The sequence below is a fragment of the Eikenella sp. HMSC061C02 genome (assembly GCF_001809035.1).
In the GTDB taxonomy this organism is placed as follows: Bacteria; Pseudomonadota; Gammaproteobacteria; order Burkholderiales; family Neisseriaceae; genus Eikenella; species Eikenella corrodens.
The window spans coordinates 1-104,432 of record NZ_KV795510.1 but is presented as its reverse complement, the minus strand read 5'-3'; the positions used below and the strand labels follow the sequence as shown (position 1 = coordinate 104,432).

Annotated in this window: 100 protein-coding genes, 1 tRNA gene and 1 pseudogene; 68 read left to right on the top strand and 34 right to left on the bottom strand. The window is 55.3% G+C overall.

The window, feature by feature from the left end; translation table 11 throughout:
- Window positions 1-225: 225 nt before the first annotated feature.
- The 8 genes from clpS (at window position 226) to HMPREF2541_RS01115 (ending at window position 10,466) form a co-directional block, all read left to right on the top strand.
- The gene (clpS, locus tag HMPREF2541_RS01150; protein ID WP_003822551.1) at window positions 226-531 is read left to right on the top strand and encodes an ATP-dependent Clp protease adapter ClpS; all 306 of its coding nucleotides are present in this window, start codon (window positions 226-228) and stop codon (window positions 529-531) included.
- Between the two features lie 3 nt (window positions 532-534).
- Window positions 535-2,832, top strand: coding sequence for an ATP-dependent Clp protease ATP-binding subunit ClpA (clpA, locus tag HMPREF2541_RS01145; RefSeq protein WP_049258453.1), 2,298 nt, complete (start codon window positions 535-537; stop codon window positions 2,830-2,832).
- 469 nt (window positions 2,833-3,301) lie between these two features.
- On the top strand, window positions 3,302-4,075 hold the full coding sequence (locus tag HMPREF2541_RS01140) for an RDD family protein (protein WP_070541338.1): 774 nt from the start codon (window positions 3,302-3,304) through the stop codon (window positions 4,073-4,075).
- The gene (locus HMPREF2541_RS01135) at window positions 4,072-5,052 is read left to right on the top strand and encodes a stage II sporulation protein M (protein ID WP_070541336.1); all 981 of its coding nucleotides are present in this window, start codon (window positions 4,072-4,074) and stop codon (window positions 5,050-5,052) included. The genes HMPREF2541_RS01140 and HMPREF2541_RS01135 overlap by 4 nt, the downstream gene beginning before the upstream one ends.
- A complete protein-coding gene (locus tag HMPREF2541_RS01130; RefSeq protein ID WP_070541334.1) occupies window positions 5,049-6,599 on the top strand; it encodes a DUF4129 domain-containing protein in 1,551 nt (516 codons plus the stop codon). Before HMPREF2541_RS01135 ends, HMPREF2541_RS01130 begins: the two co-directional genes overlap by 4 nt.
- Window positions 6,596-7,960: a DUF4350 domain-containing protein gene (locus HMPREF2541_RS01125; RefSeq protein WP_049258457.1), complete on the top strand. Its 1,365-nt coding sequence runs from the start codon at window positions 6,596-6,598 to the stop codon at window positions 7,958-7,960. The genes HMPREF2541_RS01130 and HMPREF2541_RS01125 overlap by 4 nt, the downstream gene beginning before the upstream one ends.
- A 148-nt stretch (window positions 7,961-8,108) precedes the next feature.
- Window positions 8,109-9,113 carry an AAA family ATPase gene (locus tag HMPREF2541_RS01120; protein WP_049258458.1) on the top strand — a complete coding sequence of 335 codons (1,005 nt, stop codon included), beginning with the start codon at window positions 8,109-8,111 and terminating at the stop codon, window positions 9,111-9,113.
- 9 nt (window positions 9,114-9,122) lie between these two features.
- The gene (locus HMPREF2541_RS01115; RefSeq protein WP_070541332.1) at window positions 9,123-10,466 is read left to right on the top strand and encodes a DUF58 domain-containing protein; all 1,344 of its coding nucleotides are present in this window, start codon (window positions 9,123-9,125) and stop codon (window positions 10,464-10,466) included.
- 385 nt (window positions 10,467-10,851) lie between these two features.
- On the opposite strand, the gene rpsU is transcribed toward HMPREF2541_RS01115, so the two are convergent.
- From rpsU to HMPREF2541_RS01100, 3 genes are all read right to left on the bottom strand, one after another.
- Window positions 10,852-11,064, bottom strand: a complete 213-nt coding sequence (rpsU, locus tag HMPREF2541_RS01110; RefSeq protein ID WP_023886457.1) for a 30S ribosomal protein S21 — start codon at window positions 11,062-11,064, stop codon at window positions 10,852-10,854.
- A 334-nt stretch (window positions 11,065-11,398) separates the two neighbouring features.
- Window positions 11,399-12,190 carry a peptidoglycan editing factor PgeF gene (pgeF, locus tag HMPREF2541_RS01105; RefSeq protein WP_081251833.1) on the bottom strand — a complete coding sequence of 264 codons (792 nt, stop codon included), beginning with the start codon at window positions 12,188-12,190 and terminating at the stop codon, window positions 11,399-11,401.
- A complete protein-coding gene (locus HMPREF2541_RS01100; protein ID WP_064084872.1) occupies window positions 12,187-13,332 on the bottom strand; it encodes a M14 family metallopeptidase in 1,146 nt (381 codons plus the stop codon). Before HMPREF2541_RS01100 ends, pgeF begins: the two co-directional genes overlap by 4 nt.
- A 216-nt stretch (window positions 13,333-13,548) precedes the next feature.
- Between HMPREF2541_RS01100 and adk the strand changes: the two genes are divergently transcribed.
- From adk to msbA, 3 genes are all read left to right on the top strand, one after another.
- Window positions 13,549-14,196 (top strand): adenylate kinase, encoded by a 648-nt coding sequence (adk, locus tag HMPREF2541_RS01095; protein ID WP_070541330.1) that lies wholly within the window; start codon window positions 13,549-13,551, stop codon window positions 14,194-14,196.
- An 82-nt stretch (window positions 14,197-14,278) separates the two neighbouring features.
- On the top strand, window positions 14,279-14,797 hold the full coding sequence (locus tag HMPREF2541_RS01090) for a CNP1-like family protein (protein ID WP_049258461.1): 519 nt from the start codon (window positions 14,279-14,281) through the stop codon (window positions 14,795-14,797).
- A gap of 174 nt (window positions 14,798-14,971) precedes the next feature.
- Window positions 14,972-16,786, top strand: coding sequence for a lipid A export permease/ATP-binding protein MsbA (gene msbA / locus HMPREF2541_RS01085; protein ID WP_049258463.1), 1,815 nt, complete (start codon window positions 14,972-14,974; stop codon window positions 16,784-16,786).
- Between the two features lie 225 nt (window positions 16,787-17,011).
- Here msbA and HMPREF2541_RS01080 read toward each other — a convergent pair whose 3' ends face one another.
- Window positions 17,012-17,518 (bottom strand): disulfide bond formation protein B, encoded by a 507-nt coding sequence (locus HMPREF2541_RS01080; protein ID WP_049258464.1) that lies wholly within the window; start codon window positions 17,516-17,518, stop codon window positions 17,012-17,014.
- 138 nt (window positions 17,519-17,656) lie between these two features.
- On the bottom strand, window positions 17,657-18,031 hold the full coding sequence (locus tag HMPREF2541_RS01075) for a CsbD family protein (RefSeq protein WP_371327081.1): 375 nt from the start codon (window positions 18,029-18,031) through the stop codon (window positions 17,657-17,659).
- Between the two features lie 275 nt (window positions 18,032-18,306).
- Between HMPREF2541_RS01075 and dapA the strand changes: the two genes are divergently transcribed.
- The 9 genes from dapA (at window position 18,307) to HMPREF2541_RS01040 (ending at window position 24,872) form a co-directional block, all read left to right on the top strand.
- Window positions 18,307-19,182 carry a 4-hydroxy-tetrahydrodipicolinate synthase gene (dapA, locus tag HMPREF2541_RS01070; protein WP_070541326.1) on the top strand — a complete coding sequence of 292 codons (876 nt, stop codon included), beginning with the start codon at window positions 18,307-18,309 and terminating at the stop codon, window positions 19,180-19,182.
- Between the two features lie 42 nt (window positions 19,183-19,224).
- Window positions 19,225-20,352: an outer membrane protein assembly factor BamC gene (bamC, locus tag HMPREF2541_RS01065; RefSeq protein ID WP_070541324.1), complete on the top strand. Its 1,128-nt coding sequence runs from the start codon at window positions 19,225-19,227 to the stop codon at window positions 20,350-20,352.
- Between the two features lie 386 nt (window positions 20,353-20,738).
- A complete protein-coding gene (locus tag HMPREF2541_RS01060) occupies window positions 20,739-21,011 on the top strand; it encodes an NGO_0222 family membrane protein (protein WP_003822580.1) in 273 nt (90 codons plus the stop codon).
- Window positions 21,008-21,601 (top strand): RdgB/HAM1 family non-canonical purine NTP pyrophosphatase, encoded by a 594-nt coding sequence (rdgB, locus tag HMPREF2541_RS01055; RefSeq protein WP_023886467.1) that lies wholly within the window; start codon window positions 21,008-21,010, stop codon window positions 21,599-21,601. Before HMPREF2541_RS01060 ends, rdgB begins: the two co-directional genes overlap by 4 nt.
- A gap of 148 nt (window positions 21,602-21,749) precedes the next feature.
- Entirely contained in the window at window positions 21,750-22,250 is a 501-nt protein-coding gene (locus HMPREF2541_RS01050) for a thermonuclease family protein (protein ID WP_246824958.1), read from the top strand.
- Window positions 22,251-22,501: 251 nt separating this feature from the next.
- A complete protein-coding gene (locus HMPREF2541_RS01045; protein WP_023886469.1) occupies window positions 22,502-23,278 on the top strand; it encodes a ferredoxin--NADP reductase in 777 nt (258 codons plus the stop codon).
- Between the two features lie 133 nt (window positions 23,279-23,411).
- Entirely contained in the window at window positions 23,412-23,549 is a 138-nt protein-coding gene (locus HMPREF2541_RS12105; RefSeq protein WP_168161072.1) for a hypothetical protein, read from the top strand.
- 58 nt (window positions 23,550-23,607) lie between these two features.
- Window positions 23,608-23,943, top strand: coding sequence for a helix-turn-helix domain-containing protein (locus tag HMPREF2541_RS12555; RefSeq protein WP_083296742.1), 336 nt, complete (start codon window positions 23,608-23,610; stop codon window positions 23,941-23,943).
- Entirely contained in the window at window positions 23,826-24,872 is a 1,047-nt protein-coding gene (locus tag HMPREF2541_RS01040; RefSeq protein WP_371327082.1) for a tyrosine-type recombinase/integrase, read from the top strand. The genes HMPREF2541_RS12555 and HMPREF2541_RS01040 overlap by 118 nt, the downstream gene beginning before the upstream one ends.
- Before the next feature lie 23 nt (window positions 24,873-24,895).
- Here HMPREF2541_RS01040 and HMPREF2541_RS01035 read toward each other — a convergent pair.
- From HMPREF2541_RS01035 to HMPREF2541_RS01020, 4 genes are all read right to left on the bottom strand, one after another.
- A tRNA-Pro gene (locus HMPREF2541_RS01035) sits at window positions 24,896-24,972 on the bottom strand.
- 20 nt (window positions 24,973-24,992) lie between these two features.
- Window positions 24,993-25,337, bottom strand: coding sequence for a hypothetical protein (locus HMPREF2541_RS01030; RefSeq protein WP_003822586.1), 345 nt, complete (start codon window positions 25,335-25,337; stop codon window positions 24,993-24,995).
- Complete coding sequence (locus HMPREF2541_RS01025) at window positions 25,321-25,623, bottom strand: integration host factor subunit alpha (protein ID WP_003822587.1); 303 nt, start codon at window positions 25,621-25,623, stop codon at window positions 25,321-25,323. The genes HMPREF2541_RS01030 and HMPREF2541_RS01025 overlap by 17 nt, the downstream gene beginning before the upstream one ends.
- Before the next feature lie 194 nt (window positions 25,624-25,817).
- Window positions 25,818-27,557 carry a M61 family metallopeptidase gene (locus tag HMPREF2541_RS01020; RefSeq protein ID WP_070541318.1) on the bottom strand — a complete coding sequence of 580 codons (1,740 nt, stop codon included), beginning with the start codon at window positions 27,555-27,557 and terminating at the stop codon, window positions 25,818-25,820.
- Between the two features lie 261 nt (window positions 27,558-27,818).
- Between HMPREF2541_RS01020 and ccoN the strand changes: the two genes are divergently transcribed.
- The 8 genes and pseudogenes from ccoN to HMPREF2541_RS12100 all read left to right on the top strand — a co-directional run bounded on the left by ccoN (window position 27,819) and on the right by HMPREF2541_RS12100 (window position 34,040).
- Window positions 27,819-29,261: a cytochrome-c oxidase, cbb3-type subunit I gene (ccoN, locus tag HMPREF2541_RS01015; protein WP_003822589.1), complete on the top strand. Its 1,443-nt coding sequence runs from the start codon at window positions 27,819-27,821 to the stop codon at window positions 29,259-29,261.
- 39 nt (window positions 29,262-29,300) lie between these two features.
- On the top strand, window positions 29,301-29,924 hold the full coding sequence (ccoO, locus tag HMPREF2541_RS01010; RefSeq protein WP_064086770.1) for a cytochrome-c oxidase, cbb3-type subunit II: 624 nt from the start codon (window positions 29,301-29,303) through the stop codon (window positions 29,922-29,924).
- A 9-nt stretch (window positions 29,925-29,933) separates the two neighbouring features.
- Complete coding sequence (locus tag HMPREF2541_RS11785; protein WP_003822591.1) at window positions 29,934-30,083, top strand: hypothetical protein; 150 nt, start codon at window positions 29,934-29,936, stop codon at window positions 30,081-30,083.
- Window positions 30,084-30,124: 41 nt separating this feature from the next.
- Window positions 30,125-31,135, top strand: a pseudogene (gene ccoP / locus HMPREF2541_RS01005) (cytochrome-c oxidase, cbb3-type subunit III); the annotation flags it as partial.
- A 115-nt stretch (window positions 31,136-31,250) separates the two neighbouring features.
- Window positions 31,251-32,543 carry a serine--tRNA ligase gene (serS, locus tag HMPREF2541_RS01000; protein ID WP_070541316.1) on the top strand — a complete coding sequence of 431 codons (1,293 nt, stop codon included), beginning with the start codon at window positions 31,251-31,253 and terminating at the stop codon, window positions 32,541-32,543.
- Window positions 32,544-32,615: 72 nt separating this feature from the next.
- Window positions 32,616-33,449 carry a PHP domain-containing protein gene (locus HMPREF2541_RS00995; protein WP_035580052.1) on the top strand — a complete coding sequence of 278 codons (834 nt, stop codon included), beginning with the start codon at window positions 32,616-32,618 and terminating at the stop codon, window positions 33,447-33,449.
- 57 nt (window positions 33,450-33,506) lie between these two features.
- On the top strand, window positions 33,507-33,785 hold the full coding sequence (locus HMPREF2541_RS00990) for a hypothetical protein (protein WP_023886476.1): 279 nt from the start codon (window positions 33,507-33,509) through the stop codon (window positions 33,783-33,785).
- An 87-nt stretch (window positions 33,786-33,872) separates the two neighbouring features.
- Window positions 33,873-34,040 carry a hypothetical protein gene (locus HMPREF2541_RS12100; RefSeq protein ID WP_003822597.1) on the top strand — a complete coding sequence of 56 codons (168 nt, stop codon included), beginning with the start codon at window positions 33,873-33,875 and terminating at the stop codon, window positions 34,038-34,040.
- A gap of 105 nt (window positions 34,041-34,145) precedes the next feature.
- Here the strand turns inward: HMPREF2541_RS12100 and HMPREF2541_RS00985 are convergent, their stop codons facing one another.
- Window positions 34,146-35,069: a tyrosine-type recombinase/integrase gene (locus tag HMPREF2541_RS00985; protein ID WP_070541314.1), complete on the bottom strand. Its 924-nt coding sequence runs from the start codon at window positions 35,067-35,069 to the stop codon at window positions 34,146-34,148.
- Window positions 35,066-35,515 (bottom strand): acyl-CoA thioesterase, encoded by a 450-nt coding sequence (locus tag HMPREF2541_RS00980; RefSeq protein ID WP_070541312.1) that lies wholly within the window; start codon window positions 35,513-35,515, stop codon window positions 35,066-35,068. Before HMPREF2541_RS00980 ends, HMPREF2541_RS00985 begins: the two co-directional genes overlap by 4 nt.
- 162 nt (window positions 35,516-35,677) lie before the next feature.
- On the opposite strand from HMPREF2541_RS00980, the gene clpB reads away from it, so the two are divergent.
- Window positions 35,678-38,251: an ATP-dependent chaperone ClpB gene (gene clpB, locus HMPREF2541_RS00975; RefSeq protein WP_070541309.1), complete on the top strand. Its 2,574-nt coding sequence runs from the start codon at window positions 35,678-35,680 to the stop codon at window positions 38,249-38,251.
- A gap of 142 nt (window positions 38,252-38,393) precedes the next feature.
- Complete coding sequence (locus HMPREF2541_RS00970) at window positions 38,394-39,032, top strand: tellurite resistance TerB family protein (RefSeq protein ID WP_070541307.1); 639 nt, start codon at window positions 38,394-38,396, stop codon at window positions 39,030-39,032.
- 77 nt (window positions 39,033-39,109) lie between these two features.
- On the opposite strand, the gene HMPREF2541_RS00965 is transcribed toward HMPREF2541_RS00970, so the two are convergent.
- From HMPREF2541_RS00965 to rluD, 5 genes are all read right to left on the bottom strand, one after another.
- Window positions 39,110-39,694 carry a Z-ring associated ZapG family protein gene (locus tag HMPREF2541_RS00965; RefSeq protein ID WP_070541305.1) on the bottom strand — a complete coding sequence of 195 codons (585 nt, stop codon included), beginning with the start codon at window positions 39,692-39,694 and terminating at the stop codon, window positions 39,110-39,112.
- Between the two features lie 97 nt (window positions 39,695-39,791).
- Window positions 39,792-40,280, bottom strand: a complete 489-nt coding sequence (locus HMPREF2541_RS00960) for a DUF4279 domain-containing protein (protein WP_023886482.1) — start codon at window positions 40,278-40,280, stop codon at window positions 39,792-39,794.
- A gap of 10 nt (window positions 40,281-40,290) precedes the next feature.
- Window positions 40,291-40,794, bottom strand: coding sequence for a phosphatidylglycerophosphatase A family protein (locus tag HMPREF2541_RS00955; protein ID WP_070541303.1), 504 nt, complete (start codon window positions 40,792-40,794; stop codon window positions 40,291-40,293).
- Window positions 40,787-41,773: a thiamine-phosphate kinase gene (gene thiL / locus HMPREF2541_RS00950; RefSeq protein ID WP_070541301.1), complete on the bottom strand. Its 987-nt coding sequence runs from the start codon at window positions 41,771-41,773 to the stop codon at window positions 40,787-40,789. Before thiL ends, HMPREF2541_RS00955 begins: the two co-directional genes overlap by 8 nt.
- Before the next feature lie 270 nt (window positions 41,774-42,043).
- Window positions 42,044-43,162, bottom strand: a complete 1,119-nt coding sequence (rluD, locus tag HMPREF2541_RS00945) for a 23S rRNA pseudouridine(1911/1915/1917) synthase RluD (protein ID WP_070541299.1) — start codon at window positions 43,160-43,162, stop codon at window positions 42,044-42,046.
- On the opposite strand from rluD, the gene HMPREF2541_RS00940 reads away from it, so the two are divergent.
- The 7 genes from HMPREF2541_RS00940 (at window position 43,161) to HMPREF2541_RS00910 (ending at window position 48,986) form a co-directional block, all read left to right on the top strand.
- Window positions 43,161-43,970 carry an outer membrane protein assembly factor BamD gene (locus tag HMPREF2541_RS00940; protein ID WP_049258489.1) on the top strand — a complete coding sequence of 270 codons (810 nt, stop codon included), beginning with the start codon at window positions 43,161-43,163 and terminating at the stop codon, window positions 43,968-43,970. The genes rluD and HMPREF2541_RS00940 overlap by 2 nt on opposite strands.
- 85 nt (window positions 43,971-44,055) lie before the next feature.
- On the top strand, window positions 44,056-44,487 hold the full coding sequence (locus tag HMPREF2541_RS00935) for a DUF4124 domain-containing protein (RefSeq protein ID WP_064103448.1): 432 nt from the start codon (window positions 44,056-44,058) through the stop codon (window positions 44,485-44,487).
- A gap of 150 nt (window positions 44,488-44,637) precedes the next feature.
- Window positions 44,638-45,480: a J domain-containing protein gene (locus tag HMPREF2541_RS00930; RefSeq protein ID WP_003822613.1), complete on the top strand. Its 843-nt coding sequence runs from the start codon at window positions 44,638-44,640 to the stop codon at window positions 45,478-45,480.
- Window positions 45,481-45,482: 2 nt separating this feature from the next.
- Window positions 45,483-46,259 carry a ferredoxin--NADP reductase gene (locus HMPREF2541_RS00925; protein ID WP_070541297.1) on the top strand — a complete coding sequence of 259 codons (777 nt, stop codon included), beginning with the start codon at window positions 45,483-45,485 and terminating at the stop codon, window positions 46,257-46,259.
- Window positions 46,260-46,532: 273 nt separating this feature from the next.
- Window positions 46,533-47,585, top strand: a complete 1,053-nt coding sequence (aroG, locus tag HMPREF2541_RS00920; RefSeq protein WP_070541295.1) for a 3-deoxy-7-phosphoheptulonate synthase AroG — start codon at window positions 46,533-46,535, stop codon at window positions 47,583-47,585.
- Window positions 47,586-47,787: 202 nt separating this feature from the next.
- Entirely contained in the window at window positions 47,788-48,345 is a 558-nt protein-coding gene (locus tag HMPREF2541_RS00915) for an RDD family protein (protein ID WP_070541293.1), read from the top strand.
- 89 nt (window positions 48,346-48,434) lie between these two features.
- On the top strand, window positions 48,435-48,986 hold the full coding sequence (locus HMPREF2541_RS00910) for an RDD family protein (RefSeq protein ID WP_070541291.1): 552 nt from the start codon (window positions 48,435-48,437) through the stop codon (window positions 48,984-48,986).
- 87 nt (window positions 48,987-49,073) lie between these two features.
- Here the strand turns inward: HMPREF2541_RS00910 and HMPREF2541_RS00905 are convergent, their stop codons facing one another.
- From HMPREF2541_RS00905 to mnmC, 7 genes are all read right to left on the bottom strand, one after another.
- A complete protein-coding gene (locus tag HMPREF2541_RS00905) occupies window positions 49,074-49,928 on the bottom strand; it encodes a metal ABC transporter permease (protein WP_049258497.1) in 855 nt (284 codons plus the stop codon).
- Window positions 49,921-50,796, bottom strand: a complete 876-nt coding sequence (locus tag HMPREF2541_RS00900) for a metal ABC transporter permease (RefSeq protein ID WP_003822623.1) — start codon at window positions 50,794-50,796, stop codon at window positions 49,921-49,923. Before HMPREF2541_RS00900 ends, HMPREF2541_RS00905 begins: the two co-directional genes overlap by 8 nt.
- Window positions 50,790-51,716 (bottom strand): ATP-binding cassette domain-containing protein, encoded by a 927-nt coding sequence (locus HMPREF2541_RS00895; RefSeq protein ID WP_003822625.1) that lies wholly within the window; start codon window positions 51,714-51,716, stop codon window positions 50,790-50,792. The genes HMPREF2541_RS00900 and HMPREF2541_RS00895 overlap by 7 nt, the downstream gene beginning before the upstream one ends.
- A complete protein-coding gene (locus HMPREF2541_RS00890) occupies window positions 51,716-52,597 on the bottom strand; it encodes a metal ABC transporter substrate-binding protein (RefSeq protein ID WP_003822626.1) in 882 nt (293 codons plus the stop codon). Before HMPREF2541_RS00890 ends, HMPREF2541_RS00895 begins: the two co-directional genes overlap by 1 nt.
- A 476-nt stretch (window positions 52,598-53,073) precedes the next feature.
- Window positions 53,074-54,525, bottom strand: a complete 1,452-nt coding sequence (locus tag HMPREF2541_RS00885) for a phospholipase D-like domain-containing protein (protein WP_070541289.1) — start codon at window positions 54,523-54,525, stop codon at window positions 53,074-53,076.
- 65 nt (window positions 54,526-54,590) lie between these two features.
- On the bottom strand, window positions 54,591-55,064 hold the full coding sequence (locus tag HMPREF2541_RS00880; protein ID WP_070541287.1) for an SMI1/KNR4 family protein: 474 nt from the start codon (window positions 55,062-55,064) through the stop codon (window positions 54,591-54,593).
- A 133-nt stretch (window positions 55,065-55,197) separates the two neighbouring features.
- Window positions 55,198-56,748, bottom strand: coding sequence for an FAD-dependent 5-carboxymethylaminomethyl-2-thiouridine(34) oxidoreductase MnmC1 (gene mnmC / locus HMPREF2541_RS00875; RefSeq protein ID WP_003822630.1), 1,551 nt, complete (start codon window positions 56,746-56,748; stop codon window positions 55,198-55,200).
- Between the two features lie 279 nt (window positions 56,749-57,027).
- On the opposite strand from mnmC, the gene lon reads away from it, so the two are divergent.
- From lon to HMPREF2541_RS00860, 3 genes are all read left to right on the top strand, one after another.
- Complete coding sequence (gene lon / locus HMPREF2541_RS00870) at window positions 57,028-59,466, top strand: endopeptidase La (protein ID WP_003822631.1); 2,439 nt, start codon at window positions 57,028-57,030, stop codon at window positions 59,464-59,466.
- A gap of 160 nt (window positions 59,467-59,626) precedes the next feature.
- Window positions 59,627-59,932 carry an HU family DNA-binding protein gene (locus HMPREF2541_RS00865; protein WP_161802039.1) on the top strand — a complete coding sequence of 102 codons (306 nt, stop codon included), beginning with the start codon at window positions 59,627-59,629 and terminating at the stop codon, window positions 59,930-59,932.
- A 306-nt stretch (window positions 59,933-60,238) separates the two neighbouring features.
- Window positions 60,239-61,780 (top strand): peptidylprolyl isomerase, encoded by a 1,542-nt coding sequence (locus HMPREF2541_RS00860; RefSeq protein WP_070541285.1) that lies wholly within the window; start codon window positions 60,239-60,241, stop codon window positions 61,778-61,780.
- A 276-nt stretch (window positions 61,781-62,056) separates the two neighbouring features.
- Here HMPREF2541_RS00860 and HMPREF2541_RS00855 read toward each other — a convergent pair whose 3' ends face one another.
- Both HMPREF2541_RS00855 and HMPREF2541_RS00850 read right to left on the bottom strand, forming a co-directional pair.
- Window positions 62,057-62,926, bottom strand: a complete 870-nt coding sequence (locus HMPREF2541_RS00855) for an NAD(P)H-hydrate dehydratase (protein ID WP_050754434.1) — start codon at window positions 62,924-62,926, stop codon at window positions 62,057-62,059.
- An 80-nt stretch (window positions 62,927-63,006) separates the two neighbouring features.
- A complete protein-coding gene (locus tag HMPREF2541_RS00850) occupies window positions 63,007-63,567 on the bottom strand; it encodes a pseudouridine synthase (protein ID WP_070541283.1) in 561 nt (186 codons plus the stop codon).
- Between the two features lie 241 nt (window positions 63,568-63,808).
- On the opposite strand from HMPREF2541_RS00850, the gene rph reads away from it, so the two are divergent.
- The 3 genes from rph (at window position 63,809) to HMPREF2541_RS00835 (ending at window position 66,425) form a co-directional block, all read left to right on the top strand.
- Window positions 63,809-64,543, top strand: coding sequence for a ribonuclease PH (gene rph / locus HMPREF2541_RS00845; RefSeq protein WP_035580064.1), 735 nt, complete (start codon window positions 63,809-63,811; stop codon window positions 64,541-64,543).
- Window positions 64,544-64,791: 248 nt separating this feature from the next.
- A complete protein-coding gene (locus tag HMPREF2541_RS00840) occupies window positions 64,792-65,400 on the top strand; it encodes a glutathione S-transferase family protein (protein WP_003822643.1) in 609 nt (202 codons plus the stop codon).
- Window positions 65,401-65,525: 125 nt separating this feature from the next.
- On the top strand, window positions 65,526-66,425 hold the full coding sequence (locus HMPREF2541_RS00835) for a Dyp-type peroxidase (protein ID WP_049258758.1): 900 nt from the start codon (window positions 65,526-65,528) through the stop codon (window positions 66,423-66,425).
- Window positions 66,426-66,598: 173 nt separating this feature from the next.
- On the opposite strand, the gene brnQ is transcribed toward HMPREF2541_RS00835, so the two are convergent.
- Entirely contained in the window at window positions 66,599-67,930 is a 1,332-nt protein-coding gene (gene brnQ, locus HMPREF2541_RS00830) for a branched-chain amino acid transport system II carrier protein (protein ID WP_003822646.1), read from the bottom strand.
- Window positions 67,931-68,228: 298 nt separating this feature from the next.
- Between brnQ and HMPREF2541_RS00825 the strand changes: the two genes are divergently transcribed.
- The 10 genes from HMPREF2541_RS00825 (at window position 68,229) to HMPREF2541_RS00780 (ending at window position 81,794) form a co-directional block, all read left to right on the top strand.
- Complete coding sequence (locus tag HMPREF2541_RS00825; protein WP_003822647.1) at window positions 68,229-69,665, top strand: MBOAT family O-acyltransferase; 1,437 nt, start codon at window positions 68,229-68,231, stop codon at window positions 69,663-69,665.
- A 449-nt stretch (window positions 69,666-70,114) separates the two neighbouring features.
- The gene (locus HMPREF2541_RS00820) at window positions 70,115-71,161 is read left to right on the top strand and encodes an SGNH/GDSL hydrolase family protein (protein ID WP_141744159.1); all 1,047 of its coding nucleotides are present in this window, start codon (window positions 70,115-70,117) and stop codon (window positions 71,159-71,161) included.
- Window positions 71,162-71,180: 19 nt separating this feature from the next.
- Window positions 71,181-72,365: an SGNH/GDSL hydrolase family protein gene (locus HMPREF2541_RS00815; protein WP_003822651.1), complete on the top strand. Its 1,185-nt coding sequence runs from the start codon at window positions 71,181-71,183 to the stop codon at window positions 72,363-72,365.
- A gap of 179 nt (window positions 72,366-72,544) precedes the next feature.
- Window positions 72,545-73,294 carry a Nif3-like dinuclear metal center hexameric protein gene (locus HMPREF2541_RS00810; RefSeq protein ID WP_003822652.1) on the top strand — a complete coding sequence of 250 codons (750 nt, stop codon included), beginning with the start codon at window positions 72,545-72,547 and terminating at the stop codon, window positions 73,292-73,294.
- A gap of 302 nt (window positions 73,295-73,596) precedes the next feature.
- Complete coding sequence (petA, locus tag HMPREF2541_RS00805; RefSeq protein ID WP_003822653.1) at window positions 73,597-74,190, top strand: ubiquinol-cytochrome c reductase iron-sulfur subunit; 594 nt, start codon at window positions 73,597-73,599, stop codon at window positions 74,188-74,190.
- A gap of 16 nt (window positions 74,191-74,206) precedes the next feature.
- Window positions 74,207-75,799: a cytochrome b gene (locus HMPREF2541_RS00800; RefSeq protein ID WP_049258763.1), complete on the top strand. Its 1,593-nt coding sequence runs from the start codon at window positions 74,207-74,209 to the stop codon at window positions 75,797-75,799.
- A gap of 13 nt (window positions 75,800-75,812) precedes the next feature.
- Window positions 75,813-76,595 carry a cytochrome c1 gene (locus tag HMPREF2541_RS00795; RefSeq protein ID WP_049258764.1) on the top strand — a complete coding sequence of 261 codons (783 nt, stop codon included), beginning with the start codon at window positions 75,813-75,815 and terminating at the stop codon, window positions 76,593-76,595.
- A 276-nt stretch (window positions 76,596-76,871) separates the two neighbouring features.
- Complete coding sequence (locus HMPREF2541_RS00790) at window positions 76,872-77,618, top strand: hypothetical protein (RefSeq protein WP_003822657.1); 747 nt, start codon at window positions 76,872-76,874, stop codon at window positions 77,616-77,618.
- A 342-nt stretch (window positions 77,619-77,960) separates the two neighbouring features.
- Window positions 77,961-80,747, top strand: a complete 2,787-nt coding sequence (gene polA, locus HMPREF2541_RS00785) for a DNA polymerase I (RefSeq protein ID WP_070541281.1) — start codon at window positions 77,961-77,963, stop codon at window positions 80,745-80,747.
- Window positions 80,748-80,774: 27 nt separating this feature from the next.
- Window positions 80,775-81,794 carry a DUF4238 domain-containing protein gene (locus tag HMPREF2541_RS00780; protein ID WP_070541279.1) on the top strand — a complete coding sequence of 340 codons (1,020 nt, stop codon included), beginning with the start codon at window positions 80,775-80,777 and terminating at the stop codon, window positions 81,792-81,794.
- A 211-nt stretch (window positions 81,795-82,005) separates the two neighbouring features.
- On the opposite strand, the gene lolA is transcribed toward HMPREF2541_RS00780, so the two are convergent.
- Window positions 82,006-82,623 (bottom strand): outer membrane lipoprotein periplasmic chaperone LolA, encoded by a 618-nt coding sequence (gene lolA / locus HMPREF2541_RS00775; protein WP_049258767.1) that lies wholly within the window; start codon window positions 82,621-82,623, stop codon window positions 82,006-82,008.
- Between the two features lie 255 nt (window positions 82,624-82,878).
- Between lolA and HMPREF2541_RS00770 the strand changes: the two genes are divergently transcribed.
- From HMPREF2541_RS00770 to HMPREF2541_RS00750, 5 genes are all read left to right on the top strand, one after another.
- Window positions 82,879-83,526, top strand: a complete 648-nt coding sequence (locus tag HMPREF2541_RS00770) for an HAD family hydrolase (protein ID WP_003822666.1) — start codon at window positions 82,879-82,881, stop codon at window positions 83,524-83,526.
- A gap of 37 nt (window positions 83,527-83,563) precedes the next feature.
- Window positions 83,564-84,160, top strand: a complete 597-nt coding sequence (locus HMPREF2541_RS00765; RefSeq protein WP_070541277.1) for a hypothetical protein — start codon at window positions 83,564-83,566, stop codon at window positions 84,158-84,160.
- Window positions 84,161-84,301: 141 nt separating this feature from the next.
- The gene (locus tag HMPREF2541_RS00760; RefSeq protein WP_003822668.1) at window positions 84,302-85,090 is read left to right on the top strand and encodes a competence/damage-inducible protein A; all 789 of its coding nucleotides are present in this window, start codon (window positions 84,302-84,304) and stop codon (window positions 85,088-85,090) included.
- 150 nt (window positions 85,091-85,240) lie between these two features.
- The gene (locus tag HMPREF2541_RS00755; RefSeq protein ID WP_035580311.1) at window positions 85,241-85,759 is read left to right on the top strand and encodes a GbsR/MarR family transcriptional regulator; all 519 of its coding nucleotides are present in this window, start codon (window positions 85,241-85,243) and stop codon (window positions 85,757-85,759) included.
- A gap of 379 nt (window positions 85,760-86,138) precedes the next feature.
- A complete protein-coding gene (locus HMPREF2541_RS00750; RefSeq protein WP_035580314.1) occupies window positions 86,139-86,519 on the top strand; it encodes a DoxX-like family protein in 381 nt (126 codons plus the stop codon).
- 87 nt (window positions 86,520-86,606) lie between these two features.
- Here HMPREF2541_RS00750 and HMPREF2541_RS00745 read toward each other — a convergent pair whose 3' ends face one another.
- Entirely contained in the window at window positions 86,607-87,005 is a 399-nt protein-coding gene (locus HMPREF2541_RS00745; protein ID WP_003822672.1) for a hypothetical protein, read from the bottom strand.
- 145 nt (window positions 87,006-87,150) lie between these two features.
- Between HMPREF2541_RS00745 and HMPREF2541_RS00740 the strand changes: the two genes are divergently transcribed.
- From HMPREF2541_RS00740 to HMPREF2541_RS00720, 5 genes are all read left to right on the top strand, one after another.
- Window positions 87,151-87,633: a DUF2269 family protein gene (locus HMPREF2541_RS00740; protein ID WP_003822674.1), complete on the top strand. Its 483-nt coding sequence runs from the start codon at window positions 87,151-87,153 to the stop codon at window positions 87,631-87,633.
- Window positions 87,634-87,697: 64 nt separating this feature from the next.
- Complete coding sequence (locus HMPREF2541_RS00735) at window positions 87,698-88,105, top strand: hypothetical protein (protein ID WP_049258807.1); 408 nt, start codon at window positions 87,698-87,700, stop codon at window positions 88,103-88,105.
- Between the two features lie 63 nt (window positions 88,106-88,168).
- Window positions 88,169-88,576, top strand: coding sequence for a thiol-disulfide oxidoreductase DCC family protein (locus HMPREF2541_RS00730; RefSeq protein WP_246824957.1), 408 nt, complete (start codon window positions 88,169-88,171; stop codon window positions 88,574-88,576).
- Window positions 88,573-88,953: a hypothetical protein gene (locus tag HMPREF2541_RS00725; RefSeq protein ID WP_049258771.1), complete on the top strand. Its 381-nt coding sequence runs from the start codon at window positions 88,573-88,575 to the stop codon at window positions 88,951-88,953. The genes HMPREF2541_RS00730 and HMPREF2541_RS00725 overlap by 4 nt, the downstream gene beginning before the upstream one ends.
- 100 nt (window positions 88,954-89,053) lie before the next feature.
- Window positions 89,054-89,917, top strand: coding sequence for an NAD-dependent epimerase/dehydratase family protein (locus HMPREF2541_RS00720; RefSeq protein ID WP_049258808.1), 864 nt, complete (start codon window positions 89,054-89,056; stop codon window positions 89,915-89,917).
- Between the two features lie 230 nt (window positions 89,918-90,147).
- On the opposite strand, the gene ribD is transcribed toward HMPREF2541_RS00720, so the two are convergent.
- The 5 genes from ribD to fabI all read right to left on the bottom strand — a co-directional run bounded on the left by ribD (window position 90,148) and on the right by fabI (window position 95,791).
- Complete coding sequence (gene ribD, locus HMPREF2541_RS00715) at window positions 90,148-91,242, bottom strand: bifunctional diaminohydroxyphosphoribosylaminopyrimidine deaminase/5-amino-6-(5-phosphoribosylamino)uracil reductase RibD (RefSeq protein WP_070541273.1); 1,095 nt, start codon at window positions 91,240-91,242, stop codon at window positions 90,148-90,150.
- Window positions 91,243-91,412: 170 nt separating this feature from the next.
- Window positions 91,413-92,444 (bottom strand): Holliday junction branch migration DNA helicase RuvB, encoded by a 1,032-nt coding sequence (ruvB, locus tag HMPREF2541_RS00710; protein ID WP_003822681.1) that lies wholly within the window; start codon window positions 92,442-92,444, stop codon window positions 91,413-91,415.
- A gap of 300 nt (window positions 92,445-92,744) precedes the next feature.
- Window positions 92,745-93,140: a hypothetical protein gene (locus tag HMPREF2541_RS00705; RefSeq protein WP_003822683.1), complete on the bottom strand. Its 396-nt coding sequence runs from the start codon at window positions 93,138-93,140 to the stop codon at window positions 92,745-92,747.
- Window positions 93,141-93,206: 66 nt separating this feature from the next.
- On the bottom strand, window positions 93,207-94,835 hold the full coding sequence (locus tag HMPREF2541_RS00700) for a YdgA family protein (RefSeq protein ID WP_049258775.1): 1,629 nt from the start codon (window positions 94,833-94,835) through the stop codon (window positions 93,207-93,209).
- Window positions 94,836-95,002: 167 nt separating this feature from the next.
- Window positions 95,003-95,791: an enoyl-ACP reductase FabI gene (fabI, locus tag HMPREF2541_RS00695; protein WP_070541271.1), complete on the bottom strand. Its 789-nt coding sequence runs from the start codon at window positions 95,789-95,791 to the stop codon at window positions 95,003-95,005.
- A gap of 447 nt (window positions 95,792-96,238) precedes the next feature.
- On the opposite strand from fabI, the gene tldD reads away from it, so the two are divergent.
- The 3 genes from tldD to bfr (HMPREF2541_RS00680) all read left to right on the top strand — a co-directional run bounded on the left by tldD (window position 96,239) and on the right by bfr (HMPREF2541_RS00680) (window position 99,220).
- Window positions 96,239-97,690, top strand: coding sequence for a metalloprotease TldD (tldD, locus tag HMPREF2541_RS00690; protein WP_035580323.1), 1,452 nt, complete (start codon window positions 96,239-96,241; stop codon window positions 97,688-97,690).
- 559 nt (window positions 97,691-98,249) lie between these two features.
- On the top strand, window positions 98,250-98,714 hold the full coding sequence (gene bfr, locus HMPREF2541_RS00685) for a bacterioferritin (RefSeq protein WP_003822692.1): 465 nt from the start codon (window positions 98,250-98,252) through the stop codon (window positions 98,712-98,714).
- A 32-nt stretch (window positions 98,715-98,746) separates the two neighbouring features.
- Entirely contained in the window at window positions 98,747-99,220 is a 474-nt protein-coding gene (gene bfr, locus HMPREF2541_RS00680) for a bacterioferritin (protein WP_003822693.1), read from the top strand.
- Between the two features lie 245 nt (window positions 99,221-99,465).
- Here the strand turns inward: bfr (HMPREF2541_RS00680) and HMPREF2541_RS00675 are convergent, their stop codons facing one another.
- Window positions 99,466-101,622 carry an AsmA family protein gene (locus tag HMPREF2541_RS00675; RefSeq protein WP_070541269.1) on the bottom strand — a complete coding sequence of 719 codons (2,157 nt, stop codon included), beginning with the start codon at window positions 101,620-101,622 and terminating at the stop codon, window positions 99,466-99,468.
- 238 nt (window positions 101,623-101,860) lie between these two features.
- Here HMPREF2541_RS00675 and queA point away from each other — a divergent pair, with 238 nt between their 5' ends.
- Window positions 101,861-102,892 carry a tRNA preQ1(34) S-adenosylmethionine ribosyltransferase-isomerase QueA gene (gene queA / locus HMPREF2541_RS00670; protein ID WP_003822695.1) on the top strand — a complete coding sequence of 344 codons (1,032 nt, stop codon included), beginning with the start codon at window positions 101,861-101,863 and terminating at the stop codon, window positions 102,890-102,892.
- Between the two features lie 122 nt (window positions 102,893-103,014).
- Window positions 103,015-104,226: a tryptophan synthase subunit beta gene (gene trpB / locus HMPREF2541_RS00665; RefSeq protein ID WP_070541267.1), complete on the top strand. Its 1,212-nt coding sequence runs from the start codon at window positions 103,015-103,017 to the stop codon at window positions 104,224-104,226.
- Window positions 104,227-104,432: the final 206 nt, after the last annotated feature.

Sequence of the window (104,432 nt, the reverse complement as noted above, 5' to 3'; positions counted from 1 at the left end):
TAGACTAGCATGACTGCTAATCTACGTCAGCCCCATATAATTTGCTGGCATCATCCTGCGGCTAGTTTGTGTAAAAAACGGCAACCAACAAATCAGGGTGATTTACAATTCAAAACTGATTCAGTTAAACCTGTTGGTTTCCTAATTGTAGTAAGAGTTTATTTTGCTGCTGGCTAAGGAGGAATGTCTTTGGCCAGTGGCAATATGTTGTGAAGAATTAAAGTTATGTCTGATACCGAACAGGCGCTCCGGCCAGAAGTCGTCCGGGAAAACGCGCCGCCGCCCAAGAGATACGGTGTATTTTTGCTGAATGATGATTACACACCGATGGATTTTGTAGTTGGTTTACTTACTGATATTTTCAGGCTAACTGAAAATCGGGCAGAGGCGGTGATGTTGCAAGTGCATCATGAAGGTAAAGGCTTGTGCGGTATTTACCAAAAAGATATTGCTGATACCAAGCATCAGCAAGTGCAAAACCTTGCCCGGCAGGCCGGTCATCCGCTGCTGAGTATGGTTGAGGAGGTGTGAGCCATGTTGTCGAAAGAGCTGGAAAGCATTTTGCAGGTGATTTATGCCGATGCGCGTATGCAGCGTTATGAATTTATCGGCATCGAACACTTATTACTCTCGCTGGTGCAGGAGAGCGACGAGGTGCGGGCGGTGTTAAAAAGCTGCGGTGCAAACATTCCGGTTTTGGCCGAACAGCTGGCCATCAGTATTGAAGAAAATACACCGGTGCTGCCCGAGGATTCTCCAACTGGCAGCGAAACCCAGCCCACGCTCGGCTTCCAGCGCGTGATTCAGCGTGCGATTGTGCATGTGCAGTCGGCAGGCAAACGGCAGGTGCAGCCGGTGGACGTACTGGTGGCGATTATGTCGGAAAAAAACAGCCATGCTGTGTATTTCCTGGGCTTGCAGTCGATTGGCCGCAGCGAGATTCTCAACTATATCGCGCACGGCATCGTGCCGGATCGCATAGCGGAAACAGATAAAGGCGATGAAGTTGAACAGGAAGGTGGCGAAGAGGGCAAACCTATCCGTCATGCCCTAGCCAAATATACCGTTAACCTTAATATTGAAGCACGCGAAGGGCGTATCGATCCGCTGGTTGGCCGCACCATGGAGTTGGAACGCCTCATGCAAACCCTGTGCCGCCGCCGCAAAAACAACCCGCTTTTGGTGGGTGAGGCCGGTGTGGGCAAAACCGCGCTGGCCGAAGGCTTGGCTTATCGTTTGGAGCACGGCGATGTGCCCGAAGCACTGGCCGGCGCCACTGTGTTTGCATTGGATATGGGCTCGCTCCTGGCTGGCACCAAATACCGCGGCGACTTTGAAGCCCGCATCAAAGCCGTGCTCAAAGAGCTGGCCAAAATCGAGCATTCCATCCTGTTTATCGACGAAATCCACACCATCATCGGCGCAGGCAGCACCACCGGCAGCACCATGGATGCCTCCAACCTGCTCAAACCCGCCCTCTCTAAAGGCCATCTGCGCTGTATCGGCGCCACCACCTATGACGAATACCGCGCCATTTTCGCTAAGGACCACGCCTTAAGCCGACGCTTCCAGAAAATCGACGTGCCCGAGCCCAGCGTAGCCGAAACCGTGGAAATCCTTAAAGGCCTGCAACCTGCGCTTGAAGATTTCCATCAAATCCGCTTCTCTCAACACGCCCTGAGTGCTGCCGCCGAGCTTTCGGTACGCTACCTGAACGACCGCTTCCTACCCGATAAGGCCATCGATTTGATTGACGAAGCTGCCGCCGCCCAGCGCATCCTGCCTGGTGATAAACGGCACAAAGTGATTGAGGCCGCACAGATTGAAGAAGTGGTGGCCAAAATTGCCCGCATTCCCGAGCAAACCGTATCCAAAGACGACAAAGAAGTGTTGCGCCATTTGGAGCGCAACCTGAAAAACATGGTGTTCGGCCAAGATGCTGCTATCGAAGCATTGGCTGCCGCCATTAAGATGTCCCGTTCCGGTCTGGGGTCGGCAGAAAAGCCTATTGGTAGCTTCCTGTTTTCCGGACCCACCGGCGTGGGCAAAACCGAAGTCGCCCGCCAGCTTGCCTATATTCTGGGCGTGCCGTTGCAACGTTTCGATATGTCGGAATACATGGAACGCCACGCCGTGGCTCGTCTCATCGGTGCGCCGCCCGGCTACGTTGGCTTTGAGCAGAGCGGACTGCTCACCGAAGCGGTAAACAAACAGCCCTTCTGCGTGTTGCTGCTGGATGAAATCGAAAAAGCCCACCCCGATGTGCACAATATCCTGCTGCAGATCATGGACTATGGCACACTTACCGACAACAACGGCCGCAAAACCGATTTCCGCAACGCCATCGTAATCATGACCACCAACGCTGGTGCCGAAAGCCTCAGCCGCCCCGTGCTCGGCTTCACCCGCCAGCGCATGAGCGGCGATGAGGGCGATGCGCTGAAAAAAGCCTTTACCCCCGAATTCCGTAACCGCCTGGATGCCGTGATTTCCTTTGCCCCGTTGGATACCGAAATCATCACCAAGGTAACCGACAAATTCCTGCTCGCCCTGGAGCAGCAGCTGTTGGCGAAAAACGTGGAAGCCCATTTCACCACCGGCCTACGCAGCTACTTGGCCGAGCAGGGCTTTGATCCGCAAATGGGTGCCCGCCCCATGCAACGGCTGATTCAAGACAAAATCCGCCGCCTGCTCGCCGACGAGCTCCTGTTCGGCCGCCTAAGCAAAGGCGGTGAAGTAACCATCGGCTACGATACCAAATCCGACAAAGTTACCCTTGCTTTCTCTGCTGCCAAAGCCAAGCGTGGCAAAGTGGCGGATGCCAACGGCTGATGCAGGTCGGATATGGTTTGCAGTGTAAACGTGTTGTAGCTTTGCAGAAACGCAGCTTCTTTTATGATAGCGAGGATGCGACTGCATTGAAGCTGATATTTTCAGGTAGCCTGCATTGCGCTTAGGCTACCTGAAGATTAGTTCGTGAAAGTTGTTGCTTTGTGTTTTAGCTTCATTGAAGTTTCGCTTTAGCGAAACTCACTGCGTTCGTTTTCAGGTAGCCTGCTGGTATGTAGAGAAGTTGGTGCTGGTTGATATTTAAAGGCTACCTGAAGAGTGGTTCGCAGAAATTGCGCTATTGTGTTTCAGGTAGCCTTTTCTTCTATCCTAATCCCACACAGCCATCCCACATAAAAATTGTCTGTAAGCAGTTTTCCCACCCCTTTGGGGGCTTGCCAAACCCCCGTCTTTCGGGCAAAGTTCGTCATTTTCTTGGCCACCCTTCATTTCGTTTGGCAAGCCTCTCATTATGTCTGAACCCATTCTCTCGCGGCTGGATACCCTGCTCAAAGTTGAAACGCCGGAAGCTATTGATATTTATCTGCGTCCGGCTTCGGTGTTTGCCCGTTCGCGCGCTTGGTTTGTTGATTTTATTCTCCGCGGCATTTGGCTGATGCTCTCCACTATGCTGTTTGCATTTATCTTCTCTGGTACGAATGGCGGTGATGACGGCAATATCGCTCAAGGCCTGTTCTTCTTTCTGCTATTTGTTAATATTTTCTTCACATTGTGGTTGTATTTCGTGGTGTTTGAAGTGTGCTGGAACGGGCAGACGCCGGGTAAGAAAATCTTCGGTTTGCGTGTGATCAACGATAACGGCACGCATATCTCCTGGTCTGCTTCGTTGTTGCGCAACCTGCTGCGTGTGTTTGACAGCCTGCCGTTTTTCTATGGTATCGGCATGATCTGCGGCCTGTGCAATCCTTACGGTCGCCGCTTGGGCGATATCATGGCTTCTACGGTGGTGGTGTATGTGGATAAAACGCGTGGACAGGCCGAGCGTATGGATTTAGGCAATATTGAAGCGATTACCCCGCCCGTGGCGCTCACACGCGAGGAACAACAGGCAATTTTGAGCTTTGTTGAACGCCGCCGCTATTTGAGCGCGGCGCGCACTGGCGAATTGGCGCAAATGATGGTGGGGGCGATTTTCGGCCAACAGGAAGACGAACGCAGTGCCGAGCGGTTGATATTGGGTTTGGCCAAATATTACGCGGGTGAACAGCGGAAGGAGGCGGCGTGAGGCAACTGTTTTTTGAAGAACAGCATCAGGCGTTCTGGCGCACGTTTGAGCAGGATTTGCAGCAGCTGGAAAAACGGCGCGGCAGCCTGAGTGCGCAGAAAACCGCTTTGTTTATGCAGGACTACCGCACAGTGTGCCACCATTTGGCGGTGGCCACCGATCGCTGCTATTCCGGCGGCCTTACCGATTATTTGCAATATCTGTGCGAACGCGCGCACCAGCTTTTGTATGTGGGGCAGCAGGTATCGCTGTGGGTGCGCTTCCGTGATTTCGTGATGCAGGGCTTCCCGCAGCTGGTGCGGCGCGAGAAAAAACTGGTGTGGCTGGCGCATGCGCTGTTTTACCTGCCGTTTATCGTGGCTTTTCTGCTCACGGCGTTTTATCCCGACAGCGTGGACAAAATCGAAGGCTTACAGCATGGTCCGCAATTGGCGGATAGCTATAAAGAGATGCTGGATCAGTATAGTGAGGGCACCAACCGCGAGGCGTGGCAAAATTTTTTGATGGCCGGCTATTATATTTTCAACAATATAGGTATCGCGTTTCAAAGTTTTGCCAGCGGCATTCTGTTTGGTTTGGGCACGGTGTATCTCACGGTGATGAATGGTTGGGTGATCGGCGGGGCAATGGGCTATATGACCCGCGATCCGGCCGGGCCGGCCTTTTTCTCGTTTGTGGGCGCGCACGGCGCATTTGAGCTTACCGGCATCGTGATGGCGGCGGCAGGCGGCCTGCGGTTGGGTTTGGCGCTGCTCAACCCACAGGGTTTGTCGCGGCGCGATGCCTTGCGCATTCAGGGTAAACAGGCAGTTGGGCTGATGAACGGCGGTTTCCTGATGCTGTTTATTGCCGCGTTTATTGAAGGCTTTTGGTCGCCGATTACCAGTATTCCGATGATTTTGAAAAATATTGTTTCCATAGCGATGTGGCTTCTGGTGTATGCCTATCTGCTGTATGCGGGCAGGAGGGCGGCATGAATATTTGGGAAACCCGCCTGAATTTCCGCCCGCGCAGCGGCTGGGAGGCTTTGGATTTGGGTGCGCGCCTGTTTCAGGAGCGGCTGGCGCTGTATATGGCGGTGTGGGCAACCCTGTCGCTGCCGGTATATGCGTTGGTACTGGCTTTGTGCTGGCAGCAGCCTGAATGGGGCGGTTTTTTGGTGTGGTGGCTTAAGCCGTTGTTTGAAGCGCCGGTGCTGTGGCTGATGTCGCAGCAGGTATTCGAGCCGCTGCCAACATACCGGCAATGCGTGCGCGCGGCATTTAGGCAGATGTGGCGACCGCGCTTGATTGGTGATTTAACCTGGCGGCGGTTCAGCCTGCGCCGCAGCCTGGTGCTGCCGGTTACGCTCTTGGAAGGCTTGAGCGGCAAGGCGCATCAGCGCCGCTGCAACGAATTGTCGCGCCAAAGCGGCGGTGCGGCCAGCTGGCTGGCGTTTTTCGGCATCCATCTGGAAAGTATCTTGGCTTTTGGCCTGCTTGCGATGCTGTTTTGGCTGTGGACGGGCGATCCGGCGCAAAATATTGTGGCTGGCCCGTTCGGAGGGGCGCGTTCCACCGATGCTTTGCAGCAGATTGAGGCTTTGGTGTCTTCCGGAGAAGGTTTGATTTTCCAGCATTTGCTCAATGGCATTTATGTGCTGCTGCTGTGTTTCTGGGGGCCGATTTATGTGGCCTGCGGTTTCACGCTTTATCTGAATGCCCGCACCAAGGCCGAAGGCTGGGACATCCGACTGGCTGCCCGCAAAATCCAAGACCGCCTGTTGGGCAGTAGCAGCGCGTTGTGGGCATTGGCTTTAGCTGTGTTTATCGGCTTCAGTTTTTCAGGTAGCCTGCATGCCGAACCGCTGCCCCAGCGTGAAAAGGTAGAGCAAATCCGTGATAACACTCTGCGTAAGGCGCCGTTTCAAAGCATTAAAACAAAAACCGAATACTGCTGGTTCAAATGCGATAAAGACGACGATGCTTCATCACGCCAGCTGCCGGAGCTGCCTGATGTGAAACCCCCATCGCCAGTTTGGTTTAACGCCATGATGTATGCCTTAATCGGCCTGCTGCTGGCCTTGGTGTTATGGATTTTATACCGTTGGTATCAAGCCAACGGCGGCTTCGGCTTGAGCCAGGGCGAAGAAGTGCCGGAAACCTTGTTCGGCATGAAAATTACGCCCGAAAGCCTGCCCAACGACGTGGCTTCCGCCGTGCTGGCCGAATACGAACGCGACCCGCGCGCCGCCATGAGCCTGCTCTACCGCGCCAGCCTCTCGCAAATCAGTCGCCGATACGGTCTGCCGCTGCGCAGCAGCGACACCGAAGGCCAAGTGCTCAAACGCGTACGCCAGCGACAGCCGCAGCTTTTGGACTACTGGCAGCCGCTTACCGACAACTGGGTAGAGCTGGCTTATGCCCACCGCCTGCCCGAGCGCGAAGCGGTACACAGCCTGTGCCGCCAATATCGCCAAGTGTTTGCCGGCGGGGATCAGGAATTTTCAGGTAGCCTGCGTGCCGCCGGGGAGGGTAGGGCATGAAAAACCGCCGTTCTATCCTAATCGGCTTGATTGCCATATTGCTTATCGGTGGCTTGATCGCCGTTGCCGGCCTGTCCAAGCAGGAAAGCAAAACCTGGCAGTCGCTCGATCCGCAGCAGGAAATGCGCGAAGGCTCGCTCTACGCTCTGAAAACCCTGCTCACTCGATATGGTGTGAAAAATATCCAGCACGAGCACAGTCTGTTTGGTTTAAACGAGCTCAACTCATACGACAGTAATCGACTGTTGATCGTGGCCGACAACCGCATGCGGGATAAGGAAGATGCCGAACGCCTGCTGGAATGGGTAGGGCGCGGCAATCATCTGGTGATGGCGCTCCCCAGTTATGCTGATGACAATCCGTTAAAAGCAGACGGCAAGCCGGATAATAGTGAAGATAAAGACACACTAAACTTCCGCCAAACCATGCTGCGCCACCTGCAAATCGGCACCGTGGAGCTGGAAGAAACCGACAGCAAAACCCTGCCCAATCTGCCTGCCTGCGTGAAAGCTGCCGAGCAGCGCCGCGAAGCCGCCCGCCAAATTGGCGATGAAGTTGCTTTGCAGATTGATCCGCACTGCAATGCTGGCTTGAGTAGCATCCAATTGCCCGAGGGTGCCGCGATCCAAACCTTCACCGGCTCCGGATACAGCTCTAATAGCGGCTGGGTGGTGCAAGATAGCAAACTGGTGCTGTTCCAAGGCAAAACTGGCTACGGCGCCGTGCAAACCATCCGCGTGCGCTATGGTGACGGCAGCGTATTGCTCACCTGGAACGAAGACTGGCTGGGCAATCCAAGCCGCCCTGATTTTAATCGCAATCATCTTGCCCTCTACGATCACCCCTATCTCGCCGTTTATCTGGCACAGGAAAAAGACAGCATCTTATTGGCCGACAAAGTTTATCCGTCTGATTACAGCAGCTCCGAGCCGATGATATGGAAAATGCTCAAAAGCCAGCCTGTGCTGCTGGCCATAGCCTTGGCCGCTGCCGCCATACTGCTATGGCGTATTGTGGTGCGCGTGGGCGTGGTGCAACAATTGCCGCCTGCGCCTGAACGCTACCTGAACCAGCACCTGCTCGCACAAGGCCAGTTCCTTACCCGCCACCTGAGCCGCCGTGCCATCCTCAGCGATATGCAGCGCCGACTGCTCGAAGGCCTACAACAGCGCCACCCGGCCTGGAAGCAGATGAGCAGCCGCAAACAGCTGGAGTTTTTGTGTGCCCAAACCAAGCTGCCGCCCTCCGTGGTCGAGCCTTGGATTACACCCTTGCCGGAAAAGGTCAATTTGGTGCAGTGGCTGCAAATGCTTGCCGCCCACCAGCGCATCGTGCGTAAGATAAACCGCTCGTGGTATTGAACGGCAGAGGCTACCTGAAAATATAAATGGCATGTTTCAGGTAGCCCGACCCAACCTATTTTTCAGGTAGCCTCAACCGAATTACAGGCTACCTGAAACCGAAACCTCCGATTAACCAACGAAACACATAATGCAAAAGGATGATTCGATGACGGACATCAATTTTTCCCAGCCCCACCAAGCCAGCACCAACCCCGCCATTCAGCAGGGCGTGCGTGCCATTCAAATGCTGCGCGCGCGGCTGAACGAAGTGCTCATCGGCCAACAGCAGGTGGTGGACGAAGTGCTTACCGTATTCCTGGCCGGCGGCCATGTGCTGCTCGAAGGCGTGCCGGGCACCGGTAAAACCCTGCTCGTGCGCTCGCTGGCGCAAACCTTTGCCGGCGAATTCCGCCGCATCCAATTTACCCCTGATTTGATGCCATCCGACGTTACCGGCCATTACCGCTACGATGCGCAAAACAGCCGTTTCGAGCTGCGCCAAGGCCCGGTATTCACTCACTTGTTGCTCGCCGACGAAATCAACCGCGCCCCGGCCAAAACCCAATCCGCCCTACTCGAAGTGATGCAGGAGCGCAGCGTCACGCTCGACGGCCACACCCATCATCTGCCCAGCCCCTTCATGGTATTGGCCACGCAAAACCCGATCGAGCAGGAAGGTACCTATCCGCTGCCCGAAGCCCAGCTCGACCGTTTCATGTTCAAAGTAATGATCGGCTACCCGGCTCCTGCCGACGAAGCACGCATGCTGAATGCCGTTATCAACAGCAGCAATAACGACCTGCTCAGCAGCAGCCAGCCTTCACACGTGTTCCAGCCGCAGCAAATTGAGCAGCTGAAAAAACTGGTGGCGCAAGTGGGCGTTGATCCGCAGATTATCGACTACACCGTGCGCCTAGTGGCGGCTACCCGCGACTGGCCTGCCTTATCTGTTGGCGCAGGGCCGCGTGCCGGTATCGCCCTCATCAGCTGTGCCCGCGCTTATGCTCTGTTGGCCGGCCGCGATTTCGTTACCCCCGACGACATCAAAGCCATTTGGCTGCCCGCCATGCGCCACCGCGTGCGCCTCTCCACCCAAATGGAAATGGAAGGCATCCAAGTGGAGCAGGTGTTGAACGAACTGGCCGCCTCCGTGCCCGCCCCACGCTTGTAAGGCATATTCATGAGACCATCCAGACTGCTGGTGCTGCTGTTTGCCGCCCTCGTTGCCGTGTGCATCGCCGGCTGGCTGATAGGCTACCTGAACGCAGATAACGGCCGCATCGTCCAATACATCGCCGGCGGCCTCGCCCTTCTGCTCGCCCTGGCCGCGCTGATTGATGCCTTCTGGCAGCGCCGCCAGCTTGAGCCGCGCTGGGAGCGCAGCCTGCCGCACCAGTTTATCCAAGGTCGGCCGCACGAAGTAGAACTCACGCTCACCCCGCCGGCCAAAGGCCGCTGGCGGCAGCCGCAAACCATCCTGGTGGCCGATCTGTTTCCGCCCGACTGGGACACCGACACCCCACACCTAATTATCGACACGCGGCCCGGCAGCCTTTCCACCATCCGCTACCGGCTCACCCCGCGCCGGCGTGGCCGTGCCGAATTTACTGGCATTGAATACTGGCTCGCCAGCCCACTCGGTCTGTGGCAGCGGCGGCATCGGCAGGAGCTGCCCGGTAAAGTGGACGTGCTGCCTGATTTCAGCCGCATCCTCGGTGCCGATTTAATCGGCCTGCAGCGCTGGCTTAACCTCGTGGGCGTGAAAAAACTGCCGCGCCTAGGCCTTGGCCAGGATTTCCACCAACTGCGCGACTACCAAGACGGCGACGACATCCGCAATATCGACTGGAAAGCCACCTCCCGCATGAGCCGCCCCATTGTGCGCACCTATCAAGACGAGCAAGACCAACAGCTCATCTTCTTGCTCGACTGCGGCCGCAATATGCGCCTGCAGATGGAAGGCAAAAGCCATTTCGACCATGCCCTGCAGGCCATGCTGCTGCTTTCCTACACTGCGCTCAAGCACGGCGACGCCGCCGGCCTGCTCACCTTCGCCCATCCCGTGGCCCGCTTCGTGCCGCCGCACAAGGGCATGGAGCAGCTCGGTCGCCTGGTGCAGGGCGTATTCGATATCGAGCCCTCGCAGCAGGCTGCCGATTTTGAAAGCGCCGTGAACTTATTGCTGCAAAAACAGAAACGCCGCGCCCTCGTGGTAGTGCTCTCCCATTTGAACCACGAAGACAGCCGCCATCTGCTGCAACACATCCAGCGCCTGCGCAAGCACCACATGGTTTTATTCGGCGGCCTGCGCCCGCTCGCCCCCGAAGAAGTGCGCCAACAGCCCGTGCGCAACGAAGCAGACGCCCAAGCCTACCTCGGCGCTTTGCAATACGAAAGCCACGTGGCCGAAGCCATCCGACACTTTGATGCCGCCCGCATCAACGCCATCAATGTTTTGCCCAACCAACTGAGCACCGAGCTCATCAACCGCTACCTCCAGCTCAAACGTCGTCAAGCGTGGTAGGGCAGGCTACCTGAAAGTATTTCCTGTTCTTGCTGAGGGCTGGCAATGGGCGGTAAACCGTAAACCAATATTTGTATCTGCTGTAAATTTTCAGGTAGCCTCAAATGCTAAAGAGGCTACCTGAAAATTTTAGGTAGCCCTGTCTTTAACTTCAAACACTCAAACTTATAGCTGAAACAATCATTTTCTTACAGGAGGCTGATTCTAGGCAGTGTGGGAGGGCTGTGAGGCGAGCCAATGCCGTATGAAACGAAATTGTTTCAGTCAGTGGTGCATCCAAACCCCCAAGCCATGAGCACATAAACTTTCAGGTAGCCTTTTCGATTTATGGCCAAAGAAAAACACAGCCGGTTGTGGTAACGGGCTGTGTTTGTTTCTCGAAAGATTAGTACAGTTTCGGCGGCAGCTGTTGGCTGCGCAGGCGTTTCTGCAAACGTTTTACTGCAGCGGCTTTTTTGCGTTTGCGCTCAGTAGTCGGTTTTTCGTAGGCTTCACGGGCACGCAGCTCGGTGAGCAGACCGGTTTTTTCGATAGAGCGCTTGAAACGGCGCATGGCTACTTCAAACGGTTCGTTTTCTTTTACGCGAATAGAAGGCATTTTATCATCCTTAAAATATTTTATTTGTTGCCGGGCAATGGTGCCCGAGAAAATGGTTTGATTTATCACTTTTGCACTGGCTGGTGCGGGCTGGATAAGAGCCGTGGTGGAAAAATCACCTCCTAATCGGGGCGGCTGCACCGATGATTGAGCGGTGCGCCAAAATATTAGGCAGCAGAAAGGGCTGCATATAAAGGTGAGAATTATCGCGGCTACGGTCGGATTTGTCAAGCAGGGCAAGGCGGTAGCGGCGTATGAGGGAATAAGTGTTTCGCGATAAAGCCCATGCTTGGTTTAAATCGGCAGCATGGGCTTTCAGGTAGCCTTTGCCTGCTTACTCCGGGCTAAGCCACACGGCGCTGACCATGCGGCCGGTTTGGCCGTCGCGGCGGTAGGAGAAAAAGCGGTCGCGCTCGAGCACGGTGCAATGCTGGCCGCCGTAGATTTGGCTAACGCCGGCACGGCGCAGGGTTTGGGTGGCGAGCAGATAAATGTTTGCCAGGTATTTGCCGCTGCCGATGGGCTCGAAGGCGGCTTCGGCGGCGGGGTCGGCCTGGGTGAAGGCAGCCAAAACGTCTCCGCCCACTTCAAAAGCGTCGGGGCCAATGGCAGGGCCGAGCCAGGCGAGGAGGTCGGCAGGGTCTGCTTGCATAGCGGCGATGGTGTTTTCCAGCACGCCACCGGCGAGGCCGCGCCAGCCAGCGTGGGCGGCGGCCACTACGCTGCCGGCACGGTCGCAGAGGAGTACGGGCAGGCAGTCGGCGGTCATGACGGCGCAGGCGGCGCGGCGGCTGCGGTCGAAAGCGGCATCGGCTTCCGGCGGAGCGTCAAGGCAATCGGCAGCGTGCACCACGCGATTGCCGTGCACTTGGCGCAGATAGGCCAGCGGCAGGGGAACGTGCGCCTGCACGCGGCGGCGGTTTTCGGCCACGGCGGCAGGGTCGTCGCCCACGTGGTCGCCGACGTTCAGGCTGGCGAAACGGCCTTGGCTAACGCCGCCTTGGCGGGTGGTAATCAAAGTGTGGACATTGCTTGGCGCGGGCCAATCGGCGTGCAGGAGGCTACCTGAAATTTCAGGTAGCCCTAAGCTGGCGGCAAAGCTGTTGGCGGGGAATTGGCCGTTCATGCGGTTTCATCCGGGCGCAGTTGCGGGCAGACGGCGAGGATGGCGCTGAGGATGGCTTCGCCCAGGCGCAGGGAGCGTTGGCCGTTCCAGCCGAAGTCGTCGTCGGGCAGGTTGATGTTGTCTTTGAAGGGCATTTCGAGGGTGTAGGAGAGGCAGCCGAAGGTTTCGCCCACGTAGGATTTGGCAATAGCGAGGTTGGCTTGGCCGGGGGCGGTTTTGGGGTAGCCGTGTTCGTCTTGGAAGTCGGGGCTGGCCTGGCGCAGGGCGGTTTTGAAGGCGGCTTCGAGCGCGGCGAGGCGGGCATCATAGGAAGGGTTGCCTTCGCAGCCGGCAGCGAATACGTAGGGCAAGGCTTCTTCGCCGTGGATGTCGAGGAATAAATCTACACCGGTTTCGTGCATTTTTTGGCGCACGGCATACACTTCGGGGCTGCGCTCGGGGCTGGGGTTTTGCCATTCGCGGTTGAGGTCGGCGCCGGCGGCATTGGTGCGCTGGTTGCCCAGGGCGGCGCCGTCTGGGTTCATATTGGGTACGATATAGAAGGTGGCGCAGTCGAGCAGGGCGCGGGCGGTGGGGTCTTGGTGGTCGAGCAGTCGAGAGAGCAGGCCTTCGGCAAACCATTCGGCCATGCTTTCGCCGGGATGCTGGCGGGCGATGATCCAGATTTTGAGGTCGCTGGCAGCTTGGTGGCCGATGGTGAGCAGGTTGATGTCGCGGCCTTGCGCGGTGCTGCCGAGATCGTCTATTTGGCATAGGCCGCTGCCTTGGGCGTCGCCGAGGAGGTTGAGGTGCTGCTCGTGGGAATAGGGCTCGAAATAGGCGTAATACACGCTGCCGGCCAGCGGGGTGTGTTCGATGGTGAGCACGCCGTCTTCATAATGAGTGGGCACGCGGAACCAGTTGCTGCGGTCGTAGGAGGCGGTGGCCTGATAATCTTCCCAGCCTTCGGGGTAGCTGGATTGGCCGGCGTTTTCGATGCGGATACGACAAGGTTGGTAGGCCGCTCCCTGCAGGCGGAAATAAAACCACTGGCTGAAGGAGGCGGCATTGTCGCCGCGCAGGGCCAGGCGGATATTTTGGCTGTCGGTACTGTCGATTACGCTGATGGCGCCGGCATCGAAGTTGCTGCTGATTTTGGGCATGGCAGGTCTCGCTGCTTGAGGAGGGGAAGCGGGGATTGTAATGCTTTTCAGGTAGCCTTTCTAGGGACGGTGGTGAGGGGAAAGGGCGGCGGAAACTGGATTTTTTGCGGCAGGGGCTCTAAACTGTGCAGCGGATTGGGTGGTGGCATTGCTTCGGGCAGCTTGTTTGCATCGTGCCGCTACCGTGCTTTTATATTGATTTTAAAGGAAGAGATAATGAAGATTTTGTTATTGGGCGCACCCGGTGCGGGCAAAGGCACGCAGGCGCAGTTCATCACCGCCGCTTTCGGTATTCCGCAGATTTCCACCGGCGACATGCTGCGCGCTGCCATTAAAGCCGGCACGCCGCTGGGGTTGGAAGCCAAAAAGATTATGGACGCAGGCGGCTTGGTACGCGACGACATCATCATCGGCATGGTGAAAGAGCGCATTGCGCAGGATGACTGCAAAAACGGTTTCCTGTTCGACGGCTTCCCGCGCACGCTGGCGCAGGCCGAAGCCATGCAGGAGGCAGGCGTAGTTTTGGATGCGGTGGTGGAAATCGATGTGCCTGATGAGGTGATTCTCGAGCGCATGGCCGGCCGCCGCGTGCACCTGCCTTCCGGCCGCACTTACCACATCCGCTACAACCCGCCCAAAGTGGAAGGCAAAGACGACGTTACCGGCGAAGACCTGATTCAGCGCGACGACGACCGCGAGGAAACCGTGAAAAACCGCCTGGATGTGTACCACAAACAAACTGCCGTGCTCGTCGGCTTCTACAGCCAGCTCACCGGCGACAACGCGCCCCGCTATATCAAAATCGACGGTACACAGCCGGTGGAAGCCGTGAAAGCTGCTGTATTGTCTGCTTTAGGCAAATAAGCCGGCGCAGAAGTTTTCAGGTAGCCTCCAGCCAAGTAGCAGGCTACCTGAAACTAAAAGGCTACCTGAAAAAGGAAAAGCAATGAAAAAACTATGGTTTGCAGCCTGCGTATTGGCGCTTTCCGCCGCCGCTTCGGCCGAATTGCGCGAAAACCGCTCCTACATGCCGGAAGAGGAAAAGCCGTGGGAAGAGGCTGCCGTGGTGCTGCCAGATTATCCCGATCTGCAGCGCGGCGAGTGGTTTGAGCTGTATATCAACCCCACCTACCGCAACAAAGTTTGGCTGCAGCTGCCTGTGCAGCAGGCCGCCGACCGCAGCATGCGCTATGTGCTGGCCGTGCAGCCGCAGGGCGGGCAGCCGAATATGAGCTATGAGGGCATGCGCTGCGGCGACCGCCACCTCAGATCCTTTGCCTTTGGCGACAACACCAACCGGCGCTGGATTGCTCCGCGCAATAATGTATGGCGCAAGTTCGACAGCTATGTGAACGCCAACGACCCGGTGCGCAGCCGCCTGATGGCGATTTTCTGCAACGATGGCCGTGCGCTCACTGCGCAAGAGCTCGATCAGCGCATCCGTAGTATGGGCGGGCTACACTGAGGGTGTGAACGTTTAACTTAAGATAAAAGGCTACCTGAAAACCGGTTTGGGTTTCAGGTAGCCTTTTCCCAGCCAGCCACAAATTTAGGTTAAACCCTGCTAAAGCGGCCTTGCTGCATTGTTGCCCAACCCCGATTTGCCTTACAATCGCTGTTTTCAACGGCAGAGGCCGCTATGTCTTCGTCTTCTACCCCGCACACTACAGCCAGCAGCTTGGTCTTATATCGCCGACTGTTTGGCTACCTGAAAAACTATCTGCGTATTTTCGCCCTGGCCGTGCTCGGCATGGTGGTGGTGGCCGCCACCGGGCCGATTTTCGCCTGGTTGCTTAAACCGCTGATTAATGAAGGCTTTGTAGAGAAAAATCTCTCCGCTATGCGGTGGGTGCCGCTGGCGATTATCGGCCTGTTTATCTTGCGCGGTATCTTCAACTTCATCAACGAATACAGCACCAGTTACCTCTCCGGCCACCTAGTGCAGCAAATCCGCCGCGAAATGTTTGCCAAAATGCTCAAGCTGCCGGCCGGCTATTTCAGCCAACACGGCAGCGGGCGGATTATGTCGCGCATCATGAACGATGCCAGCCAGATTACCGAGGCCGGTTTCAATGTGGTAACCGTAACCGCCAAAGACGGCATCACCGTGGTGGGGTTATTGGGCTTCCTGCTGTATCTGGATTGGCAGCTCACGATTATCACGCTGATTTTAATTCCCGTGTTGGCCTGGTGCGTGCGCCAGGTGAGCAAACGACTGCGTCAGCTTTCTCGTGAAAGCCAGCAATATGTCGGGCAGATGACGCAGGTGTTAGATGAGAGCATTACTGGCGAGCGCGTGATTAAAGTGTATGGTGGGCAGGAGTACGAGAAAAACCGTTTCGATGAAACTGCCATCAACGTGCGTCGCAATGGCGTGAAGCAAACCGCCGCCAACTCCTTCAGTACGGCGGTAACCCAGCTGATGATTGCCACTGCGCTGGCCGCTATCCTTTATTTGGCTGCCGCCCGCGCGGCTTCCGACTCGTTTAGCGCCGGCGATTTTATGTCCTTCCTTTCTGCCATGCTGATGATGTTCGATCCCATTAAGCGCATGACCGGCATTTCTTCTTCGCTGCAACGCGGCCTGGCTGCTGCCGAGAGTGTATTCAGCTTTTTGGACGAGCCAGTTGAACCCGATAACGGCACCGAAACCCTCAGCGAGCACACCGGTGATATCGAGTTGGTGAACGTGAGCCACTACTATGAAGGCGCCGCTCGCAACAGCCTCGACAACATCAATTTGCACATTCCCAACGGCAGCGTGGTGGCCTTGGTGGGTGCGTCCGGCTGTGGTAAAACCACGTTGGCCAACCTATTGCCGCGCTTCTTCGACCCCACCGCGGGCGAAGTGCGTATCGGCGGGCGCGACATCCGTGAGTACAGCATGGCCTCCCTGCGCAAACAAATGGCGCTGGTGAGCCAGGACGTGGTGCTGTTTAACGGCACGGTGGCCGAAAACATCGCCTACGGCCGTTTCGATGCCGACCCTGCCGATATTGAAGCAGCAGCCAAAGCCGCCAACGCCTGGGAATTCATCTCTGCCATGCCGCAGGGTTTGCAAACCGAAATCGGCCAAAACGGTCTCAAACTTTCCGGCGGTCAGCGCCAGCGTATCGCCATCGCCCGCGCCCTGTTGAAAAACGTGCCCATCCTGATTTTGGACGAAGCCACCAGCGCGCTCGACACCAAATCCGAACGCTTGGTGCAATCCGCACTCGATAAACTCATGCAGCAGCGTACCACTTTGGTGGTGGCACACCGCCTCTCTACCATCGAGCAGGCCGATAAGATTGTGGTGATGCACGAAGGCCGGATTGTCGAGCAGGGCAAACATGCCGAGCTGCTTGCCAAAGGCGGCCGCTACGCCGACCTCTACCGTATGCAGTTCCACGAACAGCAAGAGCAACAGGCGCAACAGGCAGAAGCCGCCGAAAGCCTATCGGGCGTGCTTTAACGCTGTTGTATAGGAGTAAAAGGAAAGGCTACCTGAAATCTTCAGGTAGCCTTTTAGTATGTTTGCAGGCAAGTGTTGCATGGATTGGATTGCAATGCTGGTATGCCGGCCAATAAGCCGGATTAGCACGCATTAAGGTTGCCTGAAATGTTCAGCCAGCCTTCCATTTAATCAATCCCAAAATTTCAGGTAGCCTGCATATTGCAACAGGCTACCTGAAAACTTCTATTCCGCTATTTCATGATGGCGCATCACCCACCAGCCGCCCCACAGGCCGAGCAAGATAAACGCACAAGCCAGCAGTGACCACCAGGCAAACGGCACACTCAAGAAATATTCCACTGTGCCGCATTGGCCGTAGCCGCGGATAATCGGCTCATACCAATCAAACAGCGGCGCACCCTGCAAGCGGAAAGTCCATGGCGCCCCGCAGGAAGGTTGCTGTTCCAGGGGCAGGCTTTGCAGATGCAGCTGGCTGATGGCCGTCCAGCCGCCCCATAGCGCCGGAATGCTTACCAGCATTGCCGCTATCGTCCGCGCCCAACGGCGCTTCAGCGGCAACAGCATAGAGAGCAGCGAAAGCAGCCCCACGAAAATAATCGACACCCGCTGGATAATGCACATCACGCACGGATCCATGCCCCGCCCATACTGCATATACAACGACATCGCCGTACACACCGCCGCCACGGCAAAGATGCCCAACAGGATTTTTCGATAAGAACCAATCATGATCTGCTTTCATCCGGCTTGCAAAATTAAGGAATAACATTATAAACCCTCCGTCGGAGAGCGCCAAACGGCAAAGGCTACCTGAAATTTGTTCAGATAGCCTTTGTTTAGTAGAGCAAGACTGTTGTGCCTGTTTAATTAAAACTTGCTTTTAATGTCGTTAATCAGTCCTTCAGCCTTGTCTTTGGCTTCAGTCATCAGTTCTTCAGCAGTTTTTTTACCTTTTCCCAGCACATCGGCTGCTTGTTTTTCCACGTCAGCAATGGCTTCTTTGGCTTTACCCACGCCTTCTTGAATCAGTCCTTCAGCCTGCATCTTGCTGCTGCCGATGGTGTCGCCCACTTCTTTTTTTACTTTGCCTACGATTTCATCAAAATTGCTCATAAAAATACTCCTTGGTGGTTGTGTGATGTAGGAACTATGACTATAAACCGTTTCTACTTGACGAGTAAAACCAATTAACCTTGCTTTACTGTTTCCGCCTGTTTTTCCTTTGCCAAGAGTCAAACCCATTTTCAAGCAGCCTATAGTGGTGGCTGCCTAGTGGAGGCTACCTGAAAATTATTCAGCTATATTTTCAGGTAGCCTTATTGTATGCCGCAAAGGCTACCTGAAAGCAGTTAATACCTTTGTTTATCATGCTTAATTTGTTTGCTAAATCCATATTGCCGGCACTTGGGAGATAATTCCGGCAAGCAAGTTTTAATCTATGCAATATTTCGCACAAGCCGGCAAAATAGGCTACAATCGCCCCGTTTTCGACCACCCTCCAATATAAAGGTTGAGCCATGCTAACCGGTAGTCTTGTCGCCATCATCACTCCGATGCGTGAAGATGGCAGTGTCCACTACGAACAATTCCAACGCCTGATTGATTGGCATGTTGCCAACGGCACCGATGCCATTGTCGCCGTTGGTACCACCGGCGAGAGCACCACGCTCAGCGTGCCGGAAAAGATTGAAGTGATCGAGGCAGCCATCCGCTTTGCCGACGGCCGCATTCCGGTGATTGCCGGTACCGGTGTGAACAGTACCAGCGAAGCCATCGAGCTGTCTCGTGCGGCAGTTGGCTCCGGCGCGTATGCCACGCTGTCTGTGGTGCCGTACTACAACAAACCGCCGCAGGAAGGCATCTACCGCCACTTCGCTGCTATTGCCGAAGCGGCGGATATTCCGATGATTGTGTACAACGTGCCTGGCCGCACTGTGGTCAACATGAACAACGATACCGTGTTGCGCCTGGCTGAAATCCCCAACATCATCGGCATCAAAGAAGCCAGTGGCGACATTGGCCGTATGGTGGATCTGATTAACCGCGTGCCCGAAGATTTTGCTATCTATTCCGGCGATGACCCCACCGGCATGGCTGCCATGCTGTGCGGCGCACACGGTGTGATTACTGTAGCCGGTAATGTGGCGCCCAAGCTGTTTGCCGATATGTGCCGTGCCGCATTGGCCGGTAATCTGGCTGAAGCTCGTGCGCTGAACGCCAAACTGGTGCCGTTGTATCAAGAAATGTTTTGCGAGCCCAGCCCGGCCGCGCCGAAATGGGCGCTGGAAAAACTGGGCTTGTGCAGCCGTGCTGTACGCCTGCCGATGGTCAGCCTGAGCGAAACTGGTCAGGCACGAGTGAGCGCTGCATTGCAAAAACTGCAACTGATTTAATTGGATTTAATTACAAGTTTCAACCCTGAAGGACATAGCTGCATGAACGTATTCAAACTGCCCGCCGCCTTGTTGATGGCCAGCCTGGTGGCCGGTTGCGCTACTAAAACCGAAACGCCAAAGTTGGACTACCAAACTGAAAACCGCAAAGTGGTGAGCTTGGAAGTGCCGCCCGATTTAGACAACCCTTCGCAAGGCAATGTATATAACCTGCCAGCCGGCGGATCGGTGCGAGCCAGCGATGTTGCCCGCAGCCAGCAGGCTGCTGCCAATAAAGCGGGTTCGCCGGTGTTGGCTGAGGTGAAAAACATCACCATGCAGCGAGAAGGTGGTGAGCGTTGGCTGAACATTGCCAACAAAAACCCGGCCGAAGTGTGGCCACTCTTGCACGCTTTCTGGCAAGAGCAGGGCTTCGTGATTGCCCGTGAAGAGCCGGGTATCGGTCTGATGGAAACCGATTGGGCGGAAAACCGCGCCAAACTGCCACAAGACGGCCTGCGCCGCCTGTTTGAACGCGTTGGCCTGGGCGGTGTATATTCCACCGGCGAGCGCGACAAATTTACCATCCGCCTCGAGCGCAACAGCAAAGGTGGTACCGATGTATTCTTCACCCATCGTGGCATGAAGGAAACCTACGCTGACCGCAACAAAGACACCACCATGTGGCAGCCCTCGCAGCGTGATACTGCTTTGGAAGCCGCCTTGCTCGGCCGTTTCATGCAGTATTTGGGTGCGGACGAACAGCAGATTGAACAGGCGCTGAAACAGCAGCAATCTGCCGCTCCGCGCAGTGGAGATTTGGCCACATTGGAAAACGGCCATCTGATTTTGCGTGGCGACCAAGCCCGTAATTGGCGCCGCGTCGGCCTCGCGCTTGACCGTATTGGTCTGAGTGTTACTGCCCAAAACACCCAGCGCCAAGCCTATTTGGTTCAGGTAGCTCCTGCCGAAGGCGAAGCCGTGCGTACTGAGCAACCCGGTTTCTTCGGTCGTCTGTTTGGCCGCAGCAGCAAACCTGCTGAGCCGCAGGCACGGCCCGAATTTGTAGTGACCGTACAGCCGCGGGGCAACAATGCCAGCCAATTAGTATTGTCTAACAAAGATGGCAGCCCTTACCAAGGCGCAGATGCACAAACCTGGCTGAGCCGCCTGTATAACGAGCTACGCTAATAACACAATGAGAAAGCAGCCTTTAATGCAGATTAAAGGCTGCTTCTGTGCTTATTGGTTAAGGCAGGTAGGGAAAAGAAGCCGCTAGCAAAATGATATTTCAGGTAGCCTTATCGTGTGCAATTAGGCTACCTGAAAATATAAGAGTCAGCGGAGTTAGAGTAGGACGATCAGTTTGGTTGTGCTCCGTAACCGAAAATTAACTAAACATAGCCGAAACGTTCGTGTTGCCCGCTGTTTACCCTGTTGGTGGCATACACGCCTTAGCAGGTATCTCAAAACTTTAATATTGTTTGAATGTAAGCGATAGTTTGTATTCCCTTTTTATCTATAGAACTTCCAATATTTTAGGCACTCCTCCCTAGCTTCTTATCTCTCATACCACTATGAATAAAACCAGACGCTACCTGAAACTTACCGCGCTATTTACCATCTTGTTTATTCTGTTGCTGCTTGCCGGCAATGTTTTGTTTATTCTGAAACACTCCATCGCTGCCGTGGCTTGCTTTCTGGCCGCCTTTCTGTGTGTAGCCGGGCAGATGGCGTCGCTGGCCAAGTTTTTGCGTGAAAAACAGCTGATTGCTGCCCAACAAATGCAGCAGGTTGCTTCTCAGCAGCTGGAAAGCGAAGCTCAAGCGGTCGACAAGGAGACATCGTGAAAGAATTGGTATTAGCTAGCGGCAATGCTGGTAAATTGCGTGAATTCAATGCCCTGTTTACCGAACTCGGCTGGCGGGTGCGGCCGCAGTCAGATTTTGCCGTGCCCGAATGCCCGGAGCCGCATGTGAGTTTTGTGGAAAACGCGCTGGCCAAGGCGCGACATGCCAGCCGACATAGCGGTCTGCCCGCGCTGGCCGACGATAGCGGCATTTGCGCTCCCGCCCTAAACGGCGCGCCGGGGGTGCTCTCCGCACGCTATGCCGGAGCGGAACCGCGTTCTGATGCAGCCAACAATGCCAAACTGAGCGCCGATTTAGCGATGCAGGCCAACCGTGCCGTGTATTACGTTTGCGTACTGGTTTTGGTGCGCCACGCTGATGATCCGCAGCCGCTGATTGCTGAAGGTGTGTGGCATGGGCAATGGCAGGAACAAGCAGCTGGGAGCAACGGCTTCGGCTACGACCCGCATTTCTACCTGCCCGAATTACAGCAAACTGCCGCCCAGCTTGCGCCGGACACCAAAAATCAACTTAGCCACCGTGCCCAAGCTTTGCGGCAACTGGCAGCAAAAATACGTGCCGGGTTTTAACGCGATGAAATATCAGTTATCCCTTTCGCTGGCCAAAGGCTACCTGAAAACGAACGCTGTGAGTTTCGCCAAAACGAACGCTGTGAGTTTCTGTGGAGCTAAAAAGAGCGAAGCAAATTCTGCCAAAATCGGTATGGTTGGCTGTGCCATGTTGCTGGCCGCCTGTTCTACCTTGCCTGCCAGTGCCGAACCTGTCAGGAGCAACAGCATCAGCGGCGAAGTGGTGCGCGTGTGGGACGGTGATACGCTGCATCTGCAAGACGGCTCTGGCCACCGACATAAAATCCGCCTTGCCGGTATCGACGCGCCAGAATTGGAGCAAGCCCAGGGCAAAGCCTGCCGCGACCGTTTGGCCGGGCAAGTGCTGCATCGGCAAGTGCAGGCCGCAATCGTGGATACCGACCGCTACGGCCGCAAAGTGGCACAAATCCGCCTGAACGGCCGTGATATTAACCGGCAGCAGGTGGCCGACGGCTGTGCCTGGCACTACCGCCGCTACGCCCGAGAATGGCAGAGTGAGGCTGAATATGCCGCTTATGCCGAAGCTGAGGTGCAAGCCAAAAACCAGCGGCTCGGCCTATGGCGGCAAGCTTCTCCGCAGGCACCGTGGCAGTTTCGTCACCGGCAGCAACAACAGTACCGGCATTGAGTAGGCTACCTGAAAACGAACGTAGTGAGTTTCGCTAAAACGAACGTAGTGAGTTTCGCTAAAGCGTAAGTCTCAACGAAGCTAAAACGAGGTTGCAGCAAAGTAAAAAATGAAAGGGATGGGCTTGGCCAAAACTAGATAGCTGCTTAATCAAAATCGTTCGCAATAAAACTCCTATCCCTGCCAGCACAATGCTATAATTCGCAAATTTTTCCGCCGCCGTGCGGGTTCACTTTATTCAGAAAGACAATATGGCAGCCTTCAACACACAAAAAGTCCTGTCCGTACACCACTGGACCGACGCCTATTTCACCTTCACTTGTACCCGCGACGACAGCCTGCGTTTTGAAAACGGCCAATTCGTCATGGTCGGCCTGCTGGTGGACGGTAAGCCCCTGATGCGTGCCTACAGCGTGGCTTCAGCCAACTGGGAAGAGCATCTCGAGTTTTTCAGCATTAAAGTGCCGGATGGCCCGCTCACCAGCCGCTTGCAGCACCTTAAAGTCGGCGACGAAGTGCTCATCAGCAAAAAGCCTACCGGCACTCTGATTTGCGGCGATTTAAACCCCGGAAAACACCTCTATCTGCTCTCCACCGGTACCGGTATCGCCCCGTTCTTGAGCATCACTAAAGATCCAGAAGTGTATGAGCAATTTGAAAAAGTCATTCTCGTGCATGGTGTGCGCTATAAAAAAGACCTCGCTTACTATGACCGCTTCACCCAAGAGCTGCCTAACCACGAATACTTGGGCGAAATGATTCGCGAGAAACTGATTTACTACCCCATTGTTTCCCGAGAGGAATTCGAACACCAAGGCCGACTTACCGATTTGATGCGGAGCGGCAAACTGTTCGAGGATATCGGCCTGCCGCCGATTAATCCGCAAGATGACCGCGCCATGTTGTGCGGCAGCCCGGCCATGCTCAAAGACACCAGTGATGTGCTCAACAGCTTCGGTCTTACTGTGTCGCCCAAAATGGGGCAGCGCGGTGATTATCTGATTGAACGCGCGTTTGTGGACCAATAAGGTTTAAATGTTTGAGTACACCAAAAAGGCTACCTGAAATTTTCAGGTAGCCTTTTTGGTGGAACCTTCACATGGGGAGATATCGGCTGGTGTGTGCGCGTTTCTGCGTGTATTTGTTCCGAGCAGCCAAACGGTGTACATGATGTTGGCGGCGCAGGTTACTGGTACGGTGGTGGCGCAGGTTCAACAGTCGCCGGTGGCAGAGAAAGCCATGCGACTGTTGGAGCAGAAATTAGATGAAGCACTAGCCGAGAAACAGCAAGCGAATTAAGGAGCCAGAATCAAGCAACAGGTCACTTACGGGTGACCTGTTTTATTGGAGACACAAAATGTTGAACGTAGAACAAGCGGCGGAGCGCCTGTTTCTTCACCCAGAAACTGTCCGCCTCAAAGCTCGGTCACGGGAAATCCCTGCCTATAAGAAAAATGGGAAGTGGTACTTCTTCGCCGACGAGCTAGACGAGTACATCAAATCAGGGAACAATGTAGCCTTGCAAGAGGCTGCACATGAAAGGAGTATTGCATCATGTCCAGTCGTAAAAGCATCATCAACGTCTATAAAAGGAAAGGGCGGCGCGGTTGGTACTACGCGTTCACCGCGCCGGACGGTCAACGAATACGCCGCTATGCTCAAACTGACGACGAACAGCAAGCCAGGGAATTAGCTGCCAAGCACTACAACAGCGCGTTTGAGACCCAGCGGTTGGGAGTCCAGGTCGAGCATTCATGGCCGGAGACCGTAGTAGAGTGGTTGAAGGAAAACCCCCGCAAGCAGCAAGACTACAACACCTTGCTGTTTTTACGTTGGTTAGACCCGCACCTAGGTCATCTAAATATCTCGGAAATTGACCGTGAAGTCCTGCGGCAAGTGAGAGATGCCAAAATGGCTGAAGGTGTCAAACCCAGAACCGTGAATGCCTACCTGCAACAAATTAGGTTGGTGCTCCGCGCAGCCCATGAATGGGGTTGGCTGGATCGCCTACTGAAATTCACGATGCTGGAGGAACCAAAACGTCGGGAACGTTGGCTGACCTCGGATGAGAAAGAAAGATTGTTCGCCGAGTTGCCTGACCACCTGATTCCAGTGGTGAGATTTGCATTGGCTACGGGGTTGCGTATGAGCAACATCACGCAGATGCAGTGGTCACAAATCGATCTTCAGCGACAGACGGCGTGGGTATTCGCCGATAAAACCAAGTCGGGCAGACCGATTGGCGTACCTTTAAATCAGGAAGCAATGGAGACGCTGCAATCGCAGATGGGTAAACATCCGGAAGCGGTCTTCACGTTCCGGGGTAAACCAATCAAGCGAGCGAATCAAGCAGCATGGAGAAAAGCCAGAGATAGGGCAGGACTGTCAGATTTCAGATTTCATGATTGCCGGCACACTTGGGCGACCAACCACGTCATCTCCGGCACACCCATCTACCAACTGAAAGAACTAGGTAGCTGGTCAAGTATGGAGATGGTACAAAAATATGCTCACTTGAACGTCGAACACCTGAAAAAATTCGCTGATAACGCGTCCCGTTTTGGCACCAGTGTGGCACCAGTTGAAAACCAAGCGGTACAAAAGAAAAAACAGCCAGCGTAACTGACTGTTTTTGTGTATCTAATTGGTCGGAGTGAAAGGATTCGAACCTTCGACCCCTTGCACCCCATGCAAGTGCGCTACCAGACTGCGCCACACTCCGACTTCCGAAAGAAAGTAATTTTAAGCTGTTTTTTGCGGCTTGGCAAGGGCTGCTTCGATTTTTTCTAAAACAACCTGCAAATCCTGCCGAACCTCTTCAGCAGTGGCCGCGGGGCGGTTTAGGCTGTCGTGGCCGTTTAGATTGAAACGGTCGATGTAGGTGGGGAAACTGCCGCTTAATTTTCGGATTTTCACCACATCTTGCCGGGTGTATTGGTTACCGCCATGGCCGATCACTACGCCATTATCTTGCTGCCATTGGAAGAATTGCTCGGGCTGGATATCGGCCAGATAGCATAACTCTTCCAGGCTGAAATAGCGTTTAACCGGAATGGGCGGCAGGGCGCGTTCAGTTTTGTTTGCCATAGTGGTGTTCCACCATGCCTTTGAGTTTTTGGCTGGCGTGGAAGGTTACCACCCGACGGGCGGTAATCGGAACTTCTTTGCCGGTTTTGGGGTTGCGGCCTGGGCGCTGCGGTTTGTCGCGTAGTTGAAAGTTGCCGAAGCCGGAAATTTTGATTTCTTCGCCGCGTTCTAAAGTGGCACGGATTTCTTCGAAGAATAGTTCAACGATTTCTTTTGCGTCGTTCTTGCTGATATTGCTGACTTTTTCTACCAGAATATCGGCTAATTCTGCTTTGGTGAGTGTCATTGGGTTTACCTCTAAGTTGCTAAGTTGCGGATTATCGCTAATTACTTTTTAGAAATCAAGCGAATGCTGGGGTATATGAGAAAATCTGTAGAACAGGGCGGCATATTGTGTGGCAATCTGTGCATTATGCCTATCCACAGTGGGTTTCGCTGTGAGCTGCCATAGCGCAGGCTACCTGAAAAATGGCTGTATTTTTATATTTGCAGCCAAGCTTGCAGTGCAGCCGGATTTTCGATGGTTAGCCAAGCGGTATTAGCAGTGGCAGCTTGTACAGGGGCGGTGGTGTGGTGCAATACGCTGTGCCGGAAGTAGTGTAGCTTGACTTGGCTGCCGATTTTTTGTTGCTGCCATTGGGTAGCAAAATCGTTGGCGGCATAGCCATTAATGGCGATGATGCGGTCGCCAGGGGCTAGGCCGGCATGTTCGGCACTGCTGCCATTGAGTACGTGGCTGATGGTGATGTCGCTGCCGTTTTGCTGGAAGCGGACGCCGAAGTCATTGGCTGGCAGAGTAGGTGGTAGCGGCCCACAGCCACCGTTATGTGAGGGCGGCAGGGGTAGCCAGTGCAGGCAGAGGCCGGCGTGGGCGAGGGCGGTTTCGAGCGGCAGTGGCCGGGTGTTGCGGATGAGTTGGTTGAACAAATTGCGCAAGTCAAGGCCGATGATGGTTTGGGCAAGCTCTTCCCATTCGGTTTCATCCAGCGGTTGTTTTCTGGTCAGCCAGTCTTGATAGAGGGCTTGCATGATGCTGTCGAGGCTGTGCCGGCTTTGCTTGCGGATGTGGAGGTCGAGGCAGAGGGCGGCTAGGGCGCCTTGCTGGTAGTAGCTGGTGATGGCGTTGGGGCTGTTTTCGTTTTGTTTGTAGTATTTGTCCCAGGCGTGGAAGCTGGATTGGGCGAGGGTTTGCCGTCGATGGCCGGGGTTGCGGTGCACACGGGTGATGGTTTTGGCTAAGAGCTCGAGATAGGCAGCGGGGCTGATTCGACCGCTGCGCACGAGGAATAGGTCGTCGTAATAAGATGTAATGCCTTCGAATGCCCATAAAAGCTCGGTGTAGGCTTCTTGGTTGAGGTCGGATTGGGCGAGGGCGGCAGGTTTGATGGATTTGACGTTCCAAGCATGGAAGTATTCATGAGAAATCAGGCCGAGCAGCTGGGTATAGTTGGTAGAGGCTTCAGCAAGGTTGTTTTCAGGTAGCCAGCTGCGGTCGGCGAGCAGGGCAGTAGATGATGTGTGTTCGAGGCCGCCGTAGATGTGGTCGCCCAGATGCAGCAGGAAGGTGTAGTGCGCAAACGGGGCGGGGTTGGGGAAGAATTGGAGTTGGGCGGTGCAGATGGCTTGGGTGTCGGCTAGCAGGCGTTGGCGGTCGAAGTCGGGGTAGTGGCCGCTGAGGACGATGCGGTGTGGAATGCCGGCAGCGGTGAATTCGAGAATTTCGAGAGTGCCGGCTTCCAGCGGGCAGTCGATGAGGTGGCGGTAGTTGTCTGCTTGGTAGAGATGGTCACCTAGTCTGGGCAGAGCGGTGGCGGTTTGCCATTGGCTGGGGAAACAGAGTTCGACTTGGTGTGGCTCTTCAGTGTGTGAGGCTACCTGAAAAAACAGGGTGGCGCCGTCGAAGAAGGTGCGTTCGCTATCTAAATAGCAACCGCGCACGGAGAGATCGAAAGCATAAACATCGTATTCGATGATCCAGTCGCCGGGTGTATTTTCTTCGGCCTGCCAGATATTTTTGCTGATAGCTTGTAAATCGGCAGCTTGGCCGTTGCAGCTGGCTTCAATGCGGACGATGTGCCGGGCAAACTCACGAATCATATAGCTACCGGGCACCCAGTTGGGTAAGGTGAGGCGAACGGGTTGGCTGCCGTGGTGGCTGAAACGCAGGCAAACACGGAATAGATGTTGTTTGGGTAGCGGGGTAATAGTGTAGTGAGGCATTTATTTATTCGGTTTTGATTGAAAGGGATATGGCGTTTTCAGGTAGCCTGTTTTGCGAAAAATGAAAAGATGTGTGTATTTTTGTGGTTATAGTGTGTGTTTTGCTTTAAAATATACCGCTTAAACTGCGCGCAGTCTATCGCTATATGGCTTGCGGTGGTTTCTTTCTATATAAATTAAGAAAATCGGATGTGCCGGCCTGCATGGGTTTGGCTGAACCGGTGTTGAAGAAGAGTACAGCCATCTTTATGGAGGTTTTTCATGGAAACACAAACCTATAACTACAAAGTAGTGCGGCAGTTTGCCGTGATGACAGTGGTTTGGGGTGTGGTTGGGATGTTGGTTGGGGTAATCGTGGCGGCACAGCTCTATTTCCCACAACTGAATCTGTCTGAGGTGGGACCATGGTTCCATTTCGGTCGTTTACGCCCGCTGCACACCAATGCTGTTATTTTTGCATTCGGCGGCTGCGGCCTGATCGCCACATCTTATTATGTGGTGCAGCGCACTTGTAACGCCCGCTTGTATGGCGGCTGGCTCCCAGCCTTTACCTTTTGGGGCTGGCAGCTGGTGATTGTGCTGGCGGCGGTTACTCTGCCAATGGGCTATACACAAGGCAAAGAATATGCCGAATTGGCTTGGCCGATTGATATTCTGATTACTCTGGTTTGGGTGGCTTATGCCATTGTGTTTTTCGGCACGCTCGCTAAACGTAAAGTAAAACACATTTATGTAGCCAACTGGTTTTACGGCGCATTCATTTTGGCCGTGGCACTGTTGCATGTTGTCAACAGTTTAGCTGTGCCTGCCGGCTTGTTCGATATGACCTCCTACCCCATCTACGCCGGCGCGATTGATGCCATGGTGCAATGGTGGTATGGCCACAATGCCGTAGGCTTCTTCCTCACCGCCGGCTTCTTGGGCATGATGTATTACTTCGTGCCTAAACAAGCAGGTCGACCTGTGTACTCATACCGCTTGTCTGTGGTGCACTTTTGGGCGCTGATTTTCACCTATATGTGGGCTGGCCCGCATCATCTGCACTACACCGCACTGCCAGACTGGACGCAGTCTTTGGGTATGGTGTTGTCGCTGATTCTGTTTGTGCCCTCTTGGGGCGGCATGATCAACGGTATCATGACTCTTTCCGGCGCGTGGGACAAACTGCGCACTGACCCGATTCTTAAATTCCTCGTGGTTTCTCTCTCCTTCTACGGTATGTCTACCTTTGAAGGCCCGATGATGTCGATTAAAACCGTAAACGCCCTGAGCCACTATACCGACTGGACGGTTGGCCACGTGCATGCTGGTGCTTTGGGTTGGGTAGGTTTTGTGACCATGGGCTCGATTTACTATCTGATCCCGCGCCTGTTCGGCCAGAAGGAAATGTACAGTACCAAAATGGTGGAAGCGCATTTCTGGATCGGCACAGTGGGTATTGTGCTGTATATCGCCTCCATGTGGATTGCCGGTGTGATGCAGGGTTTGATGTGGGGCGCGTTGAACGAAGACGGTACGCTTACCAATCCTGATTTCGTTGCCTCGGTTCGTGAAAGCATGCGCTTTTATCTGATCCGCTTATCCGGTGGTCTGTTGTATCTGGTGGGTATGGTATTGATGGCATACAACGTTTACCGCACCGCAGTAGCGGGCAAGCCGGTGGATGCTGCTATTCCTGCTCTCACACAGAACCAACAGCACTAAAGCTATAAAATCAATAGAAATCAAGAACAGGCTACCAAAATGCAACTGCAAAAACTTGCCGAAGAAAAAGTAGGCTACCTGATTGTGTTTACCTTTCTGCTGATCAGCGTTGGGTTGTTTGTTGAGGTTGTGCCGCTGTTTTTCAGCCCAACCGTTACTCAGCCAATCCCAGGCGTGAAGCCCTATACAGCGCTTCAGGTGGCTGGCCGAGATATTTATATCCGTGAAGGCTGCTACAACTGCCACTCCCAAATGATCCGCCCCTTCCGTGCTGAAACCGAGCGCTATGGCCATTATTCTGTGGCCGGTGAATCGGTGTACGATCATCCGTTCCAGTGGGGCTCCAAGCGTACTGGTCCAGATTTGGCTCGCGTGGGTGGCCGCTATTCCGATGAATGGCACCGCCGTCACCTGATTAATCCGCGCCAAGTAGTGGCAGATTCCAATATGCCCGCTTTCCCATGGTTGGCACGAAACCGTGTGGATGGAGAAACTGTGGCCAGCCATATGCGTGCCCTGCGCAGGGTAGGTGTGCCTTATAGCGATGAGGAAATCGCCGCTGCTCCGGCGCAGGTGGAAGGCAAATCCGAGATGGAAGCGGTCATCGCTTATCTGCAAGGCTTGGGTTTGGCACTGAAAAATACCCATGAAGTAAGAAAATAAGGCAGTTTCATGAGCGAAGTGAATCTGGTTCGGGTTATGTACACCGTCATCTGCTTCTTGTTTTTTATGGTGGTGCTTGGTATTGCCTATTATGGCAAATTCAAAGCGCACTATGATGAAGAGGGACGGCGCATCATTGATGATGATGATTCGGTATAACAATAACCAGATTCCTTAGACCGTGAACACGGAGCACAATAATGAATACATCCCACTTTACTAGCAATTTCTGGAACTACTACATCGCCGGCATCGTCGTGATCAGCTTTATTGGGCTGATATGGCTGATTTTGTCGCAAAATAAGGTTAAGCTACCGGCCAAAGGCGAAGATGTAAAAACCACTGGCCACAGTTGGGACGGCATCGAGGAATATAATAATCCGCTGCCTCGCTGGTGGTTTTATCTCTACATCCTGATTTGGCTGTTCTCCATCGGCTACCTGTATGTTTATCCTGGTTTGGGCGACTACAAAGGCTCATTTGGCTGGACCAGCAGCAACCAGTATGAGAAAGAAATGGAGACCGCCAATGCCCAGTTTGCACCTGTATATGGAAAATTTGCCGATATGCCGGTGGAGCAAGTAGCAGCAGACCCGCAGGCGCAACGCTTCGGTAAAAACCTATTCGATACCTACTGTATCCAATGCCACGGCTCAGATGCCAAAGGTCAAACCGGTTTCCCCAACCTCACCGACAACGACTGGTTGTGGGGTGGCTCACCTGAGCAAATCCGGCAAACCATCGCCAAAGGCCGTGTTGGCATTATGGCGCCTTGGGGCCCTGCCTTGGGTGAAGAAGGCGTGAAAAACGCTGCTCATTATGTACTGTCTCTTTCCGGCGCATCGCATGATGAAGAACGTGCCAAACGTGGCGATGCCATCTTCCACGGTCCGCCCGCCAACTGCTTCGTTTGCCACGGCGATAAAGGCCAAGGCGTGCAGGGAGCCGGCCCGAACCTGACTGATAAAGTTTGGTTGTGGGGTGGCAGCGAAAGAGCCATTGTGGAAACCATTACTAACGGTCGCCACAGCCAAATGCCGGCATGGGAAGGATTCTTGGATGATAACAAAATCCATATCTTGACTGCCTATGTGTGGGGTAAAGCCAATCCGAACGGCGCCGCCAAACCCACAGCGGCAACAGCATCTGCTCCCGCACCAGCTGCTGCTTCCTCAGCCAGTGCAGCTTCTGCCGCCTCGCAGCCTGCGGCTAAGTAAGAGAGTGTCCATTCGAAGGCTACCTGAAAAAGCCAAGGCATTTTTCAGGTAGCCTTTCCTATACACCGCGTTTACAATATAGCCAAATTCTCTTTACAGGACATAAGTCATGCTAGATATCCAACTTCTCCGTACCGATGCCGCCGCTGTAGCCGCCAAACTGGCACAACGCGGGTTTGTTTTTGATTCTGCCGCCTTCGACGCATTGGAAGCTCAGCGTAAGGCTCTGCAAATGCGTACCGAAGAGCTGCAATCCCGACGCAACAGTGTGTCCAAACAAATCGGTGCGCTCAAAGGGCAGGGCAAACATGCCGAAGCCGAAGCAGCTATGGCCGAAGTAGCACAGATCAAAACCGATTTGGAACAGGCTGATACCGACTACCAAGCCGTACAGGCACAAATCGATGCCTTGCTGCTAGGTATCCCGAATTTACCGCACGAGAGCGTGCCAGCCGGCAAAGATGAAACTGAAAACGTGGAAGTGCGCCGCGTAGGTACTCCGCGTCAATTTGATTTCGAAATCAAAGACCATGTGGACTTGGGCGAAAAGCTCGGCCTCGATTTTGAAACTGCTGCTGCGCTTTCCGGTGCCCGCTTCAGCCTGATGAAAGGTCAGGTTGCCCGCCTGCACCGTGCCTTGGCGCAATTTATGCTCGACACCCACACCCAGCAGCACGGCTACACCGAGTGCTACACCCCTTATATCGTCAGCGATAGCACTCTCATCGGTACTGGCCAGCTGCCCAAATTTGGTGAAGATTTGTTCCATGTTATCCGCGGTGGTGATGAGAGCAAAACCAAGCAGTACCTCATTCCCACAGCCGAAGTAACTCTGACCAACACCGTGCGCGAGCGCATCCTGCCGACCGATGCCTTGCCTATCAAACTCACCGCCCACTCGCCCTGCTTCCGTAGCGAAGCCGGCTCGCACGGCAAAGACACGCGCGGCCTTATCCGCCAGCACCAATTTGATAAGGTAGAAATGGTGCAAATTGCTCACCCCGACCACTCCTACGCCGCACTGGAAGAAATGGTCGGCCACGCCGAGCGCATCTTGCAACTGCTCGAACTGCCTTACCGCGTTATTACCCTGTGTACCGGCGATATGGGCTTTGGCGCCGCCAAAACCTACGATTTGGAAGTGTGGGTGCCCGCGCAAAATACCTATCGCGAAATCTCCAGCTGCTCCAACTGCGAAGATTTCCAAGCCCGCCGCATGAAAGCCCGCTTCAAAGATGAAGATGGAAAAAATCGCTTGGTGCACACCCTGAATGGTTCCGGCTTGGCGGTAGGCCGTACCTTAGTGGCGGTACTGGAAAACCATCAAAACGCCGACGGCAGCATCAGCATCCCTGTTGCCTTGCGCCCCTACTTGGGCGGCGTGGATAAGCTCGTCCCCTAAGCCCAAAGGCTACCTGAAAACCTATTTTTGGTTTTTCAGGTAGCCTTCATGTCATGCCAATTAGCTGATTAGATGATAGATTTACACTGCCATTCCAATGTTTCAGATGGTGCTCTGCCACCACGCGAAGTGGTGAAACTAGCGCACGCCAATGGCTGCACCTTGCTCGCGCTTACCGACCATGACCATACCGGCGGTCTGGCTGAAGCACGTCAGGAAGCGGAAGCCTTGGGCATCCGGCTGATAAACGGCGTGGAAATCTCCGTGAGTTGGCGCAAACGTACCATTCATATTGTCGGTCTCAATTTCGATGAAACCGATACCGTGCTACAAAACCTGCTGGCTAGGCTGCGCCGCGGTCGGTTGGAGCGTTTTCTGCGTATGGCGGAAAAGCTTGAGAAGAAAGGCCTCGCCGGTGCCTGTGAGGGCGCACTTGCGCTGGTGCCAAACCGTGAAATGGCCAGCCGCACCCATCTGGCGCAATGGTTGATGGAACAAGGCCATGTGCGCAACAAACAGCAGGCTTTTAAAAAATATTTAGGTGATGGCAAGCCCGGCTATGTGAGGCATGAATGGGTTACGCTCGAAGAAGCTGTGGCTGCCATTCTGGGCGCAGGTGGCATTGCTGTTGTCGCTCACCCCATTCGCTATGGTCTCTCCGCTACCGCGCAACGTAATTTATTCACTGAATTTAAAGCGCTGGGTGGACAGGCTATTGAGGTACACAGTAGCACGACCGACTTGAACGACCGCCTCAACTATGCCCGCCTCGCTGAGCAACACGGCTTTCTGGCCAGCGCTGGTAGCGATTTCCATCGCATAGGCGACTTCGGTAGCGGTCGCCTCGGCGCCTGCCCACCACTGCCCGAGCGCTGTCGGCCGGTTTGGCAAGAATTTTGCTTGTAGGACTTCATTCACGCACTAATACTTTGTGCACGGGAAAACGATATAAGGAAATGAATCATGATTAAACAGTTTGAAATCAACAACTATGTGAGAAAGCAGCTGCAAGACTACCTTACTGAGAAAAAGCTCACGCTGGAGCAGGCCATGGCCGAAGAAACCAGCAATAACGAAATTGCTGCCATCGTACATGCCGGACTGCCCGGCATGGTACGCAGGATTTACTCCTTGGGCAAAATGCAAACCTTTTTTTGGGAAAAGCGCGAGCTGATCCAAGGCTTTATTGCCGATCGCCTGCAAGGCGGCGACGATAGCAAAAAAGCAAAGAAGACCAAATAAGGCAAACTGTCGAAAAGTGTCAGGCGGCATTTCTGATTATGCAGAAATGTCTGCTCGATATTTGAGAACTTAAGAGGAGTGGTGAATATGTTTTTGGTTTTATTAGCCCTGATTTTGGCCGGCGTGGTGGCCTTCTTCTTTTTCCGCAACCGTCGTATTGAGCAAGAAATCGAGCGTCAGCGCCGCGAAGAGGAAATCGAGCGCATTCTGGAGCGCAAAAAGCAGGAAATTGAGCAGAACAGAACACTGGGCTGATTGCTTGCTGGAGTGCGACTCCGCCATTGGCTAAACTTCAGAAAAGGCTACCTGAAATTTTTCAGGTAGCCTTTTGTTATATTGCACGCTGGCTGACCAGCAACACTATTTCTCTATTTTGTCTTCGTTATCCTGTCCTTGCACTGTTTCAGCTTTACCTTGTCGACGTTTGGCGCGCGGGTGGGCATCGTCGTATACGCGGGCGAGATGGTCGAAATCCAGCTTGGTGTAGTGCTGGGTAGTGGCAAGTTGGCTGTGGCCGAGCAGCTCTTGCACAGCGCGGATGTCGCGGGCGTTTTGCAGCAAGTGGCTGGCGTAGCTGTGGCGCAGCATATGGGGGCTGAGGTGTCGGCTGCCATGGCGGGCGGCGAATTGCTGTAGGCGTTTCTGGATTTGGCGCGCGCCGAGGCAGTGGCCGGTGCGGCCGGTGAACAGGGCGGTTTCGTCGGGCGCGGCGGTGCGGGTTTTCAGGTAGCCTTCGAGGGCACGGATGCTTTGGGCAGTAAGGGGTAGGTGGCGTTGTTTGCGGCCTTTACCGGTGACGGCTATCCAGCCGCTTTGCAGGTTGAGGTCGGCCAGGTTGAGGGCACAGATTTCGGCCAGGCGCAGGCCGCTGCCGTAGAGCAGCTCGAAGATGGCAAGGTCACGGCTGTCGAGAGGGTTTTCCGGGGCTTGGTTGAGGAGTTGGTTGAGTGGCTCGGCGGGTACGGCTTTAGGCAGGCGCTCAGGAGCTTTCGGGGCTTTTAGGCCGTGGGTCGGGTTGGCTTTCAGGTAGCCTATTTGCACCAGCCAGCGGCAAAACTGTCTCCAAGCGCTGAGCCGGCGGGCGATGCTGCGGGGGTGTTGGTTTTGTTGGCCCAACTGGCGCAGGGCGGCGGTGAATAAGGGGCGGGCAAGTTTGCTTTGCGGCTGAAAATCGGCCAGCCAGGCGAGGTCGCGGCGGTAGGCGGCCAGGGTGTGGGGGGAGTGGTTTTGTTGTTGCAGGCTGTGCAGCCAGGCTTCGATTTGTGCTGTCCAACCGATGCTCATTGCGCTGCTCCGTAGTGGGCAAAATGGGTGCGGAAGGCGGTGGGGGTGCGTTCGATACGCTGGGTGGCGTAGTTGAAAAACACCATACCGCATTGCACACGGGCGATTTCGGCCTGGTCGGAGAGGCGGGTGAGTTTGGCGAAAAATGGGAAGCCGGCCTTGCCAATTTTGCCTAAGGCTACCTGAACCAACAGCTCCTCGCCATGAAAGGCTTGGGTGCGATATTGCACGGCAGCATCAGCCATAATCAGGCCAGCGCCAAAGGCATCGATTTCGGTACAGCCGTGTGCAGCAAGAAAGCGCAGACGGGCTTCGTGGGCGATACGCAAAACGGCATCGTTGGCGAGGTGGTTACCATAATTGAGGTGGCCGACTTCTACCGTGATGCGGGTTGCAAAGCAGAAGTGCTCGGGCAGGTTGATTTGGATGCGCTGGGCGGCGGGCATATTGGGAGCCTGCTGATTAAAAACGAGGCTATCTTAGCATTTGTTGCCTGATGATTGAACGTATTGCAACAACATTTCATAAAATTGTTTTGCAAAGGCCTTGACAAAATCTGCTCTAAACCCATATGCCTGGCAAGAAAATAATATGTAAAGGAAAAAATTATGCGATATGACAAATTAACCGCCAAATTCCAACAAGCCCTTGCAGAAGCTCAGAGTTTGGCGTTGGCTGCGGACAGCAGCTATCTGGAAGCGGGCTTTGTGCTGAAAGCCTTGCTTGACGACCAAAACAGCGGAGCCGCCGCGCTCTTGGCTCATGCGGGCGTGAATGTGCCGCAGGTGAAACAGCGTTTGCAGCAGCATTTGAACAGCCTGCCGAAAGTGTCCGGTCAGGGCGGCGATATTCTGCCCAGCCGCGAATTGCAGGCGGTGTTGAACCTGATGGATAAAGCGGCAACCAAACGCGGCGATGCCTATATCGCCAGCGAACTTTTCCTGCTTGCCTTGGTGCAGCAGAATGATGCGACCGGCAAAATCTTGAAAGAAGCCGGTGCGACCGAACAAAACATCAACGCCGCGATCGACGCGGTACGAGGAGGACAAAACGTGAACGATGCCAATGCCGAAGACCAACGCGATGCGCTGAAAAAATACACGCTCGACCTGACCCAGCGCGCCCGCGACGGCAAACTTGACCCCGTTATCGGCCGCGATGACGAAATCCGCCGCGCGATTCAGGTATTGCAACGCCGCACTAAAAACAACCCCGTGTTGATTGGTGAACCGGGCGTGGGTAAAACTGCTATCGTCGAAGGCTTGGCACAACGCATCGTTAACGGCGAAGTGCCTGAATCCCTGCGCAACAAACGCCTGCTGGTTTTGGATTTGGCGGCATTGATTGCCGGCGCGAAATACCGCGGCGAATTTGAAGAACGCTTGAAAGGCGTGTTGAACGACTTGGCGAAAGACGACGGCAACACCCTGATTTTCATTGACGAAATCCATACTTTGGTCGGCGCGGGCAAAACCGACGGCGCGATGGATGCGGGCAATATGCTGAAACCGGCTTTGGCGCGCGGCGAACTGCACTGCATCGGCGCGACCACCTTGGACGAATACCGCCAATACATCGAAAAAGACGCGGCACTCGAACGCCGCTTCCAAAAAGTATTGGTCGGCGAACCCAGCGTGGAAGATACCATCGCCATCCTGCGCGGTTTGCAGGAGCGTTACGAAATCCACCACGGCATCGACATCACCGACCCCGCCATCGTTGCCGCCGCGGAATTGAGCGACCGCTACATCACCGACCGTTTCCTGCCCGACAAAGCGATTGATTTGATTGACGAAGCCGCCAGCCGCATCAAAATGGAGTTGGACAGCAAACCCGAGCAGATGGACAAACTCGACCGCCGCATCATCCAGCTCAAAATGGAAAAAATGCACGTTGCCAAAGAAAGCGACGATGCCAGCAAAAAACGTTTGGAGCTGATAGACGAAGAGATCGACGGCCTGCAAAAAGAATACGCCGATTTGGACGAAATCTGGAAAGCCGAAAAAGCCGCGTCTTCCAGCACCGCCGACATCAAGAAACAGATGGACGACATCAAAGTCAAAATCGAGCAGGCCAAACGCCAAGGCGACTTCGCCCGTGCGTCCGAACTCGAATACGGCGAGTTGCCGAAATTGGGTGCACAGTTGCAGGCGGCGGAAAGCAACCCCGACGGCAAAAAACAAAACAAACTTTTCCGTACCGAAGTCGGCGCGGACGAGGTGGCCGAAATCGTATCGCGCATGACCGGCATCCCCGTGTCCAAAATGATGGAAGGCGAACGCGACAAGCTGCTGAAAATGGAAGAAGTATTGCACCGCCGCGTGGTCGGTCAAGACGAAGCCGTGCGCGCCGTGTCCGATGCCATCCGCCGCAGCCGCTCCGGTCTTGCCGATCCGAACAAACCTTACGGCAGCTTCCTGTTCCTAGGCCCGACCGGCGTGGGTAAAACCGAGTTGTGCAAAGCCCTAGCAGGTTTCCTGTTTGACAGCGAAGACCACCTCATCCGCATCGACATGTCCGAATACATGGAAAAACACGCCGTTGCACGCCTGATTGGCGCGCCTCCGGGCTATGTCGGCTACGAAGAGGGCGGCTACCTGACCGAACAAGTCCGCCGCAAACCGTACAGCGTGATTCTTCTGGATGAAGTGGAAAAAGCCCATCCCGACGTGTTCAACATCCTGCTGCAAGTATTGGATGACGGTCGTTTGACCGACGGACAAGGCCGCACTGTGGACTTCAAAAACACCGTCATTGTCATGACTTCCAACATCGGCAGCCAGCATATCCAACAAATGGGTACGCAGGATTACGAAGCCGTGAAAAAAGCGGTGATGGACGAAGTGAAAGCCTACTTCCGCCCCGAAATGATCAACCGTATTGATGAAGTGGTCGTGTTCCACGGCTTGGATCAGGAGAATATCCGCAGCATCGCGAAAATCCAGCTCAAAGGCTTGGAAAAACGTTTGGAAGCGCAGCACCTGCACTTGAAAGTGGACGATGCCGCTTTGGATTTGATTGCCCAAGCCGGTTTCGACCCCGTGTACGGCGCACGCCCGCTCAAACGCGCCATCCAGTCGGAAATCGAAAATCCGCTGGCCAAAGCCCTGCTCGAAGGCAAATACGCACCCGAGAGCACGATTCATGTGAAAGAAGAAGGCGGCAGGCTGGTGTTTGCCTGATTTGAAGACTTGAATAGTTGAAACGGAAAGGCTACCTGGAAATGGTTGAACCGATGTTTTCAGGTAGCCTGCGTTACCTCACGCGGGAAATGCCTTATACGAAACCACCACAAGCTACAACTTCACACAAAAAGGAAACGATATGGATTTCAATAATCTGCTCAACCAAGTATTGGGTGCCGTGCAGCAAAGCGGCAACAAAGTGATGTCTGATAACAATCCGCTCAACTCGTTCGGAGGCGGGGCGTTAATCGGCGGGCTGGCTGCGATGCTGCTGAAAAAAGGCGGCGTGAAATCATTGCTGAAGGCCGGCTCGGCCGCAGCTTTGGGGATGATGGCCTATCAGGCTTACCAAAACTGGCAGGGAGGCTGGCAAAACAGCACGAGCACGCTGGCAGCTTTGCCCGAAGCGGCTTTTGCAGCGCAGGGGCAGTTGGCTGAAGAGCGCAGCCGCGTGATTTTGCGCACCATGATTGCCGCTGCTGCTTCAGACGGCTTGATTGATGAAACAGAAAAGCAGCTGATTGCCCAAGAGGGCGGTGCCGATGCCGAAGTGCAGCAGTGGCTGGCCAACGAATATGCCCGCCCGGCTTCTATTAACGAGCTGGCCGAGGCAGTGGGCGGCGATCAGGCGCTGGCTGCCGAAGCTTATTTGGCTGCACGAGCGGTTTGCGGCGATTTGGTGCGCAGTGAAATTGCCTTCTTATCGCGGTTGTCGCAGGCTTTAGGGCTGGATGACGGTTTGGTGGAGCAGTTGGAGCGGCAGCTAGAGTTGGCGTAATAAAACATCGGCCGTGGGCATAACAAAAGGCTACCTGAAAATTTTCAGGTAGCCTTTAATCCGTTCTGGATGAAGCATTACACCGCAGGCGGGGTTTCTTTGGCGGGTTCGGCGGCCTCGTCTGCCGGGGCGGGAGCAGCCGGCTCGGCGGCAGGTGCGGGTTCTTGTTCCGGGCTGGCGGCCGGGGCGGATTCGGTGGCGTTGGTGGGGTTGAACACGGTGGCATCGGCAGCGGAGTCAGCTTCGTCTAAGTCGTTTTGCGGCGGCACGGGCGCGTCGTGTGGTACGAGCTGGATGCGTTGCTCAGCATTGCCGGCGGTTTCATGGGTTTGCTCGGCCAGGTAGGAGAGGGTAACGCTTTGGCCGCTGCGCTGTTCGAGCTGGTTGCGGTAGGCTTCGGGTGTCATCAATTCTTCAGCGCCACGGCTCAACTGGGCAAATACGTTTTGGTAGCTGCGGGTGAGCTCGTCCACCGCTTCGGCAGTGTCGATGAAGTGGTGGTTTACGGCTTCACGGTAGTCTTGCAGGGCTTTTTTGGCTTCTTCCAATTCGGCTTGCTGCTTGCTGTTACCGCGTTTAAACAACAGGGTGATGAGCACGCCGATGAGGAAGCCGCCGAGGCCGGTAAGGATGAATTGGGTGATGAGGGGCAGGTTGTTCATGGGATTTTCCTTTGTGGTAGACGGGCGGTATGACTATTGTATAGCAATTTAGGCGGTTTGTTGCCTTGTGTAAAGGCTACCTGAAAAGTTTGCAGCGTTAATGCAGCACACGCGGCGGATTATCTGCGCGGTAGTCGGCTTCTTCCTCTTCGTCGGCCTGGCCTTGGTAGATATCGAATTCGATGCTGGCGCCCACAGCGTGGCAGAAGCTGATTACTTGGGGCGAAAAGCCGATAGCCGGGGTGGAGTCGCGTTCATCGGTACTCACGGTGAGCACGATCATCAAATAAGCTTCGAGCCGGTGGGCTTTGATCAACTCGGCAATTTTATCTTGCACGGGCAGCAAAGTTACGATGAGCTCGTCGGCGATTTCGTTGAGGCGGAACACGTCGCCATCTCGCAGGATAGGGGTGCCGTATTGCCAGCTTGAATAGCCTGATATCCTGCCACCCATGCCTATGCTGTTGCCTTCATATACGGCGCGGGTGGGGGCAAGATTGAGTGCGGTGCTGATGGCATCGGGGTCGAAGCCTCGGCCTGTGAGGGCGAAGTAGAGATAGCATTCGTTGAGGTTAGGGGCATCCATTGGCTTGTTTTCAGTAGATTAAATAGACGGTAAAGCGGATAAGGAGCAGGCTCATCAGCGCGGCGATGATGTCGTCCAACATCACGCCGAAGCCGCCGCTCACTTGGCGGTCGAACCAGCGGATGGGCGGCGGTTTTACCGCATCGAAGAAGCGGAAGGCGGCAAAGGCAGCCAACCACCAAGCCCAAGTATTCGGTGTGAAGGCGAGCACCAGCAGCATGGCCACGATTTCGTCCCACACGATGCCGCCGTAGTCGTGCACACCGAGGGCGGCTTCGGTTTGGTTGCAAATCCAGATGCCGACGGCAAACAAGGGTAGACACAACAGGGCGAGCAGCCAGCCGTCGATACCCAGCGTCATCAGTGCGGCGGCGAGGGGCAGGGCGGGCAGGGTGCCGAAAGTGCCGGGGGCAACTGGGACGAGGCCGCTGCCGAAGCCGAATCCGAGGAAACAGGCGGGGCGTCGCAGCAGCCAGGCGAAAGTTGGTTGGAAGGCGGGTTTCTGTTTAGCCAAAGTGGTCGAATCCTAAATGAGAAAGATGCAGTTCGCTGCCGTTGGTGCGCAGCAGTTTCAGGTAGCCTGTGTCGTTGATGTGGCCGATGCGGGTTACCGGAGTGCGGCTGCTGTCGGCTGCGGCGAGCACGGCTTGGCGCGCCTGGGGCGGGGCGGTGAACAATAATTCGTAGTCGTCGCCGCCGGCAAGGGTGAGCTCGTATACAGTTTGCGCGGGCAGGCATTGGCGCAGCTCGGGCACGGTAGGCACCAGGTCGGCGTATAGCTCCGCGCCCACGTTGGAAGCGCGCAAAATGTGGCCGAGGTCTTGAGCCAGACCGTCGGAAATATCTTGCGCCGCCGTGGCAACCGGCAGCAAGGCTTGGCCGAGCGCTACGCGCGGAGTGGGGCGCAGGCGGGCGGCTTCGCATTGGGCAAACAGGTTTTCAGGTAGTCTGATGTTCTGCCAGATATGGTGCAGGGCGGCGGCAGCCAGGCCGATTTGGCCGGACACCCAGATATCGTCGCCGTTTTGCGCGCCACTGCGGCGCAGGCCAAGGCCCGCGGGCAGCTCGCCGGTGATGCTCACGTTGAAAACGAGGTCGCCTTTGGTAGTGTCGCCGCCGATGAGGGTAATGCCGTATTGGCGCAGCATGGCGAAAAGGCTACCTGAAAATGCTTCCAGCCAGCTTGGGTTGAGTTCGGGCAGACCGGCGCTGAGCATCACCCAGCGCGGCCGTGCGCCCATGGCAGCCATGTCGGAAATGTTTACGGCCAAGATTTTGTGCGCGAGGTCGGCAGGGGCGACATCGGGAAAGAAGTGGCGGCCGGCCAGCAGCATATCGCTGCTGAAGCATAAATCATGGCCGGGGCGCGGGCGGACGATGGCGGCATCATCGCCGATGCCGAGCAGGAGCTCGGGATCGGCCGGCTGTTCGGCAGCGAGGTAGCGGCGGATGAAGTCGAATTCGCCGAGGGGTTTTGCGGTGGATTGGGGCATGGCGGGGTGTTTGGTTGTAGGGTGGAGGCTACCTGAAAAGCGTCGGCTTCAACGAAGTTAAAGCGATTGAAGCGAGTGGAGCAAGTTGCTGTGAAGTTAAAAATTTTCAGGTAGCCTTGGGTTTACGTTTTTGTGTTGCTGAAGTCGCAGTGTTTTATTGTGCAGAACTCGGCTTGGGTTGGGGGGATGGTTGTTGATTTCGTTGAAGCTGTGTTTTTGCTTCGCAGAACTCAGTCTTGGCTGCGCCAAGGAATTGCTTTCAGGTAGCCTCTAATCGCGCACGTAGATGGTTTCTACGTCGTAATCGTCGTCGTCCCAATCGTCTTCGTCTTCAGTCTCGGCAGGAGGCAGGGTGTGGCTGAGGGCGGAGTCCATGCCGCATTCCCAGCGCAATACGGAGAGCAGGTGGTGGATGTCTTCCGGTAGCGGGGCTTCGAATTGTACGGTTTCGCCGCTTTCGGGGTGGACGAAGCTGAGCCGGTAGGCGTGTAAGGCTTGGCGGGCGAGTTGGAGTACGGCTTCTTTTACGGCATCAGAGCAGGGGTGGCGCGGGTTGCCATACACGGGGTCGGCGGCGAGCGGGTGTTTGGCTTCGCGCATGTGCACGCGGATTTGGTGGGTGCGGCCGGTTTCGAGGGCGCATTCGATGTAGCTGTGGCTCTGGTAGCGTTCGAGCACTTTGATGTGGGTCACAGCTTTTTTGCCGCCGAAGCCGACCACGGCCATTTTGAGGCGGTTGTGCGGGTCGCGGCCGATGAGGGTGTCGATTTTGCCGTCGAACGGTACGATGCCGTCGGCCACGGCGCGGTAGATGCGCTTCACGCTGCGCTCTTGCAGCTGCTGCACGAGGCTGTTTTGTGCGGCCGGGGTTTTGGCCACCACCATCAGGCCGCTGGTGTCTTTGTCGAGGCGGTGCACGATGCCGGCGCGGGGGATTTCGGCCAATGCCGGGCAGTGGGCCAGCAGGCCGTTGAGCAGGGTGCCGCTCCAGTTGCCGGCGGCGGGGTGGACAACGAGGCCGGCAGGTTTGTTCAACACAATCACGCTGTCGTCTTCAAATACAATATCCAGCGGCATGGGCTCGGGCGTAAAGGCAGCGGTTTCGTGGCTGTGTTGGATGTGCACTTCCAAGGTTTCGCCGCCGATGAGCCGCTCTTTGGGGCGGGCAACTTGGCCGTTGAGCAATACGTTGCCGTCTTTAATCCAAGTGCTCAGGCGGCTGCGGGAATAATCGGGCAGCAGTTTGGCCAGTGCGGCATCGAGTCTTTGGCCGGCCAAATCGGTGGGCACGGTTAAATTTATACAATTTTCCGCGTCTGCCCCTGCCGAAAAGTCGAAATCATCGTTATAATCGGCGTCATTGTTGGTATAGGAAGAAATGTTCTGCATGAAAAAGATTCTTTTAGTTACCGGCCTGGCAGTGATGCTGTCGGCCTGCTCCAGCACTTCAACCACCGCTGTGAGCCAAGATGCCCAGATTACGCAGGATTGGTCGGTAGATAAGCTGTATGCCGAAGCGCACGATGAAATGGAGAGCCGCAATTATAGCCGTTCGGTGCGTTTATATGAAATTTTGCGGGCGCGTTTCCCCAACACCCGCCAAGCGGTGCAATCGCGGCTGGATACGGCTTATGTGTATTACAAAGACGAACAGCAGCCGCAGGCCTTGGCGCATGTGGAGCAGTTTTTGAAGCTGTATCCCAACCATCCGAACACCGATTACGCGCTGTATCTGAAGGGCTTGATTGTGCTCAATCAAGACAAATCCATCTTCAACAAGCTGGCCTCGCAGGATTGGTCCGACCGCGACCCGAAAGCAAACCGCGAAGCCTATCAGGTGTTTAACGAGCTCATCACCCGCTTCCCCGATAGCAAATACGCCAACGATGCGCGCGAAAAAATGACGCGCCTGGTGGATGCCTTGGGCGGCAACGAAATGGCCATCGCCCGCTACTACATGCAGCGCGGCGCGTACTTGGCCGCCGCCAACCGTGCACAGGGGATTGTGAGCCGCTATCAGAATACGCGCTATGTGGAAGAGGCGCTGGCGATTATGATGACCGCCTACGCCCGTTTGGAAAAACCGGAGTTGAGCAGCGACACCCGCCGCGTGCTAGCACAAAACTTCCCGCAGAGCCCCTATTTGCAGAAAGAATGGCAGCCGGACGATATTCCGTGGTGGCGCTATTGGAAGTAGTATAGATTTTGGAGGCTACCTGAAAGCGGTTTTTCAGGTAGCCTTTATCAGCTAGAACGTCTTACTTCAAAATAAGGATATAAACATGAAAAAATTATCCCCCATTTTCGCCGCCTGCCTGCTGGGCTTCTGCGCCGTAGCCAGCGCCACCACCTACGAATGCACTGACCGCCAAGGCCGCCGCACCTACACCGCCAGCCCCGGCCCCAACTGCCGCGCCGTCAATCTCGGCCGTATGACCACCTATCCCGCTCCCGTGAGCACCGCGCCCAGCTATCCGAGCTACAGCAGCCCCGCTACCCCTGAGCCTGCCGCCCCCGCTGCCCAACCTGCCGTTAGCGAAAGCCAGCGCCAAGCTGCCAACGAACGCCTGCGCCAAGCCCAGCAGAATCTGGAAGAAGGCCGTAAAGTGCGCTACGGCAACGAGCGCAACTACGCCCGCTATCTGGAACGCATCGGCAAGCTGGAAGAGGAAGTGAACAAAGCCCAGCAGGAAGTGAACAACCTGAATAAATAAATCCGGTTGTGCTTGAATTTCTTGCAGTAATGTTTTCAGGTAGCCTTGGGTGTGATGCAGGCTACCTGAAAAACGAATCAACCAAATGTTGCCCGTTTAACATCCCAACCGATTTAACTCCGTTACAGCTTACGCTTTCAGGTAGCCTTTATGCCCGCCATCCCCACGCACTACCGCAACCTGCGCGTGTCCGAAACTGCTTCGGATAAGGAGATACGCGAGGCCTACCGCCGCCTGTCGAAACGCTATCATCCCGATTTTAATCCCGACAACCCCGAAGCCCTGCGCATCATGCAGATGGTAAACAAGGCCTACGCCGTGTTGTCCGACCCCGACCAGCGCAAACGGCACGATGCCTGGATTGCCGCCCAACGCCAGGCCAAAGCCACCAATCCCTTGCTGCAACAAGCCGCCGCGCGGCAGCAGGCCAAGCTGACGCCTTGGTTGCAGAAGCTGAAAGCGCAGTGGCAGCGGCTGCGTGCCAACAAAGCATTTTGGCTGGTGTTCGGCACTGGCTTGTTGCTCGGGTTGCTGGTGTTGCAGCTTTGGTGGTGGCTGGATAAAACTCCGTCGGAGCCTAAAGATACGCCTTCTGCCGTAAGCCAGCTGGCCGCCCAAGGCAGCGCCTACCAACGCCCGGCCAAAGCCCCTAACGGCAAAATCTGGCCGTATTTTTCCGACTATATCGCCGGCTACCCCGTGGCCGCGCAAAACGGCATGTCCATCGCCAGCATCGCCAATCACGGCGCCGACCGCATGGTGGAGCTGCAAATGCAGCAAGACGGCAGCTGGCAAAACATCCGCACTTTCTACATGCCCGAGAAGGGGTTCTTTACCCTCTACGAGCTCGGCGCCGGCCAATACCGCCTGCTCTATCTCGATTTAGACAGCGGCCGCCACACCCAAACCGATGTTTGGCAAATAGAAAAACAAAATGATGCGCCGGTGTACCCCGATGCCAGCATCACCCTCCCGCCCACACAGCAAGGATAATCATGAGTGCCTCTCCCGCCGCCAAATATACAGAAGAAACCGTACTTTGGGTAAAACGCCACACGCCCAAACTGATGAGTTTCGCCATCAGCCGCCCCGAAGAATACCGCTTTGCCGCCGGCCAGTTTTCCCGCCTCGGCTTTCCCGAAGGCAGCGGCTTTATCTGGCGCGCCTATTCCGTGGTTTCCGCCGAATACGACGACACCCTCGAATACTTCGCCGTGCTCATCGAAGACGGCCCCATGTCGGCCCGATTCGAACAGATGGAAGCCGGCAATACCATCCTGCTCGATAAAACCGCCACCGGCTTCCTGTTGCCCGAACGCTTCCCCGATGGCAGCGACCTTATCATGCTCAGCACCGGCTCCGGCATCGCCCCCTTTCTCTCCATCTTGCAGCAGCCGCAAATTTGGCAGCGCTTCGACCATCTCGCCCTGGCGCATTCCGTTTCCTACGCCAACGAAGCCGTGTTCAACCAGCGCATCCGCGACTTGGCCGAACACCCTCTGGTGGGCGAGTATTACGACAAACTGCGCTTCGTTTCCGTACTCACCCGCGAGCAGCAGCCCGGCAGCCTCAATCAGCGCCTGCCGCAACTGTTGGAAAATGGCAACCTCAGCCAGGCCTTCGGCTTGCCGTTCACCACCGAACGCAGCCGCTTCATGCTGTGCGGCAACCCGGCTATGGTGAAAGACACCTTCCAAGCCCTGCTTAAGCTCGGCTTTGCCATGCATCGCAACCGTATCCCCGGCCACATCATGATGGAAAACGGTTTTTAAAGCTTGAAGTTGCCAAGCAGCGTGCTGCTCATGTTTTCAGGTAGCCTCTAGCAATAGGTTACCTGAAACCGATTTTTAGCCTGCAAAATAACAAGCTGGGCAAAACTCCTTAAGGTTAGCGAGACGCAGCTAGCTTGCAGACATGCATCAGGCGCCCAGCTATTTTCAGGTAGCCTCACAAGCCTATTTGAGGCTACCTGAACATTAAGTCCTTGCCAGCCGCCGCCGCCCAGTCCACAATAAGCCCCTTCCCACGAACAGCAAAACACAGCCATGAGCCACTCCCAAGCCTTCAGCCGTACCGACGATGTACGCATCCGCAGCATCAGCGAGCTGCTGCCCCCCATCGCCCACCTCTACGAATTGCCCATCAGCGAAGCCGCCGCCGATTTGGTGGAAACCACCCGCTACCAGATTGCCGACCTGGTGCACGGCCGCGACCAGCGCCTGCTCGTTATCATCGGCCCTTGTTCCATACACGATCCCAAAGCCGCCCTCGAATACGCCCAACGCCTGCTGCCCCTGCGCAAAAAATACGAAAAAGAGCTGCTGATCGTGATGCGTGTTTATTTTGAAAAACCGCGCACCACCGTGGGCTGGAAAGGGCTCATCAACGACCCCCACCTCAACGGCACCTTCGATATCAACTTCGGCCTGCGCCAAGCCCGCCGCCTGTTGTTGGATTTAAGCAACCTCGGCGTGCCCGCTTCCACCGAATTTCTCGACATGATCACCCCGCAGTATTACGCCGACCTCATCTCCTGGGGCGCCATCGGTGCGCGCACCACCGAAAGCCAGGTGCACCGCGAGCTCGCCAGCGGCCTCTCTTGCCCGGTAGGCTTCAAAAACGGCACCGACGGCAACCTCAAAATCGCCATCGATGCCATTGGCGCCGCCTCCCACCCGCATCACTTTCTCTCCGTAACCAAAGCCGGCCATTCCGCCATCGTCCACACTGCCGGTAACCCCGACTGCCACGCCATCCTGCGCGGCGGCAAAGAGCCGAACTACAGCGCGGAGCACGTTAAAGCCGCCGCCGAACAGCTGGCCAAAGCCGGCGTAACGCCTAGATTGATGGTGGATTTCAGCCACGCCAACAGCCGCAAAGACTACTCCCGCCAAATGGAAGTGGCGCGCGATGTGGCCGCGCAGCTGCAAAACGGCGAGCAAAACATCATGGGCATCATGGTGGAAAGCCACTTGGTGGAAGGCCGCCAAGACAAGCCTGAAACCTACGGCCAAAGTATCACTGATGCCTGCATCGGCTGGGACACCACCGAAGAGCTGCTCGCCTTGATGGCGGAAGCCAATCGCGGCAGGGTGTGAACAAAGCGGCTTGTGCCGCTTTTTTGCACAGTGCAGAGTCTTCGATATATTTCAGGTAGCCTGATGCAACAAAAGGCTACCTGAAAAGCGGTAAATATTTACAAATCACGCCAAACTGTTAAAATCCGAAACTTTCCAACAACGTCTATATTAACAATAGGGTAGGCTCAAATGTTTGCAGCCGCCCGAGGGAGATACACTCATGCAAGATTTCCGCGAAAACCCAAACGAAAATTTCCGCCAAGCCTATGCCTCCACCGCATTGGAAAACGATTTATTCGATGACAATGAAATGGAAGTAGAGCTGGCCAGCCCGTGGCAGCGGATGGGCGCCAGAATTATGGACGGCCTCCCCTTTGCCGGTATCGGTATTTTGGCAGCCATTTTAGTAGCCTTCATGGGCGGAAGTGGTGGTAAGGCAGCGATGGTTGTATTTACTATTGCCCTTGTGGCAGCTATTGGCTTGCTGATTTACAACTTAGTTATCATGGTACGCGATGGCCAAAGTATCGGCAAAAAAATCGTAGGTATCCGCGTGATTACTGAGGATGGCGACAATCCTGGTTTCGTTAAATATGTGCTTGTACGTGAATTTGGCTATAACTTTATTTTCACCCTGATTAGCGTCTTCAGCGAAGACTTGGGTAATCTGCTAGCCATCGTTGCTGGTATCGCCTGTGTCGTGATGCTGTTTATGGAAAACCGCAACCGCCAAACTTTGCAGGATTTGCTGGCGAAGACATTGGTCATCAAAAACTAAGTCGCCCGTTATTCATGCGTAAGGCTACCTGAAATCATTTTCCCGTTTTCAGGTAGCCTTATTTATCTGGCCTAATATGGGGACAAACCATGCAAAATTTCCGCCAAGCCTATCGCCCTCCTGAATCAGCAGCCGAGCCGCAGGCAGCGGAGCGGATGAAGGAGGTGGAGTTGGCCAAGCCGTGGCAACGCTTGTTGGCCGGTTCTATCGATCGCATTCTGCCTATTATGCTGTTGGTTATGTTTTTATTAAGGATTGAGTACACTAGGGCCTATGTGCAAGCCGAAATGCCTTGGTTGCTGCTGCTTTTGCCGGTGGGGCTGGTGGCTGGGTTGCTGCTGGGGGTGGCGCAGGTGTTTATGATGAGTCGCAGCGGACAAAGCATTGGCCAGAAAATTTTGCGTATCCGTGTGATTACGGACACCGGCGCGAATCCGGGCTTCGCCAAATATGTGCTGGCACGCGAAGGGTTTTTCTTTGTGGTGTTGCTTGCGCTGTGCGGGCTGCTCAGCAGCCTGGGTTTGGGCCGTATTGTTTATTGCGCGGTGCAATTGCTGTACCTGATTATGCTGTGCCGCAAACGTGGCAATTATCAAACGCCGCAGGATTTGATGTTGCAAACTTTGGTGGTGAAGGTGTGAGCGCCGCCATAATGAAAAGGCTACCTGAATGTTTCAGGTAGCCTTTTCATTATGGCGGGCAAATATGCAACTTGTTGCTGCCAGGTTTCAGCTAGCCGCTGCCGCCTTTTCTTGGCCAAACGCCTGCCGCAGTTTGTTCCAGATGAGGGCGAGCAGGAAAAGAATGGCCTGCAAAATTACGATGCTGGGGCCGGTGGCGGAGTTGAGGTGGTAGCTGAGCAGGGTGCCGGTAAGGCTGGTGAATACGGAAGCCGCCACCACGATGATCATCATGCGTTCAAAGCGCTTGGTAAGCAGGAAGGCGGTGATGCCGGGGGAAATGAGCATGGCCACCACTAGCACCACGCCGGCCACCTGCATGGCGGTGATGATGGTCAGCGCGAGCAGGGTGAGTAGGCTGTAGTGTAAGAGCTGAGGGGAGAGGCCGGCGATGCGCGCTTGGGCGGGGTCGAAGCAGTAGAGCATGAAGTCGCGCCGTTTGAGCAGCACGGCTAAGGCCACGGCAGCACAGATGGCGAAGGTTTGCAGCAGCTCTTCCCGGCTCACGCCCAGCACGTTGCCGAACAGGATATGGGTGAGGTGTTGGTCGGTTTCCACTTTGGTAAACAACACGAGGCCGAGCGCAAACATACCGGAGAACACGATGCCCATCACGGTGTCTTCTTTGAGACGGCTGTTGTTTTTCAGGTAGCCTACGCCCACGGAGCAGAGCAGGCCGGAAGCGAATGCACCGATTTGCAGCGGAATGCCGAACACGAAGGCCAGCACGATGCCGGGCAGCACCGCGTGCGACACTGCGTCGCCCATCAGCGACCAGCCTTTGAGCACCAGATAGCAGGAAAGCAGCCCGCAGGTAATGGACACAATCAGCGCGGTGAGCAGGGCGTTCTGCATGAAAGGAAAGGCGAGCGGCTCGGCAAACCAGTTGATCAGCTCAGACATGGCCGGGCTCCGTTTCTTCCGCCGCCTGCGGTGCGGCACCGAATTTTTGCCGCAACAGGCCATATTTGGGCGCAAACACGAAGGCGAGCAGGAACAGCAGGCTTTGTAGGCTAACAATCACGCCGCCGGTGGCGCCGTCGAGGAAAAAGCTGATGTAGGCGCCCAGAGCACAGGTAATGATACCGAGCGCCACTGCAATCAGCACCAGCTTGCCGAAGCGGTCGGTGAGCAGATAGGCGGTGGCGCCGGGGGTAACCACCATGGCGATCACCAGAATCGCGCCCACGGTTTGCAGCGCGGCTACTACGCAGGCGCTGAGCAGGCAGAAAAACAAAATTTTGTAGCGCAACGGCGAGAGGCCGACGGCCACGGCCTGGGTTTCGTCAAAAAACACCAAGAGCAGGTTTTTCCAAGTGAGCAGCATAAACAGCAGGCACACGCCGATGATGATGGCTACCTGAAAAATATCTTCGTCGGCAATGCCTAAAATATTGCCCAACACGATTTCCTGCACGTTGACCGCAGTCGGGTTCACCGACACGATAAACAGGCCGATGGCAAAGAAGGTGGTGAAGATAAAGCCGATTACCGCATCTTCTTTCAGCTGCGTGATGGCGCGTATCCATAAAATCGACAGTGCCGCCAAAATGCCGGATACAAACGCACCGGCGGAATAGGGCAGGCCGAGCGCATAGGTAACCGCCACGCCGGGTACCACCGAGTGCGACAGCGCGTCGCCAATCAGCGACCAGCCTTTGAGCATTAAATAAGACGACAAAAATGCACACATGCCGCCCACCGCCGCACTCAGCACGATGGCCTTCACCATGTATTCATAGGCAAACGGCTCCAGCAGCATGTCTAACATGAGCCGTCTCCTTCACTGCCGTTTTCCTGCTTCGCACAGCTGCCTTGGGCATCGCTGCAACAGGGCACAGCGGGCGGATCGTTTTTGGCTTGGCCGTAGAACACGGCGGGGCGTTCGTCGTCGGTGAGTACGGTGAGCACTCGGCTGTCTTCGTCGTCGTGCAAATCGCTGCCAGAGAGGCGGAAATGGCGCAGCACGCCGCCGAAGGCCAATTCGAGGTTGTGTTGGTTAAAAGTGTGTTCGGTGCGGCCGGCGGCCAGCACGGTACGGTTGATCATCACCACTTGGTCGCAGAAGTCGGGCACCATGCCGAGGTTGTGGGTCGATACCAAAATCAGATGCCCCTGCGCGCGCAGCTGGCCGAGCAAATCCACAATCGCATCTTCGGTTTTCACATCAACGCCGGTAAACGGCTCATCCAGTAGGATAATCTTGCTCTGCTGCGCCAGTGCGCGCGCCAGGAATACGCGTTTTTTCTGCCCGCCGGATAGCTCGCCGATTTGCCGCTGCGCCAAATGGGCAATGCCTACCCGTTCCATGGCTTCCTGAACTTTGCGTTTGTCTTCGGCTTTGGGCAGGCGCAGGAAATTCAGGTAGCCGTAGCGCCCCTGCATCACCACGTCGTACACCGACACGGGAAACTGCCAATCCACTTCCTCGCTCTGCGGCACATAGGCCACCAGGTTGCGCTTGAGCGCCTGCGGCACGGGCAGACCGCACAGGCGGATGCTGCCCGATTTCGGCTTAATCTGCCCCATCAGGCTTTTAAACAGGGTAGATTTGCCGCTGCCGTTTACGCCCACCAGCGCGCAGGTGGTGCCGCCTTGCAGCGTGAAGCTCACGTCGCGGATGGCCGTGTGGCCGTTGCTGTAGCGAACCGTTACCGATTCAACGCTGATGGAGGCGGCTTGTTCAGACATTATTTTCCAAATCCTCTAACAATGGTGGAAACCGTGGTATTGAGCAGGTCGAGGTAGGTGGGCACCGGGCCGTTTTTGGCGGAAAGCGAATCCACATACAATACGCCGCCGTATTTGGCGCCGGTTTCGCGCGATACTTGCCGCATCGGGCGCGGCGATACGGTGCTCTCGCTGAACACTACCGGAATATGGTTTTGCCGCACGGTGTTGATTACGCGGCGCACCTGTTGCGGCGTGCCTTGCTGCTCGGCATTAATTGGCCATAGATACACTTCTTTAAAGCCGTAGTCGCGTGCCAGATAGCTGAACGCGCCTTCGCTGGTCACCAAGAAACGCTGGTTTTGCGGCACCCGCGCCAGTTTTTCGCGCAAGGGGCGGTCTAGGTTGCGGATGCGCTGGGCATAGGCGGCGGCGTTGCGGGTGTAGGTGGCGGCGTTTTGCGGGTCGTATTTAATCAGCGCGTTTTTAATGTTTTCCACATAGATTAAGGCATTGCGGGTAGACATCCAAGCGTGCGGATTGGGCTGGCCGCGATAGGGGCCTTCATGAATCGACATCGGGGTAATGCCTTGCGTAACCACCACTGCCGGTTTATTGCGTACGTTTTGGAAGAAACGTTCAAACCAGCGTTCCAGGTTCAGCCCGTTCCACAGCACCAAATCGGCAGATTGCGCTTTGGCAATGTCTTGCGGCGTGGGCTGGTAATCGTGGATTTCTGCACCCGGCTTGGTAATCGATTCCACCACCGCGGCATCCCCCGCCACGTTTTGGGCAATATCCTGGATCACGGTGAAGGTGGTGACTACTTTGAATTTGGCATAAGCCGGCGCGGCCAAGCCTAGAGCGGCCAGCAGGCAGAATGCGGATAATAATCGGCGCATTGTTTTCTCCTAATTTGATTTGGTTGAATGGGTGGCAAAGCGAAGCACTTGCCTATTTACATACTAGCCTAAATAGAAATTACTATCAATTATTTTATAGTAGTTTTTATATCACCACAGAAAAATCAGCAGAAACAATAAGCCTATATCGCATACGGGATTATTTTATGCGTATTTTGCCTTGCTATGCCAGCAATCATTGCTATAGGCAATAGCCTCTTTGACAATTTAAATGGGAGAAAACCGATTGGGCTGGCGGGTAAGTGCCGTTGTTTTTGCCATACGTTTTGTTATCGGGTGTTAAATCATGCTGCATAGGCTACCTGAAAGTTGGATAACCTGTTTGGGCTGGGTCGAGACACTTTTCAGCTAGCCTTAGCTTTTCAGATAGCCTTGGTAGCAGCAGAGGCTACCTGAAAACTTAAACAGCATACAGGCAATCAATGTTCCTACCCAGTTTCAGGTAGCCTTGGCCTTTAGCCGGATTGATCCGTTTTGCCCGAACGTTTGCGGCGGCGGAAGCGCCACAGTTGGCGCACGGCGTGGACGGTGGTGGAAAGCCCGCCGGCCAGCAGCAAAAATATCAGCGGCACCACCAGCAGATAGGGCGCAAACCACAGCAACAGCGCCAGCGCCAGCATACTAATGCCCAGGCTCAGATAGGATTTGGCTTCGTTTTCATCCACCGTGCGCGTGCCGTAGAAGTTGCCGCGAAACATGCTGGAAAGCTGCAACAGCTGGCGGGCGGCGGCTTGGGCACGCTGGCGGCGGTGCCGCTTGGAGAGCATTTGGTGGCGTCGGCGTAGGGCGGCACGGCGTTCGCTGCTGTTGAGCACGATTTCGGTGGCATTGGCGAGGTCTTGCAGAAACATCTGCTCCAGCTGGTGCACCACCACCGCATCTTCGATGACCACGTCTAATTCGCGGTTGAGATACCAGCTGGAGAAATTGAGATTGGTTGAGCCCACGCGTGCCCATTGGCCGTCGGCAATGGCACTTTTGGCGTGAATCATCGGCCCGTCCCATTCAAACACTCGCACACCGGCCTCTAAAAGGCTGCGGTAACGGATGCGCGACACGCGGCCTATCCAGCGGATATCGGAAGTGCGCGGCACCAGGATACGCACGTCCACACCATCGTTGGCAGCGTTGATCAGGGCTTGGGTGTAGAGGCGGGTGGGCATGAAATAGGCGTCGGTAAGCCACAGGTTGCGCCGCGCCAGCGCCAGCGCGTTCAAATCCAGCCGCATCATATTGTTGTTGCTGGGCGTGGTGGCCACTACACCGGCGCGCACCGTGCCGGCAGCCGTGCCGTCATAAGGGGTGATGTTTTCAGGTAGCCTTTCGCCTTGCGAGCGCAGCGTGTCGGATAAAGCCTGCACCACTTCGGCCACCACCGGCCCCTGTAGTTTCAGCCCGGTATCGCGCCACGGTGCCACGCCTGTGGCCGGATTGCCTTCCCAGGCGGAAGACACGCACAATCCGCTCACGAAGGCGGTATGGCCGTCTATCACGAAGGATTTGCGGTGGTTGCGCGAGAGCAGGCCGATACCGCTGGCAAAACCGGGCGGGTTGTAGGCCACCACTTGCGCACCGGCCTGCTTGAGCGGCTCAAAAAAGCGACACACCGATGGCCACAGGCTGCCGATCCAATCGTACACCAGCACCACGCTCACGCCCTGGCGGCATTTTTCCACCAGCAAATCTCGCAGCCGCACGCCGAAATCGTTGTCGGCGAAAATATACATTTCAATCAGCACATAATGCTCGGCAGTAGCCACTGCTTCCAGCCAGGCGGGAAAGTTTTCGCGGCTGTCCTGCAAGAGTTGCACGCTGTTGCCGCCGTGCATTTCGCTGCTGCTGGAACGCGCATGCAGCTGGTCGAGCAGCGGCTGCGGGTGGTCGAGGAGGATGGTGCGGTTGGACATGATGTGTTTTCGTGTGGGTTTGGTTGGTTTGAGGTTTCAGGTAGCCTTTTGGATTGGATTGCTATTCAGTAATCCAATTCTTGAGCCAGCACGTCGGCAAGGCTGCTGCCAACAGGAACGCCCAGGTCATCCGAGCCTGAGTCCTTCAGCACAATTAAAGGGCCGGGCTGCCCGAAATCGTAACAATAGAACACGCCGCCGCCATCGAATGCAATCGGCAGCAAATTGGGCGCGTAATACCAGAACTGATAGCCAAAATAATAAGATACAGTTTCTGCCGGTGAGAAGTAGCCAAAATCCTGCCCATTGCCCGTGATGCCGCCGTGCACAGAATATTGCCAAAGCTGCATCAGTTCGTTGGGGATATAAAAGTGGGGCGGTAGGCAATATCTGGTGGCACTGAGCTGTACTGAGTAAGGTTCGAGATAGTTTAATGCGCTGGCGCGTTCGGCTTCGGGCAAAGGGGTGCGGAATGCGGTAATGTCGTCCGGCGTGGCAGGAGGGTGTTGGTCGTAAAATTTAAATGCTTGATACCACATTGCTTTATTCTTTCAATCAAATGCTTTTCGCAAAGCTGTCAGGCATTGCACGTAGCCTTGAGCTTAGGCAAATCAAACTGGTGCAGCGGAAACACAATCCACCTGCTATGGCTTGTCAGGTAGCCTGCAGCCTTTAAGTTTGCCGATGAATAATGCGGCGAATCAGCAGGCGGTTGGGGGAGAGGGCGGCGGCCACTTCTGGTTCGGCGGGCAGCGGCTGCCCCAATAGCTGAGCAGCTACCAGTTCGCCGCACAGCGGGGCGGTGGCGAGGCCGCGGCTGCCGTGCCCGCTGTTCACAAACAGGCCGGGCAGGTGGGGGCAGGGCAGGTCGGGCAGGCGGTAGTTTTTATCATGGGCGAGTTTGGCGTATTGCACACGCATCGCCGCCCAGTCGCCCAATGCACCAACGGCGGGCAGGTGGTCGTAGCAGTCTGCGCGCACGGCGGCATGGCCGGACTGGTAGGCAGGCAGGGCGGCGGCGAGTTCGGGCGAGAGTTGCGCCAGTTTGGCGTGGTTGCCGTCGTCTTCAGCGGTACGCAACTCGCTGTTTTGCTCATTGGGCACGAAGCTGGCACCAAAACAGTGCTGATGACGATACTCCGGTGAAATATAGGCATCGGCGCTTAGGGCGCAGCGCAGCTGTCGGCTGAGGGGCGAGGCCTCGGCCAGGCTGGTTTGGCCGCGGATGAATTGCAGCGGCAGGGCTTCGGGCAGGATATCGGCCAATTGCTCGGCGCCGCAGCAGAACACGATGTGGCTACCTGAAAAAGTCTGCATGCCTTGCGGCGTATCCACCGCCAGCTGCCATTCGCTGCCGTGGCGTTGCAGATTGGTGAGGCGGTGCTGCGTGAGCACTCGGATGCGGGGGGATTCGAGCAGGGTGGTGGCGAAGGATGGCGGGTTGAGCCACGCCCCCTGCGGCCAGAACAGACCGCTTTGCCCACTAAGCGGGATACCGGAAAGCGATTCGGCTTCGGCGGGGCGGACGGCGTAATAAAGATGGCGGTTGGCGCGTTGCTCGGCCAGTTCGCGGTTGCGGCGGGTTTCGCTCTGATTGTGGTTAAGGTGCAGCACGCCGCAAGCCTGCCAATCCGGGCTATGGGGCAGAAGGTGTTCGAGCAGACGGCGGCTGTAGCCGTAGCTGCCAAGCAGGAGGCGGGTTTGCAGGGTGGGGTGGGCGGAAATTTTGGCGTAGAGCAGGCCTTGCCGGTTGCCGGAGGCGGAGCGGGCGGGCTGGTCATTTTGCTCGAGGATTAGGCTGCTGATACCGCGTCGGGCTAGGGCGTGGGCGGTGGCCGCGCCGGCAATGCCGCCGCCGATAATCAGCACGCGTTCCACAGGGATGGGCGGCGGCGCGATTTGCCAGGGTTTGCTTGGGCTAGCCTGTTGCGGCACAGATGGACTGTTTTGCCAAACCGGTTCGCCGAAACCGTATTGTGCCAACTCGGCGGCCGCGGCTGCGGGCAGCAGATAAATATCGCGTTGCAGCGGGTTGGCATCGGCGGGGATAAAGTTGGCAGCAGAGGCGGCACAACTTTTCAGGTAGCCTTTATCGGGCTCATGGAGGCTACCTGAAAAATCGTCGCTGAGAAAAATGCAGGCCGCGCGGGGATGCTGGGAGATGGCGGCGGTAAGCTCTTGCTCGGTAGGGATGCCTTGCCAGATGAGGGTAGGGGTAGTCATGGCGTTTGCCGGCTGGTGCGGGCGGGAATGGGAGACGGGAGGCAGTATAGACAGAAGCAGCTGGCGGCGGCAACTTTGGCTTGGCATGTTTCGACGGCATCGGGCAAAAGGCTACCTGAAAGCATAGTGTCAACAAAATTCAAACCGCTGCCGGTTTTCAGGTAGCCTTTTACAAACTAAACTCCGCCGAATGCTTGAAATGCGCTTGCCTGCCCCCAATTTGCCGGGCAATGAGGCTTTAGCCATCCTATTCAACTGAAAACAATAACCGAGAAGATAATGACCCAATCCCAGCATAATCCCGCTGAAACCCGCACCCTGCCGATGTTGCCGCTGCGTGACGTGGTGGTGTATCCGCATATGGTGCTGCCGCTGTTTGTCGGCCGCCCCAAATCCATTGCCGCGCTGGATGCCGCCATCGAGCAAGACGGGCCGGTGTTCCTTTTGGCGCAGAAAAATCCGGCCAACGAAGACCCCGGCACAGACGATTTGCACACCATCGGCACGCTGGCCAACATCCTGCAAGTGCTGAAATTGCCCGACGGCACGGTGAAGGTGCTGGTAGAAGGCATGCAGCGCGCCCGCGCATTGTCGGTGAACGACAGCGGCGATTATTTCCAAGCCGAAATTGAAGTGCTGGCTGCCGAAGAAAACACCGACGGCCACGACTACGAAGCCCTGCGCCGCACGCTTTTGGCGCAATTCGACCAGTTCATCAAGCTCAACAAGAAAATCCCCGGCGAAGTGGCCGGCACCATTCACGGCATCACCGACCACAGCCGCCTGGTGGACACCATTGCCGCCCACTTGCAGCTCAAGTTGGAGCAGCGGCAGGAGATTTTGGAAATCACCGACGTGGCCGAGCGCATGGAACATCTGCTTGGCCAGCTGGAAGCTGAGCTGGACATTTTGCAAGTAGAAAAACGTATCCGTGGCCGGGTGAAGCGGCAGATGGAAAAATCCCAGCGCGACTATTATCTGAACGAGCAAGTAAAAGCGATTCAGAAAGAGTTGGGCGAGGGCGATGAACGCGAAGAGCTCGACCAACTCGAACAGCAGGTGCGCGAAGCCGGCATGAGCAAGGAAGCGGAAGAAAAAGCGCTGGGTGAAATGAAAAAGCTGCGCATGATGCCGCCGATGTCGGCTGAGTCTTCCGTGGTGCGCAACTATATCGAAACGCTGGTAGACATTCCGTGGAAGAAGAAAAGCAAGGTCAGCAAAGATATTGTGCAGGCCGATTTGGTGCTCAATGCCGACCACTACGGCTTGGAAAAGGTGAAAGAGCGCATTTTGGAATATTTGGCCGTGCAAAAACGCATGAACAAGCTCAAAGGCCCGATTCTGTGCCTGGTGGGCCCGCCCGGCGTGGGTAAAACCTCGCTTGGCCAATCTATTGCCAAAGCCACCGGCCGTAAATATGTGCGCATGGCTTTGGGCGGCATCCATGACGAGAGCGAAATCCGCGGCCATCGCCGTACCTACATCGGCTCGATGCCGGGCAAAATCATCCAAAATATGATTAAAGCCGGCGTGAATAATCCGCTGTTCCTGCTGGACGAAATCGATAAACTCGGCCGCGATTTCCGTGGCGATCCGGCCAGTGCGCTGTTGGAGGTGCTTGATCCGGAGCAAAACCACTCCTTTGCCGACCACTATGTGGAAGTGGATTTCGACCTGAGCAATGTGATGTTCCTCGCTACTTCCAACAGCATGGACATCCCGCCCGCGCTGCTCGACCGCATGGAAATTATCCGACTTTCCGGCTACACCGAAGACGAAAAAGTAAATATTGCCATGCAATATCTCGTGCCCAAGCAAATTGAGCGCAACGGGGTGAAAAAAGGCGAAATCGATATTCAAGAAAGCGCAGTACGCGACATCATCCGCTACTACACCCGTGAAGCCGGCGTACGCTCACTCGACCGCGAAATCGCCAAAATCTGCCGTAAGGTGGTGATGAAGCAGGTATTGGAGCAAGATAAAAAAGCCGGTGCCAAACGCGCTGCTGCGCCGCAAATCGTGGTGGTGGATGCCACCAACCTGCACGAATACCTTGGTGTGCGCCGCTTCGATTACGGTGTGGCCGAGAACGAAAACCGTGTCGGCCAGGTTACCGGCCTGGCGTGGACGGAAGTCGGCGGCGAGCTGCTCACCATCGAAGCCGTTGCGCTCAAAGGCAAAGGCAATATCCTGCGCACCGGTAAGCTGGGTGATGTGATGCAGGAATCGATTTCTGCCGCTTGGAGCGTGGTACGCTCGCGTGCCGAAGTATTGGGCATTGCACCGGATTTCTACGAGAAAACCGATATCCATGTGCACGTTCCGGAAGGTGCTACGCCTAAAGACGGCCCCAGCGCCGGTATCGGCATGACGCTGGCCATTGTGTCTTCGCTCACCGGTATTCCCGTGCGTGCCGACGTGGCCATGACCGGTGAAATCACCCTGCGTGGCGAAGTATTGCCCATCGGCGGTTTGAAGGAAAAACTGTTAGCTGCCCTGCGCGGCGGCATCAAGCATGTGCTGATTCCGCAGGAAAACGTGAAAGATTTGGAAGAAATTCCGCAAAACGTGAAAGAAGGGCTAGAAATCCACCCGGTGCGTTGGATTGACGAAGTGCTTTCCTTCGGCCTGGAATATCAGCCGCAACCTTGGCAGGACGTGCCCGCAGCTAAGCCGAAAACCCCGGCAAAATCCGGCGGCCGCGCCACCAAGCATTAAGGCGAAAAGCGGCAGGCTGTGTTGTGTGAAAGGCGCAAACCTGCCGCTTTGGCTGAAAATAGCTACTTTCCAGCCGTTTATTTGCTTGACCGATGATTTTGAACTTGCTATAAAGCAGCCTGTTGCAGACAAACGCATTGGTGCCGACCACAATCGGCCGATTCTTCATTACTCCTCAACTAGAAAGGGACTTAACGTGAACAAGTCTGAATTGATTGAAGCGATTGCTAAGGAAGCTGACATTTCCAAGGCTGCTGCCGGCAAGGCACTGGATGGTTTTACCAAGGCTGTTACCACCGCTCTGAAAAAAGGCGACACCGTAACTCTGGTTGGCTTCGGCACTTTCTACGTGGGCGAACGCGCCGAACGCAAAGGCCGCAACCCGCAAACCGGTAAAGAACTGATTATTCCGGCTGCCAAATCTCCGAAATTCCGTGCAGGTAAAGCGTTGAAAGATGCGCTGTAAACCGCACCTTCTTGCATAAATGAAAAAAGACAGGCTTTCTGCCTGTCTTTTTTCTTGCCTATGTTTTCAGGTAGCCTCTTATGCTTGGTAGTGCAGCGGAGGATTCTGGCATTAAATAAACTGTTTGGAGTTATATCGCGGATTAAATTTACTTTCGATACAAGGCAGCGAACCGCGGACGATATTCACAGTGTAGTAAAGTCAGCCAAGGCTATCGAGAAAGTTAAGTTAATTCGCTATAGCCCGCCACCCGCAGAACCGTTACAATACCGCATTTAATTTTCACCACGCTTCCTTTTTATTTTTATGTTTGCCATCGTCGAAAAACACCGCCGCCTGTCTCAAGTGCTCCTTGGGCTGATTACTGTTACCTTTGTGGGATTCGGTGCCCAAACCCTTACTTCGGGTATGCACAGCAGCTATATCAGCAAAATCGGCAATACCCACATCACTGCCGAGCAAGTGCAGGAACTGCTGAGGGAAGCGCCGCGGCATAGCGACCAACCCATCAGCAAAGACGACGTTTACCAATCGCTGGTGCAGCAAGCCTATTTCGATCAGGGTGCGGCAGAGCTGGGCGTTGGCGAGCTTTCTATTGAACAAATCAAGGGTGTGATTACGCGCGATCCTTCATTCCAAGTCAACGGCCAATTCAGCCCCGAGCAGTTTCAAGCCTATCTGCGCCAAAGAGGGATTACCGAAGAGCGGCTGATTGAGGAAATGCGCAGCCAGTATCGCCGCCAAACCCTTATCAGCCTGTTGAGCAACGGCAATATCGTTAGCGACAGCCAAGCTAACCAAATCCTTGCCCTTACCGGCAGCGAGCGTGAGTTGCGTACTGCGCCCTTCAATGCGGCCGATTTTGCCAGCAAAGTACAGCCCACTGATGCCGCCTTGCGCAGCTATTTTGAAGCCAACAAAGCCAAATATGCCTTGCCTTTGGCAGTGAAGCTTGAGTTTGTTGATTTGAACGTAGAAGAGCTGGCCAAACAGCAAACTGTGAGTGCACAGGAGTTGCAAGAGGCCTACCGCAACCTGCCCACCGCCGCCAGCGAAGCCAAGCCGCCGTTTGAGAGCGTGAAAGCCCAGCTGGAAGAGAGCGTGCGCCAGCGTAAAGCCGCCCAAGCCTTAGGTAATGCACGTGAACAGTTGGCACAACTGGCCTTCGACCACCCGGACAGCCTGCAAAAAGTGGCACAGGAAATGAAGCTGCCGCTGCAAAAACATGAAGAATGGCTCAGCCAGCCCGAAGCTGCCGCCGCCAAGCTGCCGCAAGCCGTGCAGGAAGCCATGTTCAGCGCCGAGGTGATCGAGCGCCGCCACAATTCTGAAGTATTGGATATGGGCAACAGCGTATTGCGCGTGTTGCGTGCCACCGATGTGAGCAAAGCCCGCAATCAAAGCTTTGAAGAAGCCAAGGAAGCGGTGCGCAAAGATTATGTGGCCGTGGAGAGTGCCAAGCTGGCACAAGCTGCCGCTGCTCAAGCCTTGAGCAATCTGCAAGCCGGTAAGGCAGTGGATAACCTGCAATGGAGCAATCCGGAAAAAGCCAGTGCCACCCAGCTGCAACAAGCCGTTGGCCTGCAAAACTTTGCCGCCATCGTGAAAGCCCATCCGCAAAACGGCAAACCCGGCTACGCAGTGATTACCCTGCCCAACGGTAATGCCGCCTTGGTGGAAGTACGCGCCATCAGCCTGCCGGAAAACAGCAAACAGCAGTTGCCGGAGCTGCGCCAACAAGTTGCCGGACGCAATACCGAAGCGTTCTACCGCCAATATCTGCAAGTGCTGCAACGAAAATACCCGATACAGCATGGCTCGCAGAAATTGGATCGGGATGAAAACTGATTGATTTTGCCGCTTGAAAAGGCTACCTGAAAGGTTCAGGTAGCCTTTTGCTATTTCTACTTGGCTTTGGCAGAGTGATAACAGGGAAGGGCGGCTTGGATGTTTTAATAATGTTAGGAAATCTTGGTTTGTTAAGTTGCATTCGTTCCAGCTTCTTGCGTCAATAGAGCAGAAGCAAACTGATGCCTTGTATAGAAACAATAGAAAGGCTACCTGAAACTTTCAGGTAGCCTTTCTATTGCTGCAATTATGCTTGGAGCAAGCCGCCCATCCAGCCTAACCCGCTGCCAGATTGCGCAGCTCACGCACCGCATCGGCAATTTCACCCGCAGTCAGGCCGATGGGGCCGATGCCGCGGGCGGCCAGCAGCTCTGCCGCCGTGCCGTGCATCCACACTGCCGCGCAGGCCGCATCTTGCATGGGCAGATGTTGTGCCAGCAGGGCAGCCATCAGACCGCTCAATACGTCGCCACTGCCGGCGGTGGCCAAGCCGGGGTTGCCGCTGTCGTTTTCGTACACAATCCGCCCGTCTGGCGTACACACCAAGGTTTTCGCACCTTTGAGCACCACATAGCTGCCGTAGCGCTCGGCAATATTGGAGGCCGCCAAATAGCGGTTACCCTGCACCTCTTCCACTGTAATACCCAGCAGGCGTGCCGCTTCCAGCGGATGAGGTGTAAGCACCACATTATTGGGCAAAAACATTGTTTCTACCGCCAGCAGGTTCAGCGCATCGGCATCCAGCAGCAGCGGTGCATCAGTATGGATGGCCGCTGCCGTGGTCTGCTCCAACAGCTGACGCGAGGCATCGCTCATGCCCAAGCCGCAGCCAATAGCGTAAACGCTGATGTCGCGCCGCTGCACCAGCTGCGCGGCGGTGGTGATCATGATTTCCGGATAATTAGGCAGATACGGTATCGGCAGGCTGTTTTGCGCAAAACCGAGCCATACTTTGCCCGCCCCGCCTTTCAAGGCCGCGCTGGCTGCCAGCACACCGGCGCCGGACATGCCGGCCGCGCTGCCCACCACAGCCACCGTGCCGAACGTGCCTTTATGGCTGTCTTCCGCGCGTGGTTTGATTAAAAGGGGGAAACGGAAACGGGCAGTATGCTGCCACTGCGCCAACTGCTGGGATAAATCTGCCATATCAAACCTCATGTTATTCAATTAGACAAATGCCAAGCAAACGGCATACCGAGAGTGCGGCCATTACGCCGAATATTGAGCTAGGGCAAACACGGTGCAGGCAGCCATTGACCTGGTGCCAGATCCAGCTGCCACAAATCCAACCGACCGATGCCCACGCGCACCAGCCGCAGGCAGGGGTAGCCCGCCTTGGCCGTCATACGGCGTACTTGGCGGTTTTTGCCTTCGCTGATGCGGATTTCCAACCAAAAATCCGGCACACTCTTGCGCACCCGAATCGGCGGCACACGCGGCCACAGGCGGTCGGTTTCCGATTTTTCAGGTAGCCTGATCTGCGCCGGGCGGGTAACGAAATCGCCCAAATCTACGCCGTGCCGCAATAAATCCAGTTTTGCTTCGTCCGGGCTACCTTCGAGCTGCGCCCAATAGGTTTTCACCGTTTTGTGGCGCGGATCGGCAATTTTGGCTTGCAGGCGGCCGTTAGCCGTGAGCAGCAGCAGGCCTTCGCTGTCGGTGTCCAGCCGCCCGGCGGGATAAACATCGGGCAGCCCGATAAACTCTTTCAGCGAGCGGTGTTTCTCGTGCGGGCTGAATTGGCAGATAACCCCATAGGGCTTGTTGAAAACGATTAAATCAGACATGGTGCGCGGGCCGGCTGGGGTTTCAGGTAGCCTTTTAGGCCGAAATGGCTAGATTATATAGCCGGAATCAAAGCTATTCCAGCCGCCTACACCCGTATTCCCAAGCAACGCAAGCCATCCGGCGGTATAATCGCCTTCGGCTGAACTGAGGCTACCTGAAAACGCAAGCTGCAACAAAATTGGAGCGTAGCGAAGTTTCTGCCAAGCCAAGGCCTAATCCCATCTACATAGCGAGAATACCATGTCCCCAGCCCCCATCCGCACCGGCCGCGCCGCCGACCAACTGCGCCCCGTCAGCATCACCCCCCATTTCCTGCCGCATGCCGACGGCTCCGCCCTGATTGCCTGCGGCAACACCAAAGTGATTTGCACCGCCAGCATCGACGAATCCGTTCCGCCCTTTCTGCGCGGCAAAAACCAAGGCTGGGTAACCGCCGAATACGGCATGCTCCCCGCCTCCACCGCCAGCCGTATGCGCCGCGAAGCCGCCCAAGGCAAGCAGTCCGGCCGCACCCAGGAGATCCAACGCCTAATCGGCCGCTCCCTGCGTGCCGCCGTAGATTTGAGCCAGCTGGGCGAACGCCAAATCCTGATCGATTGCGACGTGATCCAAGCCGACGGCGGCACCCGCACCGCCAGCATCACCGGCGCATACGTCGCCCTGCATTTGGCCATTGGCAAGCTCTTGGCCGCGGGCAAACTCGCGCACAACCCGATCCGCGAAGCCGTGGCCGCCGTATCGCTCGGCATCGTCGGCGGCGTGCCCCTGCTTGATTTGGACTACCCTGAAGACTCCGGTTGCGATAGCGACATCAACCTCGTAATGACCGCCTCCGGTAACATCATCGAAATCCAAGGCACCGCCGAAGGCGATGCCTTTAGCCCCGCCGCACTCACCCAACTGCTCGCGCTCGGCCAAAAAGGCATCGTCGAGTTGCTGCAACACCAGCAGGCCGCCATTGCCGCCGCCGGATAAGGCTACCTGAAAGCCGGTTTAACGGCTCATCCATTGCAATTTCGGTGAAGCGGCGTTTTCAGGTAGCCCCAACACCGAACAGGCTACCTGAAAGTGCAGTATCAACGAAGTTATAGTGAATTAAATTTAAATCAGGACAAGGAGGCGAGCCGCAGACAGTACAGATAGTACGGCAAGGCGAGGCAACGCTGTACTGGTTTAAATTTAATTCACTATAAAACCACCTATAATCCAAACAAGAGAAACCCATGAAACTCTACACCAGCCCCACTTCCCCCTACGGCCGCCTTATCCTGCTTGCTGCCATGCCGCGGCATGATCTTGATTTCGAGATTGCCTATACTAATCCTTGGGAAAACCCCGCCGAGCTCCAAGCCCTCAACCCCTTCTCCCAAGTGCCCGTTCTGCAAATCGACAGCAACACCGTGATCGGCAACAGCCCGTTTATCTTGGATTTCCTGCTCGGCCACCCCCTGCGCACCGCCGAGCAAACCGCCACCGCCGCCTTTGCCTTCTCCCTGCTCGACCAGCTGGTGAAACTCTTCGGTCTGCAAAAATTCAAAGCCGAAAACACCCCCGACCACCCGCTCACCGAACGCGCCCGCGCCGCCTGCAGCCGAGGCCTAGCCGCTGCCCCGCAGCTGGATGCCGAGAGCGGCGATGTCGCCCACCTCGCGCTGGGCATGGCCTTGGTGTTCATGCAATACCGCCTGCCTGATTTGCAGCCCCACCTCAGCCCTGCCAACCAAAAGGCATTGGCACAATTTACCGCCCGCGCCGACGTGCGCGCCGTGTCGCCGGAAAACTTGGAAACCCGCCCCGCCACCTTGGCGCAGCTGCGGCAGAGCTTGGTTTAGTCATAGCCGTATTCCTGTCGGTACGGCAATAAGCTACCTGAAGCTAAATTTCCTGCTACGGTTTTTCAGGTAGCCTCTCTATCCGTTATCAAAACCATATCGGGAAACAAGAAAGGAAACTCAGTATGAACACCCCGCAAACCGCCATCATCCCGGAAACCATCACCGCCGCCATTTATATCGAGGCCGACGTGCGCGATGCGGCCAAAGTCAAAACCGCCTGCCGCGAAGTCCTCGCCGCGCTGGCCGACTGCCAAACCCGTTTCCCCGGCCACGAGTTGGGTATGACCATCGCCTTCGGTGCAGACTTCTGGCGCGATCTGAACCATAGCGGCGAAGGCGAAGAAATCCGCCCGTTCGTGCCGCTGGGCAACGGCCTGTGTCCGGCTACTCAGTGTGATGTGATGATCCATATCCAATCCACTCATACCGGCCTGAACTATTTGTTGGCAGAAAAAGTGCTGGCGGTTTTCGGGCAATCGCTTGAGGTGAAAAACGAAACCCACGGCTTCCGTATGCCGGAAGAGCGAGGGTTAGACGGCTTTGTGGACGGCACAGAAAACCCGCACGGCGACGAAGAAATCGCCTCCGTCGGCATCATTGCCGAAGGGAAAAGCGCGGGCGGCAGCTATGTGGTGCTGCAACAATACCTGCACGACCTGCAAAAATGGGATAGTATCAGCGTGAAGGAGCAGGAACAGTCCGTTGGCCGAAGTAAAGTCGATAACATCGAATTTGCCCGTGAAGACCGTTTGCCCGATTCGCACCTGGGCCGCACCAACATCAAGGAAAACGGCGTCGGCCTGAAAATCGTGCGCCGCAGCCTGCCTTTCGGCCAAGTGAGCGGCGAGCACGGCCTGCAATTCATCGCCTACAGCGCCAGCCTGCACAATATCGACGAACAACTGAAATTCATGTTCGGCGAAAAAGACGACAAAATCGACCTGCTGCTGAAACATATGTCTACCGCCAAGCGTAGTGCCTACTACTACGCGCCGAGCGTGGAGCGCTTGGCTGATCTGTGATGCTGCGGATTGGTTTGGTTGGTTGACAATACAAAGGCTACCTGAATTTCAGGTAGCCTTTAATTTGATAAGAATGTGGGGGCTATGTAGAAAAGGCTACCTGAAAACATTGCGGAACAGCGCCACGTTTGTTTCAGGTAGCCTTACTTCTCGCTATCAAGCAATCTAATTAATCAAACTGTTTCCTGATCAGCCGGCTTGCCGCGGGCCATTTTGCCGATGATGCTGCCGAGCACAATCCCGGCCAGGGCGAAGGGCAGCCACTCCAGCGAATAGGCTTTCAGCGGCAGTTGCTCGGTAAAGCCTGCGCCGGCCACGGAGAGGATGGAAACCGCGGTAGCCAGGCCGGTGGCGAGGCGGTGGGCAAGCAGGGGTATCGGGCGGATGAAGTTGTCGATAATCAGCAGCAGCAGGATGGTCATGGCAATCGGGTAGAGCACCATCAATACGGGCACCGATTTGCCGATAACGGCGCTCAAGCCTTGGTTGGCCAGGATGAAGCTCACGAGGGTTACGGCGATGACGTAGCTGCTGTAGCGGATGCGCGGGAACAGGCCGTAGAAGAATTCGCCCACGGCGGTCACCAAGCCGACCGAGGTGGTGAGGCAGGCGAGGGTAACGATGATGCCGAACAGGATACGGCCGAAGCTGCCGAAGGTTTGGTAGGCGGCGGTATTGAGCAGGAAGGAGCCGATGTCTTGCTGTTTGGCAGACAGGTCGGCCAGGGTGTCGGGCGACACGGGCAGACGGTTGCTCACCCAGGCCAGGCCGACATAAATAATAGCCAGCGATACGGCGGCGATGATGCCGGCCACAAAAGTTTGCTTCATCACCACTTGGTTATCGCGCTGATCCGCCGGCATTTTGGCCTTAATGGCGTTGATCACAATTACGGAAAAGGCCACGGAGGCAAGCACGTCCATGGTTTGGTAGCCACCGATAAAACCGGCCAAGAAGGCGGATTGGTCGCCAAAGTTGGCAGCCGGCATGGTGGGCGGATTGCCGTAGAGCCACCACACGGATTTGCCGATCAGGGCAAGGATGGCGATGAGCAGGGCAGGGGTGAGGATGGCGCCGATGCGCTCGACCATTTTGGAGGGGTTCAGGCTCAGCCACAGGGTGACGGCGTAGTAAACCACGGTGAAGGCGAGAAGCGAGGTGCGGCCGGCTTCACCGATAAAGGGCAACACGGCCATTTCGTAGGAGGTGGCGCCGGTGCGCGGGATGGCGAAGAAAGGGCCGATGGTGAGATAAATCGCCATCAGGAAAATGACGGCAAACCAAGGGTGGATGCGGGTGAGGGCGGTTTTGTAGCCGTTATGGTAGAAAGCGCTTACCACGATGCCTAACAGCGGCAGGCCGACGCCGGTGATTACGAAGCCGAGGAGGGTGCTCCAGAATTCGGGGCCGCTATTGAGGCCGAGGGTGGGCGGGAAAATCAGGTTGCCGGCGCCAAAAAAGATGGCGAACAGCATAAAGCCGATAATAAAGGTGTTCTTATTCATGAGTTTTCTAGCGGGCTGCTATTGCTTGTATAGAGCCGAGAGCCGAGGTAAAAAGGCGTTATGATACCGAATCAGCTGCTAAAGGGGTAGGGCGGTGAGGTAAATGGATTTTTACTTCGTTGAAGCCGATGTTTTCAGGTAGCCTCTTACCAGCTTGAGGCTACCTGAAAAAAGGGTTTATCTGAAACCTGGTTTGCATGGAGCAAGATATGTAAAACGCTTTATCCCGACAGCGGGAAACAGTATAATCTGACACTTTCGCCGACGAATTAACCCTTTCTTTCCTTGCGCTGATTTTATGCCGCTGCTGTCTATCGAATTTGCTGCCTTTTTCCTGTGCTTCTTCCCCGTTTATTGGCTGTTAGCCAAGCATCCGCGCTGGCAGAATTGGCTGTTGCTGTTTGCCGGTTTGGGTTGGCTGTGGCATTTGCACTGGGGCTTCGCTGTGGCGGTGTTGGTGTTTTCGCTGGGGGTTACGCTGATTGCGGCCGGTTTATCGCAAGGCAAAGCGCAGGCGGTTCGGCGCAGATGGCTCGCGGCAGGCGTGCTGTTGGCGGTGTTGAATTTGTCATTTTTCAAATATGTAGATTTCTTCCTGCCACTGTTGCAGCGCGGCGGGCAAGATGCGGCGTTGGGCATTTTGATGCCGCTGGGCATTTCCTACTACACCTTTCAAGGCGTGGCTTATTTGGTGTCGCTCTACCGCAATGAAGATGTGCGGCTCAAATGGCGCGAGCTTTTGCTGTATTTCAGCTTTTTCCCCACCATTACTTCCGGTCCGATTGCCCGTGCCGGCCAATTAAAAAGCATCTACGGCACAGACGGCGGCATGGCAGCGCAAATCCGCAGCGAACAGCCGCGCGTTATCATCCGCCCGGCATTGGCTATCGGCCTGATTGTGCTGGGTATCTGCAAAAAATGGTGGCTGGCCGGGGCGCTGGGCGGCAACTGGGTAGACCCGGTATTTGAAAATCCGCTGCAATACGATGCCATCACGGTGCTCACCGCGATGTATGGCTATACCGTTCAGCTGTTTATGGATTTTTCCGGGTACACCGATTTAGTGGTGGGCATGGCCATGCTGCTCGGCTTTCAGCTGCCGCAAAACTTCGCCATGCCGCTGCGCGCGTTTAATCTGCGCGACTTCTGGGACCGTTGGCACATCACGCTCTCCACTTGGATTCGCGACTACATCTATATCCCGCTGGGCGGCAGCCGCAAAGGCTGGTGGCGCACGCAAATCAATTTGATGATTGCCATGCTGCTCTCCGGCATTTGGCACGGCCACGGCTGGAATTTTTTGCTGTGGGGCGCGTTGCACGGCGTGGTGCTGGTCGGGCTGAATATCGGCGACAAGATTTTGGGCGGGCGAGAGAAATTATCCGGCTCATCCCGCTTTGGCAAGCTAGTGGCAGTGCTGTTTACCGTAAACTTCGTCTGCCTCTCCTTCGTGGTATTCCGCACTGCCAGTCTGGCTGATGCCGGGCTGATGTTCCGTTCGTTGTTCGGTGGTGGCGGCAGCGGCGTACCGGAGTTTGAAACCCTGCTGGTACTGGGTGCAATGGTGTTTGCGCTGGCTGCATATGGCCTCTTGGCCAAGCTGTTTAATGGTGCAGTGGCATTGTTGGAACGCCTGCCGATGTGGACATGGCCGCTGCCGATGGGCGCTGCGATGTGGCTGCTGATGGTGTTTGCTCCTTCCGGCATCCCCGGCTTTATGTATGCTAACTTTTAATAACTATAATAATAAGAAAGGATTAAGCAGTCATGAATCCCAGTAAAGCCAAGCGCAGAGCCAATAAGCACAAACACCGCGATCAAGCTGCCCGCCGTAAATTGAGCGTGGAAAAACGCCCAGAGCAGTTGGAGTTGCCGGTATCGATGCCGGAGCAAGTTGCAGCCAAACCCGAATCGCAGGCTAAGGCCGCAGCCCAACAGAAAACTAAACCTGCAGCCAAAGCGGCTAAAGCTGAGACTATATCGTCCTCTCGTTTTCAGGTAGCCTCAGGCCAAACAACCAGAGCAGGGCATAAAGCGCCACAGCGTAAACCAAAATCTGCGCAATATGCTACCGTACGGCCGGCCAAAACCGCCCGCCCCGTAGCAGATGCTGCCAGTCTGTCCAGTCCAGCATCGGATAAACAAAACAAGCCTGCTTCGCCGGTGTGGCGGCTATATGTGGCCATGCTGCTTACTGCGCTGCTCACGGTGTGGTTCAGCCAAGATTCCATCAATGCCTATTGGCAACAAACCTACCACCGCGCCAGCCCCTTGGAAAAATTAAACGACTACGGCTGGTGGCGCAGTGGCAGCCATTGGCAACAGGCTGCTCTAGAGCGGCACGAGGCCGCCTTAAGCTGGCTGGAAACCAAAAATGAAAGCTGGCGCCAGCAGCATACCGCCGAGCATGCGCCACCGAGTATAGTAGTATTGCCTACTGAACCTACCGTGCCTTCTGAGGCTGAGGCTAAGCCTGCTTCTGCGCCAGTTGTAGCGCAAAACACTGCGTCCAAACCGCTGCCGGAGCGCGTGCAGCTTTCGGCTGGCGACAAAGTATTTTTTGCCGGCGATTCTATGATGGAAGGCGTAGCGCCGCATGTACAAAGATGGTTGAGCAGCCAATACGGCATCGATTCGCTCAACCTCAGCCGCCAAAGCACCGGGCTGTCCTATCCCAGCTTCTTCGACTGGCCGGCTACTATAGAAAAAACCTTGCGGGAAGATCAAAAAATCAGGTTGCTGGTGGTGTTCCTGGGGCCGAACGACCCTTGGGATTTCCCCAATCCCGAACCGGGCACTCGAGGCTACCTGAAATTCCAAAGCCCAGAATGGGAACAGGTGTACCGACAGCGTATCGAACGCATTGTGACAGCCGCCAAGGCTGCCGATGTGCAGATTATTTGGCTGGGCGTGCCGCTGATGAAGAGCAGCCGACTCAATGCCCAAATGCGCTACCTAGACAGCCTGTTTGCCAGCGAGCTGGCCGGGAAAACCATCTGGCTGCCCACCGATAAAATCATGGGCGGCGAAGACGGGCAATACCGCGACAGCATCATCATCAACGGGCAAACCGTCCGCTTGCGCAGCAAAGACGGTATTCATTTCACCATAAAGGGACAACAGTTTCTGGCCGACCAGATAGCAGGCCGTATCGACTACCGACCTGCCAATGCCGTTGCGCCAGCCACCCCTGCCGCCTCCGAAACCGTGATGGCGAGTGGAAAATCATAATTGAAGGATAGCTAGAGTAATGTTGTTTTCCAAAAAAGGCCGCAAGCTGGCCTTGATGACCGCCTGCCTGCTCGCCTGCCAGGCCTGCAGCGCCGAAACCGCCGCCCAAGGCACGCCTGAAAAAGCCGAGCTTACTAACTACGGCAGCTGGCAGCCTGTGTGGCTCGACAAGCTGCAACGGCTTAACCGTGGCGGCGACGTGAAATTCCGTATCATCCAGCTGGGCGACTCCCATACCGCCGGCGACTACTTTACCAACGAATTGCGCACCCGTTTGCAGCAGCAGTGGGGCGATGGCGGCATCGGCTGGGTGTATCCCAACACCGTATCCGGCCAGCGTAATGCCCAAGTGCTGCATAGCAGCAGCGGTTGGCAGGTGTTGAGCAACCGCAATGCCCGTGCCGATTTTCCGCTGGGCGGCATTCTCAACCGCTCCTCCGGCGGCGGTGGCAGCGTAACCGTTAATCCACGCACCCCCATCGGCGAAGCCCAGCAGATCACCATCACTGCCCGCCCCGTGTTTGCCGACAGCGAGCTCAAAGTACACGATTCGCAAGGCAGCCAAGTTGCCTCTCTGCCCAACCTCGGCAGTAACGCTTGGCAGTATTTCTCCTTCACCTCCCGGCTGCCGCTCAGTTACCGCGCCCAAGCCGGCGATATTTGGGAAATCGGCCACATCAACATTGAAAACAACCGCCCCGGTGTAATCGTATCCGCCATGGGCATCAACGGCTCGCAGCTCTCGCAATGGAGCGGCTGGCGTGCCGATTGGCAGCAGGATTTGTCTGCCACCCAAGCTGATTTGGTTATCCTGGCCTACGGTACCAACGAAGCGTTTAACAGCCACCTCGATATGGTGCAAACCAAGCGTATTTGGGCCGATACCATCCACAAAATCCGCGAAGCGCTGCCCGGTGCCGGCATCCTGATTATCGGCGCACCCGAGTCGCTTAAAGGGCGGCATGGCCAATGCGGCCAACGCCCGCCTTATCTGGATGCCATGCAGCAAATGCAACGCGACGTAGCACAGCAGGAGCAAATCCTGTATTGGTCATGGCAGGCCGCCATGGGCGGTGCGTGTAGTATGAAAAGCTGGATGGCACAAGGTTTAGGCGCGCGCGACGGTGTACACTTCACCGCCCAAGGCTACCAAACCGCTGCCGGCAAGCTGGCCGACGACCTCATCAAACTGGCTAATAAATAACCCGCCACACCGATTTCAGGTAGCCTCAGATAAGAGGCTACCTGAAAGCCAATTAACAAGTTAATTGCAGTTCAATCAATCCGGTGTAACCCAAGCAATATTTTCAGGTAGCCTGCAATACATCCAAGGCTACCTGAAAATACAATAGGCCAATTACCCATTCGCTACGGAGCCCAACCATGCCGAAACGCCAAGACATTATCCGCTGGTGCAACGAATTCTTGCGCACTGCCGAATTCCACGACTATGCCCCCAACGGCCTGCAGGTGGAAGGGCGGGAAGAGGTACGCAAAATCGTGTGTGCCGTTACCGCCAGCCAGGCTGCCATCGATTATGCCGTGGTGCAGAATGCCGATATGCTCCTGGTGCACCACGGCCTGTTTTGGAAAAGCGAGCCGATTACCATTACCGGCTGGAAACACCGCCGCATCGCCACACTTATCCGGCACAACATCAATATGGTCGGTTATCACCTGCCGCTCGATGCCCACCCTGAACTGGGTAATAACGCTCAGCTGGCAGTACGCATGGGGTGGCACATAGAAGGCCAAGCCGGTGAGCAAAACCTACTTATGTTCGGCACACCAGAGGCAGAGGCAGACGGCAATGCGCTGCTGGCTAACCTGGCTGAACGTTTGGGGCGCCAACCGGTATCTGCCGGTGATTTGTCGCGACCGGTGCGTAAGCTGGCTTGGTGTACCGGCGGGGCACAGGGCTTTTTCCAACAGGCAATCGATATGGGCGCAGATGCCTTCGTTACCGGCGAGATTTCTGAAGCGCAATATCATTTGGCGCAGGAAAATGGCGTGCTGTTTGTGAGTGCCGGCCACCATGCTACCGAACGTTACGGCATCCAAGCGCTGTCGGCACGGCTGCAACAAGAGTGGCCGCTGGAATGCTTGTTCTTTGATGAAGATAATCCGGCTTGAGTTGAACTGGGCAGTGTAATCTTTACATTTTGTTTTTCAGGTAGCCTTTGGCTGTATTTTTATCATGTGAATAAGCTGTTGCATTGTTGCACTTATGCCCACGCAACCTGCCGTGGTAAGACAAATCTTTACTTTATTTCAAATATTGCTTTAAGTGTTGATTTAGATTAAGGTAAAATCACGCCGCTGCGTTATTGGCAGCATTGAGGCCTTTGCAAAGTTTACCGCCCTGCGGTGCCACAACGGCTGTTGTGCAAAGGCCTCAGTATTTCGGATTTTCAGAGTATTAGGATGATTGAGTAATGACTAACCAAGAAATCAATCAGGAACGGCGGCGCTTTTTAGTGCTGGCCACTGCCGGCGCCGCCGGCGTGGGCGCACTAGGGGTAGCCACGCCTTTCGTTGCCAGCTTTTTCCCTTCGGAAAAGGCTAAAGCGGCCGGTGCGCCGATCGACATCGATGTGAGCAAAATCGAAGCCGGCCAGTTGGTTACCGCCGAATGGCGCGGCAAACCAATCTGGGTGCTCAACCGCACCGAGCAGCAGTTGAAGGATTTGCCTTCCTTAAACGCTGAATTGGTCGATCCCTCCTCCACTGCTGCCGACCAGCAGCCGGAATACTGCCAAAACGAACTGCGCTCCATTAAAGGCAAAGATAATATCTGGGTGGCCATCGGTATTTGTACCCACTTGGGTTGCTCGCCCACTTTCCGTCCCGACCTCGCTCCTGCCGATTTGGGTGCGAACTGGAAGGGCGGTTTCTTCTGCCCCTGCCACGGCTCCAAATTCGACTTGGCCGGCCGCGTGTTCAAAGGCGTGCCAGCACCGTCCAATCTGGTGATTCCTCCTTATAAATACCTGTCTGAAACCACCATCCGTGTGGGCGAAGACGGCTGATACCGGGGAACAAATCATGACCAATCAAACCAATAATAAAGCCAAAGCATTGCTCGATTGGGTGGACGCGCGTTTCCCCCTTTCTAGAATGATGAAGGAACACGTAACCGAATATTACGCACCGAAAAACTTCAATTTTTGGTATTTCTTCGGTTCGCTGGCCTTGCTGGTGCTGGTGATTCAAATTGTCAGCGGCATCTTCCTCACCATGAACTACAAGCCAGACGGTAACTTGAACCAATACCATCTGCCTGCTGCGTTTACCGCAGTGGAATACATCATGCGCGATGTGTCCGGCGGCTGGATTATCCGCTATATGCACTCTACCGGCGCCTCGATGTTCTTCATCGTGGTGTATCTGCACATGTTCCGCGGCCTGATTTACGGCTCGTTCAAAAAACCACGCGAACTCGTGTGGGTGTGCGGCGCGCTGATTTTCCTCGCCCTGATGGCAGAGGCCTTTATGGGCTACCTGCTGCCTTGGGGCCAAATGTCGTTTTGGGGTGCGCAGGTAATCATTAATCTGTTCGGCGCCATCCCCGTAATCGGCCCGGATTTGTCCACTTGGATTCGCGGCGACTTTAACGTTTCCGACGTTACGCTCAACCGCTTCTTCGCCTTGCACGTGATTGCTGTGCCGCTGGTGCTGGTTGGCCTGGTGGTGGCACATCTGATTGCACTGCATGAAGTGGGTTCCAACAACCCAGACGGCGTGGAAATTAAAAAGCTGAAAGATGAAAACGGTATCCCGCTCGACGGCATCCCTTTCCATCCGTATTACACCGTGAAAGACATTTTGGGCGTGGTGGTATTCCTAATTGTATTCTGCTCCATCATGTTCTTTGCCCCTGAAGGCGGTGGCTACTTCCTCGAAGCCCCCAACTTCGATCCGGCCAACTCGCTGAAAACCCCGGCACACATTGCTCCGGTGTGGTATTTCACTCCGTTCTACGCCATTTTGCGCGCCATCCCCTCGTTTGCCGGCACGCAGGTGTGGGGTGTGATCGGCATGGGTGCGGCAGTGATTCTGATTGCCCTCCTGCCTTGGCTTGATCGCTCGCCGGTGAAATCCGTGCGCTACCGCAACACCACCTTCAAAACCATGCTGGTGCTGTTCCTGATTGCCTTCATCGGTTTAGGTATTCTCGGTGCGCAAGTGGCTACTGATCTCAGAACAGAAATTGCCCAATCGTTCACGATTTTCTATTTCCTGTTCTTCCTCGGCATGCCGATTTACACCAGCCCTGAGCGTCCGAGCCTGGCTGCGTTTAAACAGCAGCTGCGCTCTCGTCCATTGGCTGCGCTGTTTGCCGCAGGCTGGGTGGGCGGCGTGATGCTGATTGCAGTGCTGGTGAGTATTTACGATCTATACCTGCTTGCTCGCCTGTTTTTCGCCGACCCGTTCCAAATTCAAACCCTGCTGATCCGTGTGTTCTCAGTACTGTATATGGCCTTCTTCTTTGTTGGCACGCTGCTGAATACCAAGCTGAATGCGGATCAAGCAGTGCCGGAACGTGTAACCATGAGCACTACCCGCCAAAAAATCATGTTCTTTGTGTATGCAGCCATTACATTGGCGGGTGCGTATCTGTTTGCCAACAGCATTTAACAGGAGCGGCGAAATGAAAAAACAATGGAAAAACTGGCTGGCCGCGCTGATGTTGGCCTTGCCGCTAAGTGCCAACGCCTCCGGCGGCGGCCACTACGAACATGTAGATATCGACTTGGGCGACCAAGTGAGCCTGCAACGCGGCGCACAAATTTTCGCCAACTACTGCCTTTCCTGCCATTCGGCCAGCGGCATGCGCTACAACCGCTTGCAGGACTTGGGCTTGAGTGAAGACGAAATCCGCAAAAATCTGATGTTCACCACCGATAAAACCGGCGATGTGATGCAGTCTGCCATGAATCCGGAAGATGCCAAACGCTGGTTTGGTGCCGAGCCGCCGGATTTAACCCTGATTGCCCGTTCGCGCGGTGCGGATTACCTCTACGCCTATTTGCGTGGCTTCTACAAAGACCCGAGTCGCCCAACCGGCTGGAACAACCTGGTGTTCGACAAAGTCGGCATGCCGCACCCCTTGTGGGAGCAGCAGGGTATCCGCGCAGTGGAGCTCGACAGCAAAGGCCAGCCCGTAATGGTGAAAGACGAACACGGCAACCTGGTGCCCAAGCTGTATTGGGAAGCCACCGGCCTGCATAGCCGCCGCCTGCCTAACGGCGAAGTGAGCGCCAAAGAGTTCGACCGCTACGCCAAAGACCTCGTTGCCTATCTGGTGTATATGGGCGAACCCGCGCAGCTGCAACGCAAACAAATCGGCTACGGCGTGTTGCTGTTCCTGTTTGCCATCATGCTGCCGTTGGCCTACTTCCTGAAAAAGGAATACTGGAAAGACGTGCACTAAGCAGTACCGCATCAAGAAACGCAGGTTGGCAACAGCCTGCGTTTTTGTTCGTGAGAAAAGGCTACCTGAAAAACCAGAACGGCAGTTTGGTTTCAGCTAGTCTCAAACCAGTTCAGGCTACCTGAAATCGTAAACCATCAGCCAAGCAAGCTAAAGGCTGAATAACGGTATCCACCAAAGTGCCTGATATACTAAATACCTCAAATCACAGCAGCCATATTCCAGCTAGCCTTCAAGCAATTCAGGCTACCTGAAACTTCACCAAAGAGCCACCGAATGCAAGACCTCATCGAAGAAGCCTACCGGCTGTTCGCCCCTTATACGGTTCATTTCCCACTCAACATCTGCACCTGCGCATGCTGCATGCCCGAAGACTGCCAGCACGAGCTGTTAAGTTATCGGCTGCGCGAGATTCCCGCTAACAACTTGGCCGGCTATTTGGGCAGTGTACCGCTGGCAGACGAAGCCGCCACAGCGCGCGATATGAAGCATTTCCTGCCGCGCATTTTGCAGGCCTTGGTAAACGATGAAGATGTGCGTTCTCTCGATGAAATGCTGCTCGACAAATTGCGCTGCGACCTGCCTGAATGCTGGCTGGAAGATGAAATCCGCTGGCTACACCGTTTTGCTGCCGCCTGGTTTGCACACCAAATCGCTGCTCCACGCTACGAAGGCTGCCTGTCCACGTGGCTCGTCATGTTCCACTTTGCAGGTCTCGACGTAACCGATGAGCTACTCGCCCTGTGGACGAAATCTGCTTCTGAAACCAACGCCCTGCGCGAATTTATCAGCCTGTATCTGACCATACCCTATGGCGCAAACGAACCAGACTGGGATAAAGCCTGTTATCTCCCCGACCATCGCCCGCATCGTGAGCATCTAGTCACCAAACTTTCCGTCTGGTTCGCCGCCCCGCACACCCGTGCCACCTTTCGCCACGCTTTTGAGCAAGCCTTGCTGGCCGGCCGCGAAAAGCCGGAAGAAACCCTGCTGTGGGAGCAATGCTACGACTGGCTGGCTTGAAGGCTACCTGAAAACCAAGCGAGCAATTTGCGCTGTATAGTGTTCGCGTTGCTGTAACTTTGCCCGATGAGCCTTTTTCAACCAATCTTTAGCTTGCTTCCGGAGTAGGGCGGCGTTGCCACTCTGCCTGCTGCTGAAAGGCATCTGTTGAATACAAAGCAAATTCGTCATCTACTCTAGAAAAGGCTACCTGAACCCCATCGCCGCTGTTTTCAGGTAGCCTTTCCTCCACCCGCCAAAGGCTAGTTGCAATCTGTCGTCTGGTTTTGGCTGGCTTTCAGGTAGCCTGCTTATTGTGCGCTATAATCCCGCTGTTTTCATTTCACAAAAACGGTTGCCCAAATGCGCAAAACCCTTCTCCTCGTTGACGGCTCTTCTTATCTTTACCGCGCGTATCATGCAATGGCGCAATTGACCGCGCCTGACGGTGCGCCGACGGGCGCGCTTTACGGCGTGTTGAACATGTTGCGCCGTCTGCGGGCGGATTATGTGCATGATTATTGCGCGGTGGTGTTTGATGCGAAGGGCAAGAATTTCCGCCACGAGATGTTCCCCGACTATAAGGCGACGCGCCCGCCGATGCCGGACGATTTGCGCCCGCAGGCGGAAGCCTTGCCGGATTTGGTGCGGCTGATGGGCTGGCCGGTGTTGGTCATTCCGCAAGTGGAGGCGGACGACGTTATCGGCACGCTGGCGGCGATGGCAGGCGAAGCAGGTTGGAATGTGGTGGTGTCCACCGGCGATAAGGACATGGCGCAGCTGGTGAACGAGCGCGTAACGCTGGTGAACACGATGAGCGGCGAAACGCTGGACATTGAAGGCGTGAAGGAGAAATTCGGCGTGCGCCCCGACCAAATCCGTGATTATCTCGCGCTGATGGGCGACAAGGTGGACAATGTGCCGGGCGTGGAGAAGTGCGGCCCGAAAACAGCGGTGAAGTGGCTGGAAGCCTACGGCTCGCTGGCTGGTGTGATGGAGCACGCTGCGGAAATCAAGGGCAAGGTCGGCGAAAACCTGCAAGCCGCGCTGCCCCAACTGCCGCTGTCGTATGATTTGGTGACGATTAAAACCGATGTGGACTTGCATTCGGAGCTTTCAGACGGCCTCGAAAGCCTGCGCCGCACTTCGCCGAAATGGTCGCAGCTTGCGGTCGATTTCAAACGCTGGGGCTTCCGCACTTGGCTGAAAGAAGCGGAAAGCCGTATGCACGAAGCGGCGGACGGCGATTTGTTCGGCAGCGATACGATAGGCGAACAGGCGGCGTTGGACATGGAAACGTCGTCTGAAAGGCTACCTGAAAAAGCCGTTGCACCCGAAAAGCTGGATTATCAAGCCGTTACCACCGAAGCGCAGTTTGCCGCTTTGTTGGACAAACTGTCGCAGGCGGGCAAAATCGGCATTGATACAGAAACCACTTCCCTAGACGCGATGAACGCCGCGCTGGTCGGCATCAGCATCGCATTCCAAGCAGGCGAAGCGGTTTACATCCCCGTAGGTCACAGCCTGACCGCCGCGCCTGAACAGCTTGATTTGCAGGACGTATTAGGTCGTCTGAAACCGCATTTGGAAAACCCCGCCCTGAAAAAAATCGGGCAAAACCTCAAATATGATCAACACGTTTTCGCCAACTACGGCATCGCCCTGAACGGCATTGCCGGCGACGCCATGCTCGCTTCCTACATCATCGAGAGTCATCTCGGACACGGTTTGGACGAATTGTCCGAACGCTGGCTCGGTTTGGAAACCATTACCTACGAATCGCTATGTGGCAAAGGCGCGAAGCAAATCGGTTTTGCCGACGTCGCCATCGAGCAGGCAACCGAATACGCAGCCCAAGACGCCGATTTCGCCCTGCGCCTCGACGCGCACCTGCGCGCGCAGATGGACGCCAAACAGCTTGAAATGTATGAAAAAATGGAGCTGCCCGTCGCGCAGGTATTGTTTGAAATGGAACGCAACGGTGTGCAAATCGACCGCGCCGAACTCGCCCGCCAAAGTGCGGAACTCGGCGCCGAGCTGATGAAGCTCGAACAGGAAGCCTATGCCGCCGCAGGCCAGCCGTTCAACCTCAACTCGCCCAAACAGCTGCAAGAAATCCTGTTCGACAAAATGGGCATCCCCACCAAAGGCCTGAAAAAAACCGCCAAAGGCGGCATCTCCACCAACGAAGCCGTGCTCGAACAGCTCGCGCCCGACTACCCCTTGCCCAAAATCATCTTGCAAAACCGCAGCCTGGCGAAACTCAAATCCACCTACACCGACAAACTGCCCGAAATGATCTCCCCCAAAGACGGCCGTGTGCATACCACCTACGCCCAAGCCGTCGCCATTACCGGCCGCCTCGCCAGCAACAACCCCAACCTGCAAAACATCCCCATCCGCACCGCCGAAGGCCGCCGCGTGCGTCGCGCCTTCACCGCACCGCAAGGCAGCGTCATCGTTTCCGCCGACTATTCCCAAATCGAGCTGCGCATCATGGCGCACCTCTCCGGCGACAAAACCCTCATCGCCGCATTCCAAAACGGCGAAGACGTACACCGCCGCACTGCCGCCGAAGTATTCGGCATCGCCCCCGAAAACGTCTCGCCCGAACAACGCCGCTACGCCAAAACCATCAACTTCGGCCTCATTTACGGCATGGGCCAATACGGCCTCGCGAAATCATTGGGCATAGACAACCTGTCCGCCAAAACCTTCATCGACCGCTACTTCGCCCGCTACCCCGGCGTCGCCGAATACATGCAGCGCACCAAAGAACAAGCCGCCGCGCAAGGCTACGTCGAAACCCTGTTCGGCCGCCGCCTCTACCTGCCCGACATCCGCAACAAAAACGCCAACGCCCGCGCCGGAGCCGAACGCGCCGCCATCAACGCCCCCATGCAAGGCACCGCCTCCGACCTCATCAAACGCGCCATGATAGACGTATCCCGCTGGCTTTCAGACGACCTCTTACAAAGCAAACTGATTATGCAGGTGCATGACGAACTGGTGTTGGAAGTACCCGAAGCCGAGCTGGATTTAGTGAAAGAGAAACTGCCGCAAATTATGGCGAAAGTGGATGAGGGGATGTTGAACGTGCCGCTGGTGGCTGAAGTGGGCGTGGGGATGAATTGGGAAGAGGCGCATTGAGATGAATAGAGATTGAGGTATAAAAACATGGCAGGAAAAAGGCAACACTATATTCCGCAATTCCTACAAAGAGGGTTCACGATTGAAAAAAATGGAGCAAAAACTTGGGTGGCTAGAGTAGATAGAAATCCATATCAATCGAATATACAAAATGTTGGTGTGGAAGGATATTTCTATACAAAAGAAAATAATATAATTGTTGATGAACTTATAACCAAAGAAGAGGAGATAATATCAAAAACAGTTAATAGCTTAAAAAAATATGATAATAATACCCCTGTATCTGGAGAAGTGGCTGCTAAATTAGTTGCCCACTTTGAAATTAGAAATAGAAGCCTAAGGGTAAATTTTTCCCAAGCTATAAAAAATATAGTCCAAGCTATTTCTGATACTTTTGAAAATAAGACTTTATTTTATGATTATTTAGTTAGGAAAATAAAAAGAGATAGAAAATTTATTAAAGATATAATTGATAAGGTTCAGATTTCAAATAAACAAAAGAAAATATTGACAAGAACTATTCAAAAAGATCCAAATTTATTGCTTTATTATCTGCCCGATAGCGTTATGTCTATAATGGCTACACAGTTGAGGCAGGAATTTTCTTCACAAATTATAAATAACAAAATAAAAGAAATACATTTAAAAACACTAAAAGAAACAATTGCACCAGAGGAGAAGATTAATATTTTTTCTAGGCTAAATTTTAGAATTATTAAGACAAAAGAGATATTAATTTTAGGAGATTCTATTGTTGTATTTATAAACTCATTAGGTATACAAAAGCCGTTTTATGATAAAGATGATAAGATACGATTACTTGTTATGCCTTTAGATAGTAATACTTACTTGATTGGTTCAAGTGATAGAAGTCATGAGTATTCAATCGAAGAAATTAGGAATTTTATTTCTTCTTGTTCATTAGAGTTTTTTATATCATCAGACAAGGATATTGCAGAAAAATATTGTAAACAGATAGGATCATTTGCTAGTATTTTATCAAGATGTCAAGCAGACTCGATTATAAGAGAAGTTTTAAATGAATAGGATATACTGGATTTAATAGTAAAGTCTCCTTTGAATGATTCAGTAAATCATAATTGAGTTTTGATACACCAGATTTCCTATGCTCGCATTTAATGTATATTATAACTTGCGAACTTTAATTGAATAAAATCTTCCAGTTTATTATTTAACCCAAAAGGCTACCTGAAACTTTCAGGTAGCCTTTCTTTTTGTTTCAAGCATTCAACTGCCCTTACTGCGTCAGCACATCCACACCCTGCGGCGGGGTGAAGCGGAATTGGCTGCGGGAGAGGTTGGGGCGGGTATTCAGGTTGTTGAATTTGATGGTAGTTTGGTTGCCGAAGCTGTCTTTTAGGCGCATTTCGGCCAAGTCGTCGCCTTTGAAGCCAAGGCGGATGTATTGGTAGCCGGCGTTGGAGCGTTTGGGCGTGGCCAATACGTAGTCGATGCCGCCGGCGGAGCCGTCTTCTTTCAGGGTGTAGCTGGCGGAGAGGGCGTCTTTATTGGAAAGGATGGCGGCGGGGCTATCGCCGATGGCTTGGTTTTGCGCGGTTTTGGTGATTTGTGCCAAGTCGATGTCGTAGAGCCAAATGTGGCTGCCGTCGCCTACGATGGTTTGTTTGTAGGGGCTGGTATATTCCCATTTGAAGAGGCCGGGGCGCAGGATGCTGAAGCGGCCTTGGGCATTGCGGGTTTTGTTGCGGCTTTGTACGCTTTGGCTGAAGCTGCCGCTGATGCCGTCGGTGTCGGCGTTGAATTTTTGCAGGGCTTCGATGCCGCCGGCTTGGGCGCTGCCGATAGCCATAGCTAAAACTGCTGCGGCGGCCAGGCGGAAGGTTTGGGTTTTCATCGTTTTTCCTTTGTGCGAATCAAAACGGAATGCGGCGCATTGTACCAGCTTGGGCGCGGCGGGGCAGGGCGGTTGGAATTGTAAAGACGGCGCTGAAACAGGATTTCTCCGCTAGAGCAAGGTATTAGGTGGGGTAGGGCGGCAAATTTTTAACCGGATTTTATTCCTGAGCTATAATTCGCGGCTGCGGTAAGCGGTAGTAAAGGTTGCGCCAGATACTTTTCAGGTAGCCTTCCGCCTTCTTTGGAGAACCTTATGATTCAAGCTGTATTATTCGATTTAGACGGCACATTGGCCGACACGGCGCTCGATTTGGGCGGGGCGCTCAACCGCCTCTTGGCTAGAAACGGGCTGCCTGCCGTGCCGATGGCGCAAATCCGGCCGGTGGCCAGCCACGGCGCCAACTATTTGATTAAGCTGGGCACCGGTATTGAAAAAGGCCATCCCGACCACCCGCGCTGGCGGCAGGAATATTTGGCCGAATACGAGCACGGTTTTTGCGATGAAACCGTGCTGTTTGAAGGCATCAACCCCATGCTCGAGCAGCTCGCCCGCCGCAGTATTGCCTGGGGCATCATCACCAACAAGCCGCACCGTTTCACCAGCCTGCTCGTGCCCGAACTGGGCTTCATTGCCCCGCCTGCGGTGGTGGTGAGCGGTGATACTTGTGCCGAATCCAAACCCAGCACGTTACCGATGCATCATGCCTGCCGGCAAATCGGTATTGCGCCGGAGCGTTGCCTGTATGTGGGCGATGCCGAGCGCGATATGGTGGCGGGCAAAAACGCTGGGATGGCGACTGCCTTGGCCAACTGGGGCTACATTGCCGAGAGCGACCCGGTGCACGAATGGCCGGCTGATGCGCGGCTGGATGCGCCCGGGCAGATTTTGGATTTGCTGTAGCCGAATAGCTTAACTTTTACCCAACGGAGAACGTCTTATGAAGAAAATCAGTTTATTGCTGCCGATTTGTGCCGCACTGGCTTTGAGCGGCTGTTTTATGTCGCAGAAATCGCAAATCGTGCACCGCGAAGTGCCGTATAACGCGCAAAACCAGGCACGGCTACGCATCTACGGCCAATACGGCCGCGATGTGGTACGTATGATTCCAAATAGCACCTGCGAGCAATGGGCAGAAAAACAAGGCCGCCGCCGTCATACCCGTTTCACCGGCGGCCTGCCGCGCCGTATCCGCAACCTTTCGGTGGGCATGCCTACCACTCAGCGCAGCAACACCGTGAATGCCGATACCGGCGTGGTGTTCCGCGAGTCGTATAAAGAATTTGTAGTGCCTGCTGGCAAAGCGTTGGTGCTCGATGGCGCGTTTTCCACTGAAACCCTTGGCCGTGTGGATCGCTGCCGACTTGCCGCCAGCCTCACCCCGCAGGCGGGTAAGGATTATGAAGTGCAATACTCGCGCGGCGGCGAAGGCTGCGATGTGGCTGTAGTGGAAATCCTGCCGCAGGCCAATGGCGAAGTACATCCCACCCGCCCCGCGTCCATCCAATATTGCCCGATGCCAGGCACCAGCTATTAAGCAGCAAAGGCTGGCTGAAAGCATAGGCTTCTAGAGAAGCTCAAGCAGCAATCCAGTTTTCAGGTAGCCTGTTATTTGCATAGAGGCTACCTGAAAGCATCGATCATAGTTTCAGGTAGCCTGCCTTCCTAAGGAAAACTCATGTCCTTTTCCCTTATCATCATCGGCGACGAAATCCTGCACGGTAGCCGCCAAGACAAACACTTTGCCTTTTTCAAACAGCTACTCAAAGAGCGCGGCCTGCTGCTCGATTCTGTGCAATACCTGCCCGACAACCGCCAAATCCTTATCCACCGCCTGCGCCAAAGCTTTGCCGAAGGCCTGCCCACCTTTGTTACCGGCGGCATTGGCAGCACGCCCGATGACCACACTCGCCAAGCTGCTGCCGAAGCCCTTGGCTTACCGCTGATACTGCACCCGCAGGCTGCCGCCAACATCGAAGCCGTATCCCTCAAACACGGCGACAGCCTCGACAGCCACGGCCACCAAATCCGCCTGCGCATGGCCGAGTTTCCCCAAGGCAGCAGCCTGATTCCCAATCCCTACAACAACATCGCCGGCTTTTCCATCCGCGAACACTACTTTCTACCCGGCTTTCCCGTAATGGCACAGCCCATGGCCGCTTGGGCACTCGACGAATACTACGCCCATCTCCAGCACCAAACCGAACGCCGCAGCATCAGCGCTTGGATCGACTTGCCCGAATCCCGTATCAGCGCCCTGATGGCTAGCATTGAACAGCGCTACCCCGGCATCCGCAGTTTCAGCCTGCCCGCCACCCCCACCGCTCAGCAGCGCTACCGACTGCTATTCGGCCTCAAAGCCGAAGGCGAAGCCTGCACACAGCTAAATCAGGCCTGGCAGGAAGCCGAAGCCGGCTTGAAAGAGCAGGGCGCCACCCAAATCGAGCTGGCACCGGAAGGCGTGTAAGTAGAAAGAAATCAGTTTCAGGTAGCCTGCAGTATGATTGGCTACCTGAAATTTTTATGGCTAAAACACGGCCATAAAAGGCTACCTGAAAAATATTTCATAATTTCTGTATTGACAGAAATTAAAGATGCAAATAAACTCTGCCGCACTATGAAACTGAATCCGACCACTGAAAAATTTATCCTGCATTGGGGCGAGATGGGCTCCAAGTGGGGCGTGAACCGCAGCGTGGCGCAGATCCATGCGCTGCTGTATATCATCGGGCGGCCGATGAATGCCGAAGAAATTTGCGAAACACTGGGTATGGCTCGTTCCAATGTTTCCAACAGCATTAAAGAATTGCAAGGCTTGCTATTGGTGCACACCGTGCACATCATGGGCGACAGGCGCGACCATTTCACCACTTCGGATGACGTGTGGACGCTATTCCGTACCATTGCCGAAGTGCGGATGCAGCGCGAAATCGAGCCCACCCGGCAGTTTTTGCAAACCTTAATCGACAGCCCGGAGTTCGCGCAGGAAAACGAGGCCGTGCAGCAGAAAATCCAGCAAACCCACGACTTCATCAGCACCCTTACCATCTGGGCCAATGAAATGCTGAAACTCTCCACCGGCACCATGGTGAAGATTTTGAAGCTGGGCGCGGGGATTCAGAAATTTTTCCGTTGAAGTAGTTTGCAGGTAAGATAAATAGGGCTACCTGAAACATTACCGGATATTTTCAGGTAGCCTTGCCTGAGGGATGTAACTTCTTAAATTTATGCGGATGATTCCGCTAAATTTTTAAATCTTTATTTCTCTTTAAACAGAAATTTAGGAAATAATGGATAAACAAGTTTCAGGTAGCCTGCATCATTACCAAGGCGTGGGTAGTTAGGGATTCTGCTGGCTGGAGGTTGGTAGCCTTTGAGGCAGCCTCTGGTTGGCCGGAGTGCTGATTTCGGCAGTGATATTTCTTTAGCTGCCGGCAGCAATCATGATAACTGCGCCTTGCGGTGCAGTGAGCAAGGCGGTATTGGACAGAATAGTGTGTCCGAAAGGTTTGAAAATGAAGCGGCTTGACGTATTGCGGTTTTCGATGGGTTTTTTATGGCTTTGGAGCGGGATACAGCCTGCTCTGACGGCAGCAGATATGTCGCTGGATTTACTGGGGAGGGCAGGCATTGCGGCAGAATGGCAGGCGGTAGCGTTTTATGCCTCATCGGCTTTAGACATATTTTTTGGGATCTTATGTTTCACAAAATTCAGAAATTACCGTTTTGTATGGCTATCACAATTTGCCGTAGTACTGGGCTACAGCGCGATTGTGGCGTACAGGCTACCTGAAATGTGGCTGCATCCGTTTGCGCCGCTGATTAAAAATGTGCCGATTTTGGCGGCATTATGGGTACTTGGGAGTAGGGAGCGGGATGGCATTGCAGCAGGCTAAATGCGTGCTTGGGCAACCGTCGTTCAGGCTACCTGAAATAGTTTAGTTAGCCGCCCATCCGGATTCGCGGTTTGCCCAAAGAGCCTGCTAGGCAGCCGGCATAAATTCGCCAACGTGCCAGCCACTTAATAAGGTAAGCAGCAGTGCGGCGTAATGAACAAAACGCGGTGGATAGGGTGGCAGCAGCAGACGGGTAGTGTTGAACACAAGCAGCGCGATGTGCCCGATATACAGATAGGGAAAAGCCAAAAGCCATAAGTGCCAATCCTGATAACCGCGTCCACTGTCCGCGTTGCCCTGCATGAAGGGCGTGATGCCTTGCACGACAAACAGCCAGCCGAACAGCAGCAGGGTGATGCCGAAAAAGGCGAGGGCGAAATAATCGATGTATCTGGCGCTGGTCGTGGCGGGGCGGCGGATGGTGGCATAGGCAAAGGCGGCGCAGGTGGTTATCCATGTGGTGTAAATAAGATAGGCAGCAAGCATGGGCGGTGGTTTTCAAGAGGGAAACGTGGCCGTCAGGATAACGGAAAAGCGTGGTACGCGGCAAGACGCGTGATGCGCTGAAATCAAAGGGAATTTGAATTTTTTCAGGTAGCCTGCACAGGCGAATTTCAATAGGAGCAACAAAATGAACACGTATTTAATCGTCAAAACCCTGCACATTATTTCGGCCACGCTGATGGTGGGTACGGGCTTCGGCACGGCGTTTTATCTGTTTTGGGCGAACCGTTCCGGCTCGGTGGCGGCGCAGGCGGTGGTGTCGAAATGGGTGATGAAGGCGGATTGGTGGTTCACCACGCCGGCGGTGATTTTCCAGCCGCTCTCGGGTTTGTGGATGCTGCATTATTTAGGCATGCCGCTCACGTGGGGCGGGGCATGGCTGTGGGTGAAGTGGACGTTGGCGCTGTATGCGCTGGCGGGGGTGTGTTGGCTGCCGGTGGTGTGGCTGCAAATCAAGATGGCGCGCCAGGCGGCTGCGGCTTGGCAGGCGGGCGAAAATACGCTGTCGGCCAGCTACAAACGCTATCAATTTTGGTGGGAAATGCTGGGCTATCCGGCCTTCTGTGCCACGGTGGTGATGTATTTCCTGATGGTGTTGAAGCCGATGTAGATGTGAGTCTGCCTCTGCGGAGGCGCCCGACAAAAGATTGTTAAACTGAAAATGGAGAATGATGATGCATACTTTATCTGTGATGTTACTTTTGGTGATGGTGTCTTTAACGGTGAGCCTGGTGTGCTGGCTGGTTTTAGGTGTGTCTTTGCGGCGGGTGCTGGCGTTTTTATGTAACGACCCGCGCGATGAAGTGAAGGAAATCAGCGGTATTTTTTGGCAGCGGTTGTATTTGAGCCTAACCCTGTTTACGCCGCTGTTGTGCGTGCTGCTATTTGCGCCGAATTTCGAGCGCAGTTTGGCAGATAACCTGCTTTACGCCCTACGCTGGGCCGTGTTTGGCGGCGTGAGTTTGCTGCTGGTATTGGCCTATTTGGTACGCAAACAGATTCAGGTGCTGCAACGCAGTGGTTTTGAGGGCGTGAAGCCCGAAATAGACTGTAACATACCAACTGAAACATCAAAAGGATAAGATTTCACCCCTGTGCCGAGTAGTGGTAGGCAATAGCGAGTGAACATGATTGGGAGAAACAGAATGCATAAAATCTTCTACGATGCCGAATGCCCGATCTGCGTGCGGGAGATGGAACTTATCATGCAGGATAGCCGCGCCGGATTTATGGAAGCCGTGCCGATACAGGGCAGCGAAGCCGTGTTGGCGCAATACGACATCACCACCGAAGCCGCGCTCACCTACCTGCACGTTTTAACGGACGACGGCGTGATGCTGCAAAAAATGGCCGCTGTGCGCAAAATGTACGAAGGCTACCAAGGCTTTGCACTGGTGAAACTGGCCAATCTGCCGCTGTTAAACAAACTGGCCGACCGGCTTTATCCGTGGTTCGCCCGCCACCGTTACCAATTTCCCAAATGGCTGCTTCCGCGCCCCGGATGCGAAGGCGGCGTATGCCGAATCCCACCGAAAGAAAGGACGAAAAAATGAAAAAATATTGGCTATCCATGCTGCTCCTGCCTCTCGCCGCACAGGCCGTTGCTGAAAGCCCGGAGCTGGCACGCTGCCGCCAAGTGCTTAAAGACAATATGGAAATCATGGTATTTACCATGCCTTGCCCGCCTGATGCCTCAGCGGGAAACATTCCGCAGCATAAATTTGAAAACCACCTGCGCCAAGTGGCACGCTGCAACAGCCTGCTGGAAACCCGCTATGCCGCCGATGCCGCACGGGTGCAAGCCGAGCTGAACGCCTATGTGGAAGGCCCTGCTACCGAGGCTCGCGCCTTCAGCCGCAACCCGCAGCGCAAACAGGCCTACTGCCGCCGGCAAAACGCTACGGCGCGCCGTTTGCTGATGCGGTATTAAAACGCTTTCAGGTAGCCTGAAACAATGGCTACCTGAAAATCCACCTCTTGCCCGCACAAAAGGCTAGCTGAAAAATTTTATCCAAAGAAATTAAGGCATGATGAACATCGTCCTCTTCGGTGCAAGCGGTTTTATTGGCAGCCGCGTTGCCAAAATCCTGCGCGCGCACAGCCACACGCTGCGCACTCCATCACGCAGTGAGTTTGACTACTTACAGCCAAACGAGGCTGCCGCACGCAGCATTCTGAACGGCGCCGATGCCGTGTTCAACTGTATCGGCGTGATGAGCCGTGATGAGCACGTGCTGGAAATAGTGCATCACCACACGCCAGCACTGTTGGCAAAAATTGCGGCGGAACAAGGCGTGCTGCATTGGGTGCAGCTGTCCGCATTAGGCGCAGACCCGAAGCACCGCGTGGCTTTTGTGGGCAGCAAAGGGCGGGGTGACGAAGCGGTGTGCCAAATCGGCACGGCACACAGGATGCGCGTACTGCTTGCCCGCCCATCGCTCGTGTATGGGCACGGTGGCGCGAGCTGCGAGCTGTTTATCCGCCTTGCCCGCCTGCCCATTATCGCTTTGCCTAACGGTGGCTGTTTTGACGTGCAGCCCGTCCACGTTGCCGATGTGGCACAGGGCTTGGCTGATTTATTAACCAGCAGCCTGCCGCACGGCACGGTACTCAATATGACGGGCAGCCGTTCTCTCACACTGGCACAATACCTCAACATCCTGCGCCAAACCCTACACAGCAAGCCAGCCCAGCGCGTGCTGCCGATCCCGCTGCCGCTGCTGCGCCCGGTGTTGCCGCTGGCCAAACTGTTCAGCAACGGCATCGTCAGCCAGGATAGTTTTACCTTGCTGCAACAAGGCTCTTGCGCTGATAGCCAGGCCTTCGCCGAGCTGCTCGGCTGCCCGCCGTTGTCGGTAGAACAGTTTGCAGCAGCGGAAGATATTGGCGCATAGCACCGAGCTTATGCCGTAAGCCAAAGAGGCTACCTGAAAAGTGGAAATTCCTTTTTCAGTTAGCCTCTTAGCGTTTTCAGGCAGCCTTAGAGAAGAGTAATAGGCAAACTATTTTATGCTGGCAATCTGTTCTTCCTCCGCAGGTGGTGGAGTGATTTGGCAGCGAAATCAGTGGCAGGTTTGCCTAGCTGGCAAGGATGGAAACCAGAGGCGGGAAGGGATGCAGGTATTTAGCCGCGCCGCCGTTGCAGCACCCATTTGATATCGTCGCCCAGCTGTTCGATGCCCACGGTGTGCCAATCGGGCTCGCGGCTGAGGGCGGCGGGGTTTTCAGGTAGCCTGAACAGAGTGGGCGATTGGGCGCCGCCGAGCAGCTTGGGCGCTTGATAGCAGACGATTTCGTCCACCAAATCCTGTGCCAAAAACGCGCTGCCCAGCGTGGCACCGGCTTCCAACATCAGCTCGCCGATGCCGCGCGCGGCCAAATCGGCCAGCACGGCATTCAGGCTGAGGCGGCCCTGGGCATCAGCCTCCAAACGGCAGATTTCAGCCGCTCCGGCGGGCGCTGGGCGGTCGGACAAGGTGTAGATAAGCGTGGGGGCGCTGCCGTCGAGCAGATGGCTGCCGGCGGGTAGGCGCAGGCGGCTGTCGAGCAGCACGCGCAGCGGGGGGCGCAAAGTGGGGAAGTCGCGCACGGTGAGGCGCGGGTTGTCGGCCAGGACGGTGCCGATGCCGGTGAGCACGGCGCAGCTTTCGGCGCGCTGGATTTGCACGTCGTGCCGCGCCGCTTCGCCGGTAATCCATTGGCTCTGGCCGTTGGCGAGCGCGGTTTTGCCGTCGAGGCTGGCAGCGGTTTTCAGCTTTACAAACGGGCGGCCGCGTTCGATGCGGGAGAGGAAGCCGCGGTTGAGCTGCCGCGCTTCGCGTTCCATCAGGCCGCAGGCTACCTGAATGCCGGCGGCTTCAAGTATGGCCAGCCCTTTGCCCACCACTAAGGGGTTGGGGTCTTGCATGGCAGCCACCACGCGGCGCACGCCGGCGCGGATCAGTGCTTCGGCGCAGGGCGGGGTGCGGCCGTGGTGGGCGCAAGGTTCGAGGGTAACGTAGGCGGTGGCGCCTTGCGCGGCGCTGCCGGCCTGGCGCAGGGCGTGCACTTCGGCATGTGGCTCGCCGGCCTTGAGGTGGAAACCTTGGCCGACAATCTGCCCGCCCTGCGCAATCACGCAGCCGACGCGCGGATTGGGCGAAGTGGAAAAACGACCTTGCCAGGCAAGGGCAATGGCTTGCTGCATCAGGGCGTGGTCGGCATGGGAGAATTGGGGCATGTTGAGTAAGGGACGGATAGGGGAAACTGGTTAAATAAGGTTTTCAGGTAGCCTTTAAACAGTAAGAAAGGCTACCTGAAAACGAAGCAAAGCGAAGTTTCTGCGAAGCTAAAACGAAGCAAAGCAAAGTTTCTGCGAAGCTAAAAGGATGCGATGGTTTCAGCTAGCTTTCAAGGCTTAAACGGCAGGCCGAAGTGGCTGTAGCTGCGTTCGGTGGCGACGCGGCCGCGCGGGGTGCGCTGGAGGAAGCCTTGCTGGATGAGGTAGGGCTCGATCACGTCTTCGATGGTGTCGGGGCTTTCGCCGATGGCGGCGGCGATGTTGTCCAGGCCGACGGGGCCGCCGGCGAATTTGTGCAGTACGGCCTCGAGGAATTTGCGGTCCATCATATCGAGGCCTTCGTTGTCCACATCGAGCATTTGCAGGGCGGCATCGGCCAGGGCGGCATCTACGCGGCCGTTGCTTTTCACTTCGGCGTAGTCGCGCACACGGCGCAGCAGGCGGTTGGCAATGCGCGGGGTGCCGCGGCTGCGTCGGGCGATTTCGAAGGCGCCGGTATCGTCGAGGCTCATTTGCAGCAGGCCGGCGGAGCGGGAAACGATGGTGGCGAGGTCGGCGCTACTGTAGAACTCGAGGCGGGAGACGATGCCGAAGCGGTCACGCAGGGGATTGGTGAGCATACCGGCGCGGGTGGTGGCGCCAACGAGTGTAAAGGGGGGCAGGTCGATTTTCACGCTGCGGGCGGCGGGGCCTTCGCCGATCATGATGTCGAGCTGGTAGTCTTCGAGGGCGGGGTAGAGGATTTCTTCCACCACGGGGCTGAGGCGGTGGATTTCGTCGATAAATAGTACGTCGTGCGGCTCGAGGTTGGTGAGCAGGGCGGCGAGGTCGCCGGCGCGCTCGAGCACGGGGCCGCTGGTTTGGCGCAGGTTCACGCCGAGTTCTTTGGCGATGATGTGGGCGAGGGTGGTTTTGCCCAGGCCGGGCGGGCCGAACAGGAGGGTGTGGTCGAGGGCTTCGCCGCGCTTTTTGGCGGCTTGGATGAAGATGCCGAGCTGCTCTTTGGTTTTGGCCTGGCCGATGTAGTCGGCGAGGGTTTTGGGGCGCAGGGCACGTTCGAGCTGCTCTTCCTGGCTGGAAACCTGGCGGGCGGTAATGAGGCGTTCTGGTTCGGCGGCGGTGAGGGAATCGGTGTGGAGCATGATAGGGAATGGGGTTTTAGGTAGCCTTAGTGGGTTAATTTGATTGCGGTTTTGTTTGGTTTTTACGACGGCACGGCCTTGGTTTTGCCAATTAGCTTTGTAGGCTCAGCTTCGGCTGCGCCGAAACATTGTTTTAGCTTCGCAGAAACTCCGCTTTGCTTCGTTTTCAGATAGCCTTTTGGGGAGGCGGAGGAGCAGCAGGTGGGGCTACCTGAAAGTGGTGTTGCTGTGTCCGGTTGCATTTTAGCGAAATTTGCTTGGGCTTGCCGTTTGCCTTGCCGGCGCTCAGTGCGTTTGCTTTCAGTTAGCCTGTTGGGCTAGAAAGGCTTCGATTGAGCCGGGCTGGCGCCGGCTATTTTCCAGCCATTCCGGCAGCCATTCGGTGATGCGTTCGCCGGTGCGGCGGATGAAGGTGCCGGGTTGGGGTTCGTCGATATATTCTTGCTGGCGGACGAGGACGAGCGGGGCTTCGCTGCCGGGCTGCCCTTGGGCAAAGGCGAGGGCTTCGGCATGGGTGGCGAAGGCATGGAAGTAGTCGTCGCCGTCATATAAATCGGGGGCGCCGCGCTCGGGATGGCACCACACGCGGTATTCGAGCACGTCGTCGTAGAAATAGCCGCCGCCGGAATGGCAGTGGGCGGGGTAAGTGCCTACTTTTTCTGGATAGGCGGCGGGCGGGTAGGGAGGCTGGCTCATTTTGTGCAACGCTTGCTTGGAAAATAATCAGAAGGCTACCTGAAACGGCAGCCTTCTGTTGCTGGGCTAGGGAGCGGATGCGCCCTTCGGCGGGGCGGAAGCAGCCGAGGCTGCGGCCGGTACGGATGCCGGCGTGGCCGGGGCACTGGAATCGGCGGGCAGGGAGCTGTCGGGCAACAGGTTTTCATCGGCTTGCGATTCGATGCGCTTGCCGTTCATGCTGAAGGTTTTGTTGCGCACGACGATGTGGGTGCTCACGATTTGGTTGCCATCGATTTTCAGGTAGCCTTGGCGCGCCATGCTTTCGAGCACGCTGTCGAGCCACAGGCGCACGGCTTCTTTGATTTCGTGGTCGGCATCGGGTAGGGATGGATCGACGCTGATGTAGTTTTTGGCCTGGGCGGCGGTGAGCCGTTCGATCACTTGCTGCGGCGCGGCGATGTGGAAATCGGCGTCGGTTTTGGCGAGCAGATTGTCGATATCGTTCAAATCGGCAGCGGTAAGGCCGCTGAATTTGAGTTCGCCGTTGCCGCTGATCATGCCTTGCGGGGTGGTGAGGTCGAACTGTTTGAGCCGGATAACGGGATCGTTAGTAAACAGGCCGGCGGCTTCGTTGCGCAGGGCGGCAAGCAGGGCTTCGCGCATTTGCTCGTCACTGAGGCGCTGGGTGATGAGCTGGTCGCGGCGGGTTTTGAGCGCGGCGAGGCTTTCGGCATCTAGGTGTTCTGCGCTCACGTGGATGGCCAGCGGGCCGTAGTTGTCGCTGCCGTAGTTGAGCTTGGCAAAGCCGAATTTGCCTTCGGTATTCACCCAGCGGCCGTCTTGATCCATGCGGGTTTCGATTTGCAGGTCGTTGAGGGTGATTTTGGCGGGCGGCACTTGGCCATAGGGGTTGATGAAGCTGCCGATTTGCAGGTCGGACACCATGTTCAGCACATCGTTGAGGCGGATGTCATAGTTGATGCTGTCTTTCCATTCCACTTCCACCTGTCCAAGGGTGAGCTTGCTGTTGCCCAAGGCAAGGTTGTGGCTGCCTTCTCGGGTTTCGGTGTGCAGCTGGAGGTTTTTGTAGGAAACGCTGCCTTTGTCGGCCAGGGTGATGGTGAGGCCGGGGTTATTCAGGTTGCTTTGGTATTCAGTGAAGTATTTGGCGTAGTCGGTGCTGCCTTCGAGACCTTGCCAATTAATGGCAATGCCGGAGAGCTCTTGATATTTGAAAGCGGGCACCTGCCAAGTGAGGCGGCCGTTGCCGTTGAGTTGGATCACGTTGCGCAGGTTGGCAGGGGCTTGGCTACCGAAGAAGCGTTGCAGTATTTCGCGGCTTTCGGGCTGGAAAACGAATTCGGTGTCTACCACGGCGCGTACGGGCATGCTGCCGTTGGCAAACAGGCTGTGTTTGATGTTGCTCTCCAGCGTGATGGGCTGGGTGAGGATAGTTTTAATGTTGTCGGGCAGTTTGTCTTGCAGCTGCGCCAGGAAGGTGGGCTTGAAGCGCACCACGGTGGTTTCGTGCGAACTGAACCAGCCGCGCTCGTAGCGGCGGGATTCGACTTGCAAGAAGGATGTGTGGCTTAGGATTTCATGCTGTTTGTTCAGGCTTTGTTCGGCTTTGATGCCGAGATAGTAGGGCGCACCGAGGAATAGGGCGGCCAGCAGCAGGATGAGGCCGGAGAACAGCCAAAGGAGTTTTTTCATGCAACAACCAAAATGCGTGATATTAGGAAAGCGCAAGGATAACACCAAAACGGGGCACTGTCTTGGTGCTGGGCAAGCAAGAGGCTACCTGAAAACGGATTTTTACTTTCGTTAAAATTGTTTTCAGGTAGCCTGTGTGCCCTTAACGGGCTAAATCGGGCGAAAAATTAGGCGCCGGTGCCGCTTAGGGCGTTGATGCTGTAGCCGCCGTCCACGTAGGTGATTTCGCCGGTGATGCCGGAGGATAGGTCGGACAGCAGGAAGGCGGCAGTGTTGCCCACTTCTTCGATGGTTACGTTGCGGCGCAGCGGGTTTTGCGAAGCAACGTGGTTGAGCAGGCGGCTGAAATCGGCAATGCCGGCGGCAGCCAAGGTTTTAATCGGGCCGGCGGAAATACCGTTGCAACGGATGCCTTCGGGGCCGACGCAGGCGGCAGTGAAGCGGATAGCGGCTTCCAAGCTGGCTTTTGCCATGCCCATTACGTTGTAGTTGGGTATGGCACGCACGGCACCCAGATAAGTAAGCGCAAGGATGGCGCTGTTGCGGTTGCGCATCATCGGGCGGGCTGCTTTAGCCAGCGCGGGCAGGCTGTAGGCGGAAACGTCGTGTGAAATTTCAAAGGCTTCTCGGCTGATGCTGTCTAAGAAATCGCCGCTGAGGGCTTCTTTGGGCGAGAAGGCGATAGCGTGCACCAGGCCGTCGAGACCATCCCATTTTTTGCCCAGGTCGGCAAATACTTGTTCAATTTCAGCATCATTTTGCACATCGCAGCGGAATACCAAATCGGAGCCGAAGTCGGCCGCCATTTTGCGCACGCGCTCTTCCAATTTGTCTACCACATAGGTAAACGCCAGCTCAGCACCTTGTTCACGGCAGGCTTTGGCGATACCGTAGGCAATGGAACGCTCGGAAATCATGCCGGTAATCAGGATTTTTTTGCCTTGCAAAAAGCCCATTTTTCTTGTCCTCGGGGGGAAGTTGTCTGTGTGCAGGCTGTTTGGTTTTCAGGTAGCCTGCGCCCAAAAGCGGGGCATTATAGCTTAATTTAAGGTGCCAGAGTAAATCCGGCGCTGTTTTGCGTGTGCTGCAAACAGCCGAAACCCGCTGTTTTCGGCAGCGGGCTTCAACTTTTCGGTTTTGAGTATTGGGATATTAAGCAATTGGTTTCGCTAGGCGCACTCCTGTGGAATTGGGTAGATATAGCTTCTTCAGCTATGCCCCATAAGAAAGGGGTTGCGGCTATTATACACAAACGATAATTGTTATCAATATTTAAATGGAAAATATTTTTATCGATGCGCATGGGTGCGATTTATTTTCACAATCCTAGCAACAGGCAATACGAGCAACTGCCCAGCCGTTATATAATGCCGCCCGACTTTCGTTTTCAATCCTTTAACGCCATGAACACAGCGCACTCCACCGTTTCCACGCAACTGTTGCACGCCAACCAACTGGGCACCGACGAAATCGCCCGTGCTTTATCTGCCATTTCCGCCCATCAAGTGGACTATGCCGACATCTACTGCCAGCGCACTGCTTATGAAAGCTGGCATTTGGAAGAGGGCATGGTGAAATCCGGCAGTTTTCAGATTGATCAAGGCGTGGGCGTGCGGGCGGTGTCGGGTGAGAAAACCGCGTTTGCGTATGCCGACAGCCTAAGCCCGGCCGTATTGCGGCAGGCGGCAGAAGCGGTACGCACCATTGGTGCGACGGGGCAGGAGCGGCAAGTTAAGCTGGCTGGTTCAGCCAGCCGCCAACAGGTTGCACTCTACACACCGGATAACCCGATTCCCGGCTTAGATTCAGCCGCCAAAGTGGCGCTGCTCAACCGTGTCGAGCAGCTGGCCAAAGCTGCCGACCCGCGCATCGTGCAAGTGATGGCCGGGCTGACTTGCGAACACGATTTAATCTATCTGGCGCGGCTGGACGGCATCACCGCCGCCGATATCCGCCCGCTGGTGCGCCTGAGTATTACCGTGGTGGCCAAGCAGGGCGAGCGGCGCGAAGTGGGCAGCTTTGGCGGCGGCGGGCGGCACGGGCTGGATTATTTCAGCGAAGAGCGGCTGCGCAGTTATGTGGAGGCGGCGGTAAAACAGGCCTTAGTCAACCTGGAATCGCGTCCCGCGCCCGCCGGCAGCATGACCGTGGTGCTCGGCAGCGGTTGGCCGGGCGTGCTGCTGCACGAAGCCGTAGGGCACGGGCTGGAAGGCGATTTCAACCGCAAAGGCACCAGCGCGTTTGCCGGCCGTTTGGGCGAACGCGTGGCAGCCAAAGGCGTAACCGTAGTGGACCAAGGCAATATCGAGCTGCGGCGCGGCTCGCTCAATCTGGACGATGAAGGCAACGCCACCCGCCAAACCGTGCTGATTGAAGACGGCATCCTGGCTGGCTACCTGCAAGACGAAACCAATGCCCGGCTGATGGGCATGGCAGTAACCGGCAACGGCCGCCGCGAAAGCTACGCTGCCGCACCCATGCCGCGCATGACCAACACTTTCATGCAAAACGGCAACCGCGAGCCGGAAGAAATCATTGCCTCAATCGAAAAAGGCCTGTATGCCGTGAACTTCGGCGGCGGGCAGGTGGACATCACCAGCGGCAAATTCGTGTTCAGCGCCTCCGAAGCGTGGTGGGTGGAAAACGGCAAGCTGCAATACCCCGTGAAAGGCGCTACCATCATCGGCAGCGGGCCGGAAGTACTCAAACATGTGAGCATGATCGGCAACGATATGGCGCTCGACAGCGGTATCGGCGTGTGCGGTAAAGAAGGCCAGAGCGTGCCCGTGGGCGTGGGGCAGCCCACGCTGCGTATCGATGCCGGCTTAACTGTTGGCGGCAGCGAAACTGCTTGATAGACTTGTCGGCAAAGGCTACCTGAAAGGTGTTTCAGGTAGCCTTTGCTGTATCTTGCTTTTGCATTGTTAGTGCATCATCGCTTGGTATGAAGATGTATTTAATCCAAGTTTCAAAACCAAAAGGCTACCTGAAAACTGTTTTCCTCGCAGGAACCCATTTTCAGGTAGCCTTTACCAATACAGAAGGCAAGACCAGAAAATAGCCCGTTGCGCCTAATGAAATAGCAATAGTTATCATGCGCACACAAGCCAATGTTTCTAATGAAATTCCTAAAAAACACACTATTAAGTGCAAAGAAAAGTAAATATTTTATCCATTGATAATCATTGGCAGATTCAGTTGGCTAAACTAAGCTGTCTAACCATTTTATTTTTCTGAAATTTTCTGCTGCATACTGAAAAGAAATCGCTTATTTTTCAGGATAATTATTCGCATTAATAAGCGCGATATGAGAATTTTCGCATTAAGCTGCGTATAATCCACCAAGTTGAAACGACAGCATATATTACTGCTGCCATTACACGCATCATTCTATTTATTCACAGGAGCAAAACAATGCAAGGCAACAAAGAAGTTATCGACTACATGAACCAACTCTTGGCCGGCGAACTTGCCGCCCGCGATCAATATTTCATCCACTCCCGCATGTACGACGAATGGGGCTACACCAAGCTCTTCGAGCGTATCGGCCACGAAATGGAAGACGAAACCGGCCACGCCGCCGATTTCATCCGCCGTATCCTGATGCTCGGCGGCACACCACAGATGGTGCCCGCTCCCGTGCGCATCGGCCGTAATGTGCGCGAAATGCTGCAATTCGATTTGGATACCGAATACGAAGTACGCGAAAACCTCAAACGCGGCATCAAATTGTGCGAAGAAAAGCAAGACTATGTAACCCGTGATTTGCTGATCAATCAGCTCAAAGACACTGAAGAAGATCACGCCCACTGGCTCGAACAACAGCTGCGCCTTATCGACCTCGTTGGCGAGCAGAATTATCTGCAAAGCCAGCTGTAATAAAGCCAGCTGTAATACAGAAAGGAAAACGCATGAAAGGCGATCGCGAAGTTATCCGCCAGCTCAATAAAAATTTGGGCATCCTGCTCATTACCATCAACCAGTATTTCCTGCATGCCCGCATCCTGAAAAACTGGGGCTTGGGAGAGCTGGGCGGTTATTTCTACAAACAATCCATCACCGAGATGAAAGCAGCCGATGACCTGATCGAGCGCATCCTCCTGCTGGAAGGCCTGCCCAACCTGCAAGAGCTCGGCAAACTGCTGATTGGCGAAAATACCGAAGAAATCATCCGCTGCGACCTGCAAAAAGAGCAAGACAAACACCAGGCATTGGTAGAAGCCATTGCCGTGTGCGAAGAAAAGCAGGACTACGTTTCCCGCCAGCTGTTGGAAAAACAGAAAGACGAAAACGAAGAACGCCTCGACTGGCTGGAAACCCAGCTGGATCTAGTGGAAAATTTGGGCTTGCAGAACTACCTGCAACTTGGGGCGCAAGAGGACTAAAAACACTACACCACTGCCAAACTCGGCAAAGCCCTTTCCAAATAGCAACAGCCTGTACGCTTCAGCGACAGGCTGTTTTTTGTGGGATCAATCCGCTTCAAGTAGCAGGCTACCTGAAAAATTACGCTGCAAGTTTTAACTGCGCTAAGGCTTCCGCTTTCAGGTAGCCTTTGTGTGGCCGGTTTAGGCTACCTGAAACTTATTACTAGGAAAAGATAAGCAAATTTGGAAGCAAGGTGGCACAGCTATGGCTGTTGGTTCTCCGGCAGTTTCTGTATCCACTGCCATTGCTGTTGCAGCACGTCTTGCAAGGCGCGTTGTTTTTGTTCGGGGCTTTGCAGATTGCTGGTAATGCGTTGGTAATCGAGGGCAAAGTTGGGACGGCTGATGCTACCGTTGATTTTCAACGGCAACCAGAGGTCTTGTCCGGCACTGGCGAGCACGGCGTAGTTGAGGGTGGCAGTTCGAATGTCGAAGCTGCCTTGGCCGCTGAGATTGAGGCTGTCGCTTTGCAGGCTGAGGCTGGGCGTGGTGCCGATGCCGTTTTCTACACTGGCTTCGATGCTGAAATGGCGGAAGGGGGTGTTGCTCTCGGCGTTGTAGCGGATCAGGTTTTGGGCGGGTAGATTCTCTGGCTTGTTGAGGAGTTTGCCAAGGTTGATGCCTTGCCAAGCGCCGTTGTCGAGCACGATTTTGCCTTGCCCGGCCAGGGTGGTGTGCCATTCGCTGCGTTTGAGACCTTCTGCACCGAGGCGGAAAGCTGCGTTGCCGCGACCGCTGAGATGGTTAAATCGGAAGGCGTCTTGCAGCAAGGGTTTGATTTGGATGTTGTTGAATTGGATAGCGGTTTCCCATTTTGGCCGGCTGCCGCGGTGCAACACGGCACTGCCTTCGGCATTGCCTTCATACATCTGCATTTTGATGGTTTGGGCTTCGAGCTTGTCGGCATCAAGGTGCAGGGTGCTGTGGAAGTTTTGGATTTGCAGGCCGGAGCTTTCAAGCGTGCCGATATCGAGGGTAAGCTGGATTTGGCGATGACGCAGGGCGCGCGGCCAGTATTGCAGCCACAGGGGGGCTGCGGTGTTTTCGGTAGCAGGGGCGGGGCGTTTGGTTTCGAGATAGCTGCTGAGCGAAAGTTTACTCAGACTGAGAGCCGCTTCGATGTTGTGGCCTTGCTCGTTGAGGCTACCGGAAATTTTCAGGTAGCCTTCGCTGTTGTCGAGGCTACCTTGCAATTCGGCTTTCCAGTTTTGGCTATTACCGGTGGCTTGGCCATGCCATTGACCGGAGAGATAGGGCATGCTGCCGGGGGCGGCGTTGTGGCGGGTGCTGAGGTAGAGGTTGTCGATTTGAAAATGCCCGGGCTGGGCTTGGAGGCGGCCGTTGGCGCTGTAGCCGCTGCTGCCTTGCTCGTATTCCACTGCACCGCTGAGTTGGAAACCAGCGATTGCTAAGGTGCGGTTTTGATAGGAAACTTTGTTGATGCTGCCACTGCCGCTATGCCGCACGGTTTCAGCCGATGGTTGGCTGTTGTCAGCTTCGATGTTGAAGACAATGTGGGTTTCAGGCAAAACGACGCTGTCGGGGGAGAATTGCCAGTTGCGGGTATTGCCATCAATATTGAGCGACCAGGCAGGAACTTGGATACTGAGCCGGCCGTCTTTGGTATTGAGCCGGCTTTGCTCGGCAGTATAGTCGGCATTGCCTTGCCAGGCGGCGGTAAAGGGCTGGCCATTGGGTAGGAAGCCAGCCAAATTGGCTTGGAGTTGTTCAAAGTGGCTGCCGCTATAAGCGCCGGAAGCTTCTATCCGGTATTCCTGCGGGGTAAACAGGCTGGCAGAGAGGCTAAAGTTTTCGGCGGCACGATCGATAAAGCCAGACACTTGGCGCAGGGTTTGTCTTTGTTCGCCGTATTGCAGGCGCAGGGAGCAATCGTCGAGCTCGATCCGGCGGGGCAGGGTGCTGCTTTCTGCTTTATTCGCGGTAAACCCAGCCACTTCCCATTGCCCGCTTTCCAGCCGACGCGCGCTGATGCTGGCACGTTGCAGATGCAGGCTGTGGATAGACACATCGCCCCACAAAGCCGACCAACTAAATGAAAGCCGCACGGCCTCGGCATTCAGCGTTTGACCGTTTTCCTGCGTACGGCTCAACCCCACTTGGTGCAGCACCACATAAGGGTAGGGAAACCAGCCGCGTTCGATTTGGCGGCCATCAAAATTCAGCTGCTGGTCTTGTGCGGTAAGCATTTGGTTGGCGGTTTGGCGGATGCGGGCTTCACTGAGCAATCGGCTCAAACCGAATGATGCACCCAGCCACAATGCCAACAAAACCAGGCCGAAAAGCAGCGCTTTCAGCCAGAGTTTGCTCCAAATTTTGCCGGAATACAGCTGTTTGCTCATCGAAATACCGTACGCAATAGGGAATCAAACGAAAGGTAGCTGCTTTATGCCCGTCTGGCAAGGGTTTTAGCTGATTTTTTCAGAGGTGGAGGAGGGTAATCTGAAAATATCGGTTTAATACCCTTGCCAATTTTTCAGGTAGCCTTGGCCGATATGAGGCTACCTGAAAACGCAAACCCCAAACACCCAAGCAAAATGGTTATATAATGCCCGCTTTTCTCCGTCTGCCTACTGTGCCATGCAGCTTGCCGATTTCGATTTCCACCTGCCCGAACACCTGATTGCCCAACAGCCGCCCGAACAGCGCGGCAGCAGCCGACTGCTCGATGCCCGCTCAGGCGACCTCCTATGTGACCGCCTGTTTGCCGAGCTGCCAAACCTGCTCGAAGCCGGCGATCTGCTCGTGTTCAACAACACCAAAGTGATGAAAGCCCGCCTGTTCGGGCACAAAGCCAGCGGCGGGCGCATTGAAGCCTTGATTGAACGCGTGTTGGACGAACACTGCGCCCTAGCGCACATCCGCTCCTCTAAGTCGCCCAAACCCGGCAGCCTGCTGGAATTTGACGGCGGTATTCGGGCGCAAATGGAAGAACGCGAAGGCGAGCTTTTTAAGCTGCGGTTTTCAGGTAGCCTCAACGTATACCAAATTCTCGAACAAACCGGCCGCCTGCCGCTGCCACCCTATATTGAGCGCGCTGCCGATGCAGCCGACGACGAGCGCTACCAAACTATTTACGCCAAACACCAAGGCGCCGTTGCCGCCCCCACCGCCGGCCTGCACTTCACCCCTGAATTGTTGAACCAACTGCAGGCAAACGGCATCCACCGCGCCGAAATTACCCTGCACGTGGGCGCCGGCACCTTCCAGCCCGTGCGCAGCGAAAATATTGTCGAACACAAAATGCATAAAGAGTGGTATAGCATCCCCACTGAAACCGTTGAAGCCATTGCGGAAACCAAAGCAAACGGCAAACGCGTATGGGCGGTCGGCACCACCTCAATGCGTAGCCTGGAAGCCGCCGCCCAAAACAGCCATCTGCAAGCAGGCGAGGGTGATACCGATATTTTCATCACCCCGGGCTACCGTTTTCAGGTAGCCGATGGCCTGATTACCAACTTCCATCTGCCCAAATCCACTCTGCTGATGCTGGTGAGCGCCTTTTCCGGCGTCGAACACATCCGCGCCGCCTACCGCCACGCCATCGAACAGCAATACCGCTTTTTCAGCTATGGCGATGCGATGTTGCTTACCCGAGCAGAGGCTACCTGAAAAACAGGGCAGGGCGGCCACTTCTATTTCAGGTAGCCTGAAATATTAAAAGGCTACTTGAAACTGGGATACAAACTGTTGTAAAACGAAACCATTCTCCAGTAAACCAACCAGGAAAAAACATGATTCAAGAGCAGCTCCACTCCCTAATTCTTCCCGATAGCAACGGCAATTTCGGCCAACACGGCGGCCGCATCGGCCATCCCGCACTGGCACAAGCCCTGGCCGAAATTGAGCACGGCTTCCGCCAAATCGTGAATGATGCCGAATTCATCCAAGAAATGAAACGCCTACAAGCCACCTATGTCGGCCGCCCCAGCCCCATCTACCATGCCCGCACACTATCCAAACGCGGCGCGCAAATCTTCCTCAAACGCGAAGACCTCAACCACACCGGCGCCCACAAAATCAACCACTGCATCGGCGAAGTGCTGCTGGCCAAAAAACTCGGCAAGAAAAAAGTGATTGCCGAAACCGGCGCAGGCCAACACGGCGTAGCGCTCGCCACCGCCGCCGCCTTGCTCGGCCTCGAATGCGAAATCCACATGGGCGTGGTCGATATTGCCAAAGAGCACCCCAATGTATCCCGCATGAAAATCCTCGGCGCTAAACTCGTGCCCGTATCCGCCGGGGCAGGCACGCTCAAAGAAGCCGTTGATAGCGCTTTCGCCGCCTATCTGGAACAAATCGACAGCAGCATGTTTGCCATCGGCTCCGTGGTCGGCCCCGCACCGTATCCCGAAATGGTGGCCTATTTCCAAAGTATTGTCGGCCACGAAGCGCGCGAACAATTCCAGCGCGAGCAGGGCGGTTTGCCGGATGAAGTCATCGCCTGCGTGGGCGGCGGTTCCAACGCCATCGGCCTGTTCAATGCCTTTATGGACGACCAATCCGTAGCCTTGGTGGGCGTAGAGCCGGCCGGTGAAGGCCTCGACAAGCCCGGCCACCACGCTGCCACCATAACCAAAGGCAAATTCGGCAATATCCAAGGCTTCAACTGCTACTACCTGCAAAACGAAGACGGCACACCCGCTGCCGTACATTCTATTGCCTCCGGTCTGGATTACCCCGGCGTCGGCCCGCAGCATTGCCATTTGAAGGATATCGGCCGCGGCCGCTACGAAACCGCCACCGATGCCGAATGCCTCAGCGCCTTCCTGGCACTCTCACGCGAAGAAGGTATTATTCCCGCTCTCGAATCCGCCCACGCCGTTGCCTATGCCTTACGCCGTGCCGCAGAACTCGACAGCAGCAAACGCCTGCTAGTAAATCTTTCCGGCCGTGGCGATAAAGATATCGACTTCGTGTTAGGTAAATTGAATTTTGCTTCCTAAGCCCCTTGCTTAAATCTATTCTGCAATAATAAATAAACGCCGAAATGGTCAATCAATCCGTTTCGGCGTTTTTTGAACGCGTATATCCTAAAAGATCAGCATAATTAGAAAGCCATCTGTATACAACTCAGGCATACGATTCAATATTACTTACGAATAATTTTACATAATATACATTATACGAACTACCGTTTATAGCGCACATA

Coding starts and splice junctions, on each gene's coding strand:
- clpS (WP_003822551.1), top strand. CDS start 226: ATGTCTGATACCGAACAGGCGCTCCGGCCAGAAGTCGTCCGGGAAAAC.
- clpA (WP_049258453.1), top strand. CDS start 535: ATGTTGTCGAAAGAGCTGGAAAGCATTTTGCAGGTGATTTATGCCGAT.
- HMPREF2541_RS01140 (WP_070541338.1), top strand. CDS start 3,302: ATGTCTGAACCCATTCTCTCGCGGCTGGATACCCTGCTCAAAGTTGAA.
- HMPREF2541_RS01130 (WP_070541334.1), top strand. CDS start 5,049: ATGAATATTTGGGAAACCCGCCTGAATTTCCGCCCGCGCAGCGGCTGG.
- HMPREF2541_RS01125 (WP_049258457.1), top strand. CDS start 6,596: ATGAAAAACCGCCGTTCTATCCTAATCGGCTTGATTGCCATATTGCTT.
- HMPREF2541_RS01120 (WP_049258458.1), top strand. CDS start 8,109: ATGACGGACATCAATTTTTCCCAGCCCCACCAAGCCAGCACCAACCCC.
- HMPREF2541_RS01115 (WP_070541332.1), top strand. CDS start 9,123: ATGAGACCATCCAGACTGCTGGTGCTGCTGTTTGCCGCCCTCGTTGCC.
- rpsU (WP_023886457.1), bottom strand. CDS start 11,064: ATGCCTTCTATTCGCGTAAAAGAAAACGAACCGTTTGAAGTAGCCATG.
- pgeF (WP_081251833.1), bottom strand. CDS start 12,190: ATGAACGGCCAATTCCCCGCCAACAGCTTTGCCGCCAGCTTAGGGCTA.
- HMPREF2541_RS01100 (WP_064084872.1), bottom strand. CDS start 13,332: ATGCCCAAAATCAGCAGCAACTTCGATGCCGGCGCCATCAGCGTAATC.
- adk (WP_070541330.1), top strand. CDS start 13,549: ATGAAGATTTTGTTATTGGGCGCACCCGGTGCGGGCAAAGGCACGCAG.
- HMPREF2541_RS01090 (WP_049258461.1), top strand. CDS start 14,279: ATGAAAAAACTATGGTTTGCAGCCTGCGTATTGGCGCTTTCCGCCGCC.
- msbA (WP_049258463.1), top strand. CDS start 14,972: ATGTCTTCGTCTTCTACCCCGCACACTACAGCCAGCAGCTTGGTCTTA.
- HMPREF2541_RS01080 (WP_049258464.1), bottom strand. CDS start 17,518: ATGATTGGTTCTTATCGAAAAATCCTGTTGGGCATCTTTGCCGTGGCG.
- HMPREF2541_RS01075 (WP_371327081.1), bottom strand. CDS start 18,031: ATGGGTTTGACTCTTGGCAAAGGAAAAACAGGCGGAAACAGTAAAGCA.
- dapA (WP_070541326.1), top strand. CDS start 18,307: ATGCTAACCGGTAGTCTTGTCGCCATCATCACTCCGATGCGTGAAGAT.
- bamC (WP_070541324.1), top strand. CDS start 19,225: ATGAACGTATTCAAACTGCCCGCCGCCTTGTTGATGGCCAGCCTGGTG.
- HMPREF2541_RS01060 (WP_003822580.1), top strand. CDS start 20,739: ATGAATAAAACCAGACGCTACCTGAAACTTACCGCGCTATTTACCATC.
- HMPREF2541_RS01050 (WP_246824958.1), top strand. CDS start 21,750: ATGTTGCTGGCCGCCTGTTCTACCTTGCCTGCCAGTGCCGAACCTGTC.
- HMPREF2541_RS01045 (WP_023886469.1), top strand. CDS start 22,502: ATGGCAGCCTTCAACACACAAAAAGTCCTGTCCGTACACCACTGGACC.
- HMPREF2541_RS12555 (WP_083296742.1), top strand. CDS start 23,608: ATGTTGAACGTAGAACAAGCGGCGGAGCGCCTGTTTCTTCACCCAGAA.
- HMPREF2541_RS01030 (WP_003822586.1), bottom strand. CDS start 25,337: ATGGCAAACAAAACTGAACGCGCCCTGCCGCCCATTCCGGTTAAACGC.
- HMPREF2541_RS01025 (WP_003822587.1), bottom strand. CDS start 25,623: ATGACACTCACCAAAGCAGAATTAGCCGATATTCTGGTAGAAAAAGTC.
- HMPREF2541_RS01020 (WP_070541318.1), bottom strand. CDS start 27,557: ATGCCTCACTACACTATTACCCCGCTACCCAAACAACATCTATTCCGT.
- ccoN (WP_003822589.1), top strand. CDS start 27,819: ATGGAAACACAAACCTATAACTACAAAGTAGTGCGGCAGTTTGCCGTG.
- ccoO (WP_064086770.1), top strand. CDS start 29,301: ATGCAACTGCAAAAACTTGCCGAAGAAAAAGTAGGCTACCTGATTGTG.
- HMPREF2541_RS11785 (WP_003822591.1), top strand. CDS start 29,934: ATGAGCGAAGTGAATCTGGTTCGGGTTATGTACACCGTCATCTGCTTC.
- serS (WP_070541316.1), top strand. CDS start 31,251: ATGCTAGATATCCAACTTCTCCGTACCGATGCCGCCGCTGTAGCCGCC.
- HMPREF2541_RS00995 (WP_035580052.1), top strand. CDS start 32,616: ATGATAGATTTACACTGCCATTCCAATGTTTCAGATGGTGCTCTGCCA.
- HMPREF2541_RS00990 (WP_023886476.1), top strand. CDS start 33,507: ATGATTAAACAGTTTGAAATCAACAACTATGTGAGAAAGCAGCTGCAA.
- HMPREF2541_RS12100 (WP_003822597.1), top strand. CDS start 33,873: ATGTTTTTGGTTTTATTAGCCCTGATTTTGGCCGGCGTGGTGGCCTTC.
- HMPREF2541_RS00985 (WP_070541314.1), bottom strand. CDS start 35,069: ATGAGCATCGGTTGGACAGCACAAATCGAAGCCTGGCTGCACAGCCTG.
- HMPREF2541_RS00980 (WP_070541312.1), bottom strand. CDS start 35,515: ATGCCCGCCGCCCAGCGCATCCAAATCAACCTGCCCGAGCACTTCTGC.
- clpB (WP_070541309.1), top strand. CDS start 35,678: ATGCGATATGACAAATTAACCGCCAAATTCCAACAAGCCCTTGCAGAA.
- HMPREF2541_RS00970 (WP_070541307.1), top strand. CDS start 38,394: ATGGATTTCAATAATCTGCTCAACCAAGTATTGGGTGCCGTGCAGCAA.
- HMPREF2541_RS00965 (WP_070541305.1), bottom strand. CDS start 39,694: ATGAACAACCTGCCCCTCATCACCCAATTCATCCTTACCGGCCTCGGC.
- HMPREF2541_RS00960 (WP_023886482.1), bottom strand. CDS start 40,280: ATGGATGCCCCTAACCTCAACGAATGCTATCTCTACTTCGCCCTCACA.
- thiL (WP_070541301.1), bottom strand. CDS start 41,773: ATGCCCCAATCCACCGCAAAACCCCTCGGCGAATTCGACTTCATCCGC.
- HMPREF2541_RS00940 (WP_049258489.1), top strand. CDS start 43,161: ATGAAAAAGATTCTTTTAGTTACCGGCCTGGCAGTGATGCTGTCGGCC.
- rluD (WP_070541299.1), bottom strand. CDS start 43,162: ATGCAGAACATTTCTTCCTATACCAACAATGACGCCGATTATAACGAT.
- HMPREF2541_RS00935 (WP_064103448.1), top strand. CDS start 44,056: ATGAAAAAATTATCCCCCATTTTCGCCGCCTGCCTGCTGGGCTTCTGC.
- HMPREF2541_RS00930 (WP_003822613.1), top strand. CDS start 44,638: ATGCCCGCCATCCCCACGCACTACCGCAACCTGCGCGTGTCCGAAACT.
- HMPREF2541_RS00925 (WP_070541297.1), top strand. CDS start 45,483: ATGAGTGCCTCTCCCGCCGCCAAATATACAGAAGAAACCGTACTTTGG.
- aroG (WP_070541295.1), top strand. CDS start 46,533: ATGAGCCACTCCCAAGCCTTCAGCCGTACCGACGATGTACGCATCCGC.
- HMPREF2541_RS00915 (WP_070541293.1), top strand. CDS start 47,788: ATGCAAGATTTCCGCGAAAACCCAAACGAAAATTTCCGCCAAGCCTAT.
- HMPREF2541_RS00910 (WP_070541291.1), top strand. CDS start 48,435: ATGCAAAATTTCCGCCAAGCCTATCGCCCTCCTGAATCAGCAGCCGAG.
- HMPREF2541_RS00905 (WP_049258497.1), bottom strand. CDS start 49,928: ATGTCTGAGCTGATCAACTGGTTTGCCGAGCCGCTCGCCTTTCCTTTC.
- HMPREF2541_RS00900 (WP_003822623.1), bottom strand. CDS start 50,796: ATGTTAGACATGCTGCTGGAGCCGTTTGCCTATGAATACATGGTGAAG.
- HMPREF2541_RS00895 (WP_003822625.1), bottom strand. CDS start 51,716: ATGTCTGAACAAGCCGCCTCCATCAGCGTTGAATCGGTAACGGTTCGC.
- HMPREF2541_RS00890 (WP_003822626.1), bottom strand. CDS start 52,597: ATGCGCCGATTATTATCCGCATTCTGCCTGCTGGCCGCTCTAGGCTTG.
- HMPREF2541_RS00885 (WP_070541289.1), bottom strand. CDS start 54,525: ATGTCCAACCGCACCATCCTCCTCGACCACCCGCAGCCGCTGCTCGAC.
- HMPREF2541_RS00880 (WP_070541287.1), bottom strand. CDS start 55,064: ATGTGGTATCAAGCATTTAAATTTTACGACCAACACCCTCCTGCCACG.
- mnmC (WP_003822630.1), bottom strand. CDS start 56,748: ATGACTACCCCTACCCTCATCTGGCAAGGCATCCCTACCGAGCAAGAG.
- lon (WP_003822631.1), top strand. CDS start 57,028: ATGACCCAATCCCAGCATAATCCCGCTGAAACCCGCACCCTGCCGATG.
- HMPREF2541_RS00860 (WP_070541285.1), top strand. CDS start 60,239: ATGTTTGCCATCGTCGAAAAACACCGCCGCCTGTCTCAAGTGCTCCTT.
- HMPREF2541_RS00855 (WP_050754434.1), bottom strand. CDS start 62,926: ATGGCAGATTTATCCCAGCAGTTGGCGCAGTGGCAGCATACTGCCCGT.
- HMPREF2541_RS00850 (WP_070541283.1), bottom strand. CDS start 63,567: ATGTCTGATTTAATCGTTTTCAACAAGCCCTATGGGGTTATCTGCCAA.
- rph (WP_035580064.1), top strand. CDS start 63,809: ATGTCCCCAGCCCCCATCCGCACCGGCCGCGCCGCCGACCAACTGCGC.
- HMPREF2541_RS00840 (WP_003822643.1), top strand. CDS start 64,792: ATGAAACTCTACACCAGCCCCACTTCCCCCTACGGCCGCCTTATCCTG.
- HMPREF2541_RS00835 (WP_049258758.1), top strand. CDS start 65,526: ATGAACACCCCGCAAACCGCCATCATCCCGGAAACCATCACCGCCGCC.
- brnQ (WP_003822646.1), bottom strand. CDS start 67,930: ATGAATAAGAACACCTTTATTATCGGCTTTATGCTGTTCGCCATCTTT.
- HMPREF2541_RS00825 (WP_003822647.1), top strand. CDS start 68,229: ATGCCGCTGCTGTCTATCGAATTTGCTGCCTTTTTCCTGTGCTTCTTC.
- HMPREF2541_RS00820 (WP_141744159.1), top strand. CDS start 70,115: ATGCTGCTTACTGCGCTGCTCACGGTGTGGTTCAGCCAAGATTCCATC.
- HMPREF2541_RS00815 (WP_003822651.1), top strand. CDS start 71,181: ATGTTGTTTTCCAAAAAAGGCCGCAAGCTGGCCTTGATGACCGCCTGC.
- HMPREF2541_RS00810 (WP_003822652.1), top strand. CDS start 72,545: ATGCCGAAACGCCAAGACATTATCCGCTGGTGCAACGAATTCTTGCGC.
- petA (WP_003822653.1), top strand. CDS start 73,597: ATGACTAACCAAGAAATCAATCAGGAACGGCGGCGCTTTTTAGTGCTG.
- HMPREF2541_RS00800 (WP_049258763.1), top strand. CDS start 74,207: ATGACCAATCAAACCAATAATAAAGCCAAAGCATTGCTCGATTGGGTG.
- HMPREF2541_RS00795 (WP_049258764.1), top strand. CDS start 75,813: ATGAAAAAACAATGGAAAAACTGGCTGGCCGCGCTGATGTTGGCCTTG.
- HMPREF2541_RS00790 (WP_003822657.1), top strand. CDS start 76,872: ATGCAAGACCTCATCGAAGAAGCCTACCGGCTGTTCGCCCCTTATACG.
- polA (WP_070541281.1), top strand. CDS start 77,961: ATGCGCAAAACCCTTCTCCTCGTTGACGGCTCTTCTTATCTTTACCGC.
- HMPREF2541_RS00780 (WP_070541279.1), top strand. CDS start 80,775: ATGGCAGGAAAAAGGCAACACTATATTCCGCAATTCCTACAAAGAGGG.
- lolA (WP_049258767.1), bottom strand. CDS start 82,623: ATGAAAACCCAAACCTTCCGCCTGGCCGCCGCAGCAGTTTTAGCTATG.
- HMPREF2541_RS00770 (WP_003822666.1), top strand. CDS start 82,879: ATGATTCAAGCTGTATTATTCGATTTAGACGGCACATTGGCCGACACG.
- HMPREF2541_RS00765 (WP_070541277.1), top strand. CDS start 83,564: ATGAAGAAAATCAGTTTATTGCTGCCGATTTGTGCCGCACTGGCTTTG.
- HMPREF2541_RS00760 (WP_003822668.1), top strand. CDS start 84,302: ATGTCCTTTTCCCTTATCATCATCGGCGACGAAATCCTGCACGGTAGC.
- HMPREF2541_RS00755 (WP_035580311.1), top strand. CDS start 85,241: ATGAAACTGAATCCGACCACTGAAAAATTTATCCTGCATTGGGGCGAG.
- HMPREF2541_RS00750 (WP_035580314.1), top strand. CDS start 86,139: ATGAAGCGGCTTGACGTATTGCGGTTTTCGATGGGTTTTTTATGGCTT.
- HMPREF2541_RS00745 (WP_003822672.1), bottom strand. CDS start 87,005: ATGCTTGCTGCCTATCTTATTTACACCACATGGATAACCACCTGCGCC.
- HMPREF2541_RS00740 (WP_003822674.1), top strand. CDS start 87,151: ATGAACACGTATTTAATCGTCAAAACCCTGCACATTATTTCGGCCACG.
- HMPREF2541_RS00735 (WP_049258807.1), top strand. CDS start 87,698: ATGCATACTTTATCTGTGATGTTACTTTTGGTGATGGTGTCTTTAACG.
- HMPREF2541_RS00730 (WP_246824957.1), top strand. CDS start 88,169: ATGCATAAAATCTTCTACGATGCCGAATGCCCGATCTGCGTGCGGGAG.
- HMPREF2541_RS00725 (WP_049258771.1), top strand. CDS start 88,573: ATGAAAAAATATTGGCTATCCATGCTGCTCCTGCCTCTCGCCGCACAG.
- HMPREF2541_RS00720 (WP_049258808.1), top strand. CDS start 89,054: ATGAACATCGTCCTCTTCGGTGCAAGCGGTTTTATTGGCAGCCGCGTT.
- ribD (WP_070541273.1), bottom strand. CDS start 91,242: ATGCCCCAATTCTCCCATGCCGACCACGCCCTGATGCAGCAAGCCATT.
- ruvB (WP_003822681.1), bottom strand. CDS start 92,444: ATGCTCCACACCGATTCCCTCACCGCCGCCGAACCAGAACGCCTCATT.
- HMPREF2541_RS00705 (WP_003822683.1), bottom strand. CDS start 93,140: ATGAGCCAGCCTCCCTACCCGCCCGCCGCCTATCCAGAAAAAGTAGGC.
- HMPREF2541_RS00700 (WP_049258775.1), bottom strand. CDS start 94,835: ATGAAAAAACTCCTTTGGCTGTTCTCCGGCCTCATCCTGCTGCTGGCC.
- fabI (WP_070541271.1), bottom strand. CDS start 95,791: ATGGGCTTTTTGCAAGGCAAAAAAATCCTGATTACCGGCATGATTTCC.
- tldD (WP_035580323.1), top strand. CDS start 96,239: ATGAACACAGCGCACTCCACCGTTTCCACGCAACTGTTGCACGCCAAC.
- bfr (WP_003822692.1), top strand. CDS start 98,250: ATGCAAGGCAACAAAGAAGTTATCGACTACATGAACCAACTCTTGGCC.
- bfr (WP_003822693.1), top strand. CDS start 98,747: ATGAAAGGCGATCGCGAAGTTATCCGCCAGCTCAATAAAAATTTGGGC.
- HMPREF2541_RS00675 (WP_070541269.1), bottom strand. CDS start 101,622: ATGAGCAAACAGCTGTATTCCGGCAAAATTTGGAGCAAACTCTGGCTG.
- queA (WP_003822695.1), top strand. CDS start 101,861: ATGCAGCTTGCCGATTTCGATTTCCACCTGCCCGAACACCTGATTGCC.
- trpB (WP_070541267.1), top strand. CDS start 103,015: ATGATTCAAGAGCAGCTCCACTCCCTAATTCTTCCCGATAGCAACGGC.